The organism is Paenibacillus montaniterrae (assembly GCF_018403185.1).
GTDB lineage: Bacteria > Bacillota > Bacilli > Paenibacillales > Paenibacillaceae > Pristimantibacillus > Pristimantibacillus montaniterrae.
On record NZ_BOSE01000002.1, the window covers coordinates 518,707 to 634,049 of the forward strand.

At 46.6% G+C, this 115,343-nt stretch carries 90 protein-coding genes, 2 pseudogenes and 1 riboswitch (2 of these 93 only partly in view); of the genes and pseudogenes, 22 read left to right on the forward strand and 70 right to left on the reverse strand.

All coding sequences use genetic code 11. From position 1 onward, the window contains the following. The 7 genes from KJS52_RS08025 to zwf form a co-directional block, all read right to left on the reverse strand. Positions 1 to 207 carry the beginning of an alpha/beta hydrolase gene (locus KJS52_RS08025; RefSeq protein WP_213514222.1) on the reverse strand. Its footprint begins 1,515 nt before the window's first position, so 207 of the gene's 1,722 nt are visible here — the first part of the coding sequence; its start codon is at positions 205 to 207; the stop codon falls past the left edge of the window. Positions 208 to 266: 59 nt separating this feature from the next. Then, positions 267 to 1,298, reverse strand: coding sequence for a FecCD family ABC transporter permease (locus KJS52_RS08030; protein WP_281425569.1), 1,032 nt, complete (start codon positions 1,296 to 1,298; stop codon positions 267 to 269). Continuing rightward, entirely contained in the window at positions 1,291 to 2,298 is a 1,008-nt protein-coding gene (locus tag KJS52_RS08035; RefSeq protein ID WP_213514223.1) for a FecCD family ABC transporter permease, read from the reverse strand. The genes KJS52_RS08030 and KJS52_RS08035 overlap by 8 nt, the downstream gene beginning before the upstream one ends. Positions 2,299 to 3,083: 785 nt before the next feature. Then, a complete protein-coding gene (locus KJS52_RS08040; RefSeq protein WP_213514224.1) occupies positions 3,084 to 4,100 on the reverse strand; it encodes an ABC transporter substrate-binding protein in 1,017 nt (338 codons plus the stop codon). Positions 4,101 to 4,201: 101 nt separating this feature from the next. Beyond that, positions 4,202 to 5,848 carry an AraC family transcriptional regulator gene (locus KJS52_RS08045; protein WP_213514225.1) on the reverse strand — a complete coding sequence of 549 codons (1,647 nt, stop codon included), beginning with the start codon at positions 5,846 to 5,848 and terminating at the stop codon, positions 4,202 to 4,204. Positions 5,849 to 6,045: 197 nt separating this feature from the next. Further along, positions 6,046 to 8,037: a transketolase gene (gene tkt / locus KJS52_RS08050; RefSeq protein WP_213514226.1), complete on the reverse strand. Its 1,992-nt coding sequence runs from the start codon at positions 8,035 to 8,037 to the stop codon at positions 6,046 to 6,048. Then, positions 8,018 to 9,544: a glucose-6-phosphate dehydrogenase gene (zwf, locus tag KJS52_RS08055; RefSeq protein WP_213514227.1), complete on the reverse strand. Its 1,527-nt coding sequence runs from the start codon at positions 9,542 to 9,544 to the stop codon at positions 8,018 to 8,020. The genes tkt and zwf overlap by 20 nt, the downstream gene beginning before the upstream one ends. A gap of 321 nt (positions 9,545 to 9,865) precedes the next feature. Here zwf and KJS52_RS08060 point away from each other — a divergent pair, with 321 nt between their 5' ends. Both KJS52_RS08060 and KJS52_RS08065 read left to right on the forward strand, forming a co-directional pair. Further along, positions 9,866 to 10,747, forward strand: a complete 882-nt coding sequence (locus KJS52_RS08060) for a LysR family transcriptional regulator (protein ID WP_373871349.1) — start codon at positions 9,866 to 9,868, stop codon at positions 10,745 to 10,747. Between the two features lie 17 nt (positions 10,748 to 10,764). Next, positions 10,765 to 11,220, forward strand: coding sequence for a GNAT family N-acetyltransferase (locus KJS52_RS08065; protein WP_213514228.1), 456 nt, complete (start codon positions 10,765 to 10,767; stop codon positions 11,218 to 11,220). A 141-nt stretch (positions 11,221 to 11,361) separates the two neighbouring features. Here KJS52_RS08065 and ant(6) read toward each other — a convergent pair whose 3' ends face one another. The 10 genes from ant(6) to KJS52_RS08115 form a co-directional block, all read right to left on the reverse strand. After that, a complete protein-coding gene (gene ant(6) / locus KJS52_RS08070) occupies positions 11,362 to 12,225 on the reverse strand; it encodes an aminoglycoside 6-adenylyltransferase (protein ID WP_213514229.1) in 864 nt (287 codons plus the stop codon). A 264-nt stretch (positions 12,226 to 12,489) separates the two neighbouring features. Next, positions 12,490 to 14,925, reverse strand: a complete 2,436-nt coding sequence (locus KJS52_RS08075; protein ID WP_213514230.1) for a S9 family peptidase — start codon at positions 14,923 to 14,925, stop codon at positions 12,490 to 12,492. Continuing rightward, positions 14,925 to 15,917 carry an ABC transporter ATP-binding protein gene (locus KJS52_RS08080; RefSeq protein WP_213514231.1) on the reverse strand — a complete coding sequence of 331 codons (993 nt, stop codon included), beginning with the start codon at positions 15,915 to 15,917 and terminating at the stop codon, positions 14,925 to 14,927. The genes KJS52_RS08075 and KJS52_RS08080 overlap by 1 nt, the downstream gene beginning before the upstream one ends. Further along, positions 15,914 to 16,888, reverse strand: a complete 975-nt coding sequence (locus tag KJS52_RS08085) for an ABC transporter ATP-binding protein (RefSeq protein ID WP_213514232.1) — start codon at positions 16,886 to 16,888, stop codon at positions 15,914 to 15,916. The genes KJS52_RS08080 and KJS52_RS08085 overlap by 4 nt, the downstream gene beginning before the upstream one ends. A 27-nt stretch (positions 16,889 to 16,915) precedes the next feature. Further along, on the reverse strand, positions 16,916 to 17,794 hold the full coding sequence (locus tag KJS52_RS08090) for an ABC transporter permease (protein WP_213514233.1): 879 nt from the start codon (positions 17,792 to 17,794) through the stop codon (positions 16,916 to 16,918). A gap of 18 nt (positions 17,795 to 17,812) precedes the next feature. Further along, positions 17,813 to 18,730, reverse strand: a complete 918-nt coding sequence (locus KJS52_RS08095) for an ABC transporter permease (RefSeq protein WP_213514234.1) — start codon at positions 18,728 to 18,730, stop codon at positions 17,813 to 17,815. Positions 18,731 to 18,881: 151 nt separating this feature from the next. Further along, positions 18,882 to 20,471, reverse strand: coding sequence for an ABC transporter substrate-binding protein (locus tag KJS52_RS08100; RefSeq protein WP_213514235.1), 1,590 nt, complete (start codon positions 20,469 to 20,471; stop codon positions 18,882 to 18,884). A gap of 15 nt (positions 20,472 to 20,486) precedes the next feature. Beyond that, complete coding sequence (locus KJS52_RS08105) at positions 20,487 to 21,680, reverse strand: M20 metallopeptidase family protein (RefSeq protein ID WP_213514236.1); 1,194 nt, start codon at positions 21,678 to 21,680, stop codon at positions 20,487 to 20,489. A gap of 10 nt (positions 21,681 to 21,690) precedes the next feature. Further along, positions 21,691 to 22,425, reverse strand: coding sequence for a FadR/GntR family transcriptional regulator (locus KJS52_RS08110; RefSeq protein WP_213514237.1), 735 nt, complete (start codon positions 22,423 to 22,425; stop codon positions 21,691 to 21,693). A 554-nt stretch (positions 22,426 to 22,979) separates the two neighbouring features. Next, a complete protein-coding gene (locus KJS52_RS08115) occupies positions 22,980 to 23,681 on the reverse strand; it encodes a queuosine precursor transporter (RefSeq protein WP_213514238.1) in 702 nt (233 codons plus the stop codon). Positions 23,682 to 23,982: 301 nt separating this feature from the next. Between KJS52_RS08115 and kduI the strand changes: the two genes are divergently transcribed. From kduI to kduD, 3 genes are all read left to right on the forward strand, one after another. Then, positions 23,983 to 24,813, forward strand: coding sequence for a 5-dehydro-4-deoxy-D-glucuronate isomerase (gene kduI, locus KJS52_RS08120; RefSeq protein ID WP_213514239.1), 831 nt, complete (start codon positions 23,983 to 23,985; stop codon positions 24,811 to 24,813). A gap of 290 nt (positions 24,814 to 25,103) precedes the next feature. Then, positions 25,104 to 25,865: a DeoR/GlpR family DNA-binding transcription regulator gene (locus tag KJS52_RS08125; protein ID WP_213514240.1), complete on the forward strand. Its 762-nt coding sequence runs from the start codon at positions 25,104 to 25,106 to the stop codon at positions 25,863 to 25,865. Between the two features lie 27 nt (positions 25,866 to 25,892). After that, on the forward strand, positions 25,893 to 26,648 hold the full coding sequence (gene kduD, locus KJS52_RS08130) for a 2-dehydro-3-deoxy-D-gluconate 5-dehydrogenase KduD (RefSeq protein ID WP_281425570.1): 756 nt from the start codon (positions 25,893 to 25,895) through the stop codon (positions 26,646 to 26,648). Positions 26,649 to 26,806: 158 nt separating this feature from the next. Here kduD and KJS52_RS08135 read toward each other — a convergent pair whose 3' ends face one another. The 7 genes from KJS52_RS08135 to arfA form a co-directional block, all read right to left on the reverse strand. Next, positions 26,807 to 27,973, reverse strand: a complete 1,167-nt coding sequence (locus KJS52_RS08135; protein WP_213514241.1) for a TIGR03943 family putative permease subunit — start codon at positions 27,971 to 27,973, stop codon at positions 26,807 to 26,809. 494 nt (positions 27,974 to 28,467) lie between these two features. After that, positions 28,468 to 29,466 (reverse strand): permease, encoded by a 999-nt coding sequence (locus KJS52_RS08140; RefSeq protein WP_246563304.1) that lies wholly within the window; start codon positions 29,464 to 29,466, stop codon positions 28,468 to 28,470. A 179-nt stretch (positions 29,467 to 29,645) separates the two neighbouring features. Then, the gene (locus KJS52_RS08145) at positions 29,646 to 30,254 is read right to left on the reverse strand and encodes a DUF1349 domain-containing protein (protein ID WP_213514242.1); all 609 of its coding nucleotides are present in this window, start codon (positions 30,252 to 30,254) and stop codon (positions 29,646 to 29,648) included. Between the two features lie 122 nt (positions 30,255 to 30,376). Further along, complete coding sequence (locus KJS52_RS08150) at positions 30,377 to 31,210, reverse strand: carbohydrate ABC transporter permease (RefSeq protein WP_213514243.1); 834 nt, start codon at positions 31,208 to 31,210, stop codon at positions 30,377 to 30,379. Then, complete coding sequence (locus KJS52_RS08155; protein ID WP_213514244.1) at positions 31,207 to 32,109, reverse strand: carbohydrate ABC transporter permease; 903 nt, start codon at positions 32,107 to 32,109, stop codon at positions 31,207 to 31,209. The genes KJS52_RS08150 and KJS52_RS08155 overlap by 4 nt, the downstream gene beginning before the upstream one ends. A 136-nt stretch (positions 32,110 to 32,245) precedes the next feature. Then, complete coding sequence (locus KJS52_RS08160) at positions 32,246 to 33,580, reverse strand: extracellular solute-binding protein (RefSeq protein ID WP_213514245.1); 1,335 nt, start codon at positions 33,578 to 33,580, stop codon at positions 32,246 to 32,248. Between the two features lie 17 nt (positions 33,581 to 33,597). Further along, entirely contained in the window at positions 33,598 to 35,091 is a 1,494-nt protein-coding gene (gene arfA / locus KJS52_RS08165; protein ID WP_213514458.1) for an arabinosylfuranosidase ArfA, read from the reverse strand. A gap of 307 nt (positions 35,092 to 35,398) precedes the next feature. On the opposite strand from arfA, the gene KJS52_RS08170 reads away from it, so the two are divergent. Next, positions 35,399 to 36,319 (forward strand): ArsR/SmtB family transcription factor, encoded by a 921-nt coding sequence (locus KJS52_RS08170; protein ID WP_213514246.1) that lies wholly within the window; start codon positions 35,399 to 35,401, stop codon positions 36,317 to 36,319. Between the two features lie 122 nt (positions 36,320 to 36,441). On the opposite strand, the gene KJS52_RS08175 is transcribed toward KJS52_RS08170, so the two are convergent. The 11 genes from KJS52_RS08175 to KJS52_RS08225 all read right to left on the reverse strand — a co-directional run bounded on the left by KJS52_RS08175 (position 36,442) and on the right by KJS52_RS08225 (position 49,083). Then, positions 36,442 to 37,923: a sensor histidine kinase gene (locus KJS52_RS08175; RefSeq protein WP_213514247.1), complete on the reverse strand. Its 1,482-nt coding sequence runs from the start codon at positions 37,921 to 37,923 to the stop codon at positions 36,442 to 36,444. Then, positions 37,911 to 38,591 carry a response regulator transcription factor gene (locus KJS52_RS08180; protein ID WP_213514248.1) on the reverse strand — a complete coding sequence of 227 codons (681 nt, stop codon included), beginning with the start codon at positions 38,589 to 38,591 and terminating at the stop codon, positions 37,911 to 37,913. The genes KJS52_RS08175 and KJS52_RS08180 overlap by 13 nt, the downstream gene beginning before the upstream one ends. Before the next feature lie 6 nt (positions 38,592 to 38,597). Beyond that, a complete protein-coding gene (locus KJS52_RS08185; protein WP_213514249.1) occupies positions 38,598 to 39,368 on the reverse strand; it encodes an ABC transporter permease in 771 nt (256 codons plus the stop codon). Positions 39,369 to 39,385: 17 nt separating this feature from the next. Beyond that, positions 39,386 to 40,213: an ABC transporter permease gene (locus KJS52_RS08190; protein WP_213514250.1), complete on the reverse strand. Its 828-nt coding sequence runs from the start codon at positions 40,211 to 40,213 to the stop codon at positions 39,386 to 39,388. After that, positions 40,210 to 40,941 carry an ABC transporter ATP-binding protein gene (locus KJS52_RS08195; RefSeq protein WP_213514251.1) on the reverse strand — a complete coding sequence of 244 codons (732 nt, stop codon included), beginning with the start codon at positions 40,939 to 40,941 and terminating at the stop codon, positions 40,210 to 40,212. Before KJS52_RS08195 ends, KJS52_RS08190 begins: the two co-directional genes overlap by 4 nt. Before the next feature lie 109 nt (positions 40,942 to 41,050). Beyond that, positions 41,051 to 42,802, reverse strand: a complete 1,752-nt coding sequence (locus KJS52_RS08200; RefSeq protein ID WP_213514252.1) for an extracellular solute-binding protein — start codon at positions 42,800 to 42,802, stop codon at positions 41,051 to 41,053. 43 nt (positions 42,803 to 42,845) lie between these two features. Beyond that, positions 42,846 to 43,736 carry a carbohydrate ABC transporter permease gene (locus tag KJS52_RS08205; protein WP_213514253.1) on the reverse strand — a complete coding sequence of 297 codons (891 nt, stop codon included), beginning with the start codon at positions 43,734 to 43,736 and terminating at the stop codon, positions 42,846 to 42,848. Between the two features lie 12 nt (positions 43,737 to 43,748). Continuing rightward, a complete protein-coding gene (locus KJS52_RS08210) occupies positions 43,749 to 44,708 on the reverse strand; it encodes an ABC transporter permease (protein ID WP_213514254.1) in 960 nt (319 codons plus the stop codon). A 185-nt stretch (positions 44,709 to 44,893) separates the two neighbouring features. Further along, the gene (locus tag KJS52_RS08215; protein WP_213514255.1) at positions 44,894 to 46,417 is read right to left on the reverse strand and encodes a response regulator; all 1,524 of its coding nucleotides are present in this window, start codon (positions 46,415 to 46,417) and stop codon (positions 44,894 to 44,896) included. Beyond that, positions 46,392 to 48,200, reverse strand: a complete 1,809-nt coding sequence (locus tag KJS52_RS08220; RefSeq protein WP_213514256.1) for a sensor histidine kinase — start codon at positions 48,198 to 48,200, stop codon at positions 46,392 to 46,394. Before KJS52_RS08220 ends, KJS52_RS08215 begins: the two co-directional genes overlap by 26 nt. Continuing rightward, positions 48,181 to 49,083 carry an AraC family transcriptional regulator gene (locus KJS52_RS08225; RefSeq protein WP_213514257.1) on the reverse strand — a complete coding sequence of 301 codons (903 nt, stop codon included), beginning with the start codon at positions 49,081 to 49,083 and terminating at the stop codon, positions 48,181 to 48,183. Before KJS52_RS08225 ends, KJS52_RS08220 begins: the two co-directional genes overlap by 20 nt. A 762-nt stretch (positions 49,084 to 49,845) precedes the next feature. Here KJS52_RS08225 and galA point away from each other — a divergent pair. After that, a complete protein-coding gene (gene galA, locus KJS52_RS08230) occupies positions 49,846 to 52,617 on the forward strand; it encodes a beta-galactosidase GalA (protein WP_213514258.1) in 2,772 nt (923 codons plus the stop codon). A gap of 182 nt (positions 52,618 to 52,799) precedes the next feature. Here the strand turns inward: galA and KJS52_RS08235 are convergent, their stop codons facing one another. The 3 genes from KJS52_RS08235 to KJS52_RS08245 form a co-directional block, all read right to left on the reverse strand. Further along, complete coding sequence (locus KJS52_RS08235; RefSeq protein ID WP_213514259.1) at positions 52,800 to 53,156, reverse strand: DUF2512 family protein; 357 nt, start codon at positions 53,154 to 53,156, stop codon at positions 52,800 to 52,802. Positions 53,157 to 53,290: 134 nt separating this feature from the next. Continuing rightward, positions 53,291 to 53,590, reverse strand: a complete 300-nt coding sequence (locus KJS52_RS08240; RefSeq protein ID WP_213514260.1) for an MFS transporter — start codon at positions 53,588 to 53,590, stop codon at positions 53,291 to 53,293. Between the two features lie 115 nt (positions 53,591 to 53,705). After that, positions 53,706 to 54,203, reverse strand: a complete 498-nt coding sequence (locus tag KJS52_RS08245) for a hypothetical protein (protein WP_213514261.1) — start codon at positions 54,201 to 54,203, stop codon at positions 53,706 to 53,708. A gap of 325 nt (positions 54,204 to 54,528) precedes the next feature. Here KJS52_RS08245 and KJS52_RS08250 point away from each other — a divergent pair, with 325 nt between their 5' ends. Continuing rightward, positions 54,529 to 54,675 (forward strand): DUF1540 domain-containing protein, encoded by a 147-nt coding sequence (locus KJS52_RS08250; protein WP_213514262.1) that lies wholly within the window; start codon positions 54,529 to 54,531, stop codon positions 54,673 to 54,675. Between the two features lie 110 nt (positions 54,676 to 54,785). Here KJS52_RS08250 and KJS52_RS08255 read toward each other — a convergent pair whose 3' ends face one another. The 4 genes from KJS52_RS08255 to KJS52_RS08270 form a co-directional block, all read right to left on the reverse strand. Beyond that, a complete protein-coding gene (locus KJS52_RS08255; RefSeq protein ID WP_213514263.1) occupies positions 54,786 to 55,763 on the reverse strand; it encodes an aldo/keto reductase in 978 nt (325 codons plus the stop codon). Positions 55,764 to 55,878: 115 nt separating this feature from the next. After that, positions 55,879 to 56,460 (reverse strand): TetR/AcrR family transcriptional regulator, encoded by a 582-nt coding sequence (locus KJS52_RS08260; protein WP_213514264.1) that lies wholly within the window; start codon positions 56,458 to 56,460, stop codon positions 55,879 to 55,881. A gap of 240 nt (positions 56,461 to 56,700) precedes the next feature. Then, entirely contained in the window at positions 56,701 to 59,622 is a 2,922-nt protein-coding gene (locus KJS52_RS08265; RefSeq protein WP_246563307.1) for a glycosyl hydrolase family 18 protein, read from the reverse strand. 291 nt (positions 59,623 to 59,913) lie between these two features. Beyond that, positions 59,914 to 60,675, reverse strand: a complete 762-nt coding sequence (locus KJS52_RS08270) for an SDR family oxidoreductase (protein ID WP_213514265.1) — start codon at positions 60,673 to 60,675, stop codon at positions 59,914 to 59,916. 148 nt (positions 60,676 to 60,823) lie between these two features. On the opposite strand from KJS52_RS08270, the gene KJS52_RS08275 reads away from it, so the two are divergent. Next, complete coding sequence (locus KJS52_RS08275; RefSeq protein WP_213514266.1) at positions 60,824 to 61,408, forward strand: hypothetical protein; 585 nt, start codon at positions 60,824 to 60,826, stop codon at positions 61,406 to 61,408. Positions 61,409 to 61,691: 283 nt separating this feature from the next. On the opposite strand, the gene KJS52_RS08280 is transcribed toward KJS52_RS08275, so the two are convergent. The 7 genes from KJS52_RS08280 to KJS52_RS08310 form a co-directional block, all read right to left on the reverse strand. Then, positions 61,692 to 62,681, reverse strand: a complete 990-nt coding sequence (locus tag KJS52_RS08280) for a LacI family DNA-binding transcriptional regulator (protein ID WP_213514267.1) — start codon at positions 62,679 to 62,681, stop codon at positions 61,692 to 61,694. 216 nt (positions 62,682 to 62,897) lie between these two features. Beyond that, on the reverse strand, positions 62,898 to 66,278 hold the full coding sequence (locus KJS52_RS08285) for a GH36-type glycosyl hydrolase domain-containing protein (protein ID WP_213514268.1): 3,381 nt from the start codon (positions 66,276 to 66,278) through the stop codon (positions 62,898 to 62,900). 37 nt (positions 66,279 to 66,315) lie between these two features. Then, on the reverse strand, positions 66,316 to 68,442 hold the full coding sequence (locus tag KJS52_RS08290) for a glycoside hydrolase family 3 N-terminal domain-containing protein (RefSeq protein WP_213514460.1): 2,127 nt from the start codon (positions 68,440 to 68,442) through the stop codon (positions 66,316 to 66,318). A 51-nt stretch (positions 68,443 to 68,493) separates the two neighbouring features. Continuing rightward, positions 68,494 to 69,342: a carbohydrate ABC transporter permease gene (locus tag KJS52_RS08295; protein ID WP_213514461.1), complete on the reverse strand. Its 849-nt coding sequence runs from the start codon at positions 69,340 to 69,342 to the stop codon at positions 68,494 to 68,496. A gap of 30 nt (positions 69,343 to 69,372) precedes the next feature. Continuing rightward, positions 69,373 to 70,263 (reverse strand): carbohydrate ABC transporter permease, encoded by an 891-nt coding sequence (locus KJS52_RS08300; RefSeq protein ID WP_213514269.1) that lies wholly within the window; start codon positions 70,261 to 70,263, stop codon positions 69,373 to 69,375. Between the two features lie 100 nt (positions 70,264 to 70,363). Next, the gene (locus KJS52_RS08305; RefSeq protein ID WP_213514270.1) at positions 70,364 to 71,626 is read right to left on the reverse strand and encodes a sugar ABC transporter substrate-binding protein; all 1,263 of its coding nucleotides are present in this window, start codon (positions 71,624 to 71,626) and stop codon (positions 70,364 to 70,366) included. A gap of 344 nt (positions 71,627 to 71,970) precedes the next feature. Further along, positions 71,971 to 72,852, reverse strand: a complete 882-nt coding sequence (locus KJS52_RS08310) for a LysR family transcriptional regulator (protein ID WP_213514271.1) — start codon at positions 72,850 to 72,852, stop codon at positions 71,971 to 71,973. A gap of 128 nt (positions 72,853 to 72,980) precedes the next feature. Between KJS52_RS08310 and KJS52_RS08315 the strand changes: the two genes are divergently transcribed. Together KJS52_RS08315 and KJS52_RS08320 are read left to right on the forward strand one after the other, a co-directional pair. Then, complete coding sequence (locus KJS52_RS08315; protein WP_213514272.1) at positions 72,981 to 73,733, forward strand: sulfite exporter TauE/SafE family protein; 753 nt, start codon at positions 72,981 to 72,983, stop codon at positions 73,731 to 73,733. 35 nt (positions 73,734 to 73,768) lie between these two features. Continuing rightward, positions 73,769 to 75,286 (forward strand): carboxylesterase/lipase family protein, encoded by a 1,518-nt coding sequence (locus KJS52_RS08320; RefSeq protein WP_213514273.1) that lies wholly within the window; start codon positions 73,769 to 73,771, stop codon positions 75,284 to 75,286. A gap of 99 nt (positions 75,287 to 75,385) precedes the next feature. Here KJS52_RS08320 and KJS52_RS08325 read toward each other — a convergent pair whose 3' ends face one another. The 6 genes from KJS52_RS08325 to KJS52_RS08350 form a co-directional block, all read right to left on the reverse strand. Continuing rightward, positions 75,386 to 77,008 carry a glycoside hydrolase family 5 protein gene (locus KJS52_RS08325; protein WP_246563311.1) on the reverse strand — a complete coding sequence of 541 codons (1,623 nt, stop codon included), beginning with the start codon at positions 77,006 to 77,008 and terminating at the stop codon, positions 75,386 to 75,388. A 118-nt stretch (positions 77,009 to 77,126) separates the two neighbouring features. After that, positions 77,127 to 80,384 carry a discoidin domain-containing protein gene (locus tag KJS52_RS08330; RefSeq protein ID WP_213514274.1) on the reverse strand — a complete coding sequence of 1,086 codons (3,258 nt, stop codon included), beginning with the start codon at positions 80,382 to 80,384 and terminating at the stop codon, positions 77,127 to 77,129. A gap of 47 nt (positions 80,385 to 80,431) precedes the next feature. Next, on the reverse strand, positions 80,432 to 81,538 hold the full coding sequence (locus KJS52_RS08335; protein WP_213514275.1) for a peptidylprolyl isomerase: 1,107 nt from the start codon (positions 81,536 to 81,538) through the stop codon (positions 80,432 to 80,434). Positions 81,539 to 81,855: 317 nt separating this feature from the next. Continuing rightward, positions 81,856 to 83,577, reverse strand: coding sequence for a type 2 periplasmic-binding domain-containing protein (locus KJS52_RS08340; RefSeq protein WP_213514276.1), 1,722 nt, complete (start codon positions 83,575 to 83,577; stop codon positions 81,856 to 81,858). A gap of 110 nt (positions 83,578 to 83,687) precedes the next feature. Beyond that, entirely contained in the window at positions 83,688 to 85,319 is a 1,632-nt protein-coding gene (locus tag KJS52_RS08345) for a response regulator transcription factor (protein ID WP_213514277.1), read from the reverse strand. After that, positions 85,297 to 87,063 (reverse strand): sensor histidine kinase, encoded by a 1,767-nt coding sequence (locus tag KJS52_RS08350; protein ID WP_213514278.1) that lies wholly within the window; start codon positions 87,061 to 87,063, stop codon positions 85,297 to 85,299. Before KJS52_RS08350 ends, KJS52_RS08345 begins: the two co-directional genes overlap by 23 nt. 109 nt (positions 87,064 to 87,172) lie before the next feature. On the opposite strand from KJS52_RS08350, the gene KJS52_RS08355 reads away from it, so the two are divergent. The 6 genes from KJS52_RS08355 to paiA all read left to right on the forward strand — a co-directional run bounded on the left by KJS52_RS08355 (position 87,173) and on the right by paiA (position 91,730). Continuing rightward, positions 87,173 to 88,117, forward strand: coding sequence for an ABC transporter permease (locus KJS52_RS08355; RefSeq protein WP_213514279.1), 945 nt, complete (start codon positions 87,173 to 87,175; stop codon positions 88,115 to 88,117). Between the two features lie 26 nt (positions 88,118 to 88,143). Then, positions 88,144 to 89,022, forward strand: a complete 879-nt coding sequence (locus KJS52_RS08360; RefSeq protein ID WP_213514280.1) for a carbohydrate ABC transporter permease — start codon at positions 88,144 to 88,146, stop codon at positions 89,020 to 89,022. A 25-nt stretch (positions 89,023 to 89,047) separates the two neighbouring features. After that, on the forward strand, positions 89,048 to 90,298 hold the full coding sequence (locus KJS52_RS08365) for an FAD-dependent oxidoreductase (RefSeq protein WP_246563313.1): 1,251 nt from the start codon (positions 89,048 to 89,050) through the stop codon (positions 90,296 to 90,298). Between the two features lie 43 nt (positions 90,299 to 90,341). After that, positions 90,342 to 90,442, forward strand: a riboswitch (guanidine-I (ykkC/yxkD leader). Positions 90,443 to 90,529: 87 nt separating this feature from the next. Next, positions 90,530 to 90,865, forward strand: a complete 336-nt coding sequence (locus KJS52_RS08370; RefSeq protein ID WP_213514281.1) for a DMT family transporter — start codon at positions 90,530 to 90,532, stop codon at positions 90,863 to 90,865. A 3-nt stretch (positions 90,866 to 90,868) separates the two neighbouring features. Beyond that, positions 90,869 to 91,183, forward strand: coding sequence for a DMT family transporter (locus KJS52_RS08375; protein ID WP_213514282.1), 315 nt, complete (start codon positions 90,869 to 90,871; stop codon positions 91,181 to 91,183). A 28-nt stretch (positions 91,184 to 91,211) separates the two neighbouring features. Then, complete coding sequence (gene paiA / locus KJS52_RS08380) at positions 91,212 to 91,730, forward strand: spermidine/spermine N(1)-acetyltransferase (RefSeq protein ID WP_213514283.1); 519 nt, start codon at positions 91,212 to 91,214, stop codon at positions 91,728 to 91,730. 76 nt (positions 91,731 to 91,806) lie between these two features. Here the strand turns inward: paiA and KJS52_RS08385 are convergent, their stop codons facing one another. From KJS52_RS08385 to KJS52_RS08400, 4 genes are all read right to left on the reverse strand, one after another. After that, a complete protein-coding gene (locus KJS52_RS08385; protein WP_213514284.1) occupies positions 91,807 to 92,616 on the reverse strand; it encodes an SDR family NAD(P)-dependent oxidoreductase in 810 nt (269 codons plus the stop codon). Between the two features lie 913 nt (positions 92,617 to 93,529). Beyond that, positions 93,530 to 94,288: an SDR family oxidoreductase gene (locus KJS52_RS08390; RefSeq protein WP_213514285.1), complete on the reverse strand. Its 759-nt coding sequence runs from the start codon at positions 94,286 to 94,288 to the stop codon at positions 93,530 to 93,532. A gap of 171 nt (positions 94,289 to 94,459) precedes the next feature. Then, entirely contained in the window at positions 94,460 to 95,800 is a 1,341-nt protein-coding gene (locus KJS52_RS08395) for a HAMP domain-containing sensor histidine kinase (RefSeq protein WP_213514286.1), read from the reverse strand. Further along, positions 95,793 to 96,491, reverse strand: a complete 699-nt coding sequence (locus KJS52_RS08400; protein WP_213514287.1) for a response regulator transcription factor — start codon at positions 96,489 to 96,491, stop codon at positions 95,793 to 95,795. The genes KJS52_RS08395 and KJS52_RS08400 overlap by 8 nt, the downstream gene beginning before the upstream one ends. 276 nt (positions 96,492 to 96,767) lie before the next feature. Here KJS52_RS08400 and KJS52_RS08405 point away from each other — a divergent pair, with 276 nt between their 5' ends. Beyond that, a complete protein-coding gene (locus KJS52_RS08405; protein ID WP_213514288.1) occupies positions 96,768 to 97,355 on the forward strand; it encodes a TVP38/TMEM64 family protein in 588 nt (195 codons plus the stop codon). Positions 97,356 to 97,383: 28 nt separating this feature from the next. Then, a complete protein-coding gene (locus tag KJS52_RS08410) occupies positions 97,384 to 97,905 on the forward strand; it encodes a CDP-alcohol phosphatidyltransferase family protein (RefSeq protein WP_213514289.1) in 522 nt (173 codons plus the stop codon). Positions 97,906 to 98,002: 97 nt separating this feature from the next. Here KJS52_RS08410 and KJS52_RS08415 read toward each other — a convergent pair. From KJS52_RS08415 to KJS52_RS08425, 3 genes and pseudogenes are all read right to left on the reverse strand, one after another. Beyond that, a pseudogene (locus tag KJS52_RS08415) lies at positions 98,003 to 98,218 on the reverse strand (beta-galactosidase); the annotation flags it as partial. Positions 98,219 to 98,268: 50 nt separating this feature from the next. Beyond that, positions 98,269 to 98,868: pseudogene (locus KJS52_RS08420) on the reverse strand (ABC transporter transmembrane domain-containing protein); the annotation flags it as partial. A gap of 74 nt (positions 98,869 to 98,942) precedes the next feature. Further along, complete coding sequence (locus KJS52_RS08425) at positions 98,943 to 99,557, reverse strand: TetR/AcrR family transcriptional regulator (protein WP_213514291.1); 615 nt, start codon at positions 99,555 to 99,557, stop codon at positions 98,943 to 98,945. A gap of 191 nt (positions 99,558 to 99,748) precedes the next feature. On the opposite strand from KJS52_RS08425, the gene KJS52_RS08430 reads away from it, so the two are divergent. Then, complete coding sequence (locus KJS52_RS08430; RefSeq protein ID WP_213514292.1) at positions 99,749 to 100,975, forward strand: cytochrome P450; 1,227 nt, start codon at positions 99,749 to 99,751, stop codon at positions 100,973 to 100,975. A gap of 194 nt (positions 100,976 to 101,169) precedes the next feature. On the opposite strand, the gene KJS52_RS08435 is transcribed toward KJS52_RS08430, so the two are convergent. Next, positions 101,170 to 101,787 carry a 3'-5' exonuclease gene (locus KJS52_RS08435; RefSeq protein WP_213514293.1) on the reverse strand — a complete coding sequence of 206 codons (618 nt, stop codon included), beginning with the start codon at positions 101,785 to 101,787 and terminating at the stop codon, positions 101,170 to 101,172. Between the two features lie 400 nt (positions 101,788 to 102,187). Here KJS52_RS08435 and KJS52_RS08440 point away from each other — a divergent pair, with 400 nt between their 5' ends. Then, on the forward strand, positions 102,188 to 102,949 hold the full coding sequence (locus tag KJS52_RS08440) for an AraC family transcriptional regulator (protein ID WP_246563316.1): 762 nt from the start codon (positions 102,188 to 102,190) through the stop codon (positions 102,947 to 102,949). Between the two features lie 29 nt (positions 102,950 to 102,978). Next, positions 102,979 to 104,307, forward strand: coding sequence for a replication-associated recombination protein A (locus KJS52_RS08445; RefSeq protein ID WP_213514294.1), 1,329 nt, complete (start codon positions 102,979 to 102,981; stop codon positions 104,305 to 104,307). A gap of 117 nt (positions 104,308 to 104,424) precedes the next feature. On the opposite strand, the gene KJS52_RS08450 is transcribed toward KJS52_RS08445, so the two are convergent. From KJS52_RS08450 to KJS52_RS08480, 7 genes are all read right to left on the reverse strand, one after another. Further along, positions 104,425 to 106,713 (reverse strand): glycoside hydrolase family 2 protein, encoded by a 2,289-nt coding sequence (locus KJS52_RS08450; protein ID WP_213514295.1) that lies wholly within the window; start codon positions 106,711 to 106,713, stop codon positions 104,425 to 104,427. 32 nt (positions 106,714 to 106,745) lie between these two features. Then, positions 106,746 to 107,630, reverse strand: a complete 885-nt coding sequence (locus KJS52_RS08455; protein ID WP_213514296.1) for a carbohydrate ABC transporter permease — start codon at positions 107,628 to 107,630, stop codon at positions 106,746 to 106,748. A gap of 12 nt (positions 107,631 to 107,642) precedes the next feature. Continuing rightward, positions 107,643 to 108,608, reverse strand: a complete 966-nt coding sequence (locus KJS52_RS08460; RefSeq protein WP_213514297.1) for an ABC transporter permease — start codon at positions 108,606 to 108,608, stop codon at positions 107,643 to 107,645. 170 nt (positions 108,609 to 108,778) lie between these two features. Beyond that, positions 108,779 to 110,380 carry a response regulator transcription factor gene (locus KJS52_RS08465; RefSeq protein WP_213514298.1) on the reverse strand — a complete coding sequence of 534 codons (1,602 nt, stop codon included), beginning with the start codon at positions 110,378 to 110,380 and terminating at the stop codon, positions 108,779 to 108,781. A 2-nt stretch (positions 110,381 to 110,382) separates the two neighbouring features. Further along, the gene (locus tag KJS52_RS08470) at positions 110,383 to 112,134 is read right to left on the reverse strand and encodes a cache domain-containing sensor histidine kinase (protein WP_213514299.1); all 1,752 of its coding nucleotides are present in this window, start codon (positions 112,132 to 112,134) and stop codon (positions 110,383 to 110,385) included. A gap of 189 nt (positions 112,135 to 112,323) precedes the next feature. After that, positions 112,324 to 113,868 (reverse strand): ABC transporter substrate-binding protein, encoded by a 1,545-nt coding sequence (locus KJS52_RS08475; RefSeq protein WP_246563318.1) that lies wholly within the window; start codon positions 113,866 to 113,868, stop codon positions 112,324 to 112,326. A gap of 113 nt (positions 113,869 to 113,981) precedes the next feature. Then, a protein-coding gene (locus tag KJS52_RS08480; protein WP_213514301.1) for a family 78 glycoside hydrolase catalytic domain crosses the window boundary here: on the reverse strand, positions 113,982 to 115,343 show its 3' portion. 1,431 nt of this gene lie beyond the right edge of the window; 1,362 of the gene's 2,793 nt are visible here — the last part of the coding sequence; its start codon lies off the right edge, out of view — the gene reads right to left on this strand; the stop codon is at positions 113,982 to 113,984.

A 115,343-nucleotide genomic window follows, 5' to 3' on the forward strand; every position in this document is an offset into this window, starting at 1 on the left:
ATGCGGCTCAACACCGACGTAAATCGTCTCCTGCAGTCTGCCGCTGGCCTCCAAATGCTTCAGCTCATTAAAGGTGTGCTCTACTAATTCGCCGCCATCCTGCACATAAGCGACCGGATAGCTGCGTTCCAGTTCTGATGCATAGCTTTCAGGAAGACAAATCGAAAGCTGTCGGCCTGCTACCATTACTCGTTCTATGCGAATCATATATAAAGTCTCCTATCTGGTCTAGTTCGAATACGGAACCGTTGTTCAAACGTGCTGCTTTAACGTTTGGCGCGCAGCAGCAAATAAACAAAATACGGCACCCCGATAATGGAAATGACAACTCCGACAGCCAGCTCCGCCGGCGCAAAAATCGTTTTGCCAATATAATCGGCCAATACCACCATTGCTGCGCCAATTAATCCGCTAATCGGCAATATGTAACGATGACTATGGCCAACCAGGCGGCGCGCCATATGCGGTGCAATTAAGCCGACAAAGCCAACACTACCGGAAACAGCAACGCTTGCGCTGACCAAGCCAATTGTGCAGGCAAGCAATATTTTTTTCTCGCGCTCCGTGGCAACGCCGACTCCGCCAGCCATTTCCTCACCAAGCTGAAGCACATCCAGCGATCTCGCTTTCAGCCATAAAATCGGCGGAATCATGATTAGCCACGGCAGCATGGCAACAACAAACTTCCAATTCGCGCTATAAATACTGCCCGCCAGCCAAACAGTCGCCATCTCAAAATCGTTTGGATTCATTTTTAAAGAAAGGTACAACGTAATCGAGCCAAAGCCTGAGGCGATCGCTATACCGACCAAAATTAGCCGTTGTGGATCAAGCTTGCCACGCTCGCGCGCAAACAAATAAATGAGTATGGTCGCCAGCAGTCCGCCTATTAGTCCGAACATTGGTCGCAGCATGACGCCAGCCCAGCCAGTCAGCTTGATGCTGCCCTGCACAAGCAGCATGAACAGCACCACCGACATCCCTGCACCTGCGTTAATGCCAAGAATGCCTGGATCAGCAAGACCGTTGCGCGTCACGCCTTGTATTACGACGCCCGCGATGCCTAGCGCTGCACCGACCAGCACAGCCAATACGATTCGCGGCAGTCTGAAGCGGAATACAACCATATCATGCTCATGCACTTGGCCCGGGTTGAACAAGGTGCGGAACACATCAAGCACCGAAATATCGAACATTCCACTCGTCAAGCTGAGATATACGCCAATCAACATAACCGCGATCGTAACGGCTGCAACTATCCAAGCTCTCGCAATCGAGCTTGCAACACGCTTATCCATGCTTGCCGCCCCCTTTCTTCTTAATTAAGTAAAGGAAGAAAGGAACACCGAACAGCGCCGTTACAACCCCGATTGGCGTTTCAAACGGATAATTGAGAAAGCGCGACAAAATATCGCATAGCGCCAGAAACAGCGCCCCAAGCGCGCCCGACACCGGAATACTCCAGCGATAATCTACACCGCTTAGAAATCTGGCAATATGCGGAATGATCAAGCCAATAAACGCAATTTTTCCGGCCAGCGCAACTGAAACGCCTGTTAAAATGACGACTGCCAAAATCGCTAATGCTTTGACCAGTCCTGTTTTGGCGCCGAGACCAGCCGACACCTCATCGCCAAGCGAAAGCACCGTAATCGACTTGGACAAAATAATTGCCAAAGCAAGGCCAACGACCGCAAATGGAATTGACAGCTTGATCAGCTCTGGATTAATCGTGTGCAGCCTCGCATTGTACCAGAAGGCAAGCCCCTGTGAAATTTGAAAGTAGCTGGAAACTGCTGCAGACACGCCGCTCAGGAAGGTGCCGATAATGGTACCCAAAATCGCAAGTCGAACAGGCGACAGCCCATTTGGTATAAGCGAGGCAAGGCCAAATACAAGGCCAGCCCCCAGCGCAGAGCCGATCATCGACACGGCGATCAGACTTATAGAGCCGTTTGACGGTGCAAATACCATAAACATCGTGACCAGAAATACAGAACCGTCAGATACCCCCATAATCGATGGAGATGCCAAATAGTTGCGCGTCATTCCCTGCATCAGCGCGCCTGACACTGCTAAAAATGCACCGATTAGCAGCGCCCCGACCGCCCTTGGCAGACGGGAGGCTACAATGATTTGATGATCGACATTTTCGGGATTGAAAGAAAAAACCGCCTCCCAAACCGTGCCAGCCGGGATGCTTTTGGCCCCGATAGAGACGGAGAGCAGAACGGTCAATACAGCCGCTATCGGTGCCACCCACAGGATGACAGCCGGAACAGTTCGTTGAAATCGCATAATAACACGCCTTATTTTAAGAGTTTTGCGCTTCTTTTCAGCGCTACGGAGCAAAACATCCTCCAGTCGCTTTTTAAATCAGCGCTACGGGGCAAAGCATCCTCCAGTCGCTTTTTAAATCGTAATGCTCTTATTTAAATTTTAAAGGTAGCATTACGATGTTAAAGGCGACCCACTGCGTTTTTCGGATGCTTTGCTCCTCCGCTGTAGCTTTTTTTTTGAATGCAGGACCAAGAAGATGGCACGATACTAGAAGGCGAGGAGCGCAGCGTAGGCATTAGCTACGTGAGCACCGGAGCCTTCGGTAGCGTGACATATTTGCCGTCGACTATGCTTCGAAGCAGTACATCGTCATCAAAGTCGACTTTTTAAACGACCCTTCCCATGAAAGTTTAAAAAATCGGCTTTCAGGACCAAGAAGATGGCACGATACTAGAAAATGAGGAGCGCAGCGTAGAGCAAAAGCTACGTGAGCACCTACAATGTTTTCGCAGAAAACATACTTCGGAAGCATAAGCTATCGCTAGCGTTCAAGATTCGCCGCCGACTATGCTACAACGGAATCACATCGTCATCAATGTCGACTTTTTAAACGACCCTTCCCATGAAAGTTTAAAAAGTCGGCTTTCAGGACCAAGAAGATGGCACGATACTAGAAGGCGAGGAGCGCAGCGTAGAGCAAAAGCTACGTGAGCACCGCAGCCTTCGGTAGCGTGACATATTCGCCGCCGAATACGCTCCAGGCGCAAAACCGCGTCATCAAAGTCGGCTTTTTAAACCACCTTCTACTTAGAGAGTTGTGAAACTACTGCTTCTAAGAACGCAATCTTACTATACGCCGTCCCGCCTTGTGCTAGCGGATCAACGACATTGAGGAATGTGCGCCCTTCTTTAACCGCAGCGACGCTGTTAATAATCGGATTGCTTTGCAGCTCCTGCAATGCATTAGGCGTTTCCTTGTTCTCATCCTCAGAGAATTGCAGGAATACGTAATCAGGATTCATTTCTGCAAATTTCTCGACAGACAGCTCCTCTTGCGCTTGGGCAGCAACTATTTCTTCCGGTGCTTTAAAGCCTAAGTCCTCATATAAAACCGGGTTGAAGTAAACATCTTGCGGATAGACGTACAGCTTGCCGCCTCTTAGACGAATGACAACAACCTCTTTGTCCTGCATCTTGTCGCCAAGCTCAGCCTGTGCCGTCTGCAAATCCTCTTTATACTTCGCAATCGCCGCTTCCCCTTCATCTGCCTTGCCGCTAAGTTCGCCAAGCAAACGCAAATTATCTTCCCAGTTCGTTGAAATATGAGAGTATAAAATAGTCGGCGCAATCGCGCTAAGCTGCTCCGTTACCTCCTCAGGAAACTTTGTCGAGCCAAGAATAACATCTGGCTTAAGTGATAAAATCGCCTCGAAGTTCGGTTCTGTTTTCTCACCGATCGAAACAGCGTTTTTCGTTATAGACTCAAACAATGGCGGAAATTTGCCGGAAAAGCTAATTGCGCCCACAGGATTGACGTCAAGCACAATAGAGTCCTCCATTGCTTCAACCGCTCCTGTAATGACAATCTTCTCTACATGCTCCGGCAGCTCATAGCTCTCGCCAAGATAAGTAATTGTACGCGTGCCATTCTCCGTCGGCTGAGCTGCTTCGGTTGGCGCAGGAGATGCTGTCTCCTGATTTGTATTGGAATTTCCCGCATTGTTGGCGTTCGCTGGCTCGCTGCCATTTCCTCCGCATGCAGTCAAAAATACCGCCAATATTAATACAATGCTGAAACCTTGTAATGCCCTATGAAACATTTTACTTCTTGCCCCTCTCGTATTTATATAATTGATAATGATTATCAAAATCAATAATACAACAGCAAGGCAAGCTTCACCATGGACAAAATCCAGATTTGTCATGGACGATATCCAGAAAATAATCCCGCAGCTTCATCAAGCATGCGCTCCAGGGCAATCGGCGAATATTCACGCCATGGCTCGGAAGGAACGAGCCGCAGCCTGTTCTCGCGAATGATGCGTAGCGACATCCAAGGCACCGATTGCTGCAGCCTTTTCCAATGCTCCAGCGTTTCTGTTTCCTTGCATATAAGCAGCAGCACACAGTCGGCTTCAATGCGATCCAGTTCCTCCAGACCAAGCGGGACATTGTAGCAGCCCTCTTCACGAGGATAAGCCCGCAGCAGCTCCAGCTCCTCATACAGCAGGCTGTTAAAGCTGTAGTAATTATGAGCGTACAGCTGATCCTTCAACAGCTTAAGCACCAGCACGCGCCGCTTGCCAAACTGACGCAGCTGATTGCGCGTCTTCCTGGCCTTATGATCAAAACTCGCCAGCCACAGCTCTGCTGCTTCGCGCTGCTCCAGGCGCCCTGCAAGCTCCAACAGCTTGTCCCGCCAGCCCAAGCAATCATCGGGCAGCTCGAATGTTGGAGCAATAACTTTCAGTTTTTCCTTTTCCCACGGCTCCAGCTCTGGATTCGAAATAATCAAGTCGGGACTGGCCCCTGCCAGCTTGTCCAAATTTGCCTGCTTATGCAGATTGTGACGATAAGCATCAAGATGAACAGCGATATCGACGCCATGGTGCTCGCAATAATAGCTGGTCCATTTGGGGTGAAGCGGAGCTGCGTACGGCACTATGCCAAGCGGCAGCAAATAACCCGTTAAAGCGCTTGAGCCATACGCCGCAATTTTTAGGCTGCGCTTCTTGATATAAGCGGATGGCGGCATACCGAACTCTTTCTTGAACTTGCGGCTAAAGTAAAATTCATCATGGTAGCCGACTTGAAAGGCGATATCGCGCAGCTTGAGCTCATTGCGCAGCATGAGCTGCTTGGCCTGCTTCATTCTTACCTGCGTCAAATAATCAAAGGCACTAACGCCAAATGTTTTCTTAAACAGGTCAACAAAATATTTAGAACTTAATCCGGCTATCGTCGCTAATCGCTCGATCGTAATTTCCTCATAGTAATGCTTGTCGATATATGCCTTGGAAAGCTGCAGCGCATCTGCTGTTTCAGCATCTGTTCCCTCTCTTTCGGTCGACAGCAGCATATAGACAAGCTCAGCTCCTTGAAGCTGCGCCCGCAGCCTTTCAAGCTCATCGCTGCTCCCCAACTGCCTTGCCATCTCACGGCATAAAGCAGCTGCGCGGCCTGCTGGCTGCACATGAATATCGCCTTTGCGCACAAACAGGCTTGCTGGCTGTTCCATATTAGCTGTGGCGTAATCGCCATGCTCATCCTCCTGCAGCTCCAGCAGCTTAAAGCTCGCGATATAGACGGACAGCTCACTGCCCTGCTCGGTTTGAATGCCGAAGGTTCCTCCTGGCGGACAAATATGTAAATGGTCCTGGCGCAAGCTGTATGTTCCTGTGTCACTTGTCAGTTCACCGCTCCCACTGACAGGCACAATAATCGTTGCAAGCGTGGCCAATTGCTGCTCCAGCTTCTGCCCATCAACTCCCGAGAACAAGTCGACACCTTTAACACGAACAACCAGGCTGCCGAGATCATTTTCAGCAAATTGAGATCGTGACGTCATAGAAGCACCTCGCCTTTAATTGATAATGATTATCAATATTATAACAAATGCAGCTTCTATTGAACATGCAGCATTTTCTATTAAAAAGCAGCATGTATAGCAAGATAGTGCACAAAAAATACACCTGCAAAACCGCATGTCGCGTGTTTTACAGGTGTATCGTAGAAGTAAGTTGAATCTATATCGTTATATTAAAACTATTTCAGCAATTGCTCTGCAGTCGCAACGACGTTGCCCACTGAGAAGCCGAAGTATTCCAGTACCTCAGTACCCGGACCGGAAGCGCCAAACGTTTCAATCGAAATGATCTTGCCGTTTGCACCCGCAATAGCATCCCAGCCCAGTGAAATGCCAGCTTCAATAACAACACGATTTTGTACCGCAGCAGGAAGCACAGCTTCTTTATATGCTTCAGTTTGCGCCTTGAACAGCTCACGTGAAGGCATTGCTACAACGCGTACCGAGTGGCCCGCTTCCTCCAGCTTAGCCTTTGCTTGCACAGCTAGCGAAACCTCGGAGCCTGTCGCAACGAGAATCAGATCAGGCGATGCGTTCGTTTCCGTTAAAATATAGCCGCCTTTTGCTACGTTGGCGATATTCGCTTTCGTTTCTTCGAAGATCGGCAGATTTTGACGGCTTAGCACCAGCGCCACCGGACCGTCTGTTTTTTGCAATGCATACGCCCATGCGCTCGCTGTTTCATTAGCATCACTCGGACGAATCACCGTTAAGCCTGGAATCGTACGCAGCGCAGCCAATTGCTCGATTGGCTCATGCGTCGGACCATCCTCGCCTACCGCGATGGAGTCATGCGTGAACACAAATGTTACTGGAAGCTTTTGCAATGCTGCTAGACGGATTGAAGGACGCAAATAATCGCTAAATACGAAAAATGTACTTACAAATGGCTTCACTCCGCCATGCAGCGCCATTCCATTGCCTGCAGCGCCCATCGCATGCTCGCGTACGCCGAAGTATACATTGCGTCCCGCATAGGATTCAATTGCAAAAATTGGCTCGCCGCTAATATCTGTCATTGTGGAATGAGACAGGTCCGCGCTGCCGCCGAAAATGGCCGGAACCTCTTTAATAAAATGATTGATCGCTTGACCGCTCGCTACGCGAGTGGAAATCGACTTCGACGAATCAAACGTTAAAATGCTGGAAGCGCTCAGCTCTACCTTGCCTTCGATTGCACCCTTCAATTGCGCCGCAAGCTCCGGATATTGCACTGCATAAGCTGCAACAAGCTCGTTCCATGCCTGCTCCTTGGCAATCCCCTGCTGCTTCAATTGCTCAAAATGCGCCTTCACTTCCGCAGGCACTGTAAATTCATCATGCTCCCAGCCGTACTCAGCCTTTGTTGCAATCGCTTCTTCCTTGCCTAGCGGATTGCCGTGCGCTTTGTTCGTACCCTGCACCTTTTTGCTGCCGTAGCCGATAATGGTGCGAACCTCGATCAAGGTAGGCTGCTCAGTGTTCGCTTTAGCCTGCTCAATCGCTGCCGTAATTGCAGCTACATCATTGCCATCCTCGACTCTCAAATATTGCCAAGCGACAGATTCGACGCGCTTTTTAATATCCTCGCTAAAGGACAAATTCAACTCGCCATCCAACGAAATATCGTTGGAATCGTAAAGCACAACCAGCTTGCCAAGCTTCATATGGCCTGCCATCGACATCGCCTCATAAGCAACGCCTTCCATCAAACAGCCGTCGCCAGCAAGCGCATAAGTATAGTGATCGACAACCGGGAACTGCTCCTTGTTAAAGGTTGCCGCCAAATGAGCTTCCGCCATCGCCATGCCGACTGCCATCGCAATCCCTTGACCAAGCGGACCGGTTGTGGCGTCAACGCCATCTGTATGACCGAACTCTGGATGGCCTGGTGTTTTGCTGTTCAGCTTGCGGAACTGCTTCAGGTCATCAATCGTTACATTATAGCCGGATACATGCAGCAAGCTGTATAGCAGCGCCGAACCATGGCCCGCAGACAAAACAAAACGGTCGCGGTTAAACCATTTGGAATTTGCCGGATTATGATTCAGTTGCTTTGCCCAAAGCGCATACGCCATTGGCGCAGCTCCCATCGGCAAGCCTGGATGACCGGAATTTGCTGCATTAATCGCATCTATGGACAAGGTGCGCAGCGTCGTAATCGATAGTTGATCAATGGTTTGTGTAGACATACTGTTGTTCTCCTTTTAACTGTTGTTTATGTTGATCTGGCTCGGAGTCCAGCCACCAATGGTGGCCGTTCTTGGCAAGCAGCTCATCTGCCGCTGCAGGACCATTCGACCCAGCCGGGTAATAATGAAGCGGAATGGAATTATCGGCGAATGCATTCAATATAGGCTGCACCCATTTCCAGCTCAGCTCTACCTCATCCCAATGCGCGAAAAAGGTCGGATCGCCATTAAGCGCATCATGAATCAAGCTTTCATAGGCTTCAGGCGCTTCCGCACCGTTGGAATGAAAATCGATATAAATCGGCTTGAATTGATCCTTGTTTTGCGGATCTCGCGAATTAAGCTGGAATGTAATTCCTTCGTTCGGACTAATTTCGAAAATAAGCAGGTTGGCGATTTGATTGCTGTCTGTCGCCTTTGTCGTTTGCTTAAATGCTTCCTTGAACTCTACAATGATGCGGGTATATTTCTCCTTCATCCGCTTTCCTGTGCGAATGTAGAATGGCACGCCGCGCCAGAATGGATCATCAATTTCCAGCTTCGCTGCCACATACGTATCATTCATCGAGTCGCTGGAGATGCCAGGCTCATTGGTGTAGCTTGCGACCTCTTTGCCGGCAATCGAACCAGCCGTATATTGACCGCGCACAACATGCGCTGCAATATTGTCTCTATGCAAAGGCTCAAGCGCTTCAAGAATCGTTTTCTTCTTAAAGCGAACGACCTCAGGCGTGCTGTTTTCCGGCAAATGCAGCGTCAGCATCATGAGCATTTGCAGCATATGGTTCTGGAACATATCGCGAATCGCGCCAACATGATCGTAATAGCCCGCACGCTCCTCCACGCCAACGGTTTCACTTGCAGAAATTTGCACATTGGAAATGTAGCGGTTTGACCAAAGCGCCTGCAGCACAGGATTGCTTTGCTGCAAAATTTCCAGCTTTTGAATCATCGGCTTGCCTAAGTAATGGTCAATGCGATAAATTTCGTCCTCTGAGAACGATTTGCTCAGCTTGGCATTAAGCTGCTGGGCAGAAGGCAAATCATGGCCAAACGGCTTTTCAATAACAAGGCGCTTCCAACCCTTTGTATCGCCCAGTCCGCTTGCTTTAATATTGTCGGCGATCGTCGCAAAAAACTCAGGGCCGACTGAAAGATAGAACATACGATTAGGCGTGCCGCTCATGCCTGCCTCATACTGTTGGACAAGCTGCAGCAGCTTTTTATAGTCGTCGCTATTGTCAATATTTAGCGGGCAATAAGAAAAGGACTGCACAAATTGCTTAAACTCGGCTGTTTCCTCCGCTTTTCTTCTTGAGAAAGTATGCACCGCATGCTCAACACTCGCTTGGAAGGTTTCATCTGAAAAAGGTCTTCTTCCCAAACCGATAACACGGAACTCCTGTGGCAGCTTGCCATCCAGGAACAAATTATATAGAGCAGGGTAAATTTTGCGTTTAGCCAAATCTCCAGTAGCTCCAAACAATACAAAGGTTGTTGCCTCCATTTTTATCTTCCCTTCTTGCAGCTATATATTAACGTACTTTGCAATAAATAAAGTTCAAAAAACGGGCTTTCAGGACCAAGAAGATGGCACGATACTAGAAAGCGAGGAGCGCAGCGTAGGCAATAAGCTACGTGAGCACCGCAGCTTTCGGTAGCGTGACATATTCGACGTCGAATACGCTACAACGCAATCACATCGTCATCAAAGTCGGACTTTTTGAACTACCTCTAAAATACGTGCTGGCTTTATGCTACATACATCTACTATAATACTAATAACTTCTATACAAGTAATTAATACATTTGACAGGAGATATAGACCATGTCTATGACCAATTATGAATTATACAAAGTGTTCTACTGGGCAGCCAAAACAGGCAGCTTGACGAAAGCGGCCAAAACCCTATATTTAACGCAGCCGAGCGTCAGCTACGCGATAAAGCAGCTTGAGGATCGCTTCCAAATGAAGCTGTTTTTCCGCACGCCTAAAGGCGTTGCTTTGACGGAGGAAGGCCATGTTTTATTTTCATATATTGAACAATCGCAGGTATTAATTACAATCGCCGAAGAAAAAATGGCGGCGCTTAAAAACTTAACGAGCGGCGAGCTGCGGATTGGCGGCAGTGACTCATTGTTCAAGCACTATTTGCTTTCTCATTTGGAGGAGTTTCATTATGATTATCCGGCGATCAAGCTGCAGCTCATCCATGGGACAACCCCTGAAATTATTAACTACTTGAAGGAAGGAAAAATCGATCTTGGCGTTGTGCGTTTGCCGATTTCTGATTCGCAGCTCGAGTTCCGCCAAGGCATTCAGCTGCAGGACTGCTTTGTTGCTGGCGCCCGTTATGCCGAGCTGAACGGAGTCGAGCTTTCGTTAGAGCAGCTGACCGAATACCCGATTATTTTATTTTCCCGCAATAGCCGTGCTCGGATGGCCATCAATGAGCTGGCCCATGACTACAACATTGAATTAAAGCCAGCGATCGAGGTCGGCAGCGTTGATTTGCTGATTGAGCTGGCTAGAAGAGGCTTGGGCATTTCCTATGTAACGCGAGAATTTGTGTCCAAGGAGCTGGAATCTGGCGCACTGTTTGAAATCAGGCTGAATGTGCCGCTGCCGCCTTCACAGGTAGGCATTATGAATATGCGCAACGTGCCGCTGTCGACAGTTGCCCGCAAATTTGTCGAGCGCTTTGATTAAGCAAAAAGGAGAGAACTATGATCATTAGAAAATTGCGTGCAGAGGAGCAATATCCTATGGAGCTGCTGCTGCTCGCTGATCCTTCTCAGGAGCTGGTTGAACAGTATGTAAGTAAGGGAGAATGCTATGTATTGGAGGTGGAGCAGAATATCGTTGGCGTCTATGTTCTGGTAGTTAAAGATTCTAATGCTGCAGAGCTGATGAATATTGCAGTTGCGGAGCATATGCAGGGCAGAGGGTTAGGCAAGCGGCTCGTGCTTCATGCCATTGAAGCCAGCAGGCAGAAAGGCTGTCCTGTGATTGAGGTCGGAACTGGAAATTCGAGTATCGATCAATTGGCGCTCTACCAAAAATGCGGCTTCAGAATAGTAGGCGTAGATACCGACTTTTTCGTGAGAAACTACACGGAGGAAATTTATGAGAACGGCATCCAATGCCGCGATATGATTCGCTTAGCGATGAAGCTTGGTTAAGTGCTGGCATGAGCGGTTAAGGTTACAGGCTTATAAAGCGGAGCGAAGCTGCGTTACAAAGGAGCTATTTCGATTGGATAGTCTCCCTGTGCCGCAGCTTCTTATATGCCAACGAAACGAATTTCCGATAAGCATGCAGCTTTAGCCTTTGTCTTTTAACGAGCTGTATATGTTATTCGTATAGGCCGTAATCGCAGCGTCATAATCGGGATAGGTATATCCGAAATGCGCAGCTACCGCTTTTGAATATTTTCTAAACAGCTCATAGCAGGCAAGCAAGGACTGCCATGCTTGCTCATAACCACTCGTTGCATAGGTGGAGAGCAGCTGCTCCCAATCCTCCCGCGGCAAGTGTTGATCGATAAATTTGTAGTTTTTCCCTACACTAAACGTATAGCCCTGCTGCGCTCCGATATGCCAGGCCATCATTCTTAGCAGGTTGGGGCGAGCGATTTCATGCAAATGATCAAGTGCAAACAAAATTTCCTTTCTTGCCAAGCCCTTTACAACATAAGTGGAAACCATCCAAAACTCATTGCAGCAATCGTCAAACTGTCTTGCCGACGGCTGCTTTATCCAATACTGCTGATCGCTCGCGGTCACATTCTCCTTAATTAGAGCATCCTTGTCCAGCAGCACCTCCACCAAGCCATCGCTGCCTGCAAAGTAATCGTCAAGCTCATGCAGCGGAATAAGCGTCAGGTCTAATTTATTGCCATCCTCAAACAGCATCAAATATGAAAACCAGTTGCCTAGCTCTGGCGGGAACAGCTCCATATCCTCAGGCTTTTGCAGCATAATGCGCTTGCCAAAATGGTCAAGCCACTGATCGCTTTCCTTGAAGGATTCCATATCAGTAACAAAATATGAAATATCATAGTCCTGGAAGGCGTCTGGCGGAATATTTTTATTCGTGCGCGAGCCCTCCAGCGTAACAAGTCGGATTCGTTCATCGTTCTTGGCAAATTCGAGCAGCATGCTCATCATCTCTTGCTCATTTCTCAAAACGTTTACCTCCGTTTCAGCTTAACATCCATCGTTTTGGTGCCGTCTGCGGCTGCTTGCCGCTATCGTTTCAGTCGTAATAGGAATACGATTCTGCCCGCTTGTTCGTTGCAAAACGTTGTTAGTTGCCCAGTAAAAATTATGCAAGTCGTGTGAATTGTTCAGCTTCGTTATATGCAAAAAAACAAGGGAGTCCATTGTCATGCTCATGACTGGGAACTCCCTTGCTGCTTATAGATGTGTCAGCACGTTTACACCTTTTTTTCAAATAAGGGCCTTTTGCGCAAGCTTGATCAGCCAGCCTTGCTCCGTCCGTTCTACCTTCCATTGGCGGCCAATCAACGCCTGCAGCTGTACCGCCTGCTCCTCGCTCAATGGCACATTCAGCAAATTATATTCCTGCTGCGTGTAGTGTACATTTTCTCGCAAACCATAGCGGAAAAGCAGCAGCCGTTTAAATGCGTTGGCGTGCAGGAAGCTAAAGCAGTAGCCGTATTGAAATACATCCTGCCAGTTAATGTTCATTTCTTCCGCAAGCTCAACCCGCTCCACAAATGGCATATCAGGCTCTTTAACCAGATGAGCAATCGCGCTAAAGTCCTTGCTGGCTATACAAGCTGCAATAACCTCGTCGCTTGCGCCGCTGGAACGGCAATTTTCCAATAGCATCGCAAAAGGAATGCCAAGCGTAACCGGCTTCCGCAAGTGTGTGTAAAACCAGGCATTAACCTGCTGCAGCACGTCGACGCGCAGCGAAGGCTTGCCTGCCTTCTGAAACGCATGATTGCTGCCAGCATATCGCACCAGCTTCGCTTCCTTGCCCCAACGCTTCAGATTGGCGTACCACTGATCGCTTTGCTCAATCGGACAGCGCATATCCTGCTCGCCATGCATAATGAGTACAGGCGTCTCAACCTTATTCGCATAGGCTACAGGCGATCTTTGCCATAGCAGCTCGTAATTGTCCCAAGGATTGCCGCCCAGCATAGCCTCTGTGTAACGCGCCCCTATGTCGCTATTGCCATAGAACGACAGCCAGTTGCTAATGCTGCGCTGCGATACCGCGGCCTGAAAGCGATTGGTTTGTCCGATAATCCAGTTCGTCATTAGCCCGCCGTAGCTGCCTCCCATCACGCCCAGCCTTTGCTTGTTCAGCACTGCAAAGCGCTCCAGCGTCTCATCTACAGCCAGCATTAAATCATCGTAGTCGCCCTTGCCAACATCCTTCAGACAGCCAGCAGCAAACTGCTGACCGTAGCCAAAGCTGCCGCGCGGATTGCAAAGCAACAATGCATAGCCCTGCGAAGCTAGCGCTTGAAATTCATGTGCAAATGCTGGCGTATACATCGCATGCGGTCCGCCATGTATTGCTAAAATAAGCGGAATCGACTGAGAAGCGGATTGCAGCAGGCTTTGCGCTGGAGGCAGCAGCAGCCAGCCCTGCATATGCGCGCCTGCGCTGATTGTAAATGATAGCGGCTGCGGCTCGGCAATGGCATGCTGCTGGCAGAAGCTATCATTCCAGCGTGTTAGCTTCCTGATCTCCCCGCTATCCGGCTCAATCGCATACAGCTCGCCTGGCCCCTTGCTGTCTATCGCATTTACAACAAATGCTTCTGCTGCTTTAGATGCAGCCAGCTGGTGGATCACCCAAGGTTTGCTTGTTAGCTGCTGCCCAGGCTGGCCCTGCTTCCATTTCCAAATTTGAACCTCGCCATGCTTGCTGACCAGCGCATAGACCGCTTCCGCGTCTCCGTTCCCCTTAATGAACGGGCCTGGCACGCTTGCGCCTGCTGTCATATCGTTCAGTACATAGACGCCAAGCTGCACATCCTCGCTGCTGATCGGCTGCGGCTCGCCGCCTTCCAACAGGCCAACGCGATACAGTCTGTTATGCGTCGCACTTCCATAGGCTCGATCATGCCCAATGAACACAATCGCATCGCCGTCATCCGACCAGTCATATTGCGCAATTTCGTAGGCTCCATAAACAAGCTGACGCGGCTTGTTTCCCTCCTCCAGCACATAGAGTCCTTGCGTTACTTCGCTTTCCGCTCTGTCTCCTTTTTCCTGCCTCGCGATAAATGCAATCCTCCCGCTATCCAGCACGCGCGGCTGTGAAGCGTGAAAAGCGCCAGCCGTCAGCTGCTTGACCGTGCCGCTAGCCAAGTCATAGTGAAAAAGTTGGCTGTATAAACCGTCCCACCAGCCTCGTCCTTCAGCCTTCGGCATATCTGTCGTATAGCTGGCTCCCTGCCGACTCACCCTTTGCGACCAAGCCGCAGCAGATAGCGACTCCAGCCCTTTATTCAAATGAACGCGCGTCACATAGACGAGCCCCGAGCCGTCAGGCAGCCATTGCCATTCGCTTATGCTGCGCTTGGGCTGAACAATCGCACGCTCATCTGTTCCGTCAGCCGCGACAAGCCATAGCTGATTGACACCAGCGATAGCACGAAGAAATCCCAGCTGCTTGCCATCAGGAGACCAAAGCGGCTGCGTGTCGGCCGAGCCGCTGCTTAGCGGCGCATCCTGAATGCCGTCTATGCTGACTGTGCGGATATGGGTATGATAAGCATTTTGCTCCATGTCCATTTGCTTGCGCACATACGCCACCTTGTCACCTGCAGGATGGAAATGCGGATCACTGCTCCAATAATAAAGCTCGAGGCTTTCCGGACTAATCAGTGGTTTTTTCATCAATGACCTTCCTCCTTACGCTTATCCAGCGGATAATGACATGCCGCATAGTGTCCTGCTTCAACCTCTATCAGCTGAGGCTGCTCCTGCTGGCAGCGCTCGGTTGCATATGGACAGCGCGTATGGAAGGCGCAGCCCTTGGGCGGATTCGCCGGATTCGGCAGCTCCCCGCGCAATATAATCCGTTCCTTTTTGCGCAGCGACGGATCTGGAATCGGTACCGCCTGCAGCAACGCTTCCGTATATGGATGCTTGACGGAGCTGAATATTTGCTGCTTCGTTGCTATTTCGACGATCCGTCCCAAATACATAACCGCGATCCGATCGCTAATAAAGCGAATCGACGGCAATCCATGCGAAATAAACATATACGTCAGCTTGTACTCCGCCTGCAAATCCTTCAATAAATTTAAAATTTGCGCCTGGATTGAAACATCCAGCGCAGAAATCGGCTCATCGCAAATAATAAGCTTCGGATTGAGCGACAAGGCGCGAGCAATGCCGATCCGCTGCCGCTGACCGCCGCTGAACTCATGCGGATAGCGATCTCCCTGCTGCTGGCTCAAACCAACCGCCTGCAGCAGGCGCGAAACCTCTTTCGTAAGCTCGACTCCCTTGTACAGCCCATGAATTTGCATAGGCTCGGCAATAATTTCACTTACCTTCATGCGAGGATTGAGTGAAGAATATGGGTCCTGAAACACGAACTGCAGGTCTCGTCGCGCCTTGCGCAGCTCATCTCCCTCGACCTTCAGCAAATCCTTGCCTTCAAATAAAACTTGCCCGGCCGTCGGCTCAAGCAAGCGGGCAATCATCAGTCCAAGCGTCGACTTGCCGCAGCCCGACTCGCCTACAATGCCAAGCGTCTCGCCCGGCATTACCGCCAAATCAACTCCACTAACCGCTTGCACCGCACCGCTTTCCTTGCGAAATCCTTTCCGCGGCAGAGGATATTGCTTGGTCAAAGCTTTTACTTCCAATAAAGGCTTCATCCTCTTACCTCCTCTGCTTTCAAACAGCTAACCCAATGCTGCTCTCCCTGCAACGCCAGCCGCGGCTTGCTTTGCAGGCATGCTTCGCTTGCAAATTTGCAGCGCGGCGCAAACGTGCAGCCTTCGCTGCTTTCCAGTAAATTAGGAACAGTGCCCGGAAGCGAATAGAGGCGCTGCTCATCCTCATGAATTTTCGGCAGTGAAGCAAGCAAGCCTTGCGTATAGGGATGGCTTGGCCTGTGAAAAATTTGCTCAACGGAAGCATGCTCGACAATTTCACCACCATACATGACGGCGACCTTGTCGGCCATCTCGGCCACAACGCCCAAATCATGCGTAATTAATATAACGCCCGTATTTTGCTCTTTAGCCAGCTTCTGGATAAGCTCCAAAATTTGCGCCTGGATCGTAACATCAAGCGCAGTTGTTGGCTCATCGGCGATCAGCAGCTTAGGCTGGCAGACCAGAGCGATTGCAATCATGACTCTTTGGCGCATACCGCCTGATAATTGATGCGGATACCGGGCATACACCTTCTCTGCATTGGCAATGCCTACCGTGTCCAGCATTTCGATCGCTCGCTGCTTTGCCGCCTTGCGATTTAATTTATAATGCGTTCTAAGCACCTCACTAATTTGAAAGCCGACCGTAAAAATCGGGTTGAGCGAGGTCATCGGCTCTTGAAAGATGACAGAAATCGCCTTACCCCGCATATTGCGGTATTCCTTTTTCGTCAAGCGCAACAGGTTTTTGCCCTCAAACAGTATTTCGCCGCCAACTACTTTGCCAGGATCGCTTACCAGGCCAAGTATGGACATGCTCGTTACGCTTTTTCCGCTGCCTGACTCTCCGACAATCGCAAGTGTTTCACCTGCATCGACGGTAAAGCTCACTCCATTTACAGCGCGCAAAATGCCATCCGGCGTTTTAAAATGCGTTTGCAAATGGTTGACCTCCAGTAAATGAGACATTGGCACTTCACCTCCTGCAATGGCAGACTAGTCGTTTGCTTTCATTCTCGGGTCCAGCACATCGCGCAGCCAATCGCCCAAGAAAATAACGCCCAGCACTGTAATCGTTATCGCCAGACCAGGAAAGGTAGAAACCCACCAGCTGGTCGCTATATATTGCTTGCCGTCGCTCAGCATCGTGCCCCAAGAAACATCCGGCGGCTTAATGCCCAGCCCTAAAAAGCTTAGCGAGGATTCCATCAAAATAGTAGTCGCGACATTCATCCCGGAAAGCACGATAAAGGTGGACATAATATTAGGCAAAATATGCTTGAACAGCATTCTCGCATTGCTGGCGCCTGCCGCTCTGGCAGCCCGTACAAAATCCCGCTCCTTGATGCTCAGCACCTCGCCTCGCACTACGCGAGCATAGGACACCCAATTGGTAAGCCCAATGACAAAGATTAATGTAGTCAAGCCGGGGCCAACCACCGCGAGCATCACGAGCATAAGCAGCAGCGACGGGATCGCATGGAAAGCATCCGCCGTGCGCATAATCAAGATGTTGCTCCACTTGCCATAGTAGCCAGCCAGCAACCCCAGCAGCGTGCCGACCAAGCCGGATACAAGCACTGCTCCAACCCCGACAATGAGTGAAACTCTCGAGCCGTAAATTAATCGGCTCAATATGTCGCGCCCTAGATTATCTGTTCCAAGGAGGTGTTCAGGCAGGCTTCCTTCCATCCAAAATGGCGGCTTCAACCGTTTGATCGGATCGAGAGCCGCTGGATCGTAAGGTGCTATCCATGGCGCAAAAATCGCAACCAGCACAACAAACAGCACAATAATTGCGCCAAGGCTGCCTAGCTTGCTGTTCCAAAGCAGGGACCATAGAGTCGTTTTTCTTTTTTTGATTTGCTGTTCCATAGCATCTCCTCTTTGCAACTAGTTGTACTTGATGCGCGGATCAAGATAGCGATATACAACGTCGGTGAGCATATTGCAGACAATGACAACGAGAGCGATAATAAATACGGCTGCCTGCACAACCGCCATATCGCGCATATTGACCGATGTGACCAGCAATTGTCCAAGCCCTGGCCAAGCAAACACCGTCTCTGTCACCAGCGTACCGCCTATTAAACTAGTAAATTGCAGACTCATAATCGTCACTACAGGGATTAAGCCATTGCGAAATGCATGTCTCCCCACAACGAGCACTTCCCTCAAGCCCTTGCTGCGCGCCGTACGAATATAATCCTGGCTTAAAATCTCCAGCATATTGGAGCGAATTAGTCTTGTCATCTGTGCAGCCAAGCCGATGCCAATCGTAAATGCGGGCAGAACAATATGCTCAACGCCGCCGCGCCCGGAGACCGGAAACAGCCCGAGGCTTACAGAAAATAATAGAATCAGCATAATGCCCATCCAGAAATTCGGCATCGCCTTGCCGATCACAGAAAGAAATGAAATGATGACATCGAGCACGGTATTGCGCTTTACCGCAGAAATCATGCCACAGGGCACGGCGATTACAATGCCGATCAGCATTGCGACTGCTGCCAATTCAAAGGTTGCGGGCAAGCGCTCAAGCACAAGCGGCAGCGCAGGCTCTCCATAATGGAAGGAGTTGCCGAAGTCTCCCTGCAATACGTTTTTGATATATACAAAATATTGCTGATAAAGCGGCTGGTCCAGGCCAAGCGCAGCGCGCAATATTTCTCTGTCCTCTTCAGTAGCGGTTTCTGGAAGCATCAAGTTTACTGGATCGCCCGTTACGTGTACGAGCACAAATACGATAATTGATATAAGAAACATGACCGGTACAACCTGCAAAAGCATGCGCACCAGATATTGCCCCATCCACTCCACCTCCTTTTCAAGTCAAGCCCAGCTCTTCAAGTCTACTGTCGCCAATCATCTCGTGCATGCGTTTTCCGGCAGCTTAAAAGAAGCAGGAAAGAACCCCACAATGTGGGGCCTTGCTCCTAGCAGATTCAAGTATGCCGCTAGCTTAATTCGCCAGCTTAATGTCATCGAGAATAAACATTTCGTCCAGTCGCGGAGCAAAATTAATACGCTTATTGACACCGTACACGCCTTGCATCTGGTACAAATAAATCGTAGGGCGATCATTTGCGATATGCTGTTGCACCTGTTGATACTGTTTTGCACGCTCTTCAGGATTCATATTGGACAATGCCGCCTGCAATAGCTCCTCAACCTCCGGGTTGTTGTAATCCGTTTCACCCGCTGCATTTTCTAACAGGAAGCGATTGTAGTTATTGGACGCATCGAACAAGGAGTTGCCGACACCCAATATAAACAGCTCCTTAAAGCCTTTGGAGTTGTACGTTTCTGTAAATTTGCTTGGCTCCAGAATATCCAGATTGACCTGGAAGCCAACACCTGTCAGCATCGCTGCTACAACCTCTGCAATTTCCTTGTACACTGTGCTTGCGGAAAGCGTAACCTCAGGACCGCCATTGGTATAGCCGGCATCCTGCAGCAGCTGCTTCGCCTTATCGGCATCAAATAGCGATGTTTCATACAGGCCAGGATCAGCACCGAAATTGCCTGGTGTTACAGAGGTGCGCGTGACGGTTCCCATGCCGCCAGCAATACTGTCAATGATCGCCTGCTTGTCGATCGCCAGCTCAATCGCTTCGCGTACAAGCGGATCTGCTGTAACAGTGCCTTCAGTCATGCGCATAAGCAGATGCAGAACTCGCTGGATCGTTGCTGCTTCAATCTTGGTTGCTTCACCACCGTTAATGCGTTCGATATCTGTTACAGGCACGCCTGTAATAATGTCAACGCCGCCTGTCAGCAATTCAGAAACGCGAGTTGCCGCTTCCGGAATCATGCGGAAGGTAACCTCTTCCCACTGCGGCGCGTCACCGTAGTAGCTTTCGTTTTTCACAAGCACAACGCGATCATCCTTGGTCCAGCTGCTGAATTTGTAAGGGCCTGTACCAATCGGATTTTTCAAGAAGCTTTCAATGCCATTCTCTTCAATGTATTTAGCTGGAAGAATGCCGGCGCCCATTTTGGAAAGGCGATTCAACAAAATAGGGTCGGGATATTCGGTAATAAATTCAACCTCATAGTCGTTTACAATTTTAACCTCAGTAATATGCTTGAAGTATGAGTTCTGCTTTAAGGAAGAATCCTTGGCTACACGCTCAAATGAGAACTTGACATCCGCTGCTGTGAACGGATCTCCATTGTGGAAGGTAACTCCTTCGCGCAGCTTGAAGCGCCAAGTCGTGTCATCTACCATTTCCCACTCTGTTGCCAGCCCAGGAACTTTTTCTTGGTTCTCACCGTTTTTCACCAGGTATTCAAACACATTGATAATGACTGACTCGCTGTACGTATTATTGTTGTTATGTGGATCGAAGCTTTCAATATCTGCGCTGTTGGCAATGACCAGCTTCGCCTGGTCGCCAGTCCGTCCGCTGTCTGAGCCGCCATTGCCGGCTTCGGAATTTGTACTGCTGTTTCCTCCATTATTGGCACTGCTATTGCCGTTGTTGCCTGAGCATGCCGACAGCACCAGCACAACGAGCAGCAATACAGTAATCAGCCTACTGTTCTTCATCTAACTTAACCTCCATCATGTAGTTTTTTGCTGTTGTAAATACAGCAATGCTATAGCAGAGAGCATTGCGACACCGATAGGCAGTGCATGCTCATCCATGTCAAACCTTGGATGATGCAGCGGATACATCGTTTCACTTTGCCCATTACTAACACCTAAACGAAACATGGCAGCAGGAACCTTTTCACAATAAAAGGCAAAATCCTCTCCGCCTGTTGATGGCTTTCCTTCCTCCCATTGACGGTCGCCGAACAGCTGGTCACTGGCCTCGGCAATCATTTCAACCATGTAGGGATGATTGACTACAGGCGGATAGCCGCGATGCACGATAAGCTCATAGCTAGCGCCAAAGGCCGAGGTTACGCCGCCGATCACCTGATGCAGCAGCTGCGGAATCTTATCGCGAACGTTGGCGTTCAGCGTACGAATCGTGCCTCTCATCGTCACCTCTGGAGCTATCACATTTTCCATAAATCCGCCCTCGATTTTGCCGATCGTTACGACTGCCGTTTCCAGCGGATCGACGAGTCGGCTCGGAATTTGCTGCAGCGCGGTAATGACCTGAGCTGCGACGGCAATGGCATCCACCGATTCATGCGGGCGAGCAGCATGTCCGCCTTGCCCGATAATTTTAAGCTCAATCGTATCGGTTGAAGCGCCGGTAACCCCTTTAGTAATCGAAATATTTCCTGTCGGTCTGGACGGGTTGACATGCAGCGCGGCCATCGCGCTAATTCCCGTCTTTTCCAGCAGGCCATCCTTAAGCATGGCATCCGCTCCTGCCAGCCCTTCCTCGGCAGGCTGAAATACGAAGGCAATGCTGCCGCGCTCTGGCGGACCGAGCTCAGTTAATAGCTGAGCCGCTCCCATCAGCATACTGGTATGACCGTCATGGCCGCATAAATGTGCGACTCCGTTAATTTTCGAGCGATAGGCATGATTGTTCTCCTCTTGAATCGGTAGAGCGTCCATATCTGCTCGCAGTCCAATCACTGGCCCAGGCTGCTTTCCGCGAAGAATCGCAACGACTCCTGTCCCGCCAATATTGGTCATCACTTCCAGGCCGAGCTTGCGCACATGCTGTTCAACTATGCTTGAAGTCACATGCTCTTGAAATCCGAGCTCAGGATGCATGTGAAACTCCCGACGCCAGCTGACAAGCTGCTGCTGTAATTTTTGTGCTTCTGCTAATAAATGCGAAAAGGACATTTGGACCTCCTCAAATTGACTGTTCATCTCTTGTTAATTGAGCGTAAATAGAATCGGAAGATTTGGCGATATGCTGAGTCATCAAAGCTTTGGCAAGCTGCTGGTCGCGGTTTTTCATCGCTTCTAGCAATTGCTCATGCTTTGATAGATTCGTTTGCCGAACCTCCTCGTTATATGGCATCAAGTCCAGCGCAGGATTAATTTGCGTACGAATCATGCGAACCGCCCGCTCCAAGTAGAAATTTCCCGATGCTTTGGCGATTTCCAGATGAAACTTCACATCCAATGCGCGAAACAGCTCACGCGTGCACTCCTCGCTGCTGCTTAACACTATGTAGCTTTCCATCATGCTCAATTGCTCTGCGGTTACACGTCCCGCAGCCAAAAATGCCGCTTCCGGCTCAATAAAGCTGCGAAATTCAAATAATTCCGATAGTCTGTCCCATTTCTCGCGAATTTCCTGTGGCGAACGCAAATGGGAATGCAGCGTAACAGGCTGGACAAAGGTTCCGCCTTTGGCCCCGACTTTTTTATAAATTAGCCCGCTTTCCTCCAAGCGGCTTAGCGCCTCACGTACAACCATCCTACTGGCATTAAAGGTTTGCGCGAGCTCGCGCTCAGTAGGCAGCTGCTGATTGGGCATAAGCTCCTTTAGAATAATCGCTTCCTCAAGCTGCTCATATACAAAATCACTAATTTTTTTCGCACTAACCTGCTTTAGCTCAACAGGGAAATTAATGTTCATATTATCACTCTCCTCACTCTTATATAACACTGCAAAACTAGCTAGTAAAGCATGAGGAAGTTGATTCATAGATTTGCGATCTCCTTCATGCTGAAAACCAGTTGCTTTGACGCTGTTTTTGGAAAGGAGAAATTTAAGGATTATGGTTTGAACCTTATACCTTAAAAGGTATGATAATTAGACATTAACGATAGTTGTATCTTATATTACAATATCCATAATGTCAATCTGTTTAGTTGGAATTAACTCGAAAAAATTTTTGCTGCTTCGCTAACCGCAGGCAGCATTGTGTGGGCAGCACTGTGCAGCTACTTAGCTCAGCAGCGTGAAGGCACAGAGTGCTCTGGAAAACGGCAGTGGGTCGCCTTTAAGGCAGTGGGTCGCCTTTAGAGCCTGATTCTTTCTTTGGGTCTTATTCCAAGAATCAGGCTTTAAAAAGCGACTGTAAGAGCACTCTGTGCCGCAGCGCCACCTTCGCCAAATGAAAACAGGAGCACTAAAAAGCCAGCTAATGCTGATTCTTTAGTGCTCCATGAAATGTAAATGAAAGCTTGTTATTGATGCAGCTCTTCCTTCAGCTTGAAGCTGCGTGCCCAATATAGTACAGGCGTTGAAAGGACAGAAATAATAAATTTGAAAATATATGTTGTGAACACGATTTGCAGCCATTCATTTAGCGTGTATATGCCGGCGAAGGCTACTGTACAAAAGACGAGCGAATCTACAAGCTGGCTGACTCCTGTGCTCACATTGGTCCGAATCCAGAATTGATTTTTCGCACCAAATCTGCGTCTCAAATAGCCGTACACCTGTACATCAAGAAATTGGCTTATGAGATATGCCAGCAGACTGCCTGCCGCAAGTCGTGGCATTAAGCCAAATATGGTTTGCAGCGACTCTTGTGCAAAATCAGTTTCCTGCGGCTGAAAGACAAGCGCCATCTGCATCATGATCGTCGAGGCAATCAAAGTAAAAAATCCAAACCATACTGCCTTTCGCGCTGCCTGTGGACCGTATTTTTCGTTAAGCATATCAGTGCTCATTGAAATGGTCGTATAAATCGTATTGCCGAGCGTCATAATGATGCCGAATGAAAACAATGACAGCTCAATTGTTTTCGTCACTTGAATATTGGCGACTACTGTTGCAAAGCCAATCCACGCATACAGTCCAGCTCTCCCAAATAAACGGTAGCATGCGAGAAACAAGGCGAAGTTGACGACAATAAACAGCATTCCCCACCATAAATTAAACATGTTCTTCCTCCTTAGTTTTGGTTACGCGGGATGGTTACGAACCGCGAGCCATCGAAACGACCATGGACTAGAATATCAAATATTAATTCGAAAAGATATAGAAAATTTAAACAGCTGGTCTGAACAGGAAGCGCAGATTTCATTTTAAAGTATCACCAATTTACACCTCCACTTACACAGCGAACATCCCTCGACTACGTAAATCCAATAATTTAACCGCTATTATGTTTACAAAATTCAATTATCGAACTATAATGAACGTGTAAACGAACCAAAACGAACATTTTGTGAGGTGTGAATTATGGAAATTAGACATGCAACAAACCCGGTTGATGTACAACGCTTAAATACTACTGAGCTTCGTGAACGCTTTCTAATCGAAAATTTATTCCAGGCAGACAAATTACAAATGGTTTACAGCCATCATGATCGTATGATTGTAGGCGGTGCTCACCCGATCCATGAAAGCCTTGAGCTGGCTGATGCTGAAACTTTGAAGACCGAATATTTCCTCGAGCGCAGAGAGGTTGGCTTCATTAATATTGGCGGCCCCGCAATCATTGAAGCTGATGGCGAAAGCTATGAATTGTCCAAGCTAGATGCGCTTTATGTTGGCAAAGGAACTAAAAAAGTATTATTATCAAGCAAGGATCAATCCAATCCTGCTAAAATCTATTTTTGTTCAAGTCTTGCTCATGCTGTTTTCCCAACGACAAAAATCGATTTGGCTAAAGCTACGCCAAACCATCTTGGCTCTAAAGAAACATGCAATGAGCGCACGATTTACCAATACATTCATGCTGGCGCTGTACAAAGCTGTCAGTTAATGCTTGGTGTGACGATTTTGAAGGAAGGCAGCATCTGGAACACAATGCCTGCTCATATCCATGATCGCCGCATGGAAGCTTATCTATATTTTGATCTTAACGCTGACGCTCGTGTATTCCACTTCATGGGCGAGCCAAATGAAACCCGCCATCTCGTTGTCTCCAATGAGCAAGCGGTAATTTCGCCAAACTGGTCGATTCATTCCGGCGCAGGTACAAGCAATTATTCGTTTATTTGGGCAATGGCTGGGGAGAATTATACTTTTGCGGATATGGATGTTGTTAAAATGGAACAGCTTCGTTAGAGGAAGTTTAAAAGTACGACTTTGATGACGATGATTCGCTTTGCAGCATATTCGACGGCGAATCTTGAACGCTAGCGAAAACTGCGGTGCTCACGTAGCTTGTGCCTACGCTGCGCTCCTCGTTTTCTACTAGCGTCCAAGCTTCTTGGTCCTGAAAGCCCAGCAGTTTGAACTTTTATCTAAAGAGGAAGTTTAAAAGTACGACTTTGATGACAATGCAACGCATTGAAGCATAGTCGGCGGCGAATCTGGCACGTCTTTTTATTTGAAATGTTTTAGGGGGTTCAAGTGTGTTAGCAGCAACAAGGCATAAATTAATTTTGGAACAACTGCAAAGCGAGGGCTTTGTCAAGGTTTCAGAGCTGAGTCAACAATTCAATGTGACCGAAAAAACGATTCGTGAGGATCTCATCAAGCTTGAGAAGAAGCAGTGGCTGAAACGAATTCATGGAGGTGCCGTGTTTGTTGAGTCGTCTGAACAGCCTGATTTTGCATTGAAGCTGCCTAATACAGTGAACCAAAGCGAAAAACAGCAGATCGCGGACTATGTCGTTTCGCATATGATTGAGGCGCATGATATTATTGCGCTGGACAGCGGAAGCACGACCCTGGAAATCGTCAAGCGCCTGGACAATATGCCGCTTACGATTATATCTAACGATCTGCTCATTATTCGCGAGGTGATGGCAAAGGATCAGATGAAGCTGATCGTACCTGGCGGCTACAGCCGTCATAATTTGCTCATCCCCTCCAACCCGATTGAATGGATTAAGGAAATTAACATTTATAAGCTGTTTTTGTCTACCTCGGGCATTCATCCCAGCTATGGCTTGTCGATATTTTCGCACGAGCAGCTGGCAGTGAAGAAAAGCTTCATTCAAGCTTCCAAAGAGGTTATCTGCGTAGCCGATCATAGTAAATTCGGCCGTGGTGCGCTGCATACATTTGCTGAGCTCGAGCAGATCAACTGCTTTGTAACTGACAGCGGGCTCGCTCCAGAAATGGCGGAGCAAATGAAGCAGGCAGGAGCAGCGCTTGTTATTTCCAATTAAAATATTGAACGTAAGGATGGTACGATTATGAATCTGTTTAATCTTGCAGGTAAAACCGCGATTGTAACAGGTGCGGCACGAGGGCTTGGTCAAGCGATAGCGATCGGTCTTGCGGAAGCAGGAGCTAATCTTGTGCTGGTGACGAACCAGTCTCCTGCTGAGGAAACGAAGCAGCAAATCGAGCAGCTTGGCCAGCAGGCAGTTATCGTCAAGGCAGATGTCAGTGATCAGGCTCAGCTTGCCGGTATTATCGAACAGGCAAAGCAGGCGTTTGGCCGAATTGACATTTTGGTGAACAATGCGGGCATCATTCGCCGTACACCAGCAGCCGAATATTCCTTTGCCGATTGGCAGGCCGTGCTTTCTACCAATCTTGATTCTGTCTTTACCTTGAGCCAGCTTGCCGGCAAGGAAATGCTTGCGCAGGGCAGCGGCAAAATTATTAATATCGCCTCCATGCTGTCGTTCCAAGGCGGCATCAATGTGCCAGCCTATACAGCAAGTAAGCATGCCGTTGCCGGTTTGACAAAAGCACTTGCAAATGAATGGGCGGCTAAAGGCGTGCAGGTTAACGCAATTGCTCCGGGCTATATGGCTACAGATAATACAGCCGCGTTGCGTGCTGACGAGGTGCGCAGCAAACAAATTCTTGAGCGTATTCCAGCAGCTCGCTGGGGCACGAATGAGGATTTGAAGGGAGCAGCGATCTTCCTTGCATCGGGTGCTTCAGACTACGTAAGCGGACATGTATTATGTGTAGATGGCGGCTGGATGGTCAGATAGCATCATAATTAAGGCGCAGGAGCATTAAAGAGCGTCCCTTCTTTATAAAAACTGGTTAAAAAACACAACAAGCTTCCAAGGCCGCATCATAAATGATTCGGCTTGGAAGCTTGTTTGCCGCTTGGCATCATACTAATTTTGAAAGCAGCAATCGAGGATTACTCCTCCTCTGCAATTTTAATAAAGTCATCAAAATACGGATATACATATGGGTCATCAGGCGCAGCAATTCTATTAATTTCCGTTGCCTTCAATTGAACGATTTCGATATCCTGGTATTGCGTCAGCCCGAATGTCCCGACTACCTCAATCCATGCGTCCTTTTCCAACGTATTTGCCTCATCCCATTGAACGAGGAAGCCATAAGGCGAGGCATCAGCCGAGCAGCACTGCATTGCCATCCGTGATACAACGAAGGTGTCCGAGCTCATGTCCGGCTCACGGTAGACAAATCCACTAATAACTATCGTTTTCCCTATAAAATTATCTCGATATAAATCCAGCGTCGTCAATGTTTCTAAAAAGCCTTCTTCTTTTACAGTAATACTCTCTTTCGGATAGAGCAGCTTGCCAAGCTCGGCCAGCTCAACACTATACTGATCAGAAGGAAATAAAGCCTCAAAGCTTTGATCCTCGCTGCTCGTTCCCTCAGTCGACTCATCATCGCCTAGCTCTGGTACAATCGAATCTGCACCCTCTTGCTCTAATATAGTCGACTCCGTATCCTCTACAATTGGTGGAGAATCCGTTTCTTCTTGATCTGCTGGAGCATGATCTGCATTTATTAGAGTTCCATCGACATCCTGCTCATAACCTTGAGCGGTATCAAGCGATTCCAGCACGCTTTCTGCCGTTCCATTTGTGCGATCAGCAGTCTCTGCTTGGACCGGGCTAACGCTGCTGGACGCGCTTAAATTCATTCCTTTAACAGCAACAACATCACTGCCCATTAGCTGATCCGGAAGCAAAAATCCTAACAGCAACGGGAAAATAAACAGGCTGTATATCAATGTGCTCTTCGTCTTTGAGCGCGGGGGTTCATGCTGACAGCTGCAGTCATGTCCATGTGTATGTTCATGCCCTTGGTCATGGTCATGCTCATGGTGCTGGTGCTTGCTGCTTTTTTCCTGCCACGCCAAGTAAATCGTATATAGAGCCAGCACGTATAAAGCAATTGTCGTCAAATGCACATAAGGAATCATACGAGGAACGATATAATAGTGGAGCTTGCCTATTTGAGCCAAATAGGTCATATACAATGTGAAGCCTAACAGAATTCCACCTCTAGCATAATAATGCCGCTTCAAGCTGCGATGTTTTCCCATACCTCTCCCTCCCATCATATGAATGATCAAAACTAGAAGCTTTTTCAGCGCTCCGGAGCAAAGCATCCTCCAGTCGCTTTTTAAATCAGCGCTCCGGAGCAAAGCATCCTCCAGTCGCTTTTTAAATCGTTATGCTCTCTTATTTAAATTTTTTAAGGTAGCATTACGATGTTAAAGGCGACACACTCCGTTTTTCAGCGCTCCGGAGCAAAGCATCCTCCAGTCGCTTTTTAAATCGTTATGCTCTCTTATTTAAATTTTTTAAGGTGGCATTACGATGTTAAAGGCGACACACTCCGTTTTTCGGATACTTTGCTCCTCCGCTGTAGCTTTGAGTGCAAGACCAAGAAGATGGCACGATACTAGAAGGCGAGGAGCGCAGCGTAGGCCAATTGCTACGTGAGCACCGCAGCCTTCGGTAGCGTGACATATTCGCCGCCGACAACGCTACAACGCAATCACATCGTCATCAAAGTCGGATTTTTGAACGACCTCTAAGAGGTAAATAACATTGCTCCTGCCACCACCACACCCGCAACCACCCCAATAAGCAGCAGCACAAATTTTGCGCGAAATACGGAGAGCAGCATCAAGGTCCCTTTGAAGTCGACCATTGGACCAAATACAAGAAAGGTAAGCAAGGAGCCCGTTGAAAAGGTGCTCATAAATGAAGATGCAACAAACGCATCTGAGGTCGAGCATAGCGACAAAATATAAGCAAAGCCTAGCATAAATAAGTGAGAGGTGTACTCCCCTTGACCAATTGCGATCAGCTCAGCTCTTGGTATGTAGGTTTGAATTAATGCCGTAATAAGCGCACCCAATATTAAATATTTGCCCATATCAAAAAACTCATCGATGCTATGACTCATTATTTGATGAATCTTGCTCCCCCTATGACTGTGTCCTGCATGGGAGGAGGTTTGCGCAGCTTCAATTTGCTTGCGCGGGTCTTTTTTGACCATATAGTATACGAGCAGCCCTACGATACAACTAACTAAAATAGCAAGTCCCACACGACTGTATACGATATCTGTACGGCCGCGAAAAGCTGTTATTGTCGCTGAAATGACAACCAGATTCACAATCGGGCCAGCCAATATAAAGGTAATACCGGCATAAACCGGCATGCCCTTAGCCATCAATCTGCGTACAACGGGAATAAGTCCGCATTCGCAAACCGGGAAAATGAAGCCGAGAAGACTGGCAACAAGCACGCCGAGCACAGGTTGCTTCGGAATCAGCCTCTGAATCCATGCTTCTGGAATGAACACCTGCATAATCGAGGAGACGAGTATGCCAAGCAGTAAAAATGGAAGAGCCTCTAGTAAAATGCTTATGAACATAGATTTGAAAACATTCATTTTACTGAGCAGCTCTGAGCTGTCAGCCGCAAGCAGCTTAGGCAATATGCCGCCTAAAAACAGCAGGCAAAGCAAGCCGGCAAATAAAAAGCTAATATTGCGTTTGTAAAGCTCTATCCCGCTTTTCAATAGGCTGAATTCACCGCCTTCCTATCAATCTACTACTATTTATAATAAGAGTAATGATTACGATTATAATTGTCAAGCAATGGAAACAAAATAACTACAAGCACGAAAAAGGGTGTACAGATGGTCAGTTTTCACTGGCTATCTGTACACCCCTTGATTCTCTTTATCCTATTTTGCACTTAAAGTATAGCAGGGTCTGTATGCAGGTCCTGATCAGGTGCTGTCAGCTCCCATCGGCTAAATTCTACTTTAAAGCCTGCACGCTTTGGCGAGCAAACATATAACCCTGCCTGCATCCCGTCTTGGTGAGCAAACCGCGCCACTCGAATCGTACGCCAGCCATGGATGTCAGTTCTTGCTCGAATGATGACAGCTTCATTTTGATAGGAAGCGCGAATGGTGACGATTCTTCCTTCCCAATCCGGCACAGGAGCAAGCGACCAATCAGAAAATTGATCGGTTGCGACCACAGCAGCATGCGGAACCCCGTCATTTATTTCTATTCCGGCTTTAATCCAATGACTCTCGTTATGCCACAGCATCAAGCCAGCCTGATCATACAATTCGGTAAAGGATTTCAGATCAAACGATATTTCAATTGCTTGACTGCCATCCCACTCCGCAAGCAATGCATGACCGTTGCGATGGTGAAAGCCATAATAGGTAGACTCCCAAAAATCACTGCCTTCCTTCGCTTCTACAACAAAGCGGTCTTTCACCAGTTGAAACGAAGCTGGCTCCGTTGTCCATTTGCTATTATGAGGCAAGACAAATTTATTTTCCGGCATGTATGAATTCAACCTCCTGCGTATTCGCTACAATCATCGTCAGCAAATTTGCGCTTTTTGAATATGATCTTTACGCGAATGCGATATTTTCATTCATTATACCATTGAAAATAATGCTTCCCTCAACCTTTTACCGCTCCGGCGGTCATGCCGTCGATAAAATATTTCTGGAAGGCAAGAAACAGGATTAGAATCGGTACAATCGAGAAAAACGAGCCAACGATCAGCAAATCATAGTTGTTACCGTATGGCGTAAGCAGCGTTTTCAAGCCAATTGGCAGCGTATATTTGCTCGTATCGCTTAACACCATAAACGGCCAAATAAAGTTGTTCCAGCTATTCATCCCGTTCAAAATCGCCATTGCCGCAAAGGAAGGCTTCATAACCGGAATAATCAATCGAGCATAAATGCCGTATTCTGAAGCACCATCGACCCGGCCTGCAGCAATTATTTCCTTTGGAATGCCGCTAATATATTGGCGGAAGAAAAAGATTGTCGCAGCATTGGCGATGCCCGGCAGCACAATTGCAGAGTAGCTGTTCATTAAGCCGAAATCATTGGTCAGCTTATAGAGCGGCAACAGCAAAATTTCAAACGGCACCATCATAATCATCAGCACGCACAAAAACAAAAAGTTTTTGCCTCTAAAATTGTACGCCGCAAATCCGTAAGCGACTGTGGCGCTAATGAGCAACGTAAGCACTACCTGTGCAATTGTCAAAAATACCGAGTTGAAAAACCAATTAAAGTAGCTGTGCGAGCCTGTAAACAGAAAGACGAAGTTGTTGAAGCTCATAACAGACAAGTCAAAGCTGAGATTGAGTCCATAACGAACAAGATCCCCACCTGGCTTGAACGAAGCAAGTGCAATCGCATAGAACGGAATCAAAATTATGAGGCAAATGACTGTAAACAAGACGAAGAGGCCAACCTTGGCAAACGATTCATTTCTCATGATGATTGATCCTCCTTCTTGAACATGCCCGACAAGCTCAGCTGAGTTACGTTAATGATCATCGTAATAGCGAGCAGAACAATTCCTACGGCGGCAGCATAGCCTAAATTGTTTTTCTCAATGCCTTGACGATACAAATAACCAACGATCGTCAAACCAATATTTTTCGGCGAATTGTTGCCATTCCACAGCATCATGCTTTCAATAAACATCGCTAGCCCCGCATAAATGCTGATCGTCACGACATAGATCGAGGTCGGCTTTAGCAAAGGCACTGTAATTTTGAAAAATTGCTGCAGCTTGGACGCTCCGTCAATCGCTGCTGCCTCGTAGTAGTCATCCGGGATGTTTTTCAGACCCGAGAGGAAATATAGCATGTTGACCCCGGTCCATCTCCAGGTAGCGAGCGCCAGCAAAGCGATGAAGCCCGTCACCTGCCCCTTGAGAAATTTGACCGGATCAATGCCAAACAGCCCTAAAAAGCTATTAATTAGCGAGCCTTCCATCTCGCCAAACATTAAGCGAAAAATTGTCCCCGCTACAACGACTGAGGTTAACGCGGGAAAGAAGAACGATGCCTTGAAAAACTCTTTGCCCCACATCAGCTTGCTGTTAATGAGCACAGCAAACAGCAATGGGAATGGAATAAGAATGACCAGCGTCAGAAGCATATAGGCGAAGCTATTTAAAAGCGCCTTCAGAAATACTTTGTCGCTCAGCAGCTTCTCATAGTTGGAAAAGCCAACCCAGCTTGATTCCTGACCTAGCGCAACCTTTTGAAAGCTCATTTGAAATGAATCGAGCAATGGATACGCCCAAAATATGGCAAACACTAGAACAAACGGCAAAATGAACACATACGGTGCGACCTTTTGTGAATAAATGAAGCGTTTGATCACCGTCATTTCCCCCTTTAAAACTTCCTCTTTCAAAAAGTCGGACTTTTTGAACTTCCTTTAAAAAAGCCGTGAACAGCTTATTCTACTAGAGGAAAGCGCTGACTCACGGCTTCTATATCACTAAGAGGTTAGGTTATTATTGCAGCTCCTGCTCAATTTGCGCTTGAGCATCATTCAAGGCTTCGGTTACATCGCGACCATCCTCAAAAATTTCATTCAACGTAATCGTACCGAGCACATTGTTGATCGTCGGCGAAGCGGACGTTGATTTGATCATTTGAATTTCATCGCGAATTTCATGGAGCACATCAAACGGGTTATTCACAAAATATTTCACAAATGCGTTGTCTGGATTATGCGTTACATCCTTCATATCCCAAACGCCCATGTTAACTGGGTCGAAGCCAAGTGTGTTCCAAATTTCGATATTAGCATCCTCAGTAAGCTTGGCATAGGCCAAAAAGTCCTTCGCCAGCTGAACATCCTTCGCTGTTTTCGTTACGACGGTGCCCGTGCCGCCGCCGCCAACGGAAGCCGGCATGCCTTCTTCCAGCACTGGAATAGGAGCGATCGCAATTTTGCCGGACAGATCGCCCATATAGTTCACGTAACGCGACATAAACCATAGCGGCATAAAGGCCGAGACGAAATTGCCGGAATTGTATTCGCCATACGCTTCCTCTGTATCAGGCTGACCGCCTGCAATTGTTGAAATTACGTTGTTTTCCTGCAAATCCTTCAGCATCTCCAAAGCGCGAATAGCTTCAGGAGTATTCACTTGCGGGGTTCCATTCTCATCGGTTAAGTCTGTGCCTTGCTGCGCAAGCAGCTGCGATACTTGCCAAAGCGCGCTTGTATCGGCGGTGCCCATGTTTTTGCCAGTAGCTTCGTATACTTTAATCCCTGCGGCCTTGAAATCCTCCCAGGTTACGATGTCCTGATAGTCGACGCCAGCTTCTTTAAGCACTTCCACATTGTAGAAGGCCACCGAAGCGCCAACATGAGTCGGGGCGCCATAGTTTTGACCATCCTTGCTGTAAATGTTAATACGAGATTCTACTAAAGTATCGCGGTATGGATCAATGACATCATTTAACGGTTCAAGCTGCGGCGTTCCTTCGAGAAAATCAGGAAATTTGCCAAGCTCGATATCGGAAATGTCAGGAGCTCCTACTCCTGTTTGCAGCGCGATGCTCAGCTTGTTGTGCATATCATCATATGGCATAACGGAAACATTGAGCTTAATTTGACGATCCGGAAATTCAGCGTTCCATTTCGTCAGCATCTTCTCAAAGTGCTGTCCATGCAGCTCAACAAAGGTCCAATACGATAATTCCGTTGCATTTTCACCAGCACCGCCGTCAATTACTGACTCCGTTCCGCCACTGCTGCCGCTATTTCCGCCTGAGCAAGCTACCAGCAGCATAACTAACGATAATACCAAGCCTAGACTTAACCATTTTTTCATCATGAATGCCCCCCCAAAAATTAATGATTAATTTTTTTCAAACGAATCACATTCCACGATGCTTTTGACAGGTTTGCCGTTACATAGCCGTCTTTCAACTCAGAAGCACCATTGGAGTGAGGTTTGACCTTCTCATCATGCGCGGAATTGCCCGCTTTCAAGTCATCATGCTCAAGAACGATATGTTCGATAATGGTGTAATGTTCAAAGCCTCGTACGTCGCAAGTCAGCTGCAAGCCTTCTGTCAAATGACGATTGACTGCAAAAATCGTCACTTCATCCTTCTGCTCATTATAGACAGCAGCACTATCCAAATAAGGAACATCGGTGTAGTCCTGCGCGTCATATTTAGGTGAATCGACAATTGGCAGCAGCGAGGTTCCTCTGCCGTAAATCGATGCGTGCAGGTATGGATAGAAAATCGTTTGCTTCCAAGCCTTACCGCCTTCCTCTGTCATAATTGGCGCGATCACGTTGACCAGCTGAGCAAGGCACGCCATTTTCACGCGATCCGCATGACGCAGCAGTGTAATCAGCATACTGCCGACAAGCAGGGCATCCTCAAAGTTGTAAATATCTTCAAGCTGTGCTGGTGCAATGGTCCACGGATCGATTTTTTTGTCCTGATCATTGGAATGGTACCAGACATTCCATTCGTCAAAGCTGAGGAACATCTTTTTCTTGCTGCGTTTTTTCGCCTTAATATAGTCGCAGGTCGAAATAACGGTATGAATGAAATGGTCCATATCCATCGTTCTTGCCAAATAATTCGCAGAATCGCCATCGCGATTGCCGTAATATTGATGAAGCGATACAAAATCGCTGACCTCATAGGTATGCTCAAGCGTTGTCGCTTCCCATTCCGGGAAGGTCGGCATACCGGTGCTGGAGCTGCCGCAAGATACAAGCTGAATGTCCGGATCGACGAGGCGCATCGCTTTGGCTGTTTCGTAAGCGAGACGACCATATTCCTCGGCGGTCTTTTGCCCGATTTGCCATGGTCCGTCCATTTCGTTGCCAAGACACCATGTTTTAATGTTGTGCGGCTCCTTATAGCCGTGCTTGATGCGCAGATCGCTCCAGTAGGTTCCGCCTGGATGGTTGCAATATTCCAGTAGATTGCGCGCAGCATCTACTCCTCTAGTTCCAAGGTTTACTGCCATCATCACTTCTGTGCCGAGCTCCTTCGCCCATTTGGCAAATTCATTCGTACCGACGTAGTTGGGCTCTACGACACGCCAGGCAAGCTCCAGCCGCTTTGGCCGTTCCTCGACTGGCCCTACGCCGTCCTCCCAATTGTAGCCTGAAACGAAATTCCCCCCTGGATAACGGATAATCGGAACCTGCAGCTCCTTAATTAAATCCTTAACGTCCTGGCGAAAGCCGTTGGCATCAGCCGTAGAATGCGTCGGCTCATAAATGCCGCCGTAAACGGCGCGACCTAAGTGCTCGATAAATGAACCATAAATTCTTGGATCAACCTCATCAATTCTAAATGCTTTATCGACGATCATTTTTGCTTTAAGCTCTGATGCTGCCACTGATGGATCCCCTCTCTCGTTTGGAAGTTTTAGCTGTTGAATGCGTTTTCAGATTTAAAATAGCATATGAGGTATTATTTGTAAACACATAAATATAAAATAGTTTATATAAAGTTAAAACAGTGTCGATTCATAGCTGTTTTCGACATCGGATTCAGTACAAAAACCCTTTTGATTTACATTTATTTAAAATAAAATCAGAAATCTACCACTTTTCCCCTTCCTTTTGGCTTTTGATTCGTATATGATTAAAGCAAATGTTGACTAAGGGGTAGTACCGATGATCTATATTAAGGATTTGATGAGTGGATTGCCGATTTTCAAGGCGTTAAGCTCGGAGGTTCGCATCCAAATTATTGAGCTGCTCATTCGCAACTCTTCGATGAATCTCAATGAGCTCGCCAATGAATTGAAGCTTTCGAATGGCGCAATTACGATGCATATTAAGAAGCTGGAGGAAAGCGGTATTATTCAAATCAACACAACCGTTGGCAAGCACGGCATACAGAAAATATGCTATTTAAACGAGGATAAGCTGTTCATTGATATGAAAAGCAATGAGAAGGAAAATTTGTACGAGGTAGAGCTGCAGGTCGGCCATTTCAGCAATTACGCTGCTGCGCCTACCTGCGGGCTAGCAACGAAGGACAGCATTATTGGGGACTTTGACGATCCAAGATATTTTGCCGATCCGCAGCGGATTTATGCCGAAATCATCTGGCTGGCTGAAGGCTTTCTCGAATATCGCATCCCAAACTATCTCAAGCCCAATCAGCAATTCAAGGAAATTCAATTTTCCATGGAGCTCAGCTCTGAAGCGCCTGGCTACAATAACCATTATCCATCGGACATTTATTTTTATTTGAATAATGTTGAAATAGGCAGCTGGACGAGTCCAGGCGACTTTGGCGATGTGCGCGGCAATTTTAATCCCGACTGGTGGCCGCCTCATCTTAATCAGTACGGCATGCTGAAGCTGATTCGCATCAATCAGCAGGGCAGCTTTATCGACGGCTGCAGAATTTCCGATGTATCGCTTAACGAGATCGAGCTGGACTATAAAAGCGATCTGGTGCTACGCCTCGCCGTTCCGCCTCATTCAGCCAATAAGCGCGGCTTGACGATATACGGCAAAAGCTTCGGCAACTACAGCCAGGATTTGCTGGTGCGCGTCTTGTACGATGTTGTAGAGCAGCCATAAAGCTTGATTGGCTGAGTTAACTCTTGGTGGTCGCCTCTAAAAGGAAGTTCAAAAGGCTGGACCTTCCGGGCGTTGAGCATGACTCAACACCTAGAAAGCCCAGCCTGCGAACATTTATTCAGCTAGGGCGCTTGACCAGCATCAGGCTTTAAGCTTTTCACCCTGATCTTTACATACGCTCCCCCTGCTTCATGATTTGCAGCGCTAATTTCTCCACCGTGCTTTTTAACGATCGTTTGTGCAATAAACAGCCCTAATCCCGAATGACCCGAATCGCCTGAGCGTGCAGCATCCTCACGATAAAACTTTTCGAATACTTTGGACGGATTTTTCGAAGCAAAGCCCGGACCGCTATCAAGCAGCTCCAATGTCAAATATTGCTCATCCACCTTCGTCAGCCATTTAATGTCTCCGTTATCCGGCGTAAAGCGCAAGCTATTCATAAAAATATTGTCGATTACCTGCTCCATGCGCTCCACATCGAGCCAGACTGGAGATTGCTCAGATCTGTTGTCGATCACCTGAGCATGAAAGGAGATATGCTTCTCCTCGCATAACAGCTCATACTGCGACGCCTTCTCCCGCAGCCAATTGACAGCATTTACTTCAGCCGCCTGAAGCGTAAACTCCGCTTGCTCCAGCTTGGACAGCTCGTTTAATTCCTTTATTAATTGAATGGAGCGCAGACAGCTTTTATAAATGGTATCTAAATACCGTTGCTGGCGCTCTGGGTTTTGATTTTTCGCCTCGATTAACCCTTCAACATGGCCTTGAATGATCGTGAGCGGTGTTTTCAGATCATGAGCAATCGCTGCCACCATCTCTTTCCGTTCACGCTCCAGCTTCCATTGCTGCTCAAGCGATTCCTTCAGCGCCTCCTTCATCTCCTCGAAGGCAAGCATTAGTTGATTAAGCTCCTCGGTGCTGTCCATATAGGACAGCGAAAAATCGAGCTCATGATTGCGAATTCTGTTCGCACTTTCTATTATTTTATTAAACGGTTTTTCAATACGGCTGCTCAATCGCTTGCCGATCACATAAGAAAATAAGAAAATATAAAAAAATGGAGTAAGAAATGTAAGGATCGCTAAAGGATAAAGCACAGCCTTGCCTTCCTGGTTAGCAGCAAGCACAGATAGCTGGTAGCGGAAGCCGACAGCGCCCTGCAGCAAGCCTTGTTCATCGAGTAAAGGATAATACTTAACAAAAAAATTCCGGTCATATAAATTCGTATTTAATTTAGTAAGCAAATCGCTGCCTGAATCGATATACGATTTTGCTATCGTCCCATACACAATCTCGCCAGCCAAGTTCACGACCTGATAGTCGAGCCCCTCCAGAGGAATCCTTTTCTCAACAATTTCTTTCGCTGCGCTATCCAAAATATGCTCCTGCTCATTCATATACTCTACTAAAGCGGGGATTTGTCCTTCGTAATAATTAGCCGGATTGACCCTTTCATTTTGCAGCAGCAAGGCGAAAATGACGAAAAGGATGGCCCATGTCAGGAAAGCTGCAACTACACTTAAGCCAAGCATCAAATAAAACGATGAAGTAATGCTGCTCCGCAAGCTTTTTCTTTTGTCCCGCTTCAGCTTTCCCACTTGTAACCTACTCCCCATATCGTTGTAATGTAGCTCGTATCAGGGTCACAGCTTTGCAGCTTGGCGCGAATCTTTTTAATATGCTCGGTAACGGTAGTCGAATCGCCGCTTGCCTCGAGGCCCCACACATATTCATAAATTTGCTCCCTCGATGCCACCTGATTAGGATGGAGCACGAAATAACGGATGATGTCCAGCTCCCGATAGGTAAAGGCGATTTTTTGCTCGAAGCAATATACCTCGCAAGCCTCCAGATCAATAATCAAATTTTTATGGTGAAGCTTCTTGTAGCTTTTCGTTTGGATGCGCTTCTCCCGTCTAAGATGAGCAAATATCCTTATTTTCAGCTCCTTCATGCTGAAGGGCTTTTCAATATAGTCATCTCCGCCGGCCATTAGCCCGCGAATTCGATCCTGCTCGGTTTTTCTTGCGCTAACAAATAGTATCGGACACGATATACTGGCGCGAATTTTTTCACACAGCTCAAATCCATCCATGCCGGGCATCATCACATCAAGCACAATTAAATCCGGATTTTTCTGCAACGCATGCAGCGCTTCCGCGCTGTTATATGCCGCAAAAACCGTATAGCCTTCATCCTCCAGCGAGTCCTTTATAAAGGAGACTATATCCTTTTCATCATCCACAATTAATATTTTCTCTTCCACTTAACATCATCCTAACCAGTCTCTCTTTTTCCACACTAGTGCATTTATTATATAGCTAATTGCGATAAGAGACACGATAAGCAGCAAAGATGTAAGCTGCTGCTGGCTTAAAATTTCGAAAATGGTATCGGACACTTGAAAGAAAATGAAAAAATAATCCGACAAATACGTGCAGCCTATTAAAAAGCCAACCGTGCCAACATACGATAAAATCGAGTTGGGCATAATCGAGCTAATCGCACTTCCGACACAAATGACAGCAAACAGCACGAGAAAGGCGACAACATAGAACGCCAGCACATAGATCGTGGCCTGCAAAGGCTGCAGCGGTATTGTATTATAAAATGAAACCTCCTGTACAGAGGGGAATACGACAATGCCAAAGGCTGTTGCAATTAGCCAGGTGGCAGCAAGCAAACAGACGACAATGGACGCCTGGACGCCAAGCTTTGCAATAAACAGCATGAAGCGCCCCTGCGGCCGCAGCAGTACAAGCCGATATGCACCCGAAGTATACTCGCCGTTAAAGCTGTCCGATACAAACATAGGTATTAAAATAAATACGAGAAACATACCCAGCTCCCTTAAAAAGAACGGTGCCGTATTCAAATTATTCAGCAGCACATCCTGATCCTTGTTATAGAAGCTGACTCCGCCGACAGCGTATAGAAACAGCGCCTCCAGCCCAACCAGCAGCAAATAGATGATGATGCCTACTATCGTCTTTTTGCGCTTAAACACTCGCTGCCATTCACTTAGCCATACCCTTTTGAACACATTCAAGCACCTCGCTATTATTGAAAGTAATCCTTTTTATTTGCCGCAAGTACAATCAAGCCCGCAAACAAAAGCCAATAAATCGCAATTACCCCGCAGTTCCACTGTGCCATAAAAGGCTGATCTGCCAACAGATAGGTAATGCCTTGCCACTGAATCATCGGGATTGAAGTGAAAAAGATTTTGATCACCAGCTCTTCTCCAATCAGCGGCGTAAAATACGTTACAACGTTCGGATAAAGAAATGAAAATAAAAGAAAGCCAATTCCTGTTCCAATTGCTGCTGTTGTAGTATGAGCAATACTCGAAATAAAGAACAGCACCGTTAACATTGCGATCGAAGACAGCAAAGCAATCCCGTAAAACTGTAAATTGTAAACCAAGCTTTCAAATGGAGTCGCCATTCCTTGCTGGTAAAACAACGCGAGCTCTGCCGGCCTGTCGAAATAAATAAAGCCTACCGCATAGCTTATCGCCAAATACGCTGCAAAAAATGCAGCCAAGGCAAGGATCGAGACGAGATACTTGCTTATTATAATTTCCAAATTAGAGTATGATCTGATCAGAATCATGCGAATCGTTTTATCCTGGTATTCATCCGTTACAATAAAGGCAACAAGAACAAGAATAACGCCCTGAAACACGGTAAACAGCATCTCTGAAAGTCCCATAATCGGAAAGTTCCAGGCAGAAGTATAGTGTGCAACATCAGCAGTTAAAGTATCATTTTGCTTAACAACATAGCTTGCAGCGGCTAGTAAAATAATCGGGATGCTCAAGAAAAGCAGCCATGTCGTTTTTCGCTTCCATACGCGCTCCCATTCACTCCACATTAATGCCTTCATCGCGACACCAACTCAATAAAGGCATCCTCCAGGCTCTCCTCATTGCTCGCCAACGCCTTTGTTTCACCAGTCCAGATCAGCTTTCCTTCTTGCATAACCACGATATGCTGACAAACCTTTTGCAGCTCATCCAGCAAATGACTTGAGATTAAAATGGTCATGCCATACTGCTCGTTCAATTGCAAAAGCAGCTTGCGTATATCTCTAATTCCCATAGGATCAAGTCCATTGACCGGCTCGTCGAGAATGAGAACGGAAGGTCTTCCCAGCAATGCTTGGGCGATCCCTAACCGCTGCTTCATGCCAAGGGAATAAGTTTTCACTTTATCATTGCCTCGATCCTGCAGGCTAACAATTTCCAGCACTGACTCCACACGCTCGCGCTGCTCTTTTTTCGAAAGCTGCGGATGAAGACGCGCCAGATTTCTTAAATTCTCTCTGCCTGTCATATATGGGAAGAAAATCGGTGATTCTACGATTGCCCCCAGCTCCTGTACAGCCTGCTTCCGCTGCGTAACAATACTGGAGCCGTTAATAACAATTTCCCCTGCCGTTGGCTTCACCAAACCTGTGACGATGCGAATAAGCGTGGTCTTTCCCGCTCCATTGGGACCTAATAGACCACATATGCTTCCCTTCTCTACCTCAAAGGATATATTTTGCAATAACTGACGTCCTCTTACACGCTTGCTTACTTGCTTAAATGACAAACTAATCTCTTTAGACATCGTTTCAATCCCTCCTCGCTAGTCAGTATAGGAGGTAAAAATAAAGATTTTATAAAGCAAAAAAAATTGTCCAGAAAGTCAGTATAAACTGACAATCTGGACAATCGGTTTATTCGTATTTGCCTGTATACTTAGGCGATACAAGCTCAACGCCTGTTGCTTTCTTAAATTCCTGCACACGTACGTTTTTCGCTGCTTCGATATCTGGCAAACCTAAATTATCCATAGTGGACATTGTGTCTGTGTACAGCTTTTCGAACTCATCATCCGACTTGGCAAAAATCATTTTTGGCACCATTTGCGACCAGTATACTGAAATTTTCGACTCTGCGTTCGCTTCCTTTGAGCCCGGCTCATAAGCGTCGAACAAATTACCGGAGTCAAGCTGGTCGTTGCTGAACATATAGTTGGAGTTGCCATAGAATAGCGAATCAATATATTTGGACAATTCCGTTTCGTTCACTTCGCGAACGCTATTCAACCATACATCATTAACCATCCACCAAATGGATTCCATTCCCCATTGCTTGGAGGCCGCATTCCAGTCTTCGGCAAAAGCTGTCTCGATCTCCTCGTTCAGCTTATACTTGCCATCGGCTGTAACGCTGAATGTTTCCCCTTCTTTACCGAAGTAGCTCACCGTTTGTCCGTGTTCACTGTACAAATATTCAATGAACTGAATTGCGCGATCGGCATTTTTCGAGTTTTTATTGACGAAGGTAAGCGTCCAGCCTTTATTAAGCGCTCGTCCATATTGCGGCAAGGAGCCGTCATTGGAATGAATCGCATCGACATTGACATAAACAGCGTTGGAATCAGCCTGGTACAATTGTGTTACAGGGCCTTTGTAATCGGCAATGCTGCCCACCATCATAAATACTGCGCCTTGCGTCAGCTTCTCCTCAACCTGATTTCTTGCACTTGTAAAATTCTCTAGCGAAAGCAGGTTCTCACGCGCCAAAGCGTTTACAAACTGCAGCATGTTTTTATATTCAGGCGTTGTGCGCTGATCGATATAAGAGCCATCCTCTGCTTCACTTACAGCACCGAAGGAACCGGCAAGCACACCTAGCGAGTCGGCAATATATTTGTCCTTGTCGCCAAAGTAGATCGGAGCCACTGTTACGCCGTTATATTGAATATTGGCAGCCTGCACCTTTTTCAACGCTTCAATTAGCGTATCCTCTTGACGCAAGTCTTCAACGGTAATGCCTAGCTGATCCATAATGTCCTTGCGCACAAAAATTTGTCCGTTGGAGCGCTCGTAGAAATCAGATTTGACCTCTGGATATTGATCAAGCATTTCTGGCGATACATAGTAGTTAGGAATCGCATAAAAATTGCCGTCTGCCTGTGTATACCAATCGATCATGCTTTGCGGCAAAATCGATGAGAAGTATGGAGCATGCTGCTCAATCAATTCGTTCAATGGCGCTACCTTGCCGCTTTCCATCAAGGTTTGGATGAGCGAGGTGCTGTTCCAGCGGTCCAGTGTAATAATATCCGGCAAATTATTCGTTGCCATCATTACGTTGAACTCAGCATTAACATCGTTGCCTGCATGCAGGAAGTCAACTGTAACCCCTGTTTCCTCTGTAATGATTTTATCGATGTACGTGTTCGTCGCATCCCATTTTTTCGAGTAGCCCGCTACCCCGGTGTACCAGGATAAGGTAACCGGATCATTGACTGTTTTCCAGGCAGGCTCTTCAGCGCTTAGCGCGCTATTGCTTGATCCTTCAGAGCCTGTCCCATTAGCTGCATTGCCGTTTTTGCCTGAGCCAGCATTATCTGAGCAGCCAGCCAAAATGACTGCAAAAACGAGAAACATTGCTGCAAGGCTTTTTGTCACTTTACTCATGTTGAATCCCCCTATAATGTATAATGTTTGTTCATTTATCTTATTAGCCTTTTACAGACCCAATAAGCATACCCTTAATAAAAAATTTTTGCACGAATGGATAGATGACAATGATCGGCAAGGAAGCGGCGACCATTGCAGCCAGCTGAAGCGTCGTTGTCGTTACTGCGCCTTGTCCTGCAGCTGTTGAAGTAGACATATTCGCCAGCAGCAGCGCTGCTTCTGTGCTCTGAATCAGCTTCAAAATATATAGCTGCACCGTTTGCAGCTCACTGCCCAGCGTGTAAACCATGGAATCATAATACGCATTCCAGTGACCGACAGCTGTGAATAGTGCAATCGCAGCCATAACAGGCTTCGACAATGGCAGGATCATCGTGAAAAAGATTCGATATTCGCCCGCTCCGTCGATTTTAGCTGATTCGATTAGCGCATCCGGCAGCTCCGCAAAGTAAGAACGGAACAGGATCACATTCCAGAAGCTGAACAGCGCCGGAATAATATAAACGAGGAAGCTGTTGTACAGCCCTAGTGAATTTAGCAAAATAAAGTAAGGAATGAGTCCCCCGCTTAAGTACATGCTCATTAAGCCAATTGTCGCGTACGCATTTTTCAGCTTCAGATTAGGTCTGGAAAAGGCGTAAGCAAACATTGAGGTGAACAGCACATGGGTGACCGTCCCGATAATCGTTCGGGAAATCGTAACGCCAAACGCTTTAATGAGCGCGTTATCGCTGAACAGCGCCTTGTAATTGGATAGCGTAAAATCCCGCGTCCACAAGTACACGCCGCCGCGCGCATAGTCAGTCCCTGTATTAAAGGAACCGATGATCGAATACCAAAACGGATACAGCGTTAATACAATTAAAATGAGCATAAAGGTAATATTGCATATATTGAATATGCGATCGGACAATGAGTTGTCTTTAACCATCTGCCAGCCTCCCTAAAAAATGCCTTTGCCCGTAATTTTTTTAGCGATAAAATTAGCCAAATAAAGCAGGAACAATGCAATGACTGTTTTCATCAAGCCAACCGCAGTGGCGTATTCCATTCTGAACTCCTGCAAGCCCACCTTGTACACATAGGTGTCGATTACTTCACTTGCATCGATATTAAGCGGATTTTGCAGCACAAAGAACTGGTCGAAGCCGCTGTTCAAAATGTTACTGATCTGGAAAACGAGCAAAATCACAATCGTCCCCGTAATAGAAGGCAGTGTAATATGCCAAATACGCTGGAAGCGCGTCGCGCCGTCCATATAAGCCGCCTCATACATCTCCTGATCAATGCCGGCAATTGCAGCCAGATAAAGGATTGCTCCCCAGCCCAATTCCTTAATCAGATTCGTCAATACTGCCAGCAGCCAGAAATAATCAGGATTGCCCAAAAAGTGAATCGCTTGATCGATAATGCCGAGCTTTTGCAGCAAGTAGTTGACGACGCCTGTACTTGGCGAAAGAATGCTAATGACAAGTCCGCCAAATATGCTCCATGAAATAAAGTGCGGCAAATACGTAACCGTTTGCGTCAGCTTTTTGAATTTGGCGCTCGTGACCTCATTCAGCAAAATCGCGAACAAAATCGTAAATGGGAATGTAATGAGCAATGAAAGCAAATTAATGCCCAATGTATTTTTCAGCATGTTCCAAAAATTTATATCATTAACAAATTCCTTGAAATTAGCTAATCCGACCCATTCTGCTTCAAATATTCCCTTAATCCCCGTCACAATGTTGTATTCCTTGAACGCAATCAAGACGCCATACAACGGAATAAAGGTGAATACGAAAACGAATAAAATACCCGGAATAATCATCGACTGCAAGGAAAGCTGATCCTTATCCCGCAGCAGCCTCCCCATCCGGCCTTGCTTTGTTTGTTGTGCTTGCTCCGTGCCCGTCATCGTGTTGACTCCTTTCTCATATGCCTACGCTTATTGTATACGCTTGCTGAGCGCGCTTACAGGATGCGCATTTGCGAAAGGGTATCATCTTTTACAAAGTTGACGCGCCGGATCACCGCAGACAAAAAGAGGCTCATCCAGATTGTCAGCTTTCACTAACTTTCCGGACAAGCCCTCTCTTAAACTTATTTGATTGCTAGCGAATCCTGATACTCCTTCGGACTCATGCCGTAATAGTTTTTGAATACTCGCGTAAAATTTTTCGGATTGCTATAGCCAAGCCGACTGGCGACTTCATTAACCTTGACGTTCAAGCCCTGCAGCGCCTGCTTCGCATAAGCCATGCGGCATTGTGTCACATAATCCTGGAAATTAACACCGACAGCTTCCTTAAACAGCTTGCTGAAATGATGATAGCTTACATTGCAATAATTTGCGACGACGGCCATATTAATTTCATCCAGCAGATGCTCCTGCACATAGCGCTTGGCGACCTCTACAATGTTGCTGCCGCTAAGCAGCTCTCTGCGCGCATCAATCGTCTGGAAGATGCAAGTTTTCAAATAAATGCGCAGCTGCTCAGGCTGCTCGAAGGAATAAATGCTCCGCTTCTTGCTCGGCAGCCACTGAATCACCTGCATAATCGTATCGTACATGCCGCTAATCGCTTCAAACGTATATTTGCCCAGCGCTTGGTCATTGAAATGGTCAGCAATAAAGCTTTGCACCTCATCCTTGCGCGCCCCTTCCACAATATCGACAAGCCGCTTTAGCTCGGCTGTTTCGATTGATGCCATGCAACGCTTGTAGTAGACGCTGTCATCAAGAATCGTATAGGCTTTGGATACGAGCTTGTATCTTGAAACCTGATGCGCGCTCTGGTAGGCCTGCCACAAATGTCCCTGCGCGGGAAATGCACGCCCGCAGGCAATAATAAACATCGAAGAGGAATAATGCTGCCGCATGCTGCTCATAAAGTGGCGCATATCCGGCTGAGCTTGAAAATTGATCCACAGCACGAGGTCGTGATGCTTGTTGAACAGCGGGTAGATGACAAGCGGTGTATCCGCCGTATGCTCATTCAGCAAATCAACGGCAAGCTTCATCTGCCACGACACCGACTCAGACTGGCGCTCCAGCACGGAAATGATCGCCACCATCAAATGTGCATGAGGTCTTGCCATTCCTTGCCGCGCGAACAGCTGCTCCAGCCGCTCCTCACCGTCATCCCCCTCCTCGGCCTGCTGCAATGCAAAACCTAAATCCTTGCTGCCCTTCTCAATCCACGACTGGCTCTGCTCGGCCTTTCCTTGATCCTGCAAAATTTGCTCCTGCTGCAGCGTTTCGATGCTGCTGATCAGCGCCTCGCGCAGCTCCTCGGTATGAACCGGCTTAAGCAAGTAGTCGGTTATGCCCAGCTTAAAGCTTTCCTTCACAAGATGAAATTCGTCGTAGCCGCTAATGACGATTATTTTCATTTTATAAGACTTGGCAACAAGCTGTGCGATTAGCGTCAAGCCGTCTACCTTCGGCATATTCAGGTCAGTGATGACGATGTCCGGCTGACAGGCAGCTATTTTGTTAAGCGCATCCTCACCGTCGGCTGCAGTTTCAAGTGCAGAGATGCCTTCAATATTTAGATATTGGATAATGTCACACAGTCCGTCTCGTACCATTTCCTCGTCATCGACTATTAGGATGCGAACCATGCGTCTCCACCTCCCATTGGTATGGAATTCGAATTGTTACACATGTATATTGACCCGGCTCACTATCAATTAGCAGATGATACTGCTCGCCGTAATAGAGCCGCAGGCGGCTATTAATGTTCTGCAGACCAATCGAGCTCCCCTGCCGGGAGGCCTGCTCGCGGTAATGCAGCAGCGGCATGCGGAAAGCCTCGTTCAGCTGCTTCAGCTTCTGCCGGGCGATGCCGTTGCCATTGTCTTTAATTAAAATGAAAATGTCCTGCTGCCTGATCTCGCTGCTAATTTCAATTTTCAGCTGCTTGCTGTCGCGATTTTTTCCGTGCTTCAAGCAGTTTTCGACGACGGGCTGTAGCAAAAATTTAATGACGGGATACTTCTTCAGCTTTTCATCAATCGAAAGCTCCAGCTCGATATAGTGCGTGGTGCTTATTTTTTGCAAATTCATATATTTGCGAATAAGCTCCAGCTCTTCGCCAAGCGTTGTTTCATGCGTCTGCTCACTGAGGTTATAGCGCAATATTTTCCCGAAATCCGCAAGCAAATCTGCAATCCAAAACATTTTCTCCTTAATCAGCCGCATCCGAAACACGTCGAGCGTGTTGTAAATAAAATGCGGATTAATTTGATATTGCAGCGCTTGAATTTGTGCTTCCTTGCGCAGCCGCTCCTTCATCAGCATATTGCCGATCAGCTCGTTGTTCATCTCGATTAATCCGTTCATATCCTGCGCCAGCTGGCCAAGCTCATCTGAACGCTTGTCCGGGATGCGCATTTTCAGATCGCCTTGAATGACCTTTCTCATAATGGCGATCATGCGATTAAGCCGCATAAATATAAGCTTGAACATAAGCATGCAGGTAATAATAAAAATAACGAAGCAGCCGACGATCATCAATACATTATAGCTCGTGCTCTTGCTCATCGATGCATTCAGTTCATTAAGCGCCACCTTGTACACCAGCGTCTCATCGATATCGGGAAACCAGTGATAAAAGTAAATAAACTCGTTTTGCATAAAGTAGCCTTGCGGCACTTCAGCCGTTTGCAGCAGCTGCTGAAGCTGCTCGCCAGCCGCTTCATCCTCCAGCACCGCTCCCGCATCCTGCTGTTGCTTGATCAGCAGCAGCGTGCGATCCTGTCCATGCTCTCCGCCGGAGGGCAGCATATATTGCTCGGCAACCATAATCGTAACGAGCCCAAGCAGCTGACGTGTAGAAGAATAAAGCTTGCTGACCAAGGTGTATTGCTTGCGGTCAGCTTGCTGTGATTTGGGCAGCAGCGGCGCATTGTCCACCCCGAGCCACATCAGTGTAGCGGCTTCATCAGCAATAAACGATTGGATGCTTTCATGCTGCTGCTGATGACGCATATGAAAAAAATACGGCCATGATTCAGGAATCTGCTCATTCATCAAAAACACTTTAATTTCATAATCGCTATTTTCGGAAAAAGCGGTTGCATATTTAATGATTGGAATGACATTGTCCAAATAATAGCCGAGAAATTCCGACTCGCTGCTCATATTAGGGCTGTCGATAAACTCGAGCAGGTTGATGTTCTTCGTCACAACGTCCTTCAAATCGCTCGCCAACCCGATTTTTTGCTCCAGCTCATCTACAAATTGTGTAAATGCATGCTGATTGGTCAGTATAAACTCGTCCTTAACCCGCTGCTGGGCATTGTGGTTGAGCACCATTACTATAATAAGAAAGACAATTAACGGAATGCTGTACATGACAATCATTCGTGTCACAATGCTGTTTTTATTCCATGCTAGCTTCATTCTGTTTCCCATCTCCGTTTTCCAACTCTTCTCTTTCTTTGCTTTGCAAACCGGCTGCCGCACGATATTTGGCTGGGGTAAGCCCATATTCCCGCTTAAACAAGCGGACGAAGTAATTGTTCTCCATGCCAACCATCGCAGCTACCTCGCTAATCGGCAGCTGCTGCGGCTGCTCCAGCAGCTCGGCTCCCTTTTGCAAGCGCAGTCGCTGCAAATATTGATGAGGATTGATGCCATAAATATCCTTGAACTTGCGTTGAAAATGCTGCTTGGAATAGCCGACAGCGCTTGCAATATTGGAGATCGTCAGCTGCTCGCTGTAATGCTGCCTCATATAGTGAACAGCGCTCAGCAGCGCCTCGCTCGTCAAAGCGCTGCTGGAATAGCTTCTTCGCTGCTGCTGGGCTGGAGCAATAAGCGAAGCGATGTAGGTCAGCAAATCATAAATATGAAGCGAGGCGGCTCTATAGCTGTCCTGCGGCTCGCTGTCAGGCGTATGCCACAGCAGCGAAAGCTTGTGCTCCAGCACGCTCAGCTTTTCCTTCTCAATCGGGATCGCCTTCAGGATCGGAATTTTCAAGGAATGAACAAGCGACTCGGCATAATCTCCTTCAATCCCCATATAGCCAAGCAGCCATTTTTCCTCACCCGAAGGGCCGTAATCGTGGGCAAGCTTGCTTGGCACGACAAAAATATCGCCCGCTTTTATTTTAATATAAGGCATGCTTTCAAATTGAAAAGTGCCTGAGCCAGCAAAGCAAATAAAGCATTGCAGTGTAGGATAGCCAATCGGCCGATACTGCGTATGCTGCGGATGAAGTCCGCAGCTATACAGCGTAACAGGCAATGGGATGGTGTTGTGGTATAGGCGAAACGGAAGCACACAAGCCCCCCTTTTTATAGGTAGTTTAAAAAGCTCGACTTTGATGACGCGGTTGTGCGTTGTAGCATAGTCGGCGGCGAATATGTCACGCTACCGAAGGCTTCGGTGCTCACGTAGCTTTTTGCCTACGCTGCGCTCCTCGCCTTCTAGTATCGTGCCATCTTCTTGGTCCTGAAAGCCGAGCTTTTTAAACCTCCATTGGATAGGTAGTTTAATAAGCCCGACTTTGATGACGTTGTTGCTTCTCTGTAGCTTATTCGACGGCGAATCTTGAACGCTAGCGATAGCTTATGCTTCCGAAGTATGTTTCCTGCGGAAACATTATAGGTGCTCTCGTAGCTTTTGCCGCAGCTAGCGCTCCTCGTTTTCTACTAGCGTCCAAGCTTCTTGGTCCTGCTTTCAAAAAAGCTACAGCGGAGGAGCAAAGCATCCGTAAAACGAAGTGGGTCGCCTTTAACATCGTAATGCAACCATAGAAATTCAAATAAGAGCATTACGATTTAAAAAGCGACTGGAGGATGCTTTACTCCGCAGCGCTGATTTAAAAAGCGATTGGAGGATGCTTTGCTCCGCAGCGCTGTACTATTAGGTGCAATTCTATTTAAGCATATGTGCGTAAAAATAGCAGTGGTAATTATTATTTACATGGTTACTTTCATAAAAATGTTCATTTTGTACTATTTTTTAATGGCAATTATGCTACCTGCTGCCAGTCTCCTTTCATTACAATGAGAAGCATATTATGTGGAGGGAATGATTTGAATGCGTGAGCGTTTAAGTATGAATAAGGATTGGCTGTTTCATTTGGGAGAGGTTGGGGGCAAGCTTAGCTCCACTCATGATGTTATTTATGGTCAGGCGAAGGCGGGCGGCTTGAAGGGGCCGGGCGGGCTTGAATGGAATGATAATGAATGGGATATGGTTCAGCTGCCGCATGACTGGTCGTTTCGCTTGCCTTTTGATCGCGAGCATGGCGTTGCCGACTTTGGCTATAAAAATCGCGGCATCGGCTGGTATCGCAAAAAGTTTGTGCTCGACGAGCAGGATCAAGGCAAGCAGCTAAGCATTCAGTTTGATGGCATTGCGACACATGCGACGATTTATTTTAACGGCAGTGTTATTCATCGTAATTTCTGTGGCTATACGAGCTTTTCATTTGATATAAGCGATCGTGCCTTTTTCGGCAATCGTCCAAATGTGCTGGCTGTAAGGGTGAACGCAGAGGAATCTGAAGGCTGGTGGTATGAAGGAGCAGGCATTTATCGCAACTGTTGGCTTACCAAAACAGATAAGCTGCATATCGCAGAGCGCGGCATATGGGTGAATCCGCAAAAGCAAGCTGACAAGCTTTGGCAGACCAATATCGAAGCAACGGTTCGCAGCGAGTATGAGCAGCCAGTTCATTTTACGGTTAAATCGACAATTCTTGACCCGCAGCAAAACATCGTCGGAGAAGGAGTTAGCGAATCGGTAGTCGAGCCGTACGATCAGGTCAAGCTGCAGCAAATGATCGAGCTGAACGACCCGCAGCTGTGGGATATTGAGCATCCTCATCTATATACGCTGAAATGCAGCGTGCTTAAAGATGGGTTGGTCGTTGACGAGCTTGATACTGCCTTTGGCTATCGCACCATTCGCATTTGTCCGGATACCGGGTTTTATTTGAATGAACGGCCAATTAAAATCAAAGGCACATGCAATCACCAGGATCATGCGGGCGTCGGTGTGGCGCTGCCAGATGAACTTCATGCCTATCGCATTAAACGGCTTAAGGAAATGGGCAGCAACGCTTATCGTGCTGCTCACCACAATCCTGCGCCTGAGCTGCTCGATGCCTGTGATCGTCTTGGCATGCTGGTCATGGATGAAAACCGCAATTTCGACAGCTCGGAGGAAGGCTTGAAGCAGGTTGAAAATATGGTGACGCGCGATCGCAATCATCCGTCAGTTGTGATGTACAGTCTGTTCAATGAGGAGCCGCTGCAAGGCACGCCGATCGGCAGAAAAATGTTCAAGTGGATGAAAAACGTCATTCGTCGTCTTGATCCTACCCGTCCTGTGCTTGGCGCTATGAATGGCGGCGTAATGGAGGATGAAGGCACAGCCGACATTATGGACATTACCGGCTTTAACTATATGAACGGAGCATATGAGGCATTCCGCGCCAAGCATCCGCAGCAGCCGCTAATCGGTTCGGAAACTGTCAGCGCCTTCTCTACGCGAGGCAATTATGTGTATGACAAGCAGCAGCAGGTGTTTGACAGCTTTGACGAGCAGCGTGCAAGCTGGGGCAATACCGTTCGCGAGTCTTGGAAGACGATTAACACTCACGACTATATTATGGGGACATTTGTATGGACCGGCTTCGATTACCGAGGCGAGCCAACGCCGTATCAATGGCCGAGCGTAAGCACGCACTTTGGCATTATGGATACTTGCGGCTTTCCGAAGGATTCCTACTATTTGTACCAGGCATTTTGGCTGGAGGAGCCGGTGCTTCATATTGTATCGCATTGGAACTGGCTGGGATTGGAAGGCCAGCCGATCAAGGTGATGACCCATACTAATTGCGATGAGGTGGCGGTTTATGTGAACGGCCGCTTGTTTGACCGCCAGTCAGTCGATATTTATGAGCAGCAAACATGGCAGATTCCGTATGAGCCGGGGACGTTGACGATGGAGGGCTATCGCGCTGGAAAGCTGGTCGCAACCGCTCATCAGCATACGACAGGAAGCGCCGCACGATTGAAAATCGAACCGCACAAATCTGTTCTGCTGGGAGACGGCAGAGATGCAATCGTTGTAAATGTGCATGCTGTTGATGAGCAGGGCCGATATGTAACGACGGCTAACAATCTCGTGCAGTTCAGCTGTGAAGGCTCAGGCTTTATCGCGGGCTGCGGCAACGGAAATCCAAACAGCCACGAAGCCGATATCGCCAGCTCACGCAAGCTGTTTAACGGCAGCCTGCAAATCATTGTGCAGAGCGTGCATGGCAGCGAAAATATTACGCTTACCTTTAGCGGAGAGAATTTGCCTGAACAGCAGCTGGTCATACCAGTACAAGCGGCTGTTGAGCCTCCATACGTGCCGTCGGCTCGTGATCTGTACATCAATGACTGGTTCGTTACGCAGGAGCCGCAAGCTGACAAGCCTGATCCTCATGCTGAGGTAGACCTGACCAATATGAATACATGGGAAAAGGTGGATGTAAGCTTCGGCTTTAGAGAAAGCTTGAAAAACAAAGGCGGCTATATTATGTACCGCGCACAGCTTGCTGCTGAGCTCATACAGTTTTCACGCTTGCCACAGCTTATGTTCCAAGCGATTAGCGGCAATGTTGAAATCTATATGAATGGCAAGCTGCAGTTTGCGCAGATGATAGAATGGAATACAGAAATTGCTCTGTCGCTCGAGCCATTTGCAAGCGATGAGCAACTTGCGATTGTCGTTATCATTGGGCTGCATCCGGATATGCACACGCCGGGCATTAACGGTACAGTTTCCGTACGCAACGAAAAGCAGTCTGACTAAAGAGTTTGCTCCAAGAGTCCCCATTAGATGAACGAGCCCATTGGCAGAAGCAGCGCTTCCTGCCAATGGGCTGCTTTGCTTTGCAATAGATTCGGTGGGTTTGTCGAGCAGACAACTACAGCGACTTATTTCATAATTTTCTACTGCAGCAAACTAGCGATTTTTCGACTCAGTCGCTGCTGTTAGGCATGCTTTTTAGCCAACCCCTTTTTCAGCAAATAATAGTGGATGAAATAATCAACGACCGCTATTATCGCACTCGTAGCTAATGCGCCCCAAATCGTTACATAGGCGCCCTTGAACAATAAGCTGGAAACCATGTAGATCAACACCCAGCCGACAATTAGATCTGAAAATGTACTAATCCACAGTGTTCCTCTGCGCAAAATCACATACTCCAGCATCACGCCGACTGCTGCGGCAATAATGCCAACCAGCAGCGGCTGGTAAAACGCAGCATAATCCACATTTGGAAATAGCCACGATGCCAGCAAAACGCCTAGCGGAAACGTAATTAATTTAAAAAGCAAGCTCGTCATTGCATTCTCTCCTCGCATTTGTGTTCACATATTTATGTTATTAATGTGAATAAATGCAGGAAATTATGTATTAAATCGCCGCCTGTACAGAGAAAAACCGATTGATTCCGGTTTGGATGCAATCGGCGTTTCATTTATACCTGTTCTATTTTTACTTTTAGCTTTACCTCTTTACTGGCAATGTTGATAAAGAAGGACAGAAGCAAGCTAGCGACACCGACAAGAATAATAACGAAATAGGCCACATTTATACCGTGAATGGAAGCGGTCAGCTTAATTGCTTGCTCACTTAGCCCGCTCACTTCTCCGCCCGTGATCAAATCCTGCACATGTTTATCGGAGCTAGTAGCCATAACCGTTACTAGCAATGGAGTACCTGCCGCTCCGGCCACTTGTCGGATCGTATTCCAGATTGCTGAGCCATGAGCGCTCAAGCTGGTCGGAATTTGATTCAGATCAAGAAATGGATCGGCAGAAATGAGCTGTCGCCAAGTAAATAAGCCAAGGCCGATTACACCAAGCAGAAGTGTAACGATAACTTCATACTGTTTATGAGCTAGCCTTCGTCGTTTTGCTCGCCTGACGTGAGTGCAACGCTTTCATCGCAAATCTTGCAAGAGGCTGGGCAACCAGCAGTTCGATCCAAAAAGCTACTCCAAAATTTCTGGGCCACATTTGGAAAAAGCGCCCCAGTGTTTCCAGACTTATTTGCTTCATGCCAACCCATGGACCTATAATGGTAAGCAGAATGGAAAGCACGGTCACATTTAATAAAATATTGAGCAGAACTTTTGCATTAAACCCGTCCCCTTGACCTGCGAATTTAGGCATCACCTTACCCACCAGCGGACCTGCAACCAGCTTTACGAATATTACAACGATCACCCACATAATCGGCATCATTTTCAACGTCTCCAGATAGACCTCCTTACTGAAGCCGCGCTCCAATCCCGTGATGATAGGTGCAATCGTATTTACCGAAATGATTGAAATAATGAGCAGAAACAGTATCCCTTCTTTCGCGTTTCTCGGGAGTCTTGTCTCCATTTGTGCTTGGCTTTGCAATCTTCACACTCTCCTTTTCCTGTAACACCTTGTAATTATAGCGACTGAAAATGCTGTTCATAAGTGAACATTTTGTGACTAGGAGCGAAAAGGCGGTGCAAAGTGCCACTGAGCGGGTTTTCAGACACGCCCTAAATCTAATCTTGCAGAAGATGGCAGTTTAGGTGTATCATATAGGCAAGTAGACAAACACAAATAGCCCTTTTCTATTCCGTTTAGAAAAGGACGAGTGCTTCACTCAAGCTGCAACTTGAATGAGGTCGATATGCTATTTGCTGTCTACAAGCGCATAAAGGAGGTGACCACTATGGCTAAAGACGTGCTATGTGAAGTCAATTCTTGCCGTCATTGGAGCAATGGCAACAAGTGCTCTGCTGAAACGATTTATATCGTATCTAAAAAGCAAGCATCAACTTCTGATGAAACAGATTGCAAAACATTCGAAACTAAATAATTGCTAAGGTTGAAGGAATACCCCACGTATTCCTTCTTCTTTTTTTATTGTAGCAATAACGATAATTATTATCAAGTGTTATTTTACACTGTACGACATAAATTTATACATTACCAAGCGTAAGCTTTTGGCGCTGCCCCACCAGGGCCAGGGAAAATTTCATCCAGTCGTTTTAAAGCTGCTTCATCCAGCTTTAGCTCTAATGCTTTTAAGCTTTGTTCAAACTGCTCCAGCGTGCGACAGCCGATAATTGGGCTCGTTACCGCAGGCTGATGCAGCAGCCATGCAAGAGCGACAACATCCTCTGTCGAATTTAGCTCTGCAGCTAGCTCTGCGAAAGCTTCAAGCTGTGGACGCAGCTTCTCGATTCGTTCTTGATTAGCTTTGCTTCTGCGGCCAGAAGCTTTTAGCGCATTGCCTCCAAGCAGTCCTCCATCAAGCGGACTCCACGGTATTACGCCCACTCCCAGTGCTTGTGATGCAGGAAGCACTTCAAGCTCCGGCAAGCGGCAAAGCAAATTGTATTTATGCTGCTCGGACACAAGACCTAGCTGGCCTCGCGCTTTGGCTTCTCCTTGTGCTACAGCGATATCCCAGCCTGCAAAGTTGCTTGAGCCGACATAGCCAATCTTGCCTTGCTGCTGCGCAATTTCAAATGCGCTCCATAGCTCCTCCCAGGAAACGGAGCGATCGACATGATGCATTTGGTACAGCTCAATATGATCGGTTTGCAGCCTGCGCAAAGATCCCTCCAAATGGCGGCGCAGCTTGTATGCAGATAAGCCAGCCTCGCGATTCGGACCATCATGCACGTCGTGAATATCGCCATAAAATTTCGTCGCCAGCACTGTTTTCTCGCGGCGTCCACCGCCAAGCGCAAACCATTTGCCGATAATTTCTTCGGTTCTGCCAGAGTTTTCTCCCCAGCCATATACATTTGCCGTATCAAAAAAATTAATTCCGGCATCAAGCGCGGCGTCCATAATTTTAAACGCTTCCTGCTCCTCAGTATCTACACCAAAATTCATTGTGCCCAGACATAACCGGCTGATCCTTAAACCAGATCGACCTAATTTTGCATATTCCATCCAACATTCTCCCTTCGCATTGAGATATTTAATCTATTCGCGATTGAAGGGCGGTTTCTCCTGCACGACGCAGCAATAAATTTGTGTAAAGCTTTAGAGCATGTCTAAAATCCGATCATTTTCGTTCATTGACGGCTTTCATTTGCACGATGTTGGCAAGCTGCTGGCTCATATAATCAGGACTAGCTGCAAAGCCTTGCCCGCTCCAGCCGATGAGCAGCCCCATTATCGCGTTGGCCTGGTAGGATAGCATGAAATCGAAATCGTTGTAATCCGCGGAATTGGAGGCGGATGCAACGCTTTCCTGCAATAACGCTTTAATTTTATTAAAAAGTGAATAATAGTAGGACAACGATGATTTTTTATCAAACACAATTTCATAGAACGGCTGATACTTTTTTACATGGTGAAAGATGCGAATCGTTGAAGGATCAAGCTCGCTTGCACTTAGCCTTGGCGTTTGGCGAATTGGCTCGTAAAACGATTGCTCCAAATCATTTAGCAGCTGGCGAAGATGCTCGTCAAACAGAGCACTAACCTCCTTATAATGCAAATAAAACGTACCTCTGTTAACACCAGCCTCGCGACAAAGAGCTGAGACTGAGATTTCCTCCAATGCATTGTTTTTGAGCAGCACCAGTAATGCTTTGTGCAAAGCAGATTTCGTCTTTATTACTCTTAAATCGTTTTCATTCATCTTCATGTTCTCCTCAGAAACCTGTCACAGTAATAAGCCACATATTCAACACTATATTAATATGTTGTGCAATAAATGTGTTAGCATTCACTATTGCGAGAATTATATAACGGATTATTTGCTGTGTACACCCTGATTTAACTGAGCTGCCGTGGTTCAGTGAAAAAGGAATGCAAAACGAGCCTCGCCTGCACATTAGACGGGCTCATTTTGCTGTGTTGAAAAACTGTGAAAATGAAGCTAATTTAACGCATAGGTTGTGCCATTAATCGTTATAGTTGCGTTGGCAGGACCGCTAATCGGCAAGTAATAAACGAGATCGAACAGCTCTGTTGCGCCTGGTGCAATGGACTTCCAGCCTGGAACTGTGATGGAGACTCGATGGAAATCTCCTGTCAAGCCGCCGATATTATTGCCTGTATGTCCAGCAGAAACAATGTTCACTTGATCACCGTTCCAGCTGCGGAACAAAGCATTCGTCGAGGTTGGTACATCAAACTCCAGTACAGATCCTCCTGTAATGGTGATGCTGCTATTGTTCGTCAGCTTCACCTTTGTATTGATTGGGAAGTTTTGATCTCCGAGCTTAAAGCCTGTAAATTCAATCGTTGCATTCAGTTTTTCAGTTGGCATTTCAATCGTACGATTCGTATTGCCATAAGGGGTTGTATTCGAAAACTTGCTGTGCATAGCGCTTGTCAGCGTATAGCCTACTCCGTATTCCTGTTTGCTTGCATCCCAGCCGTAGTCTCCAGCAAGCTCCCAAATCATCAAGCCGCCAATGCCATTTTCAATAACCCAATCTGCTTTCGTATTGATCGATTGCTCATCCTCAGTGGAAATAAATACTCGTTTCGTGCTGTTCCACAGCCATGGCGCTACTAACGTATTATCGTAATACCGCGTGTAGGTGCCAGTCAGTGCCGTATCCGTCAAGCCGTAATCGCTCAAATAGGAGCCTACAATGCCCTCCTCCAGGTTTTTCGCATGCCACATTGGATTGGAGCCTGCGCCTACCTCATTGCCATTATCATCTTTGTCATGCCACAGGTTATCAATGCCAAGCGCACCATCGCCACATCTGCCAGCTAGCTCAGGCGGGCAAACTGTACCTTTCGCTGTGCCCCACAGCCCATTGGTGCCGCCTACTACATTTTGAAAGCCGCGCGTGTAGTACGGCACGCCAATGTTGATGCGACCTGCTTGCATCATGCCGCGCATGTAGTGGTAGGCCCAATCCGCGTTCAAATAGCCGATGCCGCCATATTCAGCAGTGGAATACACGCCCGCTGCCTTCAGCTCGGCATCCTTGCCATCATCATACAAGGCCGCTTGTGGCCCGACAAATTCATTCCAGGCACCATGCAAATCGTATGTCATCACATTAACATAATCCAAATATTGCAGGGCGTTGAATGTTTCCATACCGCGAAGCAGATAGCCTGAGGATGGAGAAGCTATCGTCAGCAAGTAGTATTTACCGTCCTCTGCCGCAGCCTGATCCAGTTTTATACGCAGCGTCTTCATCAGCTCATTATAGCTTTGATTTAGTCCTGCAAGACGCGGAGTAGAAAATGCCCAGTCATGCGGATTGCCCGCATCCTTCATCGAAGTCGGATATTCGTAGTCGATGTCTACGCCGTCGAACCCGTATTCACGGATAAATTCTACCGCAGAGTTGGCAAACGTCTCAATGCCGGCATAATTTATCGAGCCATCTGCATTGGTTGTCATCGTATAAAAGCCGCCGTTAGCTACACGCTCGCCATTTTCATTGAAATAGCCGCCGGTTTCCGCCCAGCCGCCAATCGAAATTAATGTTTTCACACCCGGGTGCTGCTTTTTGAATTTGTTAAGCAAATTGAAATGACCTTGATACGGATAGGCAGGGTCCATCTCCGCTCCGGCTACGCCTGGCCATGTTTTGTCAGTTGAAGCATTGCCTGGATACTGACTACCGACCGATACCTCGTAATTATTATCAATATGAGCAAATGCGTAATTAATATGGGATAGTTTGTCCCATGGAATATCGGATGCCAAATATTGAAGCTGGCCATTGTCGCCAGTACGCCAGCTTGTAAAGTAGCCAATAATGCGACGGTCCAGCCCATTTGGAAGAAGCTCACGCCCATCGGTATCATAGACTGTACAATATGGCACACCTACTACGCCTGAATCATACAAGCCTTCAGGACGGCATGCTTCCTGATCAGCCGTTGCCGCCTGAGTCGTAACGGTTACAGCGTTGCTAGCCGCCGATACATTGCCAGCTGCATCCTTGGCTGCAACTGTAAAGGTGTAGGCGGTCTCTGGTGTTAAACCCGTCACGGTTGTGCTCGTTCCTGTAACAAAAAGAGTTGCAGAGCCATAAGACAAGGTGTAGCCTGCTACGCCAACATTATCTGTAGAAGCTGACCAGGTTAAGCTGACAGAGCTGGCTGTTACTGCTGTTGCCGTTAAATTCGCTGGTGTCGAAGGAGCTGTTGTATCCTCAATCGGTGCAGCAAGTGTCATAACCGCAAGCGGATCGCTTGCTGGCGACACATTACCCGCACTGTCTTTTGCCTTGATGGTGTAGGTGTAGGATGTAGCTGGGGAAAGTCCTGTTACGGTGTGGGAGGTACTCGTTACTGTTGCTGTCAGCACACCGTCCTGATAAACCTCATAGCCTGCTACGCCAACATTGTCTGTTGCAGCATTCCAGAATAAGCTAACAGAATTTTCTGTAATATCGGAAGCCGTTAAGCCTGCAGGCACAGAAGGAGCCTCTGTATCACTTCCGTTTGGATTGACTACGGTGTAGGAAAGCGTTCCCGAAGAGCTTGTACCATAAGTATTGCTTAATTCCACTTTGTATACATAAGTGCCAGAGGGCTTGTTCGTGAAAGCAAAAGTTGCAGCTTGCGCATTTGGTGATTGATCCGTTAACGCCTCGGAGTGAACGAGTACATCATTTTCATATAGCCTCCAGCTCGTGCCATTGTTGCCCCACCACATGTTGAAGCCAATGGAATAGTTAGGACTGTTGTCCCAGTTGCTTTGGTACAGGCTTGGCGTACCTGGCGCGCCGGTTGCTGCGGCTTGCGCTACATGGGGCAGCAATGGTAGGAAAAGCACTGCTAGCAGCAGCAACGAAACTGCTTTTTTCATCCTTTTCATAAAGCGTCCTTCCTCCTCTATTTGGAATCGTTATTTTTATTGTGGCAGCAATCACCTCCCTTACCCTTCATTTTTGTAAGCGCATTCATTTGCAATTTGATTTTATCCATCTTTTGCTCGTTTATATAGGGGCACATTTCTCTGGTTAGGGGGGAAGTATATAGGTTTCAATAAAAAACGACCACAAGCAGGACAACTGCAAGTGGTCGTTTAAACAACAACATCTTATTGATATGTGATCGTATATATCTGAGCAGACGATTCCGTTTGAGTGCCCCCATTTATCGTTTTTTAGAAGCCTGCTGTCCAGCCCGCATCAGCCGCAATAACCGCGCCGTTAATAAAGCTGGATTCATCAGATGCTAAAAATAATGCGACCTGCGCAATTTCATCTGCTTGTCCAACACGAGGAATTACACCTTGCGTAACCTTTGTGCGCGATACACCAAATTCATTGACATTGTTCATCGATGCTGTAATATTCGTCATTGTCGCGCCCGGCGCGATTGCGTTGCAGCGAATGCCTTTTTGCGCGTACATAAAGCCAGTATTTTTCGTAATACCAACAACTGCATGCTTGGATGCAGTATATGCGACACCTGCATGTGCGCCGCTAAAGCCGCCAGTCGATGCAGTATTAATAATTACACCATTGCCTTTCTCCAGAAATATTGGAAGCGCTTTGCGAATGGCACGCATAACACCTTTCGTATTGATGTCAAAAATTAAATCCCATTTTGCATCATCAACATCTCCAGCGGGAGCCATATTATCCATAATGCCTGCATTGTTTACTAAAATATCGAGTGTTCCAAATTCGTTTACTGCAGTATCGATCATTGTATTCACATCATTCAAATCGGCAACATTCGTTTTTACTGCTACTGCTTTGCCACCACTGGCATTAATGCCAGCTGCAACTGCCTCAGCGCCCTCAATATTCAGATCAGAAACGACCACGCTTGCTCCTTCTTTTGCATATAGCTCCGCAATCGCTTTCCCCATGCCGGATGCTGCCCCTGTAACGACTGCTACTTTACCTTCCAAACGCATAACCGATTCCTCCTCAGGCTTAGTTCACATTTTTATTGAACAATTGTTCAATTACCATTATAAAGATCTCTTATAAACCGTGTCAAATAAATCACTTTTTTCTCTAAGAATGACAGCTTATATACATTTTCTGATTTGTTGATATATAATGAAATTAGTTTATTTGAAGGGAGGTGTAACGAACTTGGAAGAATTGCTTAAACAAATATTGCGGGAAATGCAGGAGTTTCGTCATGAAGTAAACCAACGTTTTGAAGTAATTGACCAACGCTTCGAGGAGATTGACCAACGCTTCGAGCGCATTGACCAACGCTTCGAGGAGATTGACCGACGCTTCGAGCGTATTGATCAACGCTTCGAGGAGATTGACCGACGCTTTGAGGATCTTGAATCTCGCTTTGACCAACGGTTCGAGGAGATTGATCAACGTTTTGAGCGTATTGACCAACGCTTTGAGGATCTCGAATCTCGTTTTGACCGACGCTTTGAGGATCTCGAATCTCGTTTTGACCAACGGTTCGAGGATCTCGAATCTCGCTTTGACCAACGCTTTGATAATCTCGAAACGCGAATGGAAAGCTCAGAGGTTATTCTTAATCGAATTGAGCGTAAGCAGGACGCGGCTTACGAGCAAATCGTTCGTAATTCTGAAATGTTAACGATTATAAAATCGTCGGTACGCCAAGCCAACGAATACTTGGCTGATTCACCGTATAGAGCATCTCAAGACTAGGGCGTGTCTAAAAACCCGCTCAAGGGCCCCTTTCACCGCCTTTTCGCCCCATGCTTCGTTCCGTTTGCTTGACGTACGCCCGGTACGCCTTCCCAAACGCGCCTTGCATGGAACAAAAATTCGGCAAAATGGGCTGGCCTCGGAGTTCTCAGACACGCCCTAATAAAAAATCCCCTCAATTGAATTTTCATCTGGCCTTTAACGCTCATTAGACCTGACTCAACTCCAATTTCGGGGTTTATCGTTACAGCAAATATTTCGTTTATTTTTAGCTCCATACATGCTAACCATCTATGTTAACGTTCGCCGGCCGAACCGAATCACCCGTAATAAGCGAAACATAAATTCTCTCGTGCTCGGCAGTGCCCTTGCCGCCAATTAGCTTGATCAACTGCTCCGCCGCTACAGCGCCCCATCTGCGTTCTGAATAATCGACGGTAGCCAGGCGCGGCTGGACATAATCAGCGATGTCGATATGGTCAAATCCGACCACATGTACATGCTCGCCAATACGATAAGGAGTTTCCTTCAACGCATCATACATGCCGATTGCCATTTCATCGTTCAAGCAAAAGACACCTGCTGGACCATCATATTCTGCTATAATTTGGGCAGCCGCCGCAAAACCGCTCTTTTTGTCAAAGTTACCTGGAATCTCCTTGTACGTTATATTCAAACCGCTTCGCTCCACGGTTTGGCGTGCTGCCGCAAGCCGTTGCTCTGAGTCAAAAGTTCCCTCGGGTCCTGTTACCGCATACAGCTTCTTATGTCCCTGACTAATCAAATACTCCATGGCAAACGTTGCGCCAGCTTTATTGTCGAGCAATACCTGTACAACATTTTCATGGCTGAGCTCCCGATCGAGCACCACAAGTTTGTGCCCGCGGTTCGCATGCTGAATGAGCTCGTCATCAGAGAACTCGCGATCAAGAATAATCGCCCCGTCCAGCATACCTTCAGACAGCATTCGATGCGACTGCGTTCCGCTGCAAATAACGAGATCATAGCCGAGCTTGTTCATTATTTCCTTCATCCCTTGAAGCAGCCCTCCATAGAAAGAGCCTTCAAAGGTTGTCAGGAACGTTCCGATAATGCGCGTTTCCCTTTTCTTTAACGTGCGGGCAGCGGCGTTCGGCACATAATTCAGTTCATTGGCCACAGCGAGAATCCGTTTTCTAGTCTCTTCTGTAACTTTAGGATTTCCGTTGAGCGCATAGGATACAGTCGAGATGGAAACCCCCGCATGCTTGGCAATGTCTTTAATGCTTACCACAGATATATCTCTCCTATCGCTTGCTAACCGCAATTGATTTCTATCCAATTATAGCAGAAAGCGAGGAAATAGGGATACAGTCCTACAGGAATACTACGATATGTTATGTTTCCTAAGAACTTGCTCCCTAATCACTATGCTAGTGCTCCTCGTTTTCTGCTAGCGTACAAGCTTCTTCGTCCTGAAAACCCTGTTTGTGAGCCTTCACTTTATTTACTAAGCCATCGTAATCATAATTTCATTGGTCTCGTTCGCGATAAGAAGTGCCTCCAGCGCTTCTTTTCCGATCCGCAGACCTCCCTGGCGATAGCGGTTAGGTTGTTCGATTGCCTCAACTGGCGTACCATTTATCGTTACGCTGCTGGCTGACTTGCCTGCTATAGAATAATGAAATACTACATCTTTGTCTCTCCACCGGAAACGGAAGCGCAATCCGTCCAGATCGGCAGGCAGTACTGGATCGAGCACAAGCTCACCGTCCTCCTGACGAATGCCGAGCACATTTGACACAAGCTGGTTCATATAAATTCCTGGGCCGCTTGAGTAAATACGCCAACCGCCCTTAACCTGAACCTCGCCTGTACGCAGCTTATCGAAGCCGCTGCGCGCTTCATAGCGGTCGGCGAATTTGCCGTCGGAGCTGCTGAAATAAGCATTGCTTTGCCGCAGCTCGGCGTTCTCCACGACATTTCTTATCCCTACCGGATTAATCGCCAACAGCGCCTGCCATGACTCCTCCGGCTTGCCCAGCTTAGCCATCGCCTCAATGAAGCGAATATGCGCATGAACGTACTGCAAGCCGATCTCCCGGCCGAAGTTGGCTGCCTGCTCAGCACGCTTAAATCTTTTGCTGACACCGCCCGCATAGTCTGCAGGTCGGTTCATAAGTCGAACGCCGTCAGGGAAGAACAGCTCTTGCTTGATCAACTGGTAATGATGCTCCGCTTGCTCCCTGTCAAACAATTCTCCGATCATACTGCGCGTCATTGGCAGCAAACGGTAAGCAATGCCCGTTTTTTGATCGCCAGGATGCAGCATTAAATCGATGCTTTCCGGCTCCTCCATATAGGCAAAGCCTGCCGTTACGCCATCCTTCACCAGATAGCGATTAAAGTCGCCCTTGATGCCCTCCGCCAGATTCGCAAGCTCAGCCGAAAGAGCCTTAAGCTCTCCATCTTGTGAGGCAAGCGCGCGAGACAATTGTGTGAATGTCTGGAACGTTAAGGATACCGTCCAGCTGCTTATCATATATTGCTTCAGCTTGGCATTAGCAGGCTGCAATGTATCGTCCCAGTCTCCGTCGCCATAAGATGACAGCAGTGTTCCATGTAGAAAATGATCCTTAATAAATTGAATTTCCTTGCGTGCATGCTCCAGAATGCTATGTGACTCTGCTGTCAATTCTCCAGCATGCGTTGTGTAAGGCACGCGCTCATCCAGAAGCGCAAAATCTCCTGTTATACGCAAGTAATCGCCGAGCAGCTTCAGCGGCCATACGATTATATCTCCATGACTCTCTTCCTGCTGGATTCTGTAATACCGATCGAACATAAACCATTGCGGCCAATTGCCGCTTTCCATGTACTGATGCGTATAAACCGTTTTTAGAATTTCCTTAACCTGTTCATGCTTGCCCATAGCCTGGAAATATTCTGCCGGCCCTTGGCACACGTCGCGCGTGCCCCACGCCGCTCCACTGTATTGCTCCAGTCCATGCGGTACAGAGTAATGAACGAGCATATTATGGGTGTACCACCAGGCTAGCGCGTTAAATTTCTCCAGCTCCCTTGACTTCTCCTCGTTAGCATGCGACAGCTCGAAGTCGTTCATGACTGATGCAAGGAAGGCGCGGTAGGCTTCGACCTCAGCCTCCACAGGCAGCTCCTTTTGCTCCGTTGTAGCGGCATCTGCGTTGTACAGTCTGCCTTGAATCGTGATCCGCCACTTTGCAGACGGTTCAAGCTCCAGCACAACGATTGATGCAGAGCCTGGAGTAACTTCGGTTGCTAGCGCCGTTTCGTCTTTGACACTCATCCTTGCACCTGAAATGTGAAGGCCGAAGCTCAGTTCCGGATAAACACTTGAGCTTAGCGATTGCGGATGTGCTCGGAAAATAAGCTCGTCTGATGCTTGCTCCATTCTGAACGGAAGCTCATATTCCTTGTCATTCATCGTAATTTGATTCGTTACAAGGAACCTGTAATTTTTGCCCTTGCGAGAGATGACTTCAAGCGCCAGGTCTGGAGCATCCGCTTTCGTCCAGGCGGTGACGGTCAGGAAGTCCTCCTTCAGCTTATAATGCCAGCGCGCATAGTTGAAGCCAAGCTCATACATAGACGGCAATGTCAGCAAACGGTACCGACCATCCAGCTCCACATAAATCCGCTGGCCTGACGTCTTCAGCACGTTCAGCGCATTGCGCGCGTTCGTCATCAGCTTGTTAAATGACGTGTTGCCAACCGTAATCTGCGAATGGAAAATGCCATACATATAGTTCGTCGATGAAAGAACATGCTCGTTCATCCTTGCGTTGTCCCCACTCATCAGAATATGACCGTGTGGACGTTCTACCCGCAGTTCTTTTGCTTTAAGCACGACATGCTCATATTGATCCGTGAAAAAGGACAGCAACTCGCCGCTGTCGCGCTCTTCCTGCAGGCGAACAGGAAACATCTCTTCAATTTCCTGTTCCGTCATTTCTTCGGCACGCAGCGTCTCGCCAAAGCCTTCATGCCAAGCCACTCGTTGACCGATCGGACGAAGCTCGTTCGTCTTCAGCGCCTTGGCGCTTTCCCATGTGGCATGAATCTCTTCCTCATATTCCAATTCGTCTATTGCTTCAGCATGGTTTGGCTTCAATAGGCCATAGAAAACAAAAGTCGTCTCCGCCTCACCCAAAGTTACCAGCTCAGACTGCAGTGCGGTATAGGCAAATTCATACTGATATACGCTGCTTGCCAATCGCTCGCTGCTAAGTGCTTCTGGAATATTGGTCTCCTTGTAGGAGAGACCAAAAAACTGGAAACCATCGGTCGCATACGCCATCGCTCCTGTTAGAGAGCCTTGCTGCATATATGGGAAGCCGGTCGACATTGGCTGATTCTGGCGCGAGCAAACCGCATACCCTTTCTTTTCCGTCCAAAATGCAGTATGTCCAATATATTGCGACATGTACGCCTCATTGCTGCGTACAGCGCCTTGGTCTGCCAGCCCCAAGTCTTGTCCATAAATGAGATCTGCCTTGACGCCTTCTCCGCTAAGCGCAACCTCCCAGAACCATATGAAGCCAGGCATTAGCGTAAAGGTAACGCGGTAAGCAACGCCCAGCACATGACCGGTCCATTCAACGCGTTGATCGGAAGCACTAACCTTGCTCACTGAACGAACACCGAGCAGAGGCACCGCTACTATCTTCCCTTCCTTACGCACTCGCAAATATATATTGTTCATTGAACCATCCAGCGAATTTGACATCACCTGATTAATCATCAAATCCTTGTAGGCGATCTTCCGCAGGTCTCCGCTGTTCAGGAACGTAAACGACAGCTCATCCACTTGCACGGAAATCGTTGTGTTATCCATTTGTTCTATCTTCATCACCGTGCTCCTTTCCCTATTTCTCTATCTTTTCCGTTTACACGAGCTCGAACGACAGAGCTTGAACCTCTTTGCTATTGGGGCCAACCATTGCCTCGAATTTCCCCGGATCACTTTTATATGACAAATCTGCATGGTGGTATCGCAGCATCGGTTCATTAATCTCAAATTCAATTTCCTTTGTTTCGCCCGCTTCAAGCATAATTTTCCGAAATGCCTTCAGCTCCCGCATTGGACGTACTGTCTCACCAGCGATATCGCGCACATACAGTTGAACCGTCTCGCTGCCTGCCCGTTCGCCAACATTGGTTACAGTCACGGTTAGCAGCAGCTTCTCTTCTGCACGAATCAAGGGAGACGAAAGTGCTGCCTCTCCGTAGCGAAATGAGCTATAGCTTAAGCCGTAACCGAATGGCAGCATCGGTTCATTGGGAATGTCCAGGTACTGCGAGACATAACGAACCTGAGCGTTTGGATCATCCTTCGGCCGCCCCGTATTAAATGCATTGTAGTAAACCGAAACCTGGCCTACTGAATGCGGAAAGCTCATCGTCAAACGCCCGGATGGGTTGGCCTCGCCGTAGAGCAGCTCCGCTATGGCAGCGCCGCCTCTCGTTCCGGGATACCAGGCTTCCAATACTGCGTCCGCCTCATCCAGCACACCGTGAAGATCAAGCGGCCGACCGTTGAACAGCACCGCAACCAGCGGCTTGCCAAGCGCGCGAACCCGTTTGACCAGCTCCAATTGCCGGTCTGGCAGTTGAATATTTGCACGGCAGCCCGCTTCACCGCTCATTTCCGAGTCTTCTCCCAATGCAAGGACAACGACTTCCGCTGAGTTCGCTGCCTCAACCATTGCGGCAAGCTCCTCATCTGGTATATGCTCCACGCCGCAGCCGATTGCCGTTACTGTATTGGGATCTGCAACACCAAGCATTCCAGCCGCCAGTGTAACAGCTTCCTCACGCTTGCCCATACATGACCACGGACCGAGCAGATCATCGCTTGTAGCAAAAGGCCCAATCAGCGCTACCTTTGCGTCCTTGGCAAGCGGCAGCACATTTCTTTCGTTCTTCAGCAGGACAGATGACTTGAGCGCAGCCTCATGCGCTGCAGCAAGATGCTGCTCGTTAAGCAAAATCTCCCGTTCAGCCACAGAATCTGCGTAACGGTGCGGGTTCTCGAACAATCCAAGCTTATGCTTAAGCTGCAAAATGCGCATAACCGCTTCATTTACTAGCTGAACGTCTACCGCTCCGCTTGCGATTAGCTCCTGCAAATGATGCGGGTAGCAAGACGACATCATCTCGATATCAACGCCTGCCTCGATCGCTTTAAGCGCGCATTCCTTCTCATCCTCAGCTACGCCATGAGCAATCATCTCTTTGACTGCGCCCCAATCAGAGATCAGGACACCGTCAAAGCCCCACTCCTTGCGCAGCAGCTCGCGCATCAGTCTGCGATTGCCTGTGGCAGGTATACCGTCAACCGTATTGAATGATGTCATCACCATCTCGCAGCCTTCCTCAAGCGCGGCGCGGTACGACGGCATGTAAAATTCACGCCGCATCCATTCCGACATATCGACGGTATTGTAATCCCGTCCGCCTTCAGCAGCGCCATAAGCTGCAAAATGCTTGATGCATGCTGCAATCTTGTAGGGTTCATTGGCTATGCCCTCGCCTTGATAGCCGCGCACAAATGCTCGTGCGAATTGCCCGTTAAGCCACGGGTCCTCGCCTGTCGATTCCATAACGCGTCCCCAGCGAGGATCTCGCGTCAGATCAGCCATCGGAGAAAACGTAACATGAATGCCAGCCACGGCTGCTTCTTTCGCAGCAATCGCTGCCGCCTGCCGCACAAGCTCTACATCCCATGAACTGCCCATTGCAAGCGGCACAGGAAAGATCGTCCGATAGCCGTGCACGACATCGGCCATCATCAAAAGCGGAATATTAAGCCGATTGTGGCGCAGATAGGCCTCCTGGATATGAATGGCTTCTTCAGCACCACCGACTCCGAGCACAGAGCCCGTCCGCCGAACGTTTTCCACTGCAAGATCAAGACCTTCAAGCGGTCCAGTAATTTGCCCAGCGCTATTGGCCCCTTCAAAAAAAGCTGGAGCAAGCTGCAGCAGTTGGTCAATCTTCTCCTCCAGCGTCATTTCATCCAGCAGCTTTTGCAAATCTAAGTTGTTCAATTTATTAAATCCTCCCTATTTCATGCCGGAGATGCTAAAGTTTTCAATGATATGCTTCTGAAAGTACGTAAACAGCAAAATAACCGGCACCACCATAAATGTCGCACCCGCCATCTGCAGGCCGAAGTTTGCAGCATATTGTCCCTTAAGCAGAGACAATCCGACCGATAGCGTATATAGACTCTCATCATTTGCAATAATGAGCGGCCACAAGAAGCTGTTCCAGCCGCCTATAAACGTCAATATAGCTTGCACGGCCAAAATCGGCTTCGTAATAGGCAGCACGATTTGCGCGAAAATCCGATATTCGCTTGCTCCGTCCAATCGCGTCGCTTCCAACAGCTCCGTCGGGATTGTCGACATAAACTGGCGAAATAGAAAAATCGCAAATGCTCCTACAAGTCCAGGCAAGACGATGCCTGTCATCGTATTCGTGAGACCGAGCGAATTCAGGATCAGGTAGACCGGAATCATCGTAACCTGGCTCGGAATCATCATCGTGGCAAGCACGAGTACAAACAAGGCATTGCGTCCCTTGAAATCGTATTTCGCAAAGCCAAAGCCGGCAAGAGCGTTAAGCAGCAAGCCGATATAAGAGAACAAAACAATGATCAACGTATTTTTGAAATAAACGTCGAATTTCATATTGTTAAACAAGTAGGTAAAATTGTGCATCGTGAACGATTCCGGCCAAAAGGTCGGCGGAATTTGCACGATTTCTCCTTCAGGCTTGAAAGATGACGTAATCATCCAGAAAAACGGAAGCAGGAAGAACAAGCCGCCTATCGTAAGCACGATGCCGGAGAGCCACTGGAACGCCGCACCGCTCGACTGCTTTCGTGAATCTTTCTTTTTCCCTTCCATTGCAGTACTCAAATTGGTATCCCCCTTTCCTTACGTCATGTCCGATTCGTTCTTCTGAAGCTTAAGCTGAACGAGCGTAATGGCAATAATGCATACGAACAGCACGAATGAGCCTGCAGCTGCGTAACCAAAATTATTGAATTTAAAGCCGTTTTGGTAAATGAACAGCGCCACGGACAATGTTCCGTCAAGCGGTCCGCCTTGGGTCATGACAAATGGCTCCTCGAAGAACTGCAGCCAGCCGATCATCGTCGTAATCGACACGAAGAAAATGGCAAAGCGAAGCATAGGAATCGTAATGCGCGTTACTTGCTGCCACGTGTTCGCTCCGTCAAGCTGTGCAGCCTCGTAATACGATTTGGGAATGCCCTGCAGCGCAGCAATGAAAATAATCATGTTCAAACCGACCGCCTTCCACAATGCGAGCAAAATCAAGGACAGCTTGGCGATAGTCGGCTCCGTCAGCCAAGGTACATCAGGCAGCCCGACCAAATTCAGCAAATAATTGAAAAGGCCGAGTGTAGGATTATAAAGGTAATTCCAAACAACCGCGACAGCTACGATGTTCGTCACGGAAGGGAGATAATAGACAACGCGAAAGGCTTTGAATATCCGGGAGGTCCCAAGGTTGATAAGCAAAGCGATGGCAAGCGAGAATAAAATGACGAGCGGTACGCCAATCACGACATAGAAGATCGTGTTGTAGATCGCCTTCATGAAAACGGGATCCTTTAATACCTCGACATAATTCTCGAAGCCGATAAACGAGATCGAATTAAAGTTTGCTAGCCCTCCCAGGTCCATATCTGTAAAGCTGATTACAAGTGCAACCAGAATCGGAACAATGGAGAACAAGGTAAGTAAAATCAAAGTAGGCGCGATGAAAATATACGGCGCTTGTTTATTCAGGAAACCCTTCATGGAAATCTCACTTCCTTCTTTCATGCCAAGGGCATATATGAGAGCGAGCCGGCCTGTTCAGCCAGCTCACTATAATCGGATTCGGCTTCGAACAACAGCCTTATTTCAAAATTTTGGCTGCTTCCTCGTTAAAGGCTTCAAGCTCCTTCTTAACGTCTGCATTACTGCGATAAATAACCTCGAAGTGCTTCAAATAGCTTTGATTGATTTTTGTCCACTCTGCGATTACCGGCATAGGCTGTGCCGCGTTCAATTGCTCTCCAATTACTTTGTAGAATGGATCATTTTTAAGGGTATCATTTTCCCAGGCCGCTGTTGCAGCTGGCAGAGAGCTAGTATGCTCCATCCATTTCATTTGGGTTTCAGGCTTACTCATAAATGCGATAAATTTCGCTGCTGCATCCTTATTAGTGGAATATTCAAAGATAGACAGATTGGAACCGCCAAGCAGCGATATGTTGTTTTCTTTCTTCGGAAGCACCGCTATCGCCCATTTATCATTAATTTCCGGCGCTTGATCCTGAATAAGCTTGATCATCCATGGACCGCTGATGAAAATAGGCAGGATGCCTTCCTTAAAGGCCGGAACAATATCAAGTCCAAGATCCTTTGGCGCTGAACCATTTTGATAGAAGCTGTTGATGTATTCTACTGCTTCAACAAACTTGTCATCGCTGAAGTTTGGCTGTCCGTCCGCCGTAAACCATTCGGCGCCATTTTGGCGAGAGAACATAAAGCCTAGCGACTCCTCCTTCGGATCGATGCTGATGCCGTATTTTCCTTCACCGCGTGCGGCAAGCTTCTGAGCTGCATCGGACAGCTCTTCCCATGTTTGCGGAGCTGCGTCATAGCCCACTTCTTTTAGCAAATCAGTACGGTAGTAGAGCACCCGGGTCTCGACATACCATGGCGAGCCGACGTATTTGTCGCCGGATTTACCTGCTTCTACCGCTCCTGAGTAGAAATTCTCCGGGTTCAACTCTTCGTATTGCTCAATATAAGGCGTCAAATCCGCCAAAGCTCCAGCTTCCGCAAATTCAGGAATCCAGGACGTACCCATTTGAATAACATCCGGGCCTTTCTTGGAGGCGATCGCCGTCAAAAGCTTTTCGTGACCTTGCGCCCAAGGCAACGCTTGAACGTTGATCGTAATGTTCGGATTTTCTTTGGTGAATTCCTCTGCAAGCTTAGGAAGCGTTTTGGCTTCTTCTCCCATCCCCCAAACATTAAGCGTAACTTTCTCGTTTGCGGACCCGCCATTTCCCGTGTTGGTGCTGCCTTCATTTTTGTTGTCAGCACCGCAGCCAGCCAGCAAGCCTGCAGTTAAAGCGACCGTTGTAATCATTGCAAATGTCTTTTTCATTAAACAAACCCCTCTCTGATCATTTGTGGATGTTGCTCGGGAAACATCGTTAGCAAAACTAAACGTCTCGGTTCACCCACCCATTAACTTGGATTCCCTACCTCCAATGCTTCATGCAAAATTTCGACTGGTAATGTTTGAGCATTCGAGGTGAAACGTTTTTATTTCACTTAAAACGTCCCCAAAAAGCATGTTTTTTCAAAGATAATAACAATCGAAACGTTTCGAAAATGATTATATATGAAATTGAAATCGTATTCAAGTAGTAATTTTTAATATTTCGAAACGTTTATATTGATGCTTCTAAAATGCCTTGAACAGCAATACCGAAAAGGCTTATTCCTTTAGGGAGTGGAATAAGCCTTAATTAAAAATGCTCTGAACCTTTCGGCAGCAGGCGATAAGTAGCCGTCCTTTTTCCAGGCGAGGCCAATATGTCGTCGGCATTCCGGATCTGTAACGCGGATGCGCGCCAGCTTGTCCTCATGCAGCTCTGGCAAGCGGGGCAGCAAGGTAACACCAAGTCCGGCGGCGACGAATCCTGCCACACTAACAACCTCTTCTGCCTCAAAGGAGATGGTCGGGGTGACTCCCGCAGCGTTGAAAAGACGGTCTGTAATGGTTCGCAAGCCATAGCCCGGCTTGACAGCTATAAAGCGTTCCTCCGACAATGCAACAATATCGATCGCGTCTTGACAAGCGAGCGAATGATCGACAGGCACGTAGGCGAAGAGCTCCTCCTCCCACAGAAACCGCCATTCTATTCCGTTGCGCGACTCTGTCATAGAGGATAAAGCAAAGTCGATTTCACTACGTTCCAGCTTATCAAGCATCTCGCGCGTCGATTGCTGATAAAGCTGAAACTGTGCACGAGGCGCTTCCTTGAGAAAGCTGCTCATCAGCCGCGGGAAAACGGACAGCCCAAGCGACTTCAGAAAAGAAACGACGATCGTACCACTCTCCGGGTCTGTCAAATCGCGCAGCTCCTCCTTGCCTAGCCGAACTGCTTCCAATGCCTGCTCTACTCTGGCTGCAAACCGTTCGCCGTATCGGTTTAGTCGGATATTTCGCCCCTCCCGCTCAAAAAGCGGCACGCCAAGCTCTTGCTCCAGCTTGGCGATTGATCGACTAAGCGCAGGCTGCGAGATTGACAATCGCTTGGCAGCTTCAGTCATATGCTGCAGGCGCGCGACAGCTAAAAAGTATTCAAGCTGCTGCCATTCCATTGGCATCCCCCTATTCTTATGCTTTAATATGAAATTCATGCGCAGAGCGCATAGATATAATGAATTTAATGCATTAGACATTATGGATTCCATTATACTACAATTAGACTCGAAAAGAGGGACGATACATGACCATACTATGGATTATTTTGTCCATGTTTGCGATGGGCTTGCTGCTCGGCTTTGTTGGCGCTGGCGGCTCGGGCTTTATGATCGCCATTCTGACGGTCATCTTCAAGGTTGATATTCATCTGGCGATGGGAACAGCGCTTGCGGCCATGATGTTCACCTCTCTGTCAGGCGCAGTGAGCCACTTTCGCGAGCAAAATGTAGATCTTGCAAGCGGCGTCATTGTAGGACTGACAGGCGCTGTAGGGGCTTGGTTCGGGTCAACGGTTGCATTCACGATTCCTGCCGAAATCATGACCTGGTGTACGGCGGGGATGCTTACACTTTCCAGCCTCGTGCTATGGCTGCGGCTTACAGTACTTCGTAAGCTTGTACTTGACGTGCCAACTACGCGTGGCGTACGCTTCATCCTGACTTCTTCTGCGATTGGTGCTGCCACTGGCTTTCTGTCCGGAACGTTCGGAATCGGCTCAACTCCTTTCATTCAAGTTGGCCTCATGCTGTTGCTTGGGCTGCCTATTCGACTTGCTGCAGGAACGACAATGCTAGTCATTCTGCCAATTGCCGCTTCAGCAGGCGTCGGATATTATTATGAGGGGAGCCTCGACACTAAGCTGCTGCTTGCCGTACTTGCTGGCTCGATGACCGGTTCTTATGCAGGAGCGAAGCTTACGAAGCGTGCCCCTGCTTCGGTGTTGAAATTTGGCATGGTTGCAACGCCAATTGCTGCAGCCTGTCTGCTGCTTATTTAATATTATTTGCTATTTAAACAAGGAGGCGTTTCACAATGGACAATACGACTTCCGACCATCTATACACATCTACAAGCGACAAGCTTGCTCCGATCGTACATACCGCCCTGGGAAAAGTGCGCGGCATATTCGAGAATGAACGGCTCGCTTTTTATGGTGTGCCGTATGCTGAGCCGCCCATTGGTCGCGAACGGCGTTTTCTGCCGCCGCAGCCGAAGCTGCCATGGGAGGGCACACTTGAAGCAAACCGCTTTGGAGCTGCTGCTTGTCAGCCTGGTGTTCTGGAATTTAACAAGAGCCAATCTGAAAACTGCTTGACGCTCAACATCTGGACACAAGCCATAAACAGCCCGCTTCGTCCCGTGCTTTTGTTCATTCACGGCGGAGGCTTCACAGGAGGGGCTGGCTCAGATCCCGCTTTTCACGGCGGAACCTTTGCTGATCAAGGCCTTGTAGTCGTAACGGTTAACTATCGTTTGGGGGCATTGGGTTTTCTCGATCTGTCCAGCTTTCTTGGCGAAGATTATCGTTCCTCAGGCAATTGCGGCATACTCGATCTGATAGAAGCTTTGCGATGGACGAGGGCGCATATCGTTGCTTTCGGTGGAGATCCGAATCGAATTACAATTATGGGGCAATCGGCAGGAGCAAAATGCGTGGGCGGCTTGCTTGCTTCACCGCTGGCAGACGGCTTATTCCATGGCGCCATCGCTCAGAGTGGAGCGGTTCAGGCGATACGCGACCAGCATACGTCCAAAGCAGTTGCAGCCAATTATTTGAAGCTGCTGGAGCTGCAGCAAAACGAAGCAGGCAAGCTGCTGGACCTGCCAATTGAAGTCTTAATGGAGGCACAGGCAGCACTATGCCGAGATTTCAGCGGCGTACATTTATTCGGTCCAGTCGTTGATGGTGTAGTGATTGAATCGCCGCCAATGCAGTCTATTTTGCGAAAGCGCCCTTCGATGCCACCGCTATTAATCGGGACAAATCGCCACGAAGCAGCCAACCTGGAGATTGGCACGCCTGGAGGTAACAGCTTTGGGCCTGACGGTTTCCTTAGCCGCATGTTCGGCGATAACGCACCTTTAATCAAAGCAGCCTACTTGCGGCGAAGCGGCAGCAGCATGTTGCAAGAGCCATCCAATGTTGAGGCTTGGCAGGCTGTAATTACAGATTATATGTATCGCATTTCCGCCGCGCGGACAGCCGCTGCTTACAGCAATGCTGGAGCGAATGTCTGGATGTACAGCTTTGAGCGTAAAGAAGCATTGAAATCAGCGCACGGCGACGAGATGCCCTTCGTATTTGGTCGTACGGTAGGAGAGAATGAGCATAGGCTTGCCGCGGCCATGCATGGCGCATGGACAGCATTCGCACTTACCGGCAAGCCGGAAACTGTCGACACTGGAGGCTGGCCACGCCATCAAGCTCAGCAGCCTGCCGTTATGCGCTTCACTGATAGTGGCAGTGAGCTCGGTCAGCTAGACATCGAGGATGACCCAAGCTTTCCAGATCAAGTTTACCGTATTGACGAGAGCTGGACAGAAAGCTAGCTCTCCTTGGCTGCAGCGATAAGCTGATTCGTGCTCTCACAGATAAAAAAGCTTCCGCACCTGCCTAATACAGTGATGCGGAAGCTTTTTCAAGCCTAGCTATATCATTTCAACCCATTCAAGCTTTAACGGCTGAACCTCCGCTTGGATAATCAGTTTCACTTGTCCCGGAGCCAAGTTGTGAAGCACAAGCTCAGCAGTCTGCCACTTGCCGACATCCGAGGCCATTATATTGCCAATATGCTTTCCGTTGGCCGTAATCGCAGCAGTTACACTCTCCTCTACAGGAAATAGCTTGATCCGCAACCTATGTTCCCCGGAACGGACTACTGTAAATTGATAGGCAAGCCAATCTCCCGGCTCTAATTGAACGAATACCCGCTGCTCAGATTGTCCTCGCCCATGCCAATAATTGTGACGCGGCTCTCCCCCTTCCTCGAATCCGATGCCTGTTCCATCCTGTACGCGGAAGCCTAGTTGATTTTCCGTTTTTGCAGTTCTGCCAAAGCTGACGCCTTCTCCTTGATTGCCGTAGAAAATCGCTGGAATCCGCAGCGGCGCCCGACGGAATAAAGCACGGACGACATGTGCTTGGTACGTGCAGCGCTCAAACTGAATATTGTCCAGAAACTCCCATAAAATTTGCTCAGCAACAGCCGTATCTGGCTGCTCTCCCCCTTCCAGGTAGCGCACCAGCTTGCTCCAGTCTGCAGGCATTGTTATCGAGCAAGGGGAATTGCCAGTGTCCATTTTCTTCCACGGCCAGAAGTTCCATGAAATACAGTGGTCCTCCAGCAATTGAAAGGCTCCGACGTACCAGTCATCGTTGTTTTCTCCGCCTTCCCCCATAAAGATCGGTACCTTCCACTCTTCCCGCTTATGCAAATATGCTTGCAAGCTTTCCGTGTCAGGGTTGCTCCAATATTTATGGAACTGCAGCATCAGGTTATCATCCGTTTTTTCGGTAAATATAGACCAATCGGTTGCCCAATGCGCCCCTTCCAAAATAATCATATGGCGACTATCCACTTCCCTGATCGCAGCAATCAGCTCCTTATACAGAGGCATAAGCTGATCGTTGTATGCTGAGAACCAGTCAGGCAGCGGTTCGTTCAATAGATCGTAGCCGGCAACAATCCATTCGTCCTTGTAGCGTTCTGCAAGCAGCCGCCATAATTCGATCGTAAGGCGCCTGTTTTTCTCCTCGGTAAACAGCTCGGGAAGATTCCGTGCCGAATCGTCAATAATTGCCCCCGTCTGCCCGCCGGGAGCACCGTGCAAATCGAGAATGATATACAAGCGGTGCTTTTTGCACCATTCGATCAACCGATCTATATAGGCTAAACGATCGTTTTGAATGCGAAGCGGCTCCTCCTCATCCTCCAGCAGAAAGCGAGCATTAATCGGCAGCCGTATCGAATTGAAGCCTTCTGCTGCTATTTGCTTAATGTCAGCTTCCGTTGTATAACGCTCCCAGTACAGCGCCCAGAAGTCAGCCGCTTTATCAGGCCCTATTAAATGTTCAACCATCCTCTCAATTTTTCGTGGACGGTCACCTTCCTCGGGAAATTTCCACATATACCCTTCCGGCAGCAGCCAGTTTCCAAGTCCAACGCCTCTCAGCAATATTTCCTGTCCTGCTCCATTCACCAGTCGGGTTCCATCAGCTCGAACAAATCCCGTTACAGTATGGTCAGATGCAGTTTCCATTCGCTCCATCATCTTCTCGTCCTCCCCCAATGCCAACAGCTTCAGCATACGGCTCTTTCAATCACTTTAACGTAAATAGGCCTCTATTGCCTTCAATAAGCAACTGTTTTTGTTGAAAATCCTCTGCTTGTTAAAGGCTTTCTTGCGCAGCACTATGCTGCTCTCCTGCCTGCTCGCCATACACTTCAATTTCAAACAATCTTGCCCGATTATCAAATACTGCATTCCCCTTCGTAATATGCAAGCGAATGCGATCCGTCACAACAGGAGCAAATTTCAAATCATTATACTTGCCGTCATAATGGTCTTCTTCGTTGTCAACGACGGAAGCTAGTGTCTGCCATGTGTGACCGTCCCAAGCCTGAATGCTGAAATCAGAAATCTGCATCCCTCTTCCGTCAATCTGTCCGCTCCACAGCCTGACCTGATCCACCTCGTACAATTCGTCCCATAATAGCTCAAGTGTATGCGGCCCTTCCGGACCGCTAATCCATCGATCAGGTCCTGAATAGCGGATGCCGTTTACCGCAAGCTCTGGAGGGAAGCTTCCATTTTCATGAGATGAGCTCGCCGTTAACGATGCTAGCGGTGCAATATTAGCATGAGCAGGCGCAGTAGTAATTTCAATTATAGCCTCGCCCTTTACCATTGAGCCGTCCTTAGCCTCAGCAATCACTTTGACGACTCCGGCAGCATTCGCTGTCATTACGCCGTTTTCGTCGATAGCTGCCAATGCTGTCGGCTGGCCGTCGCTACTTTCGACGCGCCAATTCACAGCGCGATTATTGGCATTGGCCGGCAATACTGAAGCATGAAAGGCTAGCGCTTCTCCAGCATCAATTCTCGTAATCCGATTGTCAGGCCTTACCTCGATCCCGTTTACATAGATCGGCGTAACTTCTGGTTCAGACTGGTCAGGATCATGCTCCCATACCTCAATCTCGAACAGCCTTGCCTGGTTGTCGCTTGTTTGCGCGCTTTCGGTTCCTTTCGTAATGTAGATGCGAATTTTATCTGTTTGAACAGGCGCGAACGTCAAGTCATTAAATTGTCCGATGCGTCCATCCTTATCATTACCCACAACCTCGGCTGCCGTTATCCATTGACCATCCTTCCAGTATTGGATTTGATAATCTCGTATTTGCCAATTTATAGCTCCCGTTCCGGCTCCGCTCCATACGCGGACACGATCAATTTCATACGGCTGATCCCAGCTCATTTCAAGCCAGTGTGGCGGCGTGCTGCTGCCGCTAGTAATCCATCTGCTCGGCGAATCCTTAAGTCCGTCTACTGCGAGCGCAGGAGGATAGGCTGCTTGGCTGGAGCTTGCTGTCACATTCGCCAGCGGAGCCAGGTTTTGCTTGCCCGGCAGCTCTGTATCAAGCTCTGGCGGCTCGGCAGGCGGCTCAATTTCGCCGTATTCAAACAACAGCAGATCGTCGAAGGTGACTGTTCCCGTGCCTCCATGCTTATACATATAGACAACAGCCGATGTGCTTTGCGAGCCTGTAATAAACATCAGCTCGCGGCCCGTATAAACCGCACCGCCGATTGCTACATCCTTCGCCGGATTGCCATAGTTTTTGACGCCAAGTACCGCCGTCCCGCCATTCGTGCTTACGGCATAACCAGACAGCTTGTAAATCGTATTAGGCTTAAGCGTGACCGTTTGCTCGATTCCGGATACAGCGTTCACAAGCTTCGCCGCATAATTGCCGGTGCGCGCTCCTTCCGCGACAATTGACGCACCGTTGTACGCATTCGTCCATCCGCCGAATGCCCCGTCCTCAAAGCCCGGGTTCTCCAGCAAATTCACCAGCTCAGCACCCGGTGGAATTTCCCCGGCTGCAAGGCCGCTCCCTTCATAAGCCCCAATGTTCGGCGCTTGATCAGAAGGTACCGGATTTCCAAAGAAATCAAGACCGCCATTGCCTGGAATCATTTTGCCGCTGCCGATTGCTGGCGAGCCTGCAAGCAATTGATAGCCTCCCAGCGTATCTCGACCGATTCTGCCCGTGCCCGGTGCAGCCAGCATCGGATCAGCAACAATTTTATTGTTGTCCAGGTTAAGCACGCTTGTCGGGTGATTGCCGTAAAACAGGTTGTTATCAAATACATTGCCTGTGCTGGAGCCGAAGTTGTATCCGCCAGTTCCGAGATTGACGATAATATTGTTCGTATAAATCGTATCCTTGGCCCAGCCTCCCCAGTTAAGCGTATCGACTACCTTGGTGGTCGAATTCGGCGGGATATAGACGGTGTTGTTATATATATGAGTGTTCTCTGGCGTGCCGCTGAAATTAAAGACCGCTCCCAAATCATTTTGGCTAATATTGTAGCGTATTACCGTATTTCGATTGTAATTGGCCGGGTTCGTTCCATCATTGACAGCCAGCGTCATGCCGCCCGCATTATTGTGACTATAGTTGTATTGGATAATAGTTCCTTCGCTTTTGTAGTCCGCGTCATAGGCCATCGCGTCGCCGCCCGGGTGCGTATTAAACACCTCATTGTATTGGATAACGGAATCCTTTGACTCAAAAAACCATAGCGGCACATGATAGCTGCTTGATCTTTTATGCGTATCATAGACAACATTGCGCTCGATAACTCCATTTGTCGTATTGAGTACAATTGCGCCGTCACCGCCAATGTCATACATAACGTTATCCGCCACTCGGTTGTTGAAGGAAAAACCTTTGCTGCCGCCGTTTAAATAAACTCCGACGCTGTCCAGCGAGTAAATTTTGTTATTTTTAATCGTCACATCGGTCACAATATAGTTCCAGCTTGGATCCCAAATAATAATGCCGCCATTATGCGCGTAATCCATGCTTAGACTGCCTTTGACGCTATGAATATCCAAATGCTCAAATACAAAATGCCGATAGACCTTCGGATTATTCCAGCCGCCGCTGCTTCCTGCAACATGGATGCCGCGCCGTTCTCCTTGCGTGTCTGCGTAGTTCGTAATTTCTAAATTGCGAACCTCCCAGTACTCCTGACTATAAAAATATACAGCAGCACTTGCCCCGTTGCCTGCGATCAGCGGCTTTGGCCCGCTGCCGTACTTGTCGATTTTGATCGGGCTGCCGTCAGCTCCCGAGCCCTTTGGATATAGCGTTCCTTTCCAGACGCCGCCTGCTTTGAACAATATCGTATCGCCAGGCAAAAACGTCGTCGCGTTCACCTTGTTCAGCGTTCTCCAAGCCGAGCTCTCAGTTGTGCCGGTATTGGAATCATCACCATCTACAGCATCAACATAGTATACCGTTCCTGCTGTCGCTGCGACGGTCTTCCATTCATCAACGCCCACGCTAATGCCTGCGCCGCTAATGAGAACGATCGCAAGCAGTACGCACCAAGCTCTATAAGCCAATTTTTTCATGCATTTTACCTCCCATGATTATAGTAAAACGCTTTCATTAAAATCAGTTAAGCTTCAACAAGCTGCTCATAATCTAAATCTATTAACCAGTGAATATTTGCCGCTTGAACATGCGAATCGACATATCGTTCATAGGCCATCTCAATATATTTCATCGCAACAATATCCTTTACTTCTGCAAAGCTCGGCGCTTCTGCCGTTTCACGCTCGACAATTCTGACCACCTCATAGCGCCCTTCAGCCGTATTGTCGATAATGAGCGGCACTGGATTGAGAACATCGCTATTTCGCAGCGCTGCATAAAGCTGCTGCTGCGATTTGTACATTTGCGAAGCATTGCTTTCATCAAGCACAAGTGTTCCTTCGAAAACGGCTGCTGTGGAAGCAATGTCCGCTTCCAGAGCCTTTATGGAGGCTTCTGCGCTGTCGCCGGCAACCAAACGTTGTGTTAACGCTTCTGCGGCGCGCAACGTCTGCTCCTTCAACGGTTCCGAATGCTCGCCATTTTGCTTGTAGGATATCGCAAATTTTTCAAACAGAATGTGATCCTCTACCGGGTAGAGCTCGGTTTTAACCGATTCGTAGTAGTCCTTGAGCTGTTGTTCGGAAGGAAGGAGCTGCGAATCGGCAATCTTTTTTTTAAGCAATGCGGCCGTTTTGCTTTTATAAAAATCGATGAAGCTGCTCTCATCAAACCGAGACGGTCCGTATACTGCTTCTCCGCGAGCAATAGCTGCCTCTCTTCGTTCATTTTCCTTTTCCATTTCCTGCAGCAGCGCGCGATATGAAATTTCGCTCACAACTCCATGCTGCCGTGCAAGCTGCAGCTCGACCTTCATTCGAACCGCTTCTTCAATAGCAGCAGCCAGCAGCCTCTCGCCTGGAACCTCCCCTTGGAACTGTTCGTGCCAAAATCCAGTATGCACGTCTGCACCGTGCTCACGTATAAAATAGTCAATGACAGAAGCTCTATGCACATGTATAAAGTGTTTCAGCTCCGCTAATGTCAGCTCATCCTCGTTGATTTTGGCAAGCGGCGTGTCTGTTTGTAAGCGGATTGAATCCTGTGCCTGAAGCTGAAAAAAGAGGAGAACCGCTGCAGTCGCCAAGCCAATAGCTGCAACGATTATTTTGCTTGCCTGATAGCGCAGCATCGCTTAACCTCCTCCTCCGAAATATTGTGTTGGAGCTGTCTGAACAGTAAAGGACTAAAAGGCTGGCAAAGGGATGACTTATCGCTAAGGAAACTGGATAACGTTATTGGTGACCAATGAAGCCTTTCTCATTCTAAGGAATATACAGCATCTTATTAGCCGGATTCCCCCGTATTTGAGGTGGTTTTCCGCTCTTAAGGTTATAGATATTCGTTAGATTGTCCATTGCCTCCAAACGGAACATTTAACGTTATCCAGATTCTTAAAACCTTCACTTCAACCTTGCTAAGAGGCTTACAGGTCAGCCCCACCTTCCATTACTGAACGGTTTTATACCATTCGTTTACTTCTCTCGTAATATCCTCTCCGCCGATTTTCATCCATTCCTGGACAAAGCTATCGAAATCGTCGATCGGCTTATTGCCGTAGATCATACTCATAAACGTTTCGCCCTCGAGCTTGACCAGGATACCGCTCTTCGACTGCATGGCAGGAGTCGGTGCTCCGGTGAACTGCTGCGCGATTGCTGAGCCGTTCTTCCAGCCGTCGTCAACGATTTCCGCGGCCTTCATCGTAAGCGGATTAGTAAGTGCCGCACGTTTTTCGGTAGAGGTTTCTGGCTCTTTGCCTCGGCTTAATTCTGCCAAAGTTCGCAAATTGGTAAATGGATTTTTGGGCTCTATGAGCAAATACTTCGCTACGCCAACCTTGCCGCCCGGAATATCTTCATCTGCCAGAGAGATGCTGCCATCCTCCAGAACGGTGTAATCATAATCCAGCGCCCAGCCGTTTTCAAATTCGTTGCCCGGCTCGCCTGTCACGCGACCAAATATGCGGTTCAAGTAAAGAAATAAGGCGTCAACATGCTCAAAATCTTGCTTCACCAGCAGTCCTCCGCGCAAGAAGGTTGTGTCGCGCGCACCTGATTTGCCGTTGAAGGTCGGCAATGGATACGGCAGCATTTCCGCCCCTTCGACGTTCTTTTTCAAATCCGGTATCGGCCAGTTAGGCAGCCAATATGGCGCAACGACCATGCCAACTCGGCCTTGCCCAATCAGCTCTGCCAGCTTGTTCTCGTCATGCAGTCCCGCTTCCTGAGAAATATAACCTTTTTTATACCAATCGTTCAGCCGCTTCAAGCCTTCCTTCATTTCCGGCAGCGTCGAGCCGTGCACAAGCTGTCCGTCCCGCTCTAGCCATTGATAAGGAATTGTGCCATAAGGTCCGAACACCCATGTGCTTTCTCCCAGCCAGCCCGCGAACGGATTCGGCTGATTTCCTCCTGCTCCAAGGCTTAATCCAAGAGGAATGACTGAGCCAGCTTTACTTAAATTCGCATCCAGAAAAGCCTGCATCACCGCTTCCAGCTCCTCAAATGTAGTCGGAGCCTCCAAATCAAGCTGATCGAGCCAATCCTGTCTAATCCACAGCACGCCGTTATCGTTGCCTGCATAGGCAAAGTTCGGTATCGCCATGCGCTTTCCTTCATGAGTTACCTGGCTCCACATAAGCGGATGCGAGTTATAAACTTCTTTAACTGCCGGAGAAGCATACATCTCGAAATCCTGCGTAATATCTCGATAGTGACCGGATTGGATCAATTCGTTAATGAGACTCATATCCTCCGTCATCAAAACATCAGGCAGCGATTCCTTGGAAGTCAGCATCAAACGAACCTTAGTCGCAAATTGATCGCCAGGTGACTCCCATAAATTTTCAAGCTCAATGCCCAGCTCCTCAAGCGCCCATCTCGTATGAACATTATTGTCCAAATTTTCGCCGTTTTTGAACTTAAAGGTGCCATCTGTTGCTTTAACCGTTGTAATCGTGACTGGCGGATCAAATTTGTAGGTGCCATTCTGTATCGCCTCTGCGTTCGGATCAACAACAACCTCCGGCGGCTGCGATGCCTCCGTGCCTCCATTGTTGCTCGAATTGCTGGCATTTCCTTGATTGCCATTGCTGCCATTCGATGAGCATGCTGCGAGCATAACGATCATCGTTGCAGCAGCAATAAAAAACATTAATTTTTTAACCATTTTCTTATGCCGACCTCCCTTAAGTCTGCTGTAATAAGCTGCATCATCATTTTATTACAGCGCTTACAACCGGGTTAAGAGGAAAAGTTTTAAGATGTTATATAAAATTATTAAGATTCAGCTTGATTTCGATTCCGATATTCCTGCGGGGTAACACCGAAATAATACTTAAACAGCTTGCTGAAATATGGCGGGTTTTGAAAGCCCAGTTGTGCGGAAAGCTCATAAATTTTAATATCGGTTGTACGCAGCAAGGAGCTGGCTTTCTCCATCCGATAACGCATAATATAGTCGCTAATGTTTTCTTTCGTTTCATGTTTGTACAACGAGGAAAGATAGGCAGGATGCAGGCTTACATGATCCGCTATCGCTTGCAGCGACACATCCTTGGCAATATGGCTTTCAATAAAGCGATGAATTTTAAGAATCAACTGATTTTTGTTGTCCTTGCTATCCCGCACGCTCGAAGTTTCCATGCTTTGCAGCGTCAGCTCCGCCCATTGCGTCACTTGATCAAGGCGGCTGAACAGTCCTGGCTCTGTGACAATATCTGCTTCAAAGCCGGTCATTTCCATCAACGACTTCCCCAGCAGATGCGCCTTGAACAGAAACGCGTTCATTAGCGCATAGACGATCTCCATCATATTCTCTTCCGTATCTTGCTTTCTGTCTTTCATCTCCGCAAACATAGTCGCCAGTTTTTTGCGAGCATCCGACCAGCGCTCCGCCTCCAGCAGCTGCTGAAAGCTTGGAGGTGCATACAAGGACTCAAGCGGCCGAAATTGAGAATAGGCCTCACTTAAGCTAGTAATAATGGCGTGGTCGCTGTGGGAAATTTTGCGAAATGCGTTCAAGCATTTGCGGTATTGATTGACGAGCTCCGCAGGGAAAGACGCGATCGGCCCGATCATAATGGAAATCGTCCCCTTCAAGTAGGCTTGAACCTTGATCGTTAGCTCGCGGGCGACTTCTTTAAGCCGCTCCTCGCTTGTCGCGCCGCTTAATTCGCCACTTAGCTCGTCGCTCCTTGCCTTAAGCAAATAACACATATAGCCGTAAGTATCGCGAGTAAACCACAGCTCATAGCCAGGCTCCAGCACTTCATTCACGATGTTATGCACAGCAAATTCATACAACGATGCATCTCCGTCGCCAAGCGCAGAGCCGGACTGGTCAAGCCGTATCATGAAGAGCGGATAGTCGCGCTCCAGCTCAAACGACAGGCCATACTCCTCCATTCGTTCCTGTAAAACACGATGCGGCAAGCGCATGCCGCTCAGCAAATCGCCAAGCAAACTGGACTGCAGCAGCGGAAGATGGGAACGAATCGCTTGAACCATTTGCATGCCGTGTTTATGATGCTCCCGCTCCTGTTCGATCAGCTGCTTCGCCCGTGAAATCTCGTCCATCAGCTCCTCGTCCTTAATCGGCTTGAGCAAATAATTGACGACACCGGATTGAATCGCTTTTTGCGCATACTCAAATTCTCCGTATCCGGAAAGCAAAATGCATTTAATGCCCGGATAATGCTCACGAATATGCTCACACAGCTGAAGCCCGTTCATGCCGGGCATCCTGATATCCGTCACAACAATATCGATTGCCGTGGAATCAAGTATAGCAAGCGCCTCCAGACCGGACGAAGCCGCAAAAACATCGGCTATGCCGATAGCCGCCCAATCATTGGCTAGCATGCTCTTTAATAAAACGGGTTCATCCTCAACGAATAAAAGCTGGCACATAGTTGTTCTCCTCCGTTTTTTCGCTTATTTCAGACTTCCAGCGCAACGTGACACAAAGCCCGGGCAGCACATGAGAGCGGCTGATTGTAACGCCAGCTCCCGGTCCAAAGTGATGCTTAAGCCGCTGATGCACATTCCATATGCCAAAGCCGCCCTGATCATGTACGGGAAGCTCCAGCCGCTGCATATAGTGCTTGATTTCTTCATCCGTCATGCCTACTCCGCTGTCGTCCACCTGAATAATAGTCCAGCCCGCTTCCTGACGGCCGGAAACAAGCACGATGCCCCTTCCCGGCTTTGGCTCAACTCCGTGCAATATCGCATTCTCCACTACTGGCTGCACGATGAGCCGCATAATGGGCAGCGACAACATTGGCTCAGGGATCTCGATGTTGAAATCGATTCTTTCGAGCCTGTAGCTGTAAATTTGCAAATAGTGACGAACAAGACGAACCTCTTCCTCCACTGTCGCCTTTTGATTTTCCACGCGAGTCGTGTAGCGATAATAGCCTCCAAGATGGTAGCACATTTCCTTGATCGTATCCGTCTGCCCTGCCTTCGCACAAGCAGCAATAAAGGACAGGCAATTGTACAGAAAATGCGGATTAATTTGCGATTGAAGCTGTTTGAGCGTTGCTAATCTGGCTCGATCCTTCTCTTCGTACACATTTTGAATCAAATTTTGAATTTCGTGTGCCATATCGTTAAATCGATGCATCATGTAATCAAACTCGTTGTGAAATTTTTGCTTAATCCTGAAATTGTAGTCGCCGATTTCGAATTGCTTCAAGCCTCTAATTAAGGCTGACAACGGCCTTTGCACATTAAGATACAGCAGGTACGAAGCGGCCAGTCCCATTACGATTAACACGAGCATGCTGAGGTAGAATAAATTGCGGCTTTGAATGACCGGCGCATGGAATACATCCAGCGGCACGTAATCAATGAGCCATGCGTCCAAATTCGGCAGGTACGCGTAGCTCAAGTAGGACTGCTTGCCATTAATCTCCATAACCCGATTGCCGACCTCGCCCAGCTCCTCATGGAGCAGCTGCTCTCCCAGCAGCTGAAAGCTGGCGTCCATATTGCTCGTGTCGGAAAATGCATAGCCGCTGCTGGTCAGCAGGAAGCTGTCGCCCGGATTATCGAGATTATAATGGCGCAGCATTTCACGCACATTTTCAAGGCTGAACTGAACCTCAAATACCGCATTGACCAAATTCGGATCATCCTTCGACATGTACGGATCCCATATAAACAATTGATAATAAGGGGAGCCTGCAGCGTCGCCAGGTTGAAACTTCCATACCCCGTTCTCCGTCCGCTCCAGCACGTCCGGATCATAGACACTGCTCAAATTGGTCGAGATTCTGCTTTTCGTTTCCGGCAAATAAACAGACAGCTCGTTGGACCAATGGCTGGACAAGCTTTGCAAATGCAGCTTTTCCTTCACCATATTTTGGTACTCTATCATTTGGTAATAATCTTCCCGCAATATGCTAATATGCAGGTCCAGAATAGAAGAATCCCTTGCTAGCACGTTTGAGGATAATGATAGCCGCTCGACGTTGGATTCAATCTGGCTTTTTAGGAAGAGCAGCTGACTTTCCTTATACGCTCTCGTTTGCTTATCGATAACATTCAAGCTGGTCGTGCTGAAATACGAGTACAACATAACGACTGGAATGAACACAATTAAAATAATCCCCGTCATCTTGACGAAGATCGGTTTTCTTCGCTTCAATCTCCATCCCCCCTTAATAAATTAACAGATACCTTAAAGATGTGTTCTATACAACTATAAAAGCGTTGCCATAAGATATTGGCATAACGACTTTCAGGAGGCAAACCCAATGAAGAACACCCACATTATAACATCAACCGCTCAATCGTCAACCGCGCGAATAAGACGGATACCGTTCCAAAAAACGTGGAGATTGCATGTGCTGCTGCTGCCTGCTGTAGTGCTTGCGCTCGTATTTAAATACGCGCCGATGCCTGGTATTATTATGGCTTTTCAGGATTTCAAGCCATGGCTCGGCATCGAAGGCTCTCCCTGGGTCGGATGGGATAATTTCAAGCTGATGTTTACGTTGAATGGCACGATGCAGGTCATCTGGAACACGCTGCTTATATCCGTGCTGAAGATAATATTCGGCTTGGTCGTGCCCGTGCTGTTCGCCTTGCTGCTCAACGAGGTGCGCAATATGGGGCTTAAGCGCTCGATTCAAACGATGGTCTATCTCCCCCATTTCATGTCCTGGGTCATCCTCGGCGGAATTCTGCTTGATCTGCTATCTATCGATGGCATCGTCAACCGTTTCTTGTCGTTTCTGAATATAGACCCTGTCATGTTCCTTGGCGATGGCACTTGGTTCCGCGTAACGGTTATTGTCAGCGACTTGTGGAAGGAGTTTGGATTTTCTGCGATCGTGTTTCTTGCTGCTTTATCCGGCATTAATCCAGACCTGTATGAAGCTGCTGAAATCGATGGAGCAGGCAGACTTCAGCAAACGATCCATATTACGCTGCCATCGCTAATGCCGATTATGGTGGTCGTGTTTACGCTATCTCTTGGCAGCATGCTGAACGCGAACTTCGATCAAATCTATAACCTTATTAACCCGCTGGTGCTGAAGGAAGGCGATATTATCGATACATTTGTGTTCCGTTCGTTCCAGGACGGCCAATACAGCCTGGCTACTACAGTTGGATTATTCAAATCGCTAGTCGGATTTATTCTTATAAGCGGCGGCTACTATATCGCTTACAAATGGGCCAACTATCGCATTTTCTAATGATGAATGAACGGAGGTAGACCGCGATGTACTACAAAAATAAATCGTATAGAACGTTTTATTATTTCAATATCGCTCTGTTAATTATCGTATCTATTCTTTGCATTATGCCGATGCTTCATATTTTAGCCGTTTCCTTTAGCGGGAAATCGGCGGCGGAATCTAATCTCGTCACCTTTTTCCCGATTGATTTCAACATGGAAAGCTATGCGCGAACCTTCGAAAACCCTAACTTTCTGAATGCCATTCAAACCTCGGTTTTCAGAGCTATAATCGGCACCTTGTTCGGGATGGCAGTTACGATTATGGCGGCATTTTCCTTGTCGAGAAGCCGAGTCGATTTCAAGGCTCGCACATTTTATATTTGGTTTTTCTTGTTCATTATGATCTTTGATGCAGGGCTTGTGCCCAATTACTTGCTTATTGAGAAGGTTGGACTGATCAATTCCTTTTGGGCGCTTATCCTGCCCGGGCTTGTCAATGTATGGAATATGATTCTTATGATGAACTTCTTCCGCGCGCTCCCTAAGGAATTAGACGAGGCGGCTATCGTGGACGGCGCATCCACCTTCCGCATTCTCTTCTCTGTCTATTTGCCGGTGTCGCTGCCTGCAATTGCGACGATTTCGTTATTTACGATGATCGGGCATTGGAACAGCTGGTTTGACGGGATGCTTTACATGAGATCTCAGGAGCAATGGCCGCTTGCTACGCTGCTGCAGACGATTGTAGTTGTACAAGATTTCAGCAAAACCGGAATTACGCCAGAGGATTTGGAGCTATTGTCCAACAGAAGCGTCAAGGCTGCGCAAATCTTTATCGCAATGCTGCCAATTCTCGTCGTATATCCTTTCTTGCAGCGCTTTTTTGTCAAAGGCATTGTACTGGGAGCAGTTAAGGAATAATTTTTAGGAAGGAAGGTTGCTGCGTATGAATAGCAAAAACATTATGATGCATCAAACGGTACCCGTATACGATGTGGCTGATGTGATCATTGTTGGCGGAGGGCCTGCCGGAACGGCGGCGGCGATTAGCGCAGCCCGCTGTGGGCGAAAAACGATCTTGCTGGAGCATTCCGGGCAATTAGGCGGGATGGGCACGCTTGGCAATGTCAGTATTTTTATGGGCGTAGGCAATGTAACGGGCATTTACCGGGAAATCATTGCCGAGTTTTTGCCTGCCGCACTGCCGAGCACGCATCATGAATCGATCTGGCCGCAATATTCGCCATTCGAGCTGCGCCTTTATTTGAACGAAAAGCTTGAGAAGGAAGGCGTCAAGGTGTACTACCATACGAGCTTCGTCTCAGTCATAAAAGAAAGCAAGCGCGTCACGGGGGTTATCGCCAATACGCGTGAAGGATTGCGGGCATTTGAAAGCGATGTCGTCATCGACTGCACGGGTGATGCGCGCGCAGCCTCAGACGCCGGCGTGCCAGTTCGCTCTGGTCGCGAGGAGGATGGCTTGACGCAGCCGATGACGCTTATGTTTATGATGCAGGACACTGGAAAGCCGGTGCGCCCTTATTTGCCGGAGGGCTGCTATCGCTACGAAAGCATTGAGCAGCTACCTCAGGGCCGTCTCCTGCACTGGAGCACGATGGGAGATGGAACATTGCTCGTCAATATGACTCGCGTTAAAGGAAACGGAGCAAAAATCGAGGACATTAATTACGCTGAGAAGGAGCTGCTGCGGCAAGTGTTCTCTGTAGCATACTTTTTACAGCGTACGAGTCATCCGAATCATATCTTATCCCATATAGCGGGCCAAGCAGGTGTACGTGAAACGAACCAGATCGAAGGGCGCTATACGTTGACGGAGGACGATCTAACGAGCGGCCGTCGCTTTGACGATGTTGTTGCCCAGACCAATTATGAGATCGACATCCATAATCCGACGGGTGATGCTCATACGGATGAACGCAAGCTGGACGGCTATGACATCCCTTATCGCTGCATGCTGCCAAAAGAAATCGATGGACTGCTAGTTGCAGGCAGAAGCATATCGGCCACTCATGTCGCGATGTCGTCCATGCGCGTGCAAGCAACCTGCTATGCCTTGGGGCAGGCAGCAGGCATTGCTGCGGCTTTAGCTGTTGAAGCTGGTGTTTCCGTAGCGGATATTTCAATAGCCAGGCTGCATGAGCGCCTCGCTGAGCAAGGCGTCGTATTTGTGACTTGATAAATTCATGGGGCTGTGTATAATGTGAAAGTAGAGATGCAAGCTAAATGTTATCTAGGGTTCCGCGATTGCAAAATCGGGCAGGTCCGAGAGATAACTCGCAACCAATAGGTTGTGTCACGGAGGGATAAAAGCCTGGGAGATAAAACTGTTGCAAACAGTTTATTTCCCGGGCTTTTTATGTTTTTGGCTGCACTTGTAAATACTAATTTTTAAAAGGAGTGGAAAAAATTGAACAAGACATGGTTATCCGTTATTGTTGCCGCAATATTTGAGGTGGGCTGGGTTATTGGACTGAAGCATGCCAACAGCGCATTGGAATGGGTGCTTACTGCAATTGCAATTATTGTCAGCTTCTATTTAATGATTGCCGCTTCCCGTTCGCTTCCTGTCGGTACCGTTTATGCTGTTTTTGTAGGTTTAGGCACGGCTGGTACAGTTATAGCCGACATCCTGTTGTTTGGCGCCCCTGTTCAAGCCGGCAAGCTTATACTAATCGGGGTTCTGCTGCTTGGAGTTATTGGCTTGAAGCTAATGAGCAAAGAGAAAGAACAGGAGGCGGCGTAACAGATGGATTGGGTATTTCTTATTTTAGCTGGGGTATTTGAAATGTTTGGCGTGCTAATGATCAACAAGGTAAATAAAGACCGCAACGTATCATCATTCCTTCTATTATTTGCTGGATTCGGCTTAAGCTTTCTATTTTTGTCGTTAGCGATGAAAACACTGCCGATGGGAACAGCCTATGCAGTCTGGACAGGAATTGGCGCTTCTGGCGGCGCGATATTAGGCATGATTTTTTATGGAGAACCGAAAAATATTTTAAGGATTTTATTTATAACGATGATACTGGGATCTGCTGTAGGCTTAAAACTAATAAGCTAACAAGAGCTGCTTATGGAGGTAAAATGTAATGGCTGTCCACATCAGAAAATGTTCCATCGAGGATTTGGCATTGCTTCAGGAAATTAGTGCCGAGACATTTAAAGAGACGTTTCAAAATCAAAATTCACCGGAAAGCATGAGCGCATATTTGGAGAAAGCTTTTAACCTGGATCAATTAAGAAAAGAGCTTTCGAATCCTTGCTCGCAGTTTTACATTATATATTCAAATGATGAAGCTGCAGGCTACCTTAAGCTAAATATCGATGAGGCTCAAACGGAAGGCATGGGCAATGATTCGCTTGAAATTGAACGAATTTATATAAGAAAAAGTCATCTTAAACAAGGGCTCGGAAAGCTGCTAGTTTATAAAGCGATCGAAATTGCAAAGCAGCTTAAAAAAGAAAAGCTTTGGCTGGGGGTTTGGGAGCAAAACGAAAACGCCATTGCCTTTTACAAAAAGCTAGGCTTTATGCAAACAGGCTCCCACATCTTTAAGCTAGGTGATGAAGAGCAGCTCGATTTTATTATGACGAAATCGATTATATAGATTCCATTAGGATACAGTTCAATTAAATAGACAAGAGGCTGTCTTAGCGGACAGCCTCTGTTGTTGATCATGCTAGCTATTCAAGAATTTCCGGATGTGACCATTGAACAGGAGTTACCTTTCCTGCATGAGATCCCGCATCTACTAGTATAGTAGAACCGCTCATATAACGAGCCAGATCAGAAGCTAAAAACAAGGCGACGTGAGCGATTTCTTTAGGATCGCCGAGTCTTCCGTTAGGCGAAAGCAGCTTGGCATATTGATCAATAACCTCTTCCGGCGCATCGCCCCAAATGGATGTGCGAATTGTACCGGGACAAATTGCGTTGACCGTAATGTTATGTGGCGCATAATCAAGTGCAGCGCTTTTCGTCAATCCTACAACGCCATGCTTGGCAGAAACATATATCCCCATCGCGCTGTTCCCCAGCACCCCTGCTTGCGAAGCAACATTGACAACAAAACCGCCCGGAGCTTTAGATTTTAAGATCGCTTCAACGCCAAACTTCATGCCCAGAAATACTCCACGAAGATTGATCGCTGTCAATCTATCAAATTCTTCAATAGAATATTCATGGGTTGGCCGGTTCTCGGCACTAATACCGGCATTGTTAACGATGCCATCGACCTTTCCATAGCTTGCAAGGGCAAAATCAATTAATCCTTTAACATCATCTTCTTTGCTTACATCTGTTTGGTAGAAAACCGCTTCCCCGCCAATAGCTGCAATTTCGTCAACAACGGCGGCTCCTTTTTGAGCATTAATGTCAGAAACAACGACTTTCATACCATTTTCAGCGTAACAAAGAGCTATCGCTTTTCCAAGACCATCCGCAGCTCCAGTTACAACTGCGACCTTACCTTTAACACTTGAGAAATCTGTCATTTGCAATCCTCCTGTTTCAGCGCTCAGGAGCAATGCATCCTCCAGTCGCTTTTTAAATCGTAATGCTTCCTTTGTTTATTTTTAAGGTTGCATTACGATGTTAAAGGCAACACACTTGCGTTTTTCGGATGCTTTGCTCCTTCGCTGGTGCATTTTTATTTGCTTTTTCGAAGAAGCTTGGACGTTAAGTATGCTATGAAGCTCCGCAGCGTCATCAAAGTCGTGCTTTTTGAACGTCCTATTCAGCGCTTCGGAGCAATGCATCCTCCAGTCGCTTTTTAAATCGTAATGCTCCTATTTAATTTTTTAAGGTTGCATTACGATGTTAAAGGCGACACACTGCGTTTTTCGGATGCTTTGCTCCTTCGCTGTAGTTTTTTTATCTGCTTTTTCGAAGAAGCTTGGACGATAGTAGAAAATGAAGAGCGCAGCGTAGGCACTTGCTACGTGAGCACCGGAGCCTTCGGTAGCGTGACATATTCGACGTCGACTATGCTCCAACGCAATCGCATCGTCATCAAAGTCGTGCTTTTTGAACGACCTATTCCAATAAAGGTTTAAAAATTGGGCTTTCAGGACCAAGAAGATGGCACGATACTAGAAGGTGAGGAGCGCAGCGTAGGCACTTACTACGTGAGCACCGGAGCCTTCGGTAGCGTGACATATTCGACGTCGACTATGCTCCAACGCAATCGCATCGTCATCAAAGTCCAATTTTTAAACTACCTTTCAATAGAGTTTAAAAAGCAGGGCTTTCAGGACCAAGAAGCTTGGACGCTAGTAGAAAATGAGGAGCGCAGCGTAGGCACTTGCTACGTGAGCACCGGAATTTTCGCTAGCGTTCAAGATTCGCCGCCGACTATGCTACAACGCATCACGTCGTCATCAAAGTCGTGCTTTTTAAACTTCCACTTCAGTAGGCTGTCCAGCCTGCATCTGCAGTGATTGTCGTACCATTCACAAAGCTGGAATCTTCAGAAGCAAGGAAAAGAGCTACTTTTGCAATTTCTTCTGGTTCTCCCAATCGTGGATTAAGCCCCATGCCGGCCATTGCTTTCTCAGCACCAAATGGATTAGGAGCTGTCATCGAAGCAGAAATGTTCGTGTTTACTCCCCCAGGAGCAATTGCGTTACAACGAATTCCAAGCGATGCGTACTGATAACCAACATTTTTAGTAAGTCCGATTACTGCATGCTTGGAGGCGGTATACGCAGCACCTGAGCGTGAGCCGAACAAGCCGCCTGCTGATGCAATATTAACGATAACGCCTGATTGTTTAGGTACAAATATTGATAACGCTTTGCGTGTTGTTCGCATTGGACCTGTTGTATTGACCGCAAATACTTTTTCCCAAAGCTCATCGGTCAAATCTGCTGCCGGTACGAAATTATCCATAATGCCTGCATTGTTAATTAAAATGTCCACTGTTCCATAAGCGCTTACCGCTGACTCAAACAGCTGCTGAACATCCTCCTCTGAGGCTACGTTAGCTTGTACAGCGAGGGCTGTACCGCCTTGCTGCTCGATTGTTTCTACTACCTGGCTGGCTTGCTCCTGTCGCAGATCGGATACGATAACTTTAGCTCCCTCGACCGCAAACAGCTCTGCAATAGCTTTTCCCATGCCGGAAGCAGCTCCTGTAACAATTGCTACTTTACCTGAAAGCTTCATAGTAAATTCCCTCTTTCTTAATTTAAGTTGAAAAGCTTCGATAACATACAGGATAACGGTTACATTTCAATTGAAGCAGTTATCCTCAGAATGTGCTGCTAGCATAAAACATACATATGTATGTTTTATGCTAGCTTATCCTTATTTTCAATTCATGTCAAGAGATTGCCCTTAGTCCTGATTTATATTTCTTTCTATGTTGTTGTTTAAAAGAGGCAATTGTATATAAACCGAATATATATTTTGATTGTCTGTAACAGAAATCTGTCCATTATGATCTTCAATAATTCTTTTGCATGTTTTCATACCAATTCCCGTGCTATTTCTGCTTTGCATTTCCGTGTTTATATGGTTTTCAATTTGTATAAACAGCGACTCCTTATTTACTTGGTAACGAATGATAACAGGTTTGGCTGGATTCGCATATTTGATAATATTAGAAAATAAATTGTCAAATACTCTGCGAATTGATATTAAGTGAATCTTGATCTCAAAGGGAGTGCTGCATGAAACTAACTCAAAATGAAAACCGTTATGTTGCAAAATTAACAATTGTTCATCAATCAGTTGCTCGATCAATTGATTCCCGTCAAAGTGTTCAAGTTCTAATTCCTCATCATCAAAATTGAACACAGAAAAATATTCAAACAGTTTATCAGACAGTTGTTTGATCTGATAGGCTTTTTCTCTACTGTTATGGATATATTTGGTTAACTCATCAGCGGTATGGTACTTCTTAAACTCTATAATGTCTAAATAGCCAATCAACGCTGTCAATGGAGTTCTAAGATCATGAGATATCGCAGTTAACAGTTCACTATTTGCAGCTCGCGCTTTTTCTTCATTTTTGAGCCTCTCCTTAAATGCTTTCCTCATTTCATCAAGACTTTGAGCCAATGAAGAAAGCTCATCTTTCCCTTTGCCTTTTACTGTTATCGGATAATCAAGGTTTCCTCCCTCTAAAATTTTTATTTCGCTTTCAATCATTTCGATATACGATGTTTTTTTGTTAATGAATAAAAGCATGATAAATATAAAAAACAACAATGAGATGGCCACACATACAATGAGTACTGTATTGTAATACTTGTATTCATAAAAATACTCCATGTAGACTTGAGCGCTAGTATTGGAAAACTCAATAGTGACAAAGTCACCTCTCTTTAGAATGATACTTAATAAAGATTTATCGTGGTCCGTAATAGAGGTGTAGCCATCTGTTGCGTAGACCAACTGATTGTCTTTATAAATGTATAGATTAATATACCTCTCCTCACGAACCCAGTTTTTGATCGCTTGTTGATCATCTAATGAAATGTTTTTATCCGCGACGTATTTTTTGAAATCCATAATTCCCGTCGTCTCTTGATTGTTAACTATAAATGCTCGGTTTAAATAGTCTTCACTTGCTGTTTGTAGCAGCCAAAACAAGACTACTGAGAGCATAAATGAAAGTAATAAATATAAGGTCATCTGCAATTTCAGCTTTCCCCAAGTAAATCTCTTATTCAATTCGATACCCCTTTCCCCAAACCGTCTTAATATATTTCGGGGTCTGTGGATTCTTTTCTAACTTCATTCGAAGATTTCGAATGTGTACCATGACGGTATTATTGCAACTGTAAGAGTAAGGTTCCCCCCAAACACTCTCATAAATGTTTTCAGCGGAAAATATCTTCTTTCGGTGTGTCGCCATTAACAGCAGTATCTTTAGTTCAATTTCTGTTAGTGCAATTTCTTTTCCATTAAGCAACACCTCATTGTTGTGCAGGTTAATGCTTAACTCATGAATATAAATGATCTTGGAAGAAATGGCTTCCTCTTTTCCTTTATAGACATAGTATCTTCTTAACAATGCTTTTACTCTTGAAACCAGTTCAGTATATGAAAAGGGCTTGGACAAGTAGTCATCACTACCTGCTGAAAACGCCATGTATTTATCAGAGTCTTGTGTTTTCGCTGTAAGAAACAGAATAGGAGCGCTTGTTTTTTCGCGAATTTCCATACATGCCTTAAATCCTGATTTTCCAGGCATCATAATGTCCAGAATAATTAAATCAATGTTTTCATTTACCTTATGCACAGCATCGTCGCCATCTACTGCTTCAAACACGTTATATTGTTCACTCTCCAGTAACACACGGACAATTTCTCTAATTTCTTCGTTATCATCAGCAATTAGTATATTTCTTGCATTGTCCATTTTCGATCTCTCCATTCGTTAATATTCGTCATGCCCAGTATATAATGCTCATCCAATATAAACTACAGCTTTCAAACGACTTAAGAATTCTTAAGAATTTATATATCCGGATCTTAAGATATGCCCCTTAAACTTTAGTGATTAAAAGACATAGAAAAGGTGACTGTTATGAGCTCTTTTATAAAAATACTCACACATAAAATAACTCTCGCAATGCTCTGCTTATTAATTATTGTTCCATTTATTTACTATTCCCCTGAAATTCTAAGGTTGACGATGTCAGTCGAAACATTTAGAAACTATATCCTTTCATTAGGCAGTTTAGGACCAATCATATTCATCCTTTTTCAAATACTTCAAATCATCATTGCTCCCATACCGGGCGAAGTTATACAACTTGCCGGAGGATACATTTATGGTATATGGTTTGGCACAATTTACACTGTAGTAGGATTATTGATTGGAGCAGTAATCATTTTCTATTTCACACGATTTATTGGCGGGTCATTTATCGAGAAGCTGGTGAGCAAGAATAAGCATAAATGGATCGCACATTTGATGGACAACAAAAAAATCTCGATCTTTTTATTCATTATTTTTATTATTCCCGGAACGCCAAAAGATATATTTATTTATGTTGCGGGATTAACAAAAATAAAGCCAGCAACTTTTTTCACTATATTACTTGTGGCTAGATTTCCGTGGATTTTAGCATCAGTGAGTATCGGCTCAAACCTTTATGAGCAAAATTATTTACCCACCATCATTATATCTGCGGTGTCGCTCCTTGCTTTTGTTCTAGGATTGATTTACAAAGATAAACTTATATATTTGTTGTCTGCTTACAGAAAAAACAATTCTTAATAACAACTACATCGGATAAGGTGAACAAATGATTAAAAACTATATCCCCAATCTTCTGACATTTGCAAACTTGTCATTCGGAGTTCTTTCTATACTTGAAACGATCAATCATAACTTTGCTTTAAGTGCAATTTATATTCTGCTTGCCGCACTTATAGATCGATATGACGGTAAAATCGCCCGATATTTAGGAGTTAATGCAGAAATAGGCACTCAATTGGATTCATTGGCTGACTTGGTTTCGTTTGGCGTGGCATCAGCTTTATTGCTGTATTACAAGTTCAGCTTCCATGAACTCTATTTCGCGAATTTGGTAGGACTCTGGCTGCTGTTGTTGTACATTATAAGCGGATGTTATCGTTTAGCGCGCTATAATACTATGAAAAGTGAAGGAGCATTTTGTGGAGTACCTATAACTTTAGCTGGTTCATTTCTTTCAATGTACGCATTAGCTTTTCCAAGCAATCGAATATCGGCTCTGTTGGCGCTCGCTTTACTGCTGATCTTGTCCTTACTAATGATTTCAACCATTCGCATTAGAAAAATGTAGTCCACATAAAAAAGCCATTTCCGCAAAATGGGAAACGGCTTTAGGGAATACACAGGAAAACGGCTGCATTTCAAGTGAAGCCGTTTTCCTCATATCAAGCTGTACGCCAATCGGAAGTAGACGAGCAAATCCGTACCATCAATACGGATTGATACGACCAAAGCGGATCTGCCCAGGCCGCGGAGCTCCCATCTCGATCCGATCTCCCCAACCGCCCCAGACCGGACTTCTGCTCCATCACGCAGAAGTTCGGCGAAATCGAACGCACATTGGACAAGTTCATGCTCCAAGCCCGATCCTTAAGCGGATTTTCGTCTTCTCCCGGGAATATTCACCCGGCAGCTATTCCCTGCTCTTCAAATTGATAAAGCTGGTGCGTCCTTCCATCAGTTGGTCCATCGCCTTCTGGATGAGTATTTCCGTTCTTGTGTCTACTGAGCTTGTTGCCTCGTCGAGAATGAGCACTTTAGGATCAGCCAAAATTGCCCGTGCAATCGTAAGCAGCTGTTTTTGGCCTTGCGAAATATTGCTCGTCTCTTCATTAAGCTCCATTTCCTGCTCTTCATTCTCGCTCAAAAACTCAAAAACTCGCTCCGAGGCTGCGGCCATTCGCTGCAATTGGCTAGACAAGCCGGCGAGCTGCATAATTGGTTGCGTAAAATTTCGAACATATTGAAGAAATGCTTGAATGCCGCCGATCGTGACCTTGCCGTTGACCGCTAAAGCCGCCCCAACAATACAGACTGCGACATAGCTTAAATTACCAACAAACATCATGAGCGGCATCATTAACCCCGAATAAAATTCTGCTTTTCGAGCGCTTTTTGCCAAATGTTCATTTTCCTTATCGAATGCAGCCAGCGCTTTCCGTTCGCCATTAAATACTTTCATAACCATATGGCCGGTAAAGGTTTACTCTACATGGCCATTGACACTGCCGAGATAAGTCTGCTGATTTCTGAAGCACATACAGCAAGAAATGCGTTCAACAAAAATTGGCCACGGCAGCATTCGCCGTGGCCAATTTTTGTTGAATATTAAAAACCATTTCGCAAGCAATTAAAGGTTAGCTCCAAATACTGGTCGAACGTCATGGCTTCATCAGTTTCGTCCGTCACTTGTCCTGGAAATCGTACATTAAGACTACCGTCGAGCAATGGCAGCATTGCACCATAGACCGCGCCAACAAGCAGATGTGTGTACTGCTCGGGATATCGCCCTTGAACGATGTTAACCAATATTTCCTTACCCTCTGCTTGAAACTGATGGATTATGCTAAGCAGAAATGGCTCAAGAGTCGGATACCGTTTCGAAATGGATACAAGCACGCGCATTTTCCTAAAAAGCTCTTCTGTTAGCTGCATCCTCATCAACCGATACAAAATTTCGAGCGGAGTTATGCTTTCATCCATATTCGCAAGGAGATTTTCGAATTCATCATTGTTACTGTACGAAATTGCTGCTGCTGCCACCGCTTCCTCCTTACAGGAGAAGTAATTCGCGAATGTTCTTCGAGAAAAGCCGGCACGATGAACAACATCCTCGATGACAACCCCATCCAATCCCCGTTCAAGAGCAAGCTCAAACGCAGCATTGGCCAGAGCTTGTCTAGTCGCTTCCTTTTTCATATCTCGTAAACTTTGCTTCTCCATACTCAAACACCACTTTAATATCGGGATATGTACTCACGAAATTCATACTAACAAATTAGTGTTAGTTAGTCCAATGAGAAATACAATGCGAATTAACATTTCCCATTGAGCAAAATTGCCCAATGAGCACAAATTGTGTTAACATGTTATTGTAAGGAATTAACTAATCTTTATTTGGGAGGACTGGAGATATGTACAAAGAGATCATTTCTTTGGCGGACATTCCGCAGTTTCAAACAAGAGCCGAAGAGTTTTTCCCGCTGGAATGGTATCGCAAGATGCTTAATGAGAGCCCCGTCTATTATCATGAGGGAACAAATACGTGGAACGTATTTAAGTATGATGATGTGAATGAAGTAATTAGCAATTACGAAATTTTTTCGAGCGAGGGTTCAAGAACTGCCATTGATGTTGGTACAAGTACACAGGAAGGCGCGCCTCCCGACAAAATTGCAATTGCTTTAATTGATCCTCCGAGACATAGAAAATATCGCGCCTTACTGTCAACAGCATTTACTCCACGCAGTTTAAAAAGCTGGGAACCGAAAATTGAACAGATCGTTAACAGACTGGTAGACGAGATGGAGCCAGGGGAAGTTGATATTGTGAATGCGCTGGCAGGACCTTTGCCAACAATCGTCATGGCCGATTTATTCGGTGTTCCCTCGCAAGACCATCATTTATTTAAGGAATGGGTCGATGTATTATTTCAGCCAAATAACGGCGGGGACCGGCAAGCATTGGAACAAAAGAAACTGGCGGCTGCTCAAGCGTATTACCAGCATATTTACCCCATTGTATTAGAAAAACGCTCTAATCCCACAGATGACATTATGTCTGATTTATTAAAAGCAGAAGTCGATGGTGAGGCTTTCACCGATGACGAAGTCGTCAGAACAACTATGCTTTTCCTGGGAGCCGGAATTGAAACAACAAGTCATATGCTCTCCAGCATCTTTTATTCATTCCTCTATGATGATCCAGCCTTATACCAGCAACTACAAAATCAACCTGCATGGATTCCGAATACTGTGGAAGAGATGCTTCGTTACCGTTTCCATATTAGTAAGCGAGAGCGCACAGTGAAGCAGGATAACAATATACTTGGTGTGAATCTGAAAAAAGGAGATGTAGTGGTCGCGTGGATGAGCGCTGCCAATATGGATGATAGCGTGTTTGAGGATCCATTTACCTTGAATATCCATCGTGAAAACAGCAAAAAGCATCTTACTTTCGGAAAAGGACCGCATTTTTGCCTTGGTGCTCCTTTAGCCAGATTAGAGCTGAACATTGCATTGAATACTTTTACGCAGAAGGTTTCAAGAATTGAACCAATACCATTCAACTTGGAGTCTAGCTTGGCACAGTCTGCTGCAGGTCAGTCGCTTGTTCAATTGCCAATGAAAATTTATAAGTAATTTTTGTAATGGTGGTCATAGTTAATTTCTTGGTCATGAAGTTGTTCTCACTTAGCAGCACTCGCGCTGCTAAGTGAGATGGTGCGCAATCCCATCAGTCCTGCATACGGTAAAAAATGAACAAGCTGCTACGAGAACCTTTGTTACTTTTGCGCATATTAATGAACCTAATCAACCTAACGGGAAACGTTCAGTTAAACATAATCCGCTTTATTTTTAACTTTTTTGATTGTATGCTTCCTGAAAGGCGTATACCCACCTGAATATAGTGATCCCGCCTGAAATCCCAGGGATTTCGCAAAGAACAGCGGATCACTTTCCTTTTGCTGCTCCATTAAATTTAACATAATTTGAGCACATGCCCGGGCATCCTCAAGCGCGTTATGGTGATCTAAACGAATTCCGAAATAGCTAGAAATGATGTTTAATTTATGGGAAGATAGCTCTTGCAGCAGCTTTTTTCCAATTCTGTACGTACATAAATATTGTATCTCTGGATAGCTTTTTTGAGCGGCATCTAAACAACCCCTTAGCACGCTTATATCAAAAACAGCGTTATGTGCAATAATAGTTTCCCCGGATACTAGTGGTTCAATGGTTGTCCATAATTCTTCAAATATTGGTTGCTTGTCAACCATGGAAGGTGTAATACCATGGATAGCAATATTCATTCGATTAAAAGGCTGTTGTGGATCAATTAGCCATTCATATTCACCCGTTACAATCCCATCTCTAACTTGAACTAAACCTAGAGAGCACGCACTCGATCGGTTAAAGTTTGCGGTTTCAAAATCAATTGCTGTAAAATTCAACGGTTCATTCTCCTTTACCTTTCTATACCCCTTAATAGGCAACGCCTATTCAAGTACTTTTCCTTTTAAAGGATAAACCTTATCGGAAGAAATGAATATCCTTTATTTCGAAAATCTTTTTATCCTCTACACGCTCTCAGTTTTGTTTTGTCTCAGCATTATGATATGATCATTTTAGGTTATTCATTAGATACAATGAAGGCAAAAACGGGAAATATAATGATACTTTACGGACATTTCAATTCAATAAATACTCTTAAAGGAGGTTCATGCAATCGTTCATTCATTCAAGCAGGAAAATAATATAAGACCCCTTAAATATAAACCGGTGTTGTCTTACCCATACGATCTGGAGATTTTTAGTGTATCATCTCTCAAAAAGCGATCACCAGATAATAGTATGAAAATGGCTTATCGTTATCAATTTTATATGCTCATTTGTGTAACGGAAGGCATGTGTAAGCAATGGATCGATTTTGAACCGATCTCTTGCAGGGAAGGAACAGTGATAGTAGTAACACCAGGACAAGTCCATAATTTTGGACACGATGAAAACTGGGACGGATGGGTTATTCTATTCCGTGAAGAATTTCTCTTTCCTGCTCCACTTACGTTGAGTGAACTGAATTTAACATTTGATATGGGGAGAACGCCGAATAGTTTAACTTTAAATAATACAGAGCTGCATCGAGTAAACACTTTGATCGAGCAAATGGTTCAGGACTCTGTAATTCAAGCAGCCAAAGAGGATGTCCATACGTTGTTGCGCTTTCAGCTTCATGCATTCATAACATGGCTCAACATTATTCATAAACAAAATAAAATCCCTTCTACTTCACAGGTCTCACCAAAGTTTTTAAAATTTCAACAATTAGTAGAGGAAAATTATACTAAATTGAATCATGTTCGTGACTATGCTGCCCTTTTAAATTGCACTGAAAAAACGTTAACACGGGTTACGGTCGCAGCTGTTGGAATAAGTGCCAAAGCTTTCATATCAGGTCGAATTAGTCTCGAAGCTAAGCGTTTATTAATGCATACGGATTATTTGATTAGCGACATTGCAGAAATGCTTAACTTTCAAGAAACCACCCACTTCAGTAAATTTTTCAAACGGGAAACTGGCTATACGCCTGTCGAATTCCGAAAGCAGAACCTTTAATGATTTGTTCTACAAAAAGGAGTGATACTGTGATACAAGGAACATTATTTGAAAATGAACATGATCGACCGTTGGCTAATCGTGTGCGGCCTCAATCGTTGGAAGAATTTATCGGCCAAAAACATTTACTAGGCCATGGAAAAGTTTTGCAGGATATGATCAAAAATGATCAAGTGTCTTCCATGATATTTTGGGGTCCTCCGGGTGTTGGCAAGACAACATTAGCTAAAATCATTGCCAATCAAACCAAGTCCAAGTTTATTGATTTCAGTGCGGTAACCAGCGGTATTAAAGAAATCCGAAATATAATGAAAGAAGCTGAGGAAAACAGGCAATTAGGGGAGAAAACCCTCTTATTCATTGATGAAATTCATAGATTTAATAAGGCTCAACAGGATGCCTTTCTTCCGTATGTGGAGAAAGGCAGCATTATTCTCATCGGCGCAACAACCGAAAATCCATCTTTCGAAGTTAACTCAGCCTTATTATCTCGCAGCAAAGTTTTTGTACTTCAACAACTAAGCAGTGAAGATATTGTTGAATTATTAAAAAAAGCGATTTTGAATCCTAAAGGATACGGAGATCAAAAGATACGTTTAGAGGATGGCGTACTTTCTGCTATCGCAGAATACTCAAATGGAGATGCCAGGGTGGCATTAAACACCTTAGAAATGGCTGTGCTTAACGGAGAGAAACAAGGTGAATATATTGAAATTAGCAAACAAGGGCTGCTGCAAATTATTCATCGAAAATCACTTTTGTATGATAAAGATGGAGAAGAACACTATAATATCATTTCCGCATTGCATAAATCGATGCGAAATAGTGATGTAAATGCAGCTATTTACTGGTTGTCTCGAATGTTGGAATCAGGTGAAGATCCTTTATTTATTGCTCGCAGGCTGGTCAGGTTTGCAAGTGAGGACGTAGGTTTGGCAGACAATAGAGCTTTGGAAATCGCAGTTTCGGTGTTTCAAGCATGTCAATTCATAGGGATGCCAGAGTGCGATGTACATCTAACACAAGCCGTTATCTATCTGACTCTGGCTCCCAAATCGAATTCTGCTTACTTGGCTTACCGCCATGCGAAAAAAGATGCTCTACATTCCATGAGTGAACCCGTTCCTTTGCAGCTTCGGAACGCTCCAACGAAGCTTATGAAGGAGCTGAACTACGGCAAAGGCTATCAGTACGCCCATGATACAGAAGAAAAGCTAACAACGATGCAGACTATGCCCGATTCCTTGATCGGACGCGAATACTACCATCCGACAACACAGGGGTCAGAATTCAAAATTAAACAGAGGATGGAAGAAATTAAAGCATGGCACAAGAAAAACACAACGGGTGGTTTATAGCCACAGTATCCGCTTGTCATTGCATAAAAAATCCCCTTCACTGGCTCTGCCCCGGCTTGCTGCGTTAAGTAGCAAGCCGGAAGCAATCCAATATCGGGGATAAAATCGCTGCAAGTGTTATGTTTTTTTAATCACATTCAATTCCTTATTTATGAGCGACAACAGCTCCTTCGGGATATTGAAGGCTGAAATTTTCGACATTTTCTCAATCGACATGACGCCCATCATCGCAGAAAATCTCGCATCTTCTGCAGCCTGGCCAAAAAACTTCTCAAATACAGCCCTTGCATCCTGATTGCGGAAGAGCTCCTCGATCGTATCGAACGTGGAATAATAGCCTTCCTGAAGACTGATTTCTTGAATATTGGACAAATCAAATTTTTCAAACCAATTTACAACATGCTTTTTATTTTCATTGGCAACATGAACATAACGCTTGTCTTGTTCAGCTACAAGATGAACAATCATGTCATCGGTATAGACAGTGCCATACTCATCAAATCCTTCTACTCTGAAGTGGTTCTCCCCTGAAGCAAGGGAAACCGCATTGAGTGTAGTCACTCGTTCAGCAGACTTTGTTTGATGGATAAGAGCATTGTTCAAATATACATTCAATCGAGAAAGATTGGACAAGATGGTGATGTCGTTTAGTGCTTGATGGCGATTCTTAAATCGGCGGCCCGCCAAGTAGACAAAAGGCTTGTTGGACCAATACGCTTTATAAAGAAAGTACGCATCCTTTTTAAGCTTCCGATCAATCGTTACGAGCCCCTTCAGATTTTTCCCTTTTTCTCCACCTTCATTTCTTACTGCACTTCCGAAATCGAACATATTCCACACATATCCGCCTGTGACAAACTCTCGCTCCTGAATCGTTTTAATTACGTTATGATGATAGATTAGCTGATATTCTTCCGAGTAATCTTTTACGCGTGGTGAATAGCTATGGAACATTGGATTGGTATCGACCCCATATTCAGAAACGAGCACAGGCACATTAGGCTGGGCTCGATGAAACTCGTCGAGACGTTTTCCCAAATCCTCCATATTGCCGTAATACCAGCCATAATATAAATTGTACCCTGTTAAATCTGTAAAGTTGTGAATTAAGCTATCGTTGTCGACGGAATAAATATTGGCCTGTGCGGTCAATCGAACGGGATCCAGCTGCTTCGCTGTTGCCGCCAGCTTTTGGATCGCTGCATAGGTATGCTCATTCTCGACGGCGATTGTAATTTCATTTTGCACACCCCAGCAATAGATGGAACAGTGGTTATAGGCTTGCTTGATCAGCTTTTCCAACTGCTCCATTGCATTGCGGTTTTCTGAATCATCAGAGGAAGGGATGCTAATAAACGGGATTTCAGCCCATACCAGCATGCCGTGTCGATCACATAAAGTGTAGAAATAATCATCATGCTGATAGTGAGCGAGACGGATGCTGTTAGCGCCCATTTCCGAAATGAAGGACATATCCTCCTCCATATGAGCTCTTGTAATCGCATTGCCGACACCACCGTAATCCTGATGGCGGCTGACCCCTTTTAATTTAATCGCTTTTTCATTCAATAGCATGCCTTTATCCGGCGTCAGTTCAATCGTCCGAAAGCCAATTTCAATCGTTCGAGCATCATAGATGGTATTACCAATACTAAGAGAGACGATTGCCGTATAAAGATAAGGATTGTCTACTCCGTCCCATAGAACAGGATTGTCTACCTTGCTTTTAATGCTGAATTGCTCGCTGGCAGCGACCATTAGTTCCAAGCTATGCTCCAGTTTTACTTTTCCTTCAGCATCCTGCAGCATAATATCAATTTTTCCAGCAGCAGGCTTGACGGATTCATTTACAACAGTCCCGCGAATGCCAAGCTCAAACGAAGCTTTATCGATTCTCTTTTGCGACAAATAAATCCCGTCTCTGCTGCCATCGATTACATCAAAATGAATATCCTCCATGACAAGAAGCATAACGTCCCTGTACAGTCCGCCGTAAAATGTGAAATCTGCCATTAACGGAAAAACATCGCTGTAGGAGCCATTGTCCACTGCAATTGCGATCAGATTTTCTCCTGACTTCAGATACGGGTTCAAAGCAACCCTAAACATAGCGTAACCACAGCGGCTCTCTCCGGCTAACATGCCATTCACGTATACTTTTGCAATATTTCCTGCTGCGCCAATTTCCAAATAAAGCCTTTTGTCGAGCTGCTCCGCTGTCATGTCCAACGTTTTTTGATACCAGCATTGACCGCGAAAATAATGTTCGCTGCCACCTTGCCCGTCTATAGCGTTCCAGGTATGGGGGAGGCTTACTTCCTCCCCGCCTTGAATGCGCTCAGCTGCATAAGCCTGATTGCTGCTTCTGATGAAGCTCCAATTCCCGTTCAGGTTAATGGTTTGCATTACGCTCTCTCCTTCTCCTTTTATATCTCCCCTTATCCTTTTACTGCCCCGAACATAATCCCTTTAATGAAAAATTTCTGGAAGAACGGATAGGCGATCAGGATCGGAAGAGATCCGCATACTGCTATAGCCATTTTAACGGTATCTGTCGGCATCTGGGCCATCGCGCCCCCGGCGTTGGCGCCCAGATTGGATTGAATAAACTGAACGTCGTCCATAATCCGCTTTAATAGATTTTGGATGCTGTAAAGATCAGGCTTCGTAATATAGATCATCCCTGTCTGCCAATCATTCCAGTAATAGATCGCTGTGAACAAGCCGATGACGGCCAATATTGGCGTCGATGTCGGAATAATGATGCTCCACAGGATTCGGTACTCATTAGCACCGTCCAATTGCGCGGATTCGATCAAATCCTTAGAGATCGATCCCTGCATGAACACGCGCATCATCATAATATAGTAGCCATTCGTCAGCACTCCAGCGACAATGAGCACCCAAATCGTATTTTTCAAACCTAATATGCTTGCATAAACAAGATAAGACGGGATCATGCCTCCGCTGAACAGCATTGAGAAAAATACAAGGAATAAAACTAATCCGCGATACGGCGTTTCGGATCTGGATAAAGGATAAGCCATTAACAACGTAACCGATAAACCAACGACAGTTCCTACAACTGTCACGAATAGCGTTACACCGTAAGCACGTATAATGTCTGAGCCTCGCGTAAACAAGTATTCGTAGGCTGCTGTGCTAAACTCGCGCGGAAACAATGAATAGCCGTTGGCGATAACCGAGTTTTGATCAGTTAATGATGCCGAAATAAGCAATATAAACGGGATAATACATGCTGCACTAAATAAAATTAAAACGATATGACTAAACCATGTTAAGACTGGACTCTCGTTTCTCAAGTGAATTCCCTCCTAGAACAATGCGCTTTCTTTACTTTTGCGACGGACCAAATAGTTCACGGTAATGACGAGCACAAATCCGACAACTGACTGATAGAACCCTGCTGCGGCGGACATTCCCATATTTCCGCTTCCTGTCAAACCATTAAATACATAGGTATCGATTGTAGCCGTTGTCTCGAACAGCGCCCCGGAATTCAACGTCACCTGATAGAATAAGCCGAAGTCTGAATAAAAAATTCGACCTAGCTGCAGCAGCGCCATCATAATAATGACGGGTACAACAATCGGGAGCGTAATGCGAAGAATTTGCTGGATGCGGCTGGCGCCGTCGATTCTGGCAGCCTCATAATATTCTTCGTTAATGCCGAGCAATGCCGCAAAGTAAACGATACTGCCATAACCGATGCCCTTCCATTGATCGACCAAAGTAAGAATGACAGGCCAATATTTCGCTTCGGTATACCATGAAATCCCTTCATCCATTCCCAGCATCGGCAAAATCGTTCGATTCATCAGACCGTTTTCTGGATTCAAGAACGCATACACCAGGTAGCTAATAATTACCCAGGAAATTAAGTGAGGCATGGAAATGATCGCTTGATACGTTCTCAGCAAAAACTTCCGTCTAATCTCATTCAGCAAAATAGCGAAGCTTAACGATAACACGGTTCCAAGAAAGAGGAACAACACATTGTACAAAATGGTATTGCGCGTAATAATGAATGCGTCCGACGTTTTGAACAAATACTCAAAGTTTTTTAAGCCGACCCAATCGCTTGCCAGAATGCCCTTGGTGAAATTGATGTCCTTAAAGGCGATGACAATCCCAAACATCGGCAAATAGTTATTGACCAAAAGATACAGCAGCCCTGGAATCATCATAATTAAAAGCGGCGAATATCTTTTCAAATTGTACTTCCTTTTCTTTTTCGCTTGGAGCGAAGCAGCCGATTTCGCAGACGATATCTGGCTCATGTAAAATCACATCCTTGTCTTCTAGTAAGTATATTGTTATCATAAGAAATTCGACTAAGCTCAACTAACGTTAAGCCGACTTTTTGGATGACATTATACCGACCACTGGCTAACGCAAATGTGCATAAATAAAGCCGGATCCAGCGGATCCGGCTCACTTGCGCCCAGGCTTACTTTTTTTCAAATTGATTTCTATATTCCGTTGGGCCCAGCCCAGTATGCTTCTTGAAAATTTTAGCGAAATGCGAAAAATTGGTATGCCCTACCGATGCTGCGATGGAGCTTATCGGGATGTTGGTTTGCGCCAACAGCTCCTTGGCCAAATTAATTCTTTCATTTTGCACATAGTCGGATACCGTATAGCCTGTCTTTCTTTTTAATATTCTTGACAAATAATCCGGATTGAGAAACACATGATTGGCAATCATGTCTCGGGACAGATCCTGGTCTATATTTTTAATAATAAAGCGGCGGACTGTCTCAATAACCGTCTCAGATTCTTCGATTGCTTTAGTTTGGTTCACCGCTTTGTCCAAGGCATGATGCACCCAAGCCAATAAATCATCGACAGAGCGGCCAGCCCGCTCGGAAAGCGCTCTTGACGCTTCATCGCCATATAATTGACGCGCTTGAATGCCGCTCATATTTAGATAAGAATATAACGCTTGCATCAAATCCTGATGGAATTGGTGCAAAATATTGGCATCGATCGCTTGCTTCTCGACAAGCTGCTGAATGAAAGCTTCTACTTCTTCAACGATTCCGTCCTTCGATCCTGTTTTTAGCAAAGACAGCCATACATTTAGATCCGGCAGCTCAATTGAGCGGCTTGCATCGAGTCTATCGACGAACGGAAACACTTCATTATAAAAAGCTACATTATTTCGATCGCGCTCCCTTATAAGCGAAACCATTTCCGCCATATGCTGCGGTGCAACCAGCTTTCCAAAATAGCAGGATACATCACAATAAAAATATTGGTTGCACATTGCAATATAGTGGCTGCATGCCTCGATGAGCCGCTCTTGATCCTCTGCTTCCATCTGCTCGATCGTAAAAATACCGAGCATGTTTCCACGGTCAAGGAAAAAGAATAGTCCGTTCAAATCCGTACCGAGAATAATTTCCTCTGCTGAATTTCTAAGCGCATATTCCATTATATTTTCATCGCGCCGGCTTAGCGGCCTATTCCATTTTTGTACCGATATGAGGATAGGAAAGTAGCTTGCACTGTCGATAATCGGCAATTGCAGCTGCTCGGCCTGCTTTTGTATTGACGCCGGATGGCTGGGAAGCTTCTGATTAATAATATCGAGCCAAAATCGTTCTACTACTATTTCTCTATGCTTCATCCATAATTGATGGGACTGCTTATTTCTACTCAGTTCACTATTATGCTCGATCATTTCCTTCGCTTTCGCTATAACATGCTCCAGCTCGCTGGCCTCTACAGGCTTTAGCAAATAATCGAGGCTTCCCAGCTGCATCGCCTCCTTCGCATATTTAAAATCGGCGTGACTCGTCAAAAAAATAGTAATGACACCCGGCTGATGGCGTCTTACCCAGGACAGCAGCTCCAGACCGCTTCCCTGCGGCATTTCAATATCGCAAAGCATAATATCTATCTTTTCCCGCTCCAGCACTGCCTTCGCTTGCTTCATATTGTAGGCTGTATACAACTGGCTAATGCCAAGCTTTTCCGTATCAAGATCGCTTTTCACCCCTTCAATCGCATGCACTTCATCATCCACAAGTAATAATTGATAAGTCATCGCTATTCCTCTCTTTCCGGGTGGATTGGAAGTATAATTGCAACTACTGCCCCGCCGCCTGTTTGTTCATTGTTATCATATTGAATTGCTATATTTTCGTTATATAACAGTTTTAGACGTCTTTGTACATTCCATATCCCTGTACGCTCCCCTCGTTCCGTTTCTACGCTTCTGCCCGCCTGAAGCTCGCGCAACACCATATCGTCGAAGCCTGGTCCGCTATCGCTTATTGTTATTTTCATTCGCGAACCATCTGAATGCTCCTCAAAGCCGACCTGTACCGCTATATCAAGCGGCTCCTCCATCGTAATCGCATGTTTAATCGAATTTTCTACAAACGACTGAATAATGAGCGGCGGAACTGGAACATACTCCAAATACGCCGGAGCATCTACCCGCCATACGAGCTGCCCGGGAAAACGCAACGCTTGAATGCCCAAATAGTTGCTCGTATGCTCCAGCTCATCCTTTAGCTTCACAAACGAAGTATTGCTGCGAAATAAAAAGCGAAAATAGTTGATTAAAGCACTGCTCATTTCCTTAATCAGCTCATATTTTTTAACCTTTGCCAAGTTATAGACAATATTTAAAGCGTTCAAGAAGAAATGAGGATTAACCTGCAGCTGCAGCCGCTGCAGCTCCTCGCGCTGCTTATTCAGCTGCTCCTCGAACACATTGATTCGCAGTGTTTGAATTTCAGTCATCATCGTATTAAAGGAGTGGCCTAATATTCTAAATTCCTCCGCATCCTTTTCCAAATTAACACGGACTCCCCAATCTCCTACTCGAACCCTGCTCATCGCCAGAAGAAGCCGTTTTATAGGGTCCAGAAACGTTTGTCTCATAAAATAAAGCCCTACTGGAATAAACAATAGCGCGCCAATCGTAATTACCCATATAAGCTGCTGAAGATAGGGCAAATTGGCTAAAATATTGCGGTCTGGTATAAGCGCAATCAGCTTGAAATTACCTCTATACGATTCTGTTCCTACAACAACATATTTTCGCTCAGTTCCTGAAATATAATGGTCGTCAAGGTTTTCCTGAATACTGATGCCATGATCATATACGAAGCTGCTGCTGGTTATCGGCTTCCCTTGCGTATCGGACAGCAAAGCAACTCCGCCTTCTCCCATTTTTAAAGCCTTGAGCGGCTTTAATAATTCCTCCGCTTTAATCCACCCGCCAAAGTAGACCTCGCCTGTCTGGATAATATTAAAAAGATAATGCTCGCCTCCTACTTGAGCATGCTGCCACCTTTGGGTACGAATCCCCTTTGGTATCGTTTGTTCATCAATCATCGCTACAAAATACGCTTTCATGCTGTCTCCTTCCGGGTAGGAAATTTGACTGGAATAAATGTCCATATAGTCATTCCTGTCCTTCACATAGACAAAAAAAGCACCCAACGAGTCGTACAACGCAATATCCTGCGATAATTTAGTGAATAGATATGATTTCGACAAGTAGTACTGGTCCTCAGATTCAGCAAGCTTAATTGCTATTAAATCATAGCCATTGCTAACTAATGAGTTCATATATGAATCAATATCATTCAAGTTGGAATCAATTTGATTCATGTGCAGCGTTAATGTATTTTTATACGAATCGGCCACCTGTTCACGGACAACATGAATCGCGTAAAAGTTGTTGTACAGCAGCATTATGACGAGCGGCAGCGTCATAATAAACACGCTTAACGTCAATTTAATTCTTAATGAGCTTTTAGGTCGCATAAAATTAAGCTTTTTCATATCGTTTCGACTCCTGTAGCTTGGATTCTACTTCAAGATAGCGCTTTCAAATACAGTCTGAACCCTTTTTCATAACAATCACTGCTTAGAGTCATCATATCGTGTTATCATCAAAAAGCAAAGCCGGATCTAATAGGACCCGACTTTGCTCTATTTATTTTAGCACATACTTATATTATTAAAAATTGCTTACTCTTGCTTCGAGGCGGCCCATTCGTCTAATTGCTTTTGCTTCTCTTCAATAACTTTATCGATACCGGCTGCCTTCAGTTGATCTCTAAACTCCTGAAGCTTGGATTCAGGATCAATCGAGCCTGTCTCAAGTACAGCTTCATATCGCTTGATAACATTGCTAATAGCAGTCATCTCATTCTGAACATTACTCGGATTAAAGGTAAAGCCAAGCGCTTTAGATTTTTTCGCGGATTCATTCCACTCCTTAATGCTTTGTGCAAGATCTGGATCCTCACCCTCTAGCGTATAGGCGATCAAAGGATTGCTTACTGTCAGTGCGTTCATTGTGTAGCCAACATTTGAACGGTCAACACCATCTGGGTAATTGATTGTATTTTCCGAGACCTTCACATAGTGCTTGCCTTCAATTCCCCATGTGAGCAAATTAACTAGCTCTTTATCAGTATACATTAGATCCAGAAACTTCATAACACGTTCCGGATTTTCGGATTGTTGAGCAATGCCCCATAACCCGGTTATAACATCTGTTGTAACGGCATAGGCATCGATGTCAAGATTAACAACAACCAATTCCTTGCCGATCAACCGTTCTTCCTGTGCTCTAATCTCCGGCTTATTCATCGTAATGTAAGAAAATGCTTTATCTGCCTTTAATAGATCCGCTTGCGTTGATTGTGTAGTCGCGGCATCCTTGTTGACATAGCCAGCTTCAAACCAGCGACGCATCACCTGCAATAGCTCTGCATACTCTTCCGTCTCATATAAATTGACTAATTGCATATCGTTGTCGAAGCCAGGCAGCACGCCATATCCATCGCCCATTCTATCATAGCTTCTATAAAACTGCATCGCTCTTGATAAGCCTGATGCTAGCGGCGCGACGCCAGGCTCACTGTCTTTGATAACCTGAAAAATGCTGTCCAGATCTTCGAGTGAGTGAATGGATGTAACATCAATGTTATGCTTGTCAATTAAATCTTTGCGCATAAAAATAGCTGGTTGTGAAGCATATGAGTGCAAAGTAGGTACGCCATGAATTTTCCCTGCTACTTTGGCAGATTCCATGTAGTCAGCGCCAACAGCCTCAACGATGCCTTGACCATGCTGCTCCAGCATATCATCAATCGGCAGCAGCTTTCCATTCAATGCATTAGTTGCGTATTGGCTACCGATGCCGAAGGTAAACATTAAATCCAGCTTCTCGCCACTTGACGTCATTAGATTCATCTGCTGATCATAGCTGCCAAGACTGATTGGCAGAATGGATACCGTTGCATTTAATTTTTCTTGTGTAAGCTTGCTAATTTCGTCTTCAACCAGTTCTATATCTGCTGGAACTGCTCCGAATATTGGCAATGCAATCGTGATCTCATATGGCGCATCGTCAGCGCTTTCAGAAACTGCCGGATTATTTCCATTGCTGCCTTCCGTTTTCGTGCCGTTGCTTCCATTATTGTTGGTTGATGAGCATGCAGAAATAAGCGCTGTCATCAGGACTGCCGCAAGCAGCACGCTAAAAATTTTGACTCTCTTTTTCACTTTGTATTCCCCCCGTGTGATTGAATGCTTACACTTCGAGTATAGCCTCATCTTTTTAGCAAGGGCTAACAGTTTGCCGACCATCTGGCTACCATTTTCCCGACCTTTCCTTGTTAACCTAGCTTAAACTTATAATGACCGCTTCCTGCTGTAAATACAATACGTCCAGCTTCATATCGAGCATCCGGGAACTCGCCAGCTACCACTAGCAAATCATCTTCTGTGCCTGACAGCATGATTGTCGCCGTTGTGTTTGCAGGAATTTCAAAGCGATAGGCTACAGCTTGCTCTGACTTCTCCCAACTGGAGCGAATGGTTCCATAAAGAGACTCATATTCTGCGGCTGCATGAGTGAGCGTTCCCCCAACCAATGGCTTCAACATAAAATGCTTGTAGCCCGGCTTCTCCCAAACAGGACGAATTCCGGCTACGCCAGCGAATAAAAAGTCGCATACTGCCCCATACGCATAATGGTTTAACGATCCTGACAGCTCTCCTTCAGGCGAAATCGCTCGCCAGCTTTCCCAAATCGTGGTTGCCCCTTTGCTGACCGCATACAGCCAGGACGGGCAAGTATCCTGCTCCAGCAAACGGAAGGCGAGCTCCGCATAGCCGTTATCTGCCAATACTTGCAAAATAAACGGAGTGGAAAGGAAGCCTGTATTCAGATGGTAATCCTGCTCGATCACAAGCTGCGCCAGTCTGTCGGCAACCGCTTGCTTTCTGTTGTCATCCGCCAGCCCGAAAGCGAGTGCTCGCACATTTGGAGCTTGTCTGTCGCCAACGATATATCCGTCTTCGCGAATAAAGTACCGATTATAAACTCGTTTAATTTTGTGATAACGGGAAAGATACTTCTCGCCCTCCTCAGCCTTGCCCAGCTCAAAAGCCATTTCTGAGAGCAGGCGAGTGGAATAGGCATAGTAAGCCGTTGCAACATATGGAAGCGAGTCCTTCGATTGGGTCATCGCCGTTACAATATCGTTAAAAATCGTGTCGGCTTCCAGCCACTCCCCCCAATGAAACCTCGTATCCCAAATGTAATCAGCATCAAGCTCGCCGTCGGTATAGCTGTGATAAGCCGGAGCGTCCTTGTATTCTTCATTGGCGGTTTTCGCACAAGCAGCCATATAATCGACCCATGCCTTTGCCGAATCGAACTGCTGCTCCAGAATCGTCTTATCCCCATAGCATAAATACATCGTCCATGGGATGATAACAGCCGCGTCACCCCAGCCAACAGATCCATCCAGCATGCTGGCTGTACCCGGCTTTGGTCGGCGCATTGCCATCATCGGGTCGGTATTGCCCTTGGAAAACCGTTCCCATTCCTCGAAATTATGATACCCGATAACCGTTGGTACTGTACTGCCCACGGAACCGTCGGCGAACTGCTCCGCTGCCAAGTCGGCCATCCATTTCTCGAAAAACGGGTATACGTTCATAAAGTCAGATGCCGTCCTGCAGTACAGCTG

Bases quoted from the DNA above. Each gene is read 5' to 3' on its own strand.
- KJS52_RS08030 (WP_281425569.1), bottom strand. From the start codon at position 1,298: ATGGATAAGCGTGTTGCAAGCTCGATTGCGAGAGCTTGGATAGTTGCA.
- KJS52_RS08035 (WP_213514223.1), bottom strand. From the start codon at position 2,298: ATGCGATTTCAACGAACTGTTCCGGCTGTCATCCTGTGGGTGGCACCG.
- KJS52_RS08040 (WP_213514224.1), bottom strand. From the start codon at position 4,100: ATGTTTCATAGGGCATTACAAGGTTTCAGCATTGTATTAATATTGGCG.
- KJS52_RS08045 (WP_213514225.1), bottom strand. From the start codon at position 5,848: ATGACGTCACGATCTCAATTTGCTGAAAATGATCTCGGCAGCCTGGTT.
- tkt (WP_213514226.1), bottom strand. From the start codon at position 8,037: ATGTCTACACAAACCATTGATCAACTATCGATTACGACGCTGCGCACC.
- zwf (WP_213514227.1), bottom strand. From the start codon at position 9,544: ATGGAGGCAACAACCTTTGTATTGTTTGGAGCTACTGGAGATTTGGCT.
- KJS52_RS08060 (WP_373871349.1), top strand. From the start codon at position 9,866: ATGTCTATGACCAATTATGAATTATACAAAGTGTTCTACTGGGCAGCC.
- KJS52_RS08065 (WP_213514228.1), top strand. From the start codon at position 10,765: ATGATCATTAGAAAATTGCGTGCAGAGGAGCAATATCCTATGGAGCTG.
- KJS52_RS08075 (WP_213514230.1), bottom strand. From the start codon at position 14,925: ATGAAAAAACCACTGATTAGTCCGGAAAGCCTCGAGCTTTATTATTGG.
- KJS52_RS08080 (WP_213514231.1), bottom strand. From the start codon at position 15,917: ATGAAGCCTTTATTGGAAGTAAAAGCTTTGACCAAGCAATATCCTCTG.
- KJS52_RS08085 (WP_213514232.1), bottom strand. From the start codon at position 16,888: ATGTCTCATTTACTGGAGGTCAACCATTTGCAAACGCATTTTAAAACG.
- KJS52_RS08090 (WP_213514233.1), bottom strand. From the start codon at position 17,794: ATGGAACAGCAAATCAAAAAAAGAAAAACGACTCTATGGTCCCTGCTT.
- KJS52_RS08095 (WP_213514234.1), bottom strand. From the start codon at position 18,730: ATGGGGCAATATCTGGTGCGCATGCTTTTGCAGGTTGTACCGGTCATG.
- KJS52_RS08100 (WP_213514235.1), bottom strand. From the start codon at position 20,471: ATGAAGAACAGTAGGCTGATTACTGTATTGCTGCTCGTTGTGCTGGTG.
- KJS52_RS08105 (WP_213514236.1), bottom strand. From the start codon at position 21,680: ATGTCCTTTTCGCATTTATTAGCAGAAGCACAAAAATTACAGCAGCAG.
- KJS52_RS08110 (WP_213514237.1), bottom strand. From the start codon at position 22,425: ATGAACATTAATTTCCCTGTTGAGCTAAAGCAGGTTAGTGCGAAAAAA.
- KJS52_RS08115 (WP_213514238.1), bottom strand. From the start codon at position 23,681: ATGTTTAATTTATGGTGGGGAATGCTGTTTATTGTCGTCAACTTCGCC.
- kduI (WP_213514239.1), top strand. From the start codon at position 23,983: ATGGAAATTAGACATGCAACAAACCCGGTTGATGTACAACGCTTAAAT.
- kduD (WP_281425570.1), top strand. From the start codon at position 25,893: ATGAATCTGTTTAATCTTGCAGGTAAAACCGCGATTGTAACAGGTGCG.
- KJS52_RS08135 (WP_213514241.1), bottom strand. From the start codon at position 27,973: ATGGGAAAACATCGCAGCTTGAAGCGGCATTATTATGCTAGAGGTGGA.
- KJS52_RS08145 (WP_213514242.1), bottom strand. From the start codon at position 30,254: ATGCCGGAAAATAAATTTGTCTTGCCTCATAATAGCAAATGGACAACG.
- KJS52_RS08150 (WP_213514243.1), bottom strand. From the start codon at position 31,210: ATGAGAAATGAATCGTTTGCCAAGGTTGGCCTCTTCGTCTTGTTTACA.
- KJS52_RS08160 (WP_213514245.1), bottom strand. From the start codon at position 33,580: ATGATGAAAAAATGGTTAAGTCTAGGCTTGGTATTATCGTTAGTTATG.
- arfA (WP_213514458.1), bottom strand. From the start codon at position 35,091: ATGATCGTCGATAAAGCATTTAGAATTGATGAGGTTGATCCAAGAATT.
- KJS52_RS08170 (WP_213514246.1), top strand. From the start codon at position 35,399: ATGATCTATATTAAGGATTTGATGAGTGGATTGCCGATTTTCAAGGCG.
- KJS52_RS08190 (WP_213514250.1), bottom strand. From the start codon at position 40,213: ATGAAGGCATTAATGTGGAGTGAATGGGAGCGCGTATGGAAGCGAAAA.
- KJS52_RS08195 (WP_213514251.1), bottom strand. From the start codon at position 40,941: ATGTCTAAAGAGATTAGTTTGTCATTTAAGCAAGTAAGCAAGCGTGTA.
- KJS52_RS08200 (WP_213514252.1), bottom strand. From the start codon at position 42,802: ATGAGTAAAGTGACAAAAAGCCTTGCAGCAATGTTTCTCGTTTTTGCA.
- KJS52_RS08205 (WP_213514253.1), bottom strand. From the start codon at position 43,736: ATGGTTAAAGACAACTCATTGTCCGATCGCATATTCAATATATGCAAT.
- KJS52_RS08210 (WP_213514254.1), bottom strand. From the start codon at position 44,708: ATGACGGGCACGGAGCAAGCACAACAAACAAAGCAAGGCCGGATGGGG.
- KJS52_RS08215 (WP_213514255.1), bottom strand. From the start codon at position 46,417: ATGGTTCGCATCCTAATAGTCGATGACGAGGAAATGGTACGAGACGGA.
- KJS52_RS08220 (WP_213514256.1), bottom strand. From the start codon at position 48,200: ATGAAGCTAGCATGGAATAAAAACAGCATTGTGACACGAATGATTGTC.
- galA (WP_213514258.1), top strand. From the start codon at position 49,846: ATGCGTGAGCGTTTAAGTATGAATAAGGATTGGCTGTTTCATTTGGGA.
- KJS52_RS08235 (WP_213514259.1), bottom strand. From the start codon at position 53,156: ATGACGAGCTTGCTTTTTAAATTAATTACGTTTCCGCTAGGCGTTTTG.
- KJS52_RS08245 (WP_213514261.1), bottom strand. From the start codon at position 54,203: ATGGAGACAAGACTCCCGAGAAACGCGAAAGAAGGGATACTGTTTCTG.
- KJS52_RS08250 (WP_213514262.1), top strand. From the start codon at position 54,529: ATGGCTAAAGACGTGCTATGTGAAGTCAATTCTTGCCGTCATTGGAGC.
- KJS52_RS08255 (WP_213514263.1), bottom strand. From the start codon at position 55,763: ATGGAATATGCAAAATTAGGTCGATCTGGTTTAAGGATCAGCCGGTTA.
- KJS52_RS08260 (WP_213514264.1), bottom strand. From the start codon at position 56,460: ATGAATGAAAACGATTTAAGAGTAATAAAGACGAAATCTGCTTTGCAC.
- KJS52_RS08265 (WP_246563307.1), bottom strand. From the start codon at position 59,622: ATGAAAAGGATGAAAAAAGCAGTTTCGTTGCTGCTGCTAGCAGTGCTT.
- KJS52_RS08270 (WP_213514265.1), bottom strand. From the start codon at position 60,675: ATGCGTTTGGAAGGTAAAGTAGCAGTCGTTACAGGGGCAGCATCCGGC.
- KJS52_RS08275 (WP_213514266.1), top strand. From the start codon at position 60,824: ATGAAATTAGTTTATTTGAAGGGAGGTGTAACGAACTTGGAAGAATTG.
- KJS52_RS08285 (WP_213514268.1), bottom strand. From the start codon at position 66,278: ATGAAGATAGAACAAATGGATAACACAACGATTTCCGTGCAAGTGGAT.
- KJS52_RS08290 (WP_213514460.1), bottom strand. From the start codon at position 68,442: ATGACGCTGGAGGAGAAGATTGACCAACTGCTGCAGCTTGCTCCAGCT.
- KJS52_RS08295 (WP_213514461.1), bottom strand. From the start codon at position 69,342: ATGGAAGGGAAAAAGAAAGATTCACGAAAGCAGTCGAGCGGTGCGGCG.
- KJS52_RS08300 (WP_213514269.1), bottom strand. From the start codon at position 70,263: ATGAAGGGTTTCCTGAATAAACAAGCGCCGTATATTTTCATCGCGCCT.
- KJS52_RS08305 (WP_213514270.1), bottom strand. From the start codon at position 71,626: ATGAAAAAGACATTTGCAATGATTACAACGGTCGCTTTAACTGCAGGC.
- KJS52_RS08310 (WP_213514271.1), bottom strand. From the start codon at position 72,852: ATGGAATGGCAGCAGCTTGAATACTTTTTAGCTGTCGCGCGCCTGCAG.
- KJS52_RS08315 (WP_213514272.1), top strand. From the start codon at position 72,981: ATGACCATACTATGGATTATTTTGTCCATGTTTGCGATGGGCTTGCTG.
- KJS52_RS08320 (WP_213514273.1), top strand. From the start codon at position 73,769: ATGGACAATACGACTTCCGACCATCTATACACATCTACAAGCGACAAG.
- KJS52_RS08325 (WP_246563311.1), bottom strand. From the start codon at position 77,008: ATGATGGAGCGAATGGAAACTGCATCTGACCATACTGTAACGGGATTT.
- KJS52_RS08330 (WP_213514274.1), bottom strand. From the start codon at position 80,384: ATGAAAAAATTGGCTTATAGAGCTTGGTGCGTACTGCTTGCGATCGTT.
- KJS52_RS08335 (WP_213514275.1), bottom strand. From the start codon at position 81,538: ATGCTGCGCTATCAGGCAAGCAAAATAATCGTTGCAGCTATTGGCTTG.
- KJS52_RS08340 (WP_213514276.1), bottom strand. From the start codon at position 83,577: ATGGTTAAAAAATTAATGTTTTTTATTGCTGCTGCAACGATGATCGTT.
- KJS52_RS08345 (WP_213514277.1), bottom strand. From the start codon at position 85,319: ATGTGCCAGCTTTTATTCGTTGAGGATGAACCCGTTTTATTAAAGAGC.
- KJS52_RS08355 (WP_213514279.1), top strand. From the start codon at position 87,173: ATGAAGAACACCCACATTATAACATCAACCGCTCAATCGTCAACCGCG.
- KJS52_RS08360 (WP_213514280.1), top strand. From the start codon at position 88,144: ATGTACTACAAAAATAAATCGTATAGAACGTTTTATTATTTCAATATC.
- KJS52_RS08365 (WP_246563313.1), top strand. From the start codon at position 89,048: ATGAATAGCAAAAACATTATGATGCATCAAACGGTACCCGTATACGAT.
- KJS52_RS08375 (WP_213514282.1), top strand. From the start codon at position 90,869: ATGGATTGGGTATTTCTTATTTTAGCTGGGGTATTTGAAATGTTTGGC.
- paiA (WP_213514283.1), top strand. From the start codon at position 91,212: ATGGCTGTCCACATCAGAAAATGTTCCATCGAGGATTTGGCATTGCTT.
- KJS52_RS08385 (WP_213514284.1), bottom strand. From the start codon at position 92,616: ATGACAGATTTCTCAAGTGTTAAAGGTAAGGTCGCAGTTGTAACTGGA.
- KJS52_RS08390 (WP_213514285.1), bottom strand. From the start codon at position 94,288: ATGAAGCTTTCAGGTAAAGTAGCAATTGTTACAGGAGCTGCTTCCGGC.
- KJS52_RS08400 (WP_213514287.1), bottom strand. From the start codon at position 96,491: ATGGACAATGCAAGAAATATACTAATTGCTGATGATAACGAAGAAATT.
- KJS52_RS08405 (WP_213514288.1), top strand. From the start codon at position 96,768: ATGTCAGTCGAAACATTTAGAAACTATATCCTTTCATTAGGCAGTTTA.
- KJS52_RS08410 (WP_213514289.1), top strand. From the start codon at position 97,384: ATGATTAAAAACTATATCCCCAATCTTCTGACATTTGCAAACTTGTCA.
- KJS52_RS08425 (WP_213514291.1), bottom strand. From the start codon at position 99,557: ATGGAGAAGCAAAGTTTACGAGATATGAAAAAGGAAGCGACTAGACAA.
- KJS52_RS08430 (WP_213514292.1), top strand. From the start codon at position 99,749: ATGTACAAAGAGATCATTTCTTTGGCGGACATTCCGCAGTTTCAAACA.
- KJS52_RS08440 (WP_246563316.1), top strand. From the start codon at position 102,188: ATGAAAATGGCTTATCGTTATCAATTTTATATGCTCATTTGTGTAACG.
- KJS52_RS08450 (WP_213514295.1), bottom strand. From the start codon at position 106,713: ATGCAAACCATTAACCTGAACGGGAATTGGAGCTTCATCAGAAGCAGC.
- KJS52_RS08460 (WP_213514297.1), bottom strand. From the start codon at position 108,608: ATGAGCCAGATATCGTCTGCGAAATCGGCTGCTTCGCTCCAAGCGAAA.
- KJS52_RS08465 (WP_213514298.1), bottom strand. From the start codon at position 110,380: ATGACTTATCAATTATTACTTGTGGATGATGAAGTGCATGCGATTGAA.
- KJS52_RS08470 (WP_213514299.1), bottom strand. From the start codon at position 112,134: ATGAAAAAGCTTAATTTTATGCGACCTAAAAGCTCATTAAGAATTAAA.